Raw genomic sequence first — 115343 nt, 5'->3', positions numbered from 1 at the left:
AAAAGGGTCTCTTTTTTTTAGATGTGGGCACTTCCGGTGGAATGAGTGGCGCGCGGAATGGGGCTTGCTATATGATAGGCGGCGACAGCGAAGCGTGGGAGCGAGTGGAACCGATTTTCCGGGATACAGCCGTGAAGGATGGCTATCTTTATGCCGGGAATGCTGGAAGCGGCCATTTTTTGAAAATGATTCACAACGGCATTGAATACGGTATGATGGCAGCGATTGGAGAAGGATTTGAGGTTCTGGAAAAAAGTGAATATGATTTTGATTATGAAAAAGTGGCCAAGGTCTGGAACAATGGGTCTGTCATCCGCTCCTGGCTGATGGAGCTTACTGAACATGCTTTTTCAAAGGATCCGAAGCTTGAAGGTATTAAAGGTGTTATGCATTCATCTGGTGAAGCGAAATGGACGCTGGAAACGGCACTGGATCTCAAAACAGCAACACCAGTGATCGCGATGTCGCTCCTATCCCGTTACCGTTCGTTGGAAACCGATACGTTTAACGGTAAAGTGGTAGCTGCCCTTCGGAATGAATTTGGCGGACATGCTGTTGAAAAAGCTAAATAATATTGGTTGTTTGGAGTGGTGGATTTGGTGAATGAAAAGCAAATTGTTGGAGAAAAAGCGGCAGAGTTTGTAAAGGATGAAATGATAGTCGGGCTTGGAACGGGCTCGACTGTCTTTTATACCATAAAAAAACTCGGCCAGCTTGTTAATGAGGGCTTGTCCATTAAAGCCGTACCTACGTCAATACAGACTGAACAATTAGCACGGGAGGCTGGCATCACTCTCGTTGATTTTACGGAGATTGAAGAATTTGATCTTGTCATTGATGGTGCCGATGAAGTCGATGAGAATCTGGATTTGATCAAAGGTGGCGGCGGAGCGCTATTACGTGAAAAAATTATTGCGTATGCCGCCAGGACCTTCATTGTTGTAGCGGACTCGTCGAAGCTTGTTAACAGGCTGGGTGCCTTTAAACTGCCAGTGGAAGCTGTACCATTTGGAATGGAGCTGACTGAAAAGCATCTTATGGAACTAGGCGGGCTGCCTCGTCTCCGTACCAGTGACGGTGCCCCTTTTAAAACTGATAACGGTAATTTTATCTTTGATTGTGATTTTGGATTTATCGAAAACGCCAAGGAACTTGAGGCTAAAATTAACATGATTCCCGGTGTTGTTGAGAATGGCTTGTTTGTCGGAATGGCGGATAAGGTAATAACCGTTGATAAACAGGGGGAAGTTGTTATCAGAGGGTAACTTTTTAAAGAAGAGACTGGTTTAAGAGGTCTAAGCCATGTCGGCTATGTTAGAATGAGGAAGTGTCTTGTAATTAAGATGTAAGGCGAAAGATAAAGCTTTTGAGGTGATGAATAATGACTTGGAAAATTGCCCACTCTCTTCAAACAAACATAGACCGATTTAAAATCACGGTAGACCGTGTGGTTTTGCCTGATGGTGTTGAAAAGACGTTTTCCTATTTAGGCTTTGGAAAGGGAGTTTGTATCCTCCCAATTACAAAGGACCATAAGGTTGTTTGTATGAGGCAGTATCGGCATGCTATTAAGAAATGGCAGTGGGAGCTTCCTGCTGGGACGATTGAAGATGTACATAGCAAGCCTATTCTAACGGCAGAGAAAGAACTGGAAGAGGAAACAGGATACGTGGCAGAGCACTGGCTTGAACTGGGAAGCTTTTACCCGTCGGCAGGATCGACTGCGGAGGAAGTTTTCCTGTTTGCAGCCGCAGGCTTGTCGAAAACAGAGCAACAGCTAGAAAACAGCGAACAAATAGAATTGCATGAATTGACCATGGAAGAGGTAAAGAAATTGGTAGTAGATGGTGAATTCCAGCATGGAGCAGGGCTCGCCACGATTTTGCGGTACAAATTTATGACCGATTAAGTTGAAAAAGGGGCCGCGGGGACTGCACAAGTGCCTCGCGGCAAAAAACTTTAACCCTTCAAAACCCGCAACTGTTGATTCAGGCCTTGGAGTTCAGCTTCAATCTCGATCAGGCGTTTTTCCAATGGAGTAAGATTCCCGTTTACCAACTCCATTTTTTCCAGGTTGTGTTGAAGCTGCAGGTATTCATCCTTCAAATCAATAATCTTGCTTTCAACTTCTTTTTTATTCATCATATGCACTTCCTATCATTTTAAAAGCCTATTTTCAGAATAGTGATTATGGGGAATTTGTTCAATTATCTTGCATTAGAAAATCACCGATACCAGGTGGTTTTCTTTTTTTCAAAAAAATAAGGTAAATATAATAAGACCATCTATACACAATTTTGCCTAATTTGAAATTAAATTTTTATTTTCACTATTTATGTGTTGACAAACGATAATGAAAATCATTATCATCTAGATAGTTAGTACAAACCAAAAAAACTTAAATTATGAGGTGGAATTATGAAAAGGAAATTATCTCTAATTTTATTACTAGCCCTAATTACAATCATCGCTACAGCTTGCGGTTCAGCAACCGAAACTGCTAGCGGTTCGGAAAAGAGCACCGATAAGCAAGAAATTACTGTAAAGCATCAACTTGGTGAAACAAAGGTTAGCAAAAATCCTAAAAATGTTGTTGTCTTTGATTACGGTATCCTTGATTCTCTTGACAAGCTTGGAGTAGAAGTTGCGGCTCTTCCACAAGAAACGCTTCCAGGATATCTTGAAAAATATAAGAGTGATAAGTATCAAAATGCCGGTGGAATCAAGGAACCTGATTTTGAAAAGATTAATGAGATTGGACCTGAGTTGATCATCATTTCCGGAAGGCAAATGGATGCTTATGAAGAATTGAGTGAAATTGCTCCAACCATTTTCATGGGTGTTGATACAACTAGATATATGGAATCGTTTGAAGAAAATACAAAGACACTTGGTGAGATTTTCGGCAAGGAGAAAGAAGTGGAAAAGGAACTTGCCAAGGTAGAGGAAACTGTTAATTCGGTTAAAGAAAAAACGAGCAACCTTGATAAAAACTCGCTGATCATCCTGGCAAATGAAGGGAACATCAGCGCATATGGGCCAGGTTCACGTTTTGGACTTATCCATGATGTTCTCGGCGTAAAGGCAGTAGACGAAAACCTTGAAGTTTCTACTCATGGGCAAACAATTTCATTTGAATACCTGGTTGAGAAAAATCCTGACTACTTGTTTGTTGTAGATAGGGGAGCTGCAGTTCAGGGTGGAAAGTCCTCTGCAGAATCAGTTGTTGAAAACGCGCTTGTAAAAGATACAAAGGCAGTAAAAGAAGGCAATGTCGTTTACCTGGACCCTGATTACTGGTATTTAGCAGGTGGCGGTCTTGTCTCCGTATCAGAAATGGTTAAAGAAGTAGAAGCAGGTTTAGCAAAGTAAGTAACGTTTTGGACTTTGAACGCATACAAAATGTAACCAATAGACCGTATTGGTAACGTTTTGGTCACTGGAGACATACAAAATGTCACCAATAAACCGGATTGATAACATTTCAGTAAACAAAGACAACCGAAATGCAACTAACACATTAAGTACGAAAAGGAGACAGCCACCCTTGGCTGTCTCCTTTTCGAATTCCTATCTTAATACATTAAAGTATCTTGCTTCTGGATGGGCAAAGACCATTGCTGTTACTGATGCTTCAGGGCTCATCATAAAGCCTTCTGTCAACTCAATGCCGATTTCATTTGGGTTAATAAGCTTGAACAGCTTTTCTTGATCCTCAAGCTCTGGACAGGCAGGATAGCCGAAGGAGTAGCGCTGGCCCTGGTAGCGCGCTGTGAACCTATCTTGCATTGTAAAGCTTGCGGGATCCGGGAAGCCCCAGCGGTCACGGATCTGCCGGTGAATAAGTTCCGCGAAGCCTTCTGCACTTTCAAGAGCAAGAGATGCTAAAGCGTGGCTTTCGAGGAAGCGGCCTGCCTGCTTGAACTCTTCAGCTTTTTCACGTATACCACGCCCAGCTGTGACAGCAAAGAAGCAGACATAATCTTTCACCCCGCCATCCACAGGCTTCAGGTAATCCGCAAGGCAGAGATGAGGCTCGGAATCCTGGCGCGGGAATTCGAAGGTTTCAAGTACCTGGTCAGGTGCTTCCGGATTGTAAATAAGAACCTTATCGCCCTCCGAATTGGCAGGAAAGAACTGATAGACAGCAGCGGGCTGAATCCAGCCTTGTTCGCCGGCATCTGCGATCAGTCCGTCGACAACTTCTTTTACCTTAACAGCTTTTTCATTACCTTCCGCCAGCAGTTTGGCGATTTTCCCTTTTACACCGAGATGGTGGCCGAGGAGCATCTGCATATTGATATAAGGGTCAATATGGGAAAGTGAATAGGATTTCAAAACATGCCTCTTTGTATCCTGTGGAACAAATACAGGGACATCCGTAGAAACCGCCGGCCTCGTCTTAACCGCGACTCCCACCGATGGGCGTTCGAACGTCTGAGCCGGAGCACTTAGAGCTACCTGCTTTTCCTCGCGATCAGTCCAGAGCTTTTGGCGCCCGTCCTCGGTGCTTAGCTGATTTGCGAGCGAAAGGCCGTTCATAGCATCTTTTGCATAAAGAACAAGGCCATCGTATTCCCTGGATATCCTAGTATCGGTAAACTTCCTGGACAAAGCTGCACCGCCGACGAGAATTGGCAAATTGATGCCGGCTTCTTTTAAGTCATGGGCTGTCAAGACCATTTGCTGTGCCGATTTAACAAGCAGGCCGGAGAGACCGATAAAATCGGGCTGCTCTTTTCTGACGGCTTGAATCAGCTCGGTTGGTGAAACTTTGATTCCAAGGTCGTGAACATCATAGCCATTGTTGCTCAGAATGATGTCGACTAGATTTTTTCCGATATCATGAACATCGCCTTTTACTGTTGCTAGAAGCACTTTGCCTTTCGATGCAGACACATCGCCTTTTTCCATATGAGGCTCCAGGAAGGAAACGGCCGCTTTCATGACTTCAGCGCTTTGGAGTACCTCAGCGACAATAAGCTGGTTATCATTGAACAGACGGCCGACTTCTTTCATTCCTTCCATCAAAGGCCCATTGATGATGTCGAGCGGGGCAGGGTACTTCTCCAATGCCAAGGAGAGATCCTCAAGCAGTCCTTCCTTTGTCCCTTCGACGACATAATAGGCAAGCCGTTCCTCGAGGCTCATGTCGGGAACAGTCTGTTTCGATTCCTTCTTTTTACCGCGATAAAATTCAGTGAAGGTTGCAAGCGTCTCATCGGTTGTCCGGAACAACAGGTCTTCCGCAAGAGCGACTTCTTCTTTGGAAATCGAAGCAAACCGTTCGAGCTTTTCAGTGTTGACGATCGCATAATCGAGTCCAGCCTGTGTACAGTGGTACAAAAATACCGAATTAAGAATTTCGCGTCCAACAGGCGGCAGGCCGAACGAAACATTGCTGACTCCGAGAATCGTCTGCGTTTGCGGGAAGCGTTCCTTGATGAGTCTGATGCCATCCACGGTAGCATTTGCTGACCCGATATATTGTTCGTCGCCTGTGCCGACAGGGAAGGTAAGCGGATCGAAAATGAGATCCTCTGGCCTTAGGCCGTATTTTTCAACAAGCAGGTGGTAAGAACGTTCGGCAATTTCAAGCTTGCGGTCTGCCGATACACCCATGCCTTCTTCATCAATCGTTCCGACGACAACTGCAGCGCCGTAGCGTTTAATGATTGGAACAATGGTTTCAAAGCGTTCCTCGCCATCTTCTAAATTTATGGAATTGATAATCGCTTTACCCTGGGAAAATTTTAGGGAAGACTCAATTACTTCGTGGTCAGTTGAATCGATGACGAGCGGAACCTTTACCTTTTTGACCACTTCCGGAATGAACGTTTCCATATCTGCTTTTTCATCGCGGTCAGGGTCAGCAAGACAAATATCGATGACATGGGCGCCGTTTTTAACCTGGGCGCGGGCGATTTCCGCAGCCTCCTCAATTTTCCCTTCCGTAATCAGCCTTCTGAATTTCCTGGAACCAATGACATTTGTGCGCTCGCCAACCATGATAGGGCGAATGCTCGGGTCGTCATACACAAGTGGCTCGATGCCGGAAACCATATGATAGGAAGGTGCTGCAAGTTCTCTAGGGTTTACTTCTTGAAGTGCTTCAGAAATTGCGCGTATATGGTCAGGTGTCGTGCCACAGCAGCCACCGGCAATATTTAGCCAGCCATTAGAGGCGAAATCGGCGAGCTTTCGTGCCAGTGTTTCCGGTGTTTCATGATAATGTCCGTCCTCGTCTGGAAGTCCCGCATTCGGGTAGCAGCTGATTGCTGTCGAAGCGAGGCCTGAAAGCGAGCGGATGTGCTCCTGCATGAATTCTGGACCGGTTGCACAATTCAGCCCTACAGCGACAGGATTCATATGCTGGACTGAAATATAAAATGCCTCGATTGATTGGCCGGCTAAAGTTGTGCCCATTGGTTCAATTGTGCCCGAAATCATTAGAGGCAGAACCTTGCCTGTTTTTGAAAAAGCATTCTGAATCCCGATAAAGCCGGCTTTTACATTTAACAAATCCTGGCTTGTTTCAAGCAAAAGCAAGTCGGCACCGCCGTCAATCAAGCCGAGTGCCTGTTCCTCATAGTCTGCTGAAAGCCTCTCGAAGCTGACCCCGCCTGTGACACTTAGCGTTTTCGTCGTCGGACCCATTGAACCAACAACAAAGCGGGGGCGTTCTGGTGTTGAAAAAGCGTCCGCCTCTGCGCGGGCAATTTTGGAAGCTGCTTTATTAATTTCGTATGCCTTGAATCCGAGGCCGTATTCATCAAGAACGATCCGGGTTCCGCCGAAGCTGTTCGTCTCGATGATATCGGAGCCTGCCTCAAGGTATTCCCGGTGGATGCTGGCAATAACGGCAGGGGCAGTCAAATTCAGGTTTTCGTTGCAGCCTTCGAGTTCCTCTCCGCCAAAATCGGCAGCCGTCAAATCGGCCCTCTGCAGCATTGTTCCCATGGCTCCGTCCATGACTAAAATCCTTTTCTTAAGCTGTTCAGTGAATGTGTGTGCTGGCATAGATGGTTCCCCTCTTTTCATTCGCTCGTTTGTTGGCATAGTTTGCAAGTTCGGCAGTCAGTTCATAACGAAGGAAAGGCGTAATCAAATAGATTCCATTAAAAAGCTCGAGTGCGGCATCTATTAATGATTTTGTAATGGCCAAACCTTCCTGGGCTGCCTGGTCCGGGTTATCAGTAAGTTCTGCCATCCTGTCGCGTATTTCTTGCGATATTTTAATTCCCGGTACTTCGTTATGAAGGAATTCGGTGTTTTTGCTGCTCAACAGCGGCATTAAACCTATATAAATTGGACTTTCCAGATGCTTCGTATGCTCATGGATTTCGATGAGCTTTTCCTCGGAAAAGACAGGCTGGGAAATGAAATAATCAGCTCCATGCTCAATTTTCTTTTCAAGGCGGTTGACTGCCTTTTCAAGCGAGCGGACATTTGGGTTGAAGGCCGCGCCGATGCTAAAGGCTGTTTTTTGGCCAAGATCTTTTCCGGAATACGATAGTCCCTCATTCAGCTGTTTGATCATCTGGATTAGCTCGAAGGATGAAACATCATATACAGACGAAGCTCCAGGGAAGTCGCCAACCCTTGCCGGATCACCGGTAATCGCTAGGACATCATGAAGCCCAAGCGTGTGTAACCCCATCAAGTGTGATTGCAAGCCAATAATATTACGGTCACGGCAGGCAATATGGATGAGCGGCCTCATAGACAGCTCCTGTTTGACCAAATAACCAAGTGACTCATTCGAAATCCTTACCGAGGCAAGTGAATTGTCTGCCAGGGTGATTGCATCAATTCCGGCCTTTTTAAGTGCTTTTGCGCCTTCAAAGAACTTGGTCGTATCAAGTTTTCGTGGCGGGTCGAGCTCGACAATGACTGAAGGACGTTCTTTTACAATATCGTGAAGCGGGGGAGAGTCACGTACAGTTTGCCTCGGTTCAATAACAAGGGCACCCGTCTTCACGCTGACCGTTTTTTCTGTAATTGGAACGGCAGCTTTCAATTCTGCAGCGAAAGCACGGATATGTTCAGGCGTTGTCCCGCAGCAGCCGCCGATCAGGCGGACACCTTCTTTTCGGAACTGCCTTGCTGACTTCCTGAAGTAGTCGGCATCACCCTCATAGTGAAACTTTCCATCCGTATACGCCGGCAAGCTCGCATTCGGATAAGCAGACAGGTATGCGCCGGAAGGGAGTTCAATTTGTTCAAGCGTTTCAAGCATATGGTGCGGTCCCAGGCGGCAGTTAAGTCCCACCACATCAGCACCAAGCCCGTCGAGCCTTTTCATCGCTTCGTTAACAGGCGTCCGGTCCTGAAGAATACCGGTTTCCTGAAGCGACACCTGCGCAATGATAGGCAGTGTTGTTTCCTTTCTGGCAATAGCCAGGACGGTTTCTAATTCCTCGAGGTCGTAAAATGTTTCTAGCAATAGACCGTCGACACCTTCAAGAAGAAGGCAATAAAGCTGTTCCCGGAAACTGCGTTTGATCTCTTCGATTGCTATAGACTGGGGTTTCACCCCCCGATTGCCGCCCATTGTGCCGAGCACATAGATGCCGTCCTCCGCAGCTTTTTTGGCATTCCTGACAGCGGCACTGTTGATTTCCTTCACTGAATCTTCAAGGCCATAACGCTGCAGCTTCAGATAATTAGCTGCATACGTATTCGTCTGGATAACATCAGCGCCTGCATCAATATAGGCTTTGTGAATCGTTTGGATTTGGCTTGGGTGGGACAGATTCAATTCTTCAAAACAGCTGTCACTTCCATATGAGTAAAGCAGCGTACCCATCGCCCCGTCAGCGATAAGGATTTGAGTTTGCAATTTTTCCAAAAAAGTCATTTGTCTCCGTCTCCTTTAAGGTGGCAAGACACGCCCGTAAATACAAAAAAGCCTTCCTCTTTATAACAAGAAGAAGACTAAAATCTGTCAGCGTCAGCCATCCTTCTTATCTACCAAGTTAGCAGCTAACTTGCTGGAATTAGCACCTTTTCAGAAGGCAAGCCATCTGATGGTTGCTGAGGTGTCGCAGGGCCATGTCCCTCAACCTCTCTTGATAAGACTAAATTATTAAACTATTTATAAAATTACTACATTTATTGTTTTATTGCAATAGGAATGTCTCAGTTACTCTATTATGTTCGATATTCTCCTGTTCACCCCTCAGTTTCAGCATGGTAATCCTAATTCAGGCCTTTTGAGCGTACATCCCTGTAGAAGGCAAGCTTTGCCCCAAAGCTTGATTGAAAACTTCACCAATTTAGTCGATTTCCTTGGGTTGTAGGTGAGCAAATTCTTATGTTTGAAAAATATATTCTCCCAACCTTCACAGATACCCCACTTTCCAACACCGCTCTAGGGACAACCAAAAATTTTCCCAATATTAGTAGTGAAAGAAACATTGTATAGTTGAAATATAAGGTTATTTTAAAAGGACGGTATAAACAAGCCTCTATGGAAAAGGCGAACGGGAGGTGTTGAAATGGGAACCATTGAGCTAGGGCTGTTGAAGAGGACTCTCCGGAAAAAGTATGAAGGTATGTTCAACGATCCAAAGCTGAAGGGGATTAGCAAAGTGAATCAAGAAGTCATGATTCAGGTGGCAATTGATGACTATATTAAAAACAATATTTTAAAGTATCAATATAATGAGGAAATTCTTGAGATCCCGACAGTTCTTAGGGAACGGAAGCGCAATAGGCGGGAACGCAGCAGAGGATAGGGTATAGCCAGACAGCCAGTGAAAACTGGCAGGCAGTCTGGCTATTTTTGTTTTACGGCTCTTACATTGCCTTTTCCAATAGTGTTCATAGCGATTAGTTATAATAGAAATATTTCCGGGGTTGGAGGGGATTGCTTGAAGAATTATTGGAAAGCAAAAGAGAGCGGTATCCGTTTGATCATCCGGAGCTCAATTTAATTGATATAGATTAATAGTTTTTAGAATAAAAGCTTTCCTTTGCTATTTCGGCATGTGGAGAGCTTTTTTTATGGACCTTACTTTCCCAAAAATGTTTGGTTAGCCAACACTATGCTCCAACTGTAATCTCACTCGAATGTAAAGTGAATAAATTGTCACTATAGAGTCACTTGAAAGTCACTTAATATAGGTATAATATGGGAAAGAAGAATTTGGAAATCTTCATAATTTCTTAAGATTTCTGCTAGAGGAAAATTCATTATTACTAGATAAGATGGTTATACAAAGAGAAAGAACAGGGGTGGGGGATTTCAAATGAAGAAAGATTGTGTGATTTTTACATGATGATACGGGGGGCAATTTTAAAAAAAGAAAAGGTTCATTTATGGGTTGCCGGGATATTGCTGGCATTGTATTTGTCGCCACTGTTTGTGCTCGGTGAGGACGCGCATATGCGGATTCATGACAACCTTGATTCAAATATTAGCTGGTATAAGGTATTACGCGAAAGCGGGGAGCTGTTCGGGGCAACTGATGCGGTGATTCCACAAATCATCAACGGTCTGCCGCGGAATACATATGGAACTGAGTTTAGCGGTATTCAGTGGCTGCATCACCTGTTTCCATCGATGCTCGCATATGCGCTCAGCCAGGCGATTACACGGATTGTGGCATTTATCGGGATGTACTTATTACTTTCGAGGCATTTCATAAAGGAGAGGAATGCATTTCCAATCAGTGTTTGGGTTGCACTTGCTTTCGCACTAACTCCTTTCTGGCCGTCGGGGATGCTGAGTACGTTAGGTATGCCGCTAGCATTATGGGCTTTCCTCAACATAAGGGATGGCAGGCATTCATGGAAGGAATGGCTGACGCTTTTCTTGCTGCCGCTCTATTCCAGCTTTGTGCTCGGGTTTTTCTTCTTCCTGGCTGCAATGGGATTGTTGTGGCTAAGGGATGTGCTCGTTAAGAAAAGCTGGAACTGGACCTTTTTTGCAAGCATTGCGTTTATGACAATCATGTATTTGCTTGTTGAATACCGGCTTGTTCTTTCATTGGTGCTACCGGAAGAACCGACAAGCCGGAATGAATTTGATTATACGGATAACACGTTTTGGCAGACAATCATGTTAATTGGGAAAAATTATTTCTTTGGCCACAACCATGTACTTACGCTTCATACATACGTGATTGTACCGCTGTCGTTCCTGGTGCTGATATGGATAGCAGCCAGAAAAACCCATGGTGTTAACGAAAAACGGTTTACATACTTGTTTGTCCTTAACATTGTCCTGTCCATCTGGTATTCGTTTTGGTTTTACAAAGGCTGGCATCCAATCAAGGAAGAGATATCGTTGTTAAAAACCTTCAATTTTTCACGGTTTCATTTCCTTCGCCCGCTGATTATTTATATGATGTTTGCGGTTGGTGCCTATGTTTTATGGCAAAAGGGCGGTGTTTGGAAAAAGGCTGCAGGGGTTGCGCTGGCTCTGCAGATTGCCGTTGTTTTTTACAATAATGGCGAGAACGAGTACGGACACAGGCCTTCATTCAAACAGTTTTATGCTGTTGATCAGTTTGAGGATATCCGTGATTTTATTGGCAAGTCGCAGGAATCATACCGGGTCGCAAGCATCGGTATCCATCCGGCAATCGCTCAGTACAACGGATTTTACACGCTGGATACGTACAATAATTTTTATTCGCTCGAATACAAGCACCGGTTCCGTGAAATTATTTCGAAGGAGCTTGAGAAAAACGCTATTATTGAGGATTATTTCGATACCTGGGGCGGCAGGTGTTATATCTTTGTCGCGGAGCTCGGGAAACACTATGAATTTAAAAAGACAACGAAAAAAGAAATAGAGAATCTTGAATTAAATACTAAAGTATTTAAGGAATTGGGAGGGGAATACATTTTCTCGGCAGTCCCGGTCAAGAATCCAGAAGAGAACGGTATGAAGCTTGAAAAAGTATTCGACAACAATGAATCTGCATGGAGAATTTATCTTTATCACGTAACTGAAGGAGTGGTTCCTGGTGAATAAGCCAGTTTTGACAATTGTTGTTCCATGCTATAACGAGGAAGAAGTTTAAAAGGAAACGACATCCCAACTGACTGGGGTTATAAGAGGAATGATTAAGGATTCACTGATTTCGGCAGACAGCAAGGTGGTGTTCGTTGATGACGGCAGCCGGGACCGGACTTGGGAATTGATTGAAGAAGAAAGCAGAGGCAACCATTGTGTGACTGGGTTAAAGCTGGCCAGAAATGTCGGCCACCAGAAGGCTTTGATTGCCGGGCTGGAGACAGCCAATAAGTTATCTGACTGTGTTGTTTCTATCGATGCAGACCTTCAGGACGATGTGAATGTAATCAGGCAATTTGTTGAGAGGTTCCGCGAAGGCTATGACATCGTCTATGGAGTCAGAGATAAACGTGATACGGATACATTTTTCAAAAGGACAACTGCCCTGGGCTTCTACCGGTTCATGGAGAAAATCGGCATCAAGCTTGTTCCGAATCACGCAGACTTCCGATTGATGAGCAGGCGGGCACTCGATGAGCTTTTCAAATACAAGGAAGCAAATGTGTTTTTACGCGGGCTGGTACCGCTTGTTGGATTTAAATCGACTGTTGTCTATTATGACAGGAAGGAGCGCTTTGCTGGGGAATCCAAGTATCCGTTGAAAAAAATGCTCGCCTTCGCAATGGAAGGGATCACGTCGTTTAGTATTGCGCCGATACGGCTCGTAACGCTGCTCGGTTTCCTTTCAGTTATTCTCAGTTCGGTTGCGGGGGGCTATGCGCTAGTACAGGAGTGGATGGGAAATACTGAATCAGGCTGGGCATCGCTGATTTTGTCGATTTGGTTTGTCGGAGGCCTGCAGCTTTTGGGGATTGGTATCATCGGAGAGTATATCGGTAAAATTTATCACGAGGTTAAAGGCAGGCCGAAATATGCCGTTGAAATTGATACATTTTCTAACAGGGAACTTCCAGCGAAAAAATTGATGTCTATGGGCCGGCGATGAAGTTCGAGTTTATTCGTTTCTTAGTCGTTGGAGTGATCAATACACTGGTCGGGTTGTCGATTATGTTCCTGCTTTTGCACGGAGCCGGATTGTCCTACTGGGTCTCGACGTTCATAGGGAATACGGTTGGGGCGGGAGTCAGCTTTGTTTTGAACCGGAGTTTTACATTCAGGAGCAAAGAAGCTGGTTTATGGAGCATTGTCCGGTTTGTTTGTGTCATTCTGTTCTGCTATGTTGTTTCGTATCAGCTGGGCAGCATGGTAATTGAATGGACTGCTGGGGATTATTTTTCAGAAACAGTTGTCACAAATGGAAAGGTATTATTTAGTACGGGATTATATACCGTACTGAATTATCTATTGCAAAGAAGTGTTGTTTTTCGGGAAAGGCTTTATGCATGAACAGGTAATAAAGCTCGGTAGGCGAATCTGGTCTACGAGCTTTTTATTTTGGGGGCTGGAGAGGGAGAAAGGTTTTAAATGGCTGGTTCCCGAAAATTAGCGGCGGCCTTTCCACTTTTTATATACTTCGAGTACTTCTGTAAGTGTGTACTCATCTGCTGTACCATTTTGAACCAGTCCTGATTTCTTCAAAAGCTTAAAATAGTGGTTGCGCTTGGCTTCAACCATTTCTCTTAGAATGGACATTCCTGCCACACCCTTTCTTTTTCAAAAATAGCCAGAGGATGAGAGGAAGGTTAATGTTCCTTGAAGTAAATTTTATGAGGGTTCAACTGCTTTAATGCAAGGTCTATTAATTTCTCATTGAGTTGGCCGGGATAAAATCCGGTTACATCTACAAGGTTTGAACTTAAACCCTTGTTCGTCCATCTCTTTCCCTTCTTTTCGTAAAATAAGCCTTTGTCATAAAAAAGTAATAGTAAGGTTAGCCTAAAGTTGTTGTGGGAGAGTCTTATTATAGTTGTAAGGAAATCTGGGGTTTTTTTAAAGGACTTCAGTTGAGTAAAAAAAGCCCTCAATCGTGATGATTGAGGGCTCCTAAAAATTCTATACCGCTTTTTTTACTTTTAGATGAGTGCCTTCGAGTCTGCGCTCCCTGTGCTCTGCGGCAGCGGTGAAGAGGACGTCAGTCGATGAGTTGAGGGCTGTTTCAACAGAATCCTGAATTACACCGATGATAAAACCGACACCAACGACCTGCATGGCTATTTCGTTAGGAATACCGAACAGGCTGCAGGCTAGTGGAATCAAGAGCAGAGATCCGCCGGCAACTCCGGATGCTCCTGCGGCACAGACCGCAGACAAGACGCTAAGCAGAACTGCTGTCGGGATATCAACATTGATACCCAGCGTATGAACCGCAGCAAGGGTCAAAACTGAAATTGTTACCGCTGCACCAGCCATGTTGATGGTGGCGCCCAGCGGAATCGACACGGAATACGTATCTTTGTTCAAACCCAATTTTTCACAAAGCTTCATGTTTACAGGAATGTTTGCTGCCGAGCTTCGTGTGAAGAAGGCAGTAATGCCGCTTTCTCTCAAGCATTGTAGAACGAGCGGATACGGATTCTGGCGGGTTGCTGCGAACACGATAATCGGGTTGACCACCAATGCCACAAAAAACATGCAGCCAAGGAGAATCGCGATCAATTTCCCATAGCTAAGAAGCGATTCCAGACCGTTTGTTGTTATTGATTCAAAAACAAGACCCATAATGCCAAGCGGAGCAAACTTAATGACCCAGGTTACCACCTTGGAAATGGCATCTGAAAAGTTGGAAATCAATGATTTGGTTGTATCTTTTGCATTTTTTAAAGCAAAGCCAAGGACGATAGCCCAAGCGAGAATGCCGATGTAATTTGCTTTGATAAGTGCATTAACCGGGTTATCCACCACATTCAGCAGCAAAGACTTAAGGACTTCGGAAACGCCGCCGGGTGCCTGCAACTCCTGGGAGCCGGTGGCAAGTGTGATGCTTACCGGGAAGATGAAGCTAACTATTACGGCGATAAGGCCAGCCAAAAATGTTCCCAAAGCGTACAGGACAATAATGGATTTCATATTTGTTTTCTTGCCGCTCTTATGCTGGGCAATGGCTCCCATGACCAGGAAAAGCACGAGTATCGGTGCAACAGCTTTTAACGCACCGACAAATAGGGTACCGAACAGCGCTACTGGCTGGGCGGCTTTTGGTATTGTTATGGCGAGAAGAATACCAACGGCAAGACCGATAATGATTTGCTTAACAAGACTGATGTCATTCCACTTCTTGACTAGATTTCTCATACCTTCCTCCTGATTGCTGGTGCAATACACCGCAGTGTTTTTCTATTTTCTTGCTGTAGAACTATGCCGATTTAAGGCGAGAATAATTTTTATTCATTATATTGAAAATTTCGATAGATTACAATGATATTCATCATAGGTAATAACTTACAGGGGTCAGACCCCTGTTGTGGACAAAAGCCTCATTTTGTCCGCGCTGTAAGGACAGTTAGGGCAGTTAATATTATGAGTGTGCGTATAAATAGTCTTTTAAAATACTACTACTATATTACTTTTTTTCAAAGGGTTTGTTTTTTCCAGTGGAAGGTATTAAATGAACCTTTATCGAAATATGCATAGTGAGAAAAGATAATCGGATGGAGGGATAGGAAAAATGACTTCTCGAAATGGCAAGTATATTGAAGTAGAACCTGGTGTTGAATTGTTTGTCCAAGATTCCGGGAGCGGGGAACCGATTGTGTTTATCCCGGGATTTACGTTTACAACAGAGGTGTTTTCCAAACAGCTTGAACATTTCTCAAAAACCAACCGGACAATTATCCTGGATCCACGCAGCCATGGGCGGTCTTCCATGTCTCTTCACGGAAATGACTATGTCACGCATGGAGCTGATTTGGCCAAGGTGCTTGAGGCCCTCAATGTTAAAAATGCGACTCTTGTTGGCTGGTCATTCGGTGCTCTCACTATCTGGGAATATGTGAAGCAGTTTGGAACCGAAAATGTGAAGTCACTTGTGTTTGTCGATATGTCCCCAAAATCTTTGAGTATCCACGAAGGTGATTGGGTCGAGGGTTCTCTAAATGATATTGGTGCTGCCTACAATGCGTACTTGAGGAATCCGCAGGGGCAAAGGGAGTTCATTACCGGTTACACAACGGGCGTCATGGTCCAGAGAGAGCTGAAAGAGGAGGAGTTGACCTGGATTGTTGAACAATCAATGAAAACCCCATATTATATTGCCGCCAATTTGTTTGCGAGTGGGATGTTTTCTGACTATCGGGAGGAAGCAAAACAATCCAGCGAAGCGGTACCGACTCTGGCTATTGTCGCAGAGCATTGGGCCGAAACAGCCACAGCCTATCTTCAAAAGCTGACCCCAAAAACGGACGTTAAGGTGCTGGGCGGGCACTTGATGTTCTGGGAGCATAGCGAAAAATTCAACGCCATTGTCGAGGAATTTTTAAAAGAGAAGGTTAGCAAACTATAAAATTGCAGCGTCCCGCTTTTGGGCGCAATTAGGGACGGTCTCTGCCTTGCTTTGGCTAAGTAGAACCGTCCCTTTTTTTGCCTTTTTACGGTATAGTAGATAGAAAAGAAGACAGATTGCTAGAGTAGGGTGATAGGGTTGAAGATTTTATTGGTTGAAGATGATCGGGCGATTGCGGCGGGGCTTGAGTATTCACTGCAGATGGAAGAATACGAGACAATTCTTTGCGAGAATGCCCTGGCTGCCAAAAAAGTGATAGCCGAACGTCTTGATGAAATTGATTTATGCTTGTTCGACTTGTCGCTTCCGGATGGGAGCGGCTATGACCTGTGCAGTCTTGTGAAGAAGTGGAGTGATAAACCCGTTATTTTCCTGACAGCCCTGGATGATGAAGTAAATGTTGTCATGGGGCTTGATATGGGCGCGGATGATTATATTACAAAGCCGTTCCGTGTCAGGGAGCTTATGTCGCGAATCAAGTCGGTACTCCGCCGCTACCACAAGCACATGCAGGCCAAGCCGATTATTGAAGTCGGTACTGTAAAGGTAAACACACTGGAAGGCAAGGTTTATAAAAATGGACAGGAAGTACTGGTCACTGCCCTCGAATACAGGCTGTTCCTTATTTTTGCCAATAATATCGGACGTGTTCTGACTCGGGAACAGCTGCTTGAGCGGATTTGGGATGTGGCCGGCGATTTCGTGAATGACAATACGCTGACTGTGTACATAAAAAGGTTGCGGGAAAAGCTTGAGGACAACCCGCAAAGCCCGACCATTATCAAGACTGTGCGCGGCCTTGGGTATAAGGTGGGTGATTAACTTGCTCCGCAACCGGGAATTTAGGGTGTTTTTTGGTCTGAGCTGCCTGTTTGGGATTTTGGCGGCCGGAATGGGCTGGGCGCTGTTTTCGATTCAAGTCGCAAGTCTCATTTTACTCGTTTCGGCACTACTGACTGGCGGCAGTGTTGTTTTTACTGTTTGGCGCTACAGGGAAATCAGTAAGCTTTCAGGCTACTTGCGTCAGATTTCAAGCGGGGATTATAAGCTTGACGTCCGCGACAACAGTGAGGGAGAGTTGAGTGTTTTAAAAAGTGATATTTATAAAGTGACACTTATGCTGGCGGAGCATGGCTCTCATTTGCAGCAAGATAGACTGAAGCTTACCGACGCGATTTCTGATATCTCGCATCAGCTAAAAACACCGTTGACATCCATGATGATGATGGCGGACTTGCTAAGCGATGCGAATTTGAGTGAACCGAAACGAGAAGAGTTCACAAGAAATATCCAGGTCCAGCTTGAAAGGATAGAATGGCTTGTTTCATCGTTGTTGAAGCTGTCAAAAATCGACGCTGGGACGGCTCAGTTTAAGAGGGAGCATGTAAAGGTTGCCTATTTGCTGCACAAGGTTGTTGAACCAATGCTGATTCCGATTGAAATCAAGCAGCAGACACTAAGCGTTAGTGGCGATGAAGCTACATCTTTTCAGGGAGATATGAAGTGGACCACCGAGGCATTGATCAATATTTTGAAAAATTGTGTAGAGCATACGGGTGAAGGCGGTACTATAGCGATTTCGTATTCCGAAAACCCATTGTACACAGCGATATCGATTTCAGATAATGGCAAGGGAATTTCGAAAAAGGACCTGCCTTATATTTTCAAGCGTTTTTATAAAGGCGAAAATGCCGGTGAGGACAGCGTCGGGATTGGGCTTGCGATGGCATATTCGATTGTAAAAAGCCAGAACGGAGACATAGAGGTTAAAAGCGAAGAACGGAAAGGAACTACATTCACGGTCAAGTTTTATAAGCAGGTAGTGTAGTGCCCGGAGTGTGAAAAAGCTATTTAGGCGGGCTTTGCCAGTGACAAGGGCGGGGCCGGCCTTTTTGTGAAAAAGCTTTGCGTATTCAGCTTGAGATGGTGACTGCATGGTATCGACCAATTTTTCCAAAAAAAAGCTCTTAAGTGACTAAACTGTCACGTGAGAGTCACGGAAGAGTCATTTTAGGCAGATATACTGAAGCCATCAAGAACATGTTGGGGGTTATCGTATGGAAATTTTAAAGATAGAGAATCTGTCTAAAGTGTATGGGAAGGGCGAAACCGCGGTCCGGGCACTTGACAATGTGTCGTTTTCGGTGAAAAAAGGGGAGTTTGTCGCAATTGTCGGCCCGTCTGGTTCGGGCAAATCGACGCTGCTTCATATGCTTGGCGGTGTTGACCGTCCCACAGATGGCCTGGTGCTGATTGATAATACCGATATATATAAGCTTGATGAAACGCAGCTTGCGATTTTCAGGCGCCGTCAAATCGGGCTGATTTATCAGTTTTATAACCTGATTCCGATTCTGTCTGTTGAAGAAAATATGACTCTGCCGATGCTGCTTGATGAACAGAAGGTTGATGGCAAGCATTTGCAGGAGATTTCATCAATTCTTGGCTTGGAGAACCGAATGGGCCATTTGCCGAATCAGCTTTCTGGGGGCCAGCAGCAGCGGGTCTCAATCGGCCGGGCATTGATCAGCAATCCGGCTCTGCTGTTGGCCGATGAACCGACCGGCAATCTTGACTCGAAAAACAGTGAAGAAATTATGGAATTGCTGAAAATGTTCAATAAGACATACAAGCAGACGCTGATTGTGATTACCCATGATGAGCGAATTGCGCTTCAGGCTGACCGGGTGATTGCAATCGAGGATGGCCGCATTGCCAGGGACGAGGTGATCCGGCCATGAATATCGTCAATAAATTGACCGTTCGGCATCTGAAGGAGAATAAGCGAAGAACTCTTGTCACCATCTTCGGAGTCATCATCTCTGTTGCCATGCTGACCGCAGTATCTACGCTCGGTGTATCTTTCCTTGATTTAATGAAGCGGGATGCAATCGCGGATGAGGGCGAGTGGCATGTTTTATACAAAGATGTCGATGCCGTGCAGCTTGAAGCAATCGAAAATGACAAGGAAACGAACAAGCTGATTCTGTCCAGCGATTTCGGCTTTGCCCCTGTGGAAAGTACCGCAAAAAGAGAAAAACCGTTTCTTTTTCTAAAAGGCTACAGCGAGCAAGGCTTCTCACAATTTCAAATTAAGCTCGAAGCAGGCCGATTTCCAAAAGCGCCAAATGAAATCGTACTGGTCAAAGAGCTGCAAGAAACCTATAAAATAGGTGACACACTGAATCTTGAACTCGGCGATCGGAAATTGGAAGGAACTCCGCTAACCCAAAATGACCCATATCAGAAGCAAGGCGACAAGCTGATTGAAACATTTGAGAAGTCTGGCACTGGAAAGTATACAATTACCGGGTTCATTGAAACTCCGAACTGGGAAAACTCGTGGTCACCAGCCTATTCCGCCTTTACCTATATTGATAAGACCGCTATTGGAAAAAGTAAACCGGTCCATGCTACCGTCGTGGCTGCCTCCATTACAAACGACTTGTATGACTACACGCAAAGACTTGCAGATAAGCTTGGCATCAAGGAAGTTTCGTATAATGATACTTTGCTTCGCCTCTACGGGGTAACCGACAATAGTGAGCTTAGGCTGACACTCTATACGCTTTCAGCCATCATCATGGCCATCATCGTCATTGGGTCTGTTTCTCTGATTTACAATGCATTTGCCATTAGTGTCTCTGAGCGGGCCAGGCATCTTGGGATGCTCTCAAGTGTCGGGGCGACCAAAAAGCAGAAACGTAATTCAGTCTTTTTTGAAGGTGTCGTCATTGGAGGCATCAGCATCCCGCTTGGCATTTTAGCGGGACTGGCAGGCTTGGCTGTAACATTTTGGTTTAGTAATGCATTAATTAGCGAGGTATTTGAAACATCAGAGCGGCTTCGCATTGTGGTAACCCCGATGAGCATCCTGGTTGCCTGTGCTGTTTCAATTCTGACGATTTTTATTTCGACGTATTGGCCGGCGAGGAAGGCATCGAAGATTTCTGCGATTGATGCAATCCGCCAGACCCAGGATGTTAAGCTGACTGGCAAAAGCGTTAAAACCTCGAAATTCGTTCGCAGGCTGTTCGGGATTGAAGCTGAAATCGGATTAAAGAATATTATACGCAACAAGAAGCGGTACCGGGCAACTGTTTTCTCACTCGTTATCAGCCTTGTCCTCTTTCTGACAGTATCCTTTTTCACAGATAACTTGAAAAAGTCATTTGTCCTGTCACAGGAAAAGGTGGATTATGATATGAAGGTATTCTTCGCTAGTGATGGGCAAATCGAGCAGCTTAAGCCGTTTTCAAGCTTGAAACATGTTACCGATTATAGCCTGATTAAACCTTTTTCAGTGGAAACTCATCTTGAAATGAACCAGCTGCCCAAGAGTATGCAGGAACCGGGCAGGGTCGACAAGTCCATGATGAAGGATGGAAAGGTTCCCTATATCGTGGTCCTTTACGGGCTTGATGAAAAAAGTTTTGCAGCAGTTGCCGAAAAAGCGGGTGTCAATCCTGCAACGTTTGCGAATCCCAAAAATCCTGCAGGCATTGTAATTGAAAATACCACCTACCAGGATGGGGAGACTGGGAAGTTTATTGAAGAGCGGAGTATTGAAACTGAAGTGGGACATACGCTGGACCTCAGTGTTCCAAATTATGATACAGGCAGCCGCGAGCCAGCCGGCAAGTTGACGATAGCTGGTTTTGTTGATGAGGCTCCAATGGGCATTCAAACGGGAATGGGCGATGTTCCGGTTCTTGTTCCGGAAAAGATATTGGATCAACTGGCTGCAAAACTAGATAACCAGTATGATAATTATCTTGTCGTAAAAAGCACGGATCCGCTTGAGACTCAGGCAGAGATAGAAGAAATGAACTTGCAGGGGCTGCATATCTATAACGTTTATAAACAGCGGCAAAACAACGATAACCTTATTTTGTTCATGTCACTATTCACGTATGGGTTCATCGTTTTGATCAGTCTGATTTCCATCGCTAATATTCTCAATACGATTTCAACGAGCATTTCACTGAGGACGCGCGAGTTCGCAATGCTGAAATCAGTCGGGATGACGCCTAAAGGGTTCAGTAAGATGACGAATTACGAAAGCATCTTTTACGGTGTGAAGGCACTAACCTACGGTCTTCCAATCAGCATTGGCCTTATGTACCTCATCTATCTGTCCTTAAGCAGCACCTTTGAGTACGGCTTCGAGCTGCCCTGGTCAAGCATAGCCTATGCAACAATCGCCATTTTCCTAATTGTTACATCCGCCATGCTCTACTCCAGCCGCAAAATCAAAACCCAAAACATCATCGACGGGTTGAGGCAGGAGAGTATTTGAGGGGGCAAAGTGCAGGGGTCAGACCCCTATCGTGGACATTTTACAGTTTTTGTCCGTGTGAGATGGACGGGTGGGAGAAGCCTGGAAGATATGGCTGAGGAGTTATGTAAGATTGGTTTTTAAGTGGTTAATGAAAACTGTGAGATGATTAAGGAAAACCCTTCTATTACTTAGGGCGATAGAAATATTTAAGAATGATAACGAAAAAAACGAGGGTGGTCCAGAAGTAAAGTGGACCCCTCGTTTTTATATGCTAATGCTGATTTCCAATTCGTTTCTTAGCGCGCCATTGAATGTATTGGAATCGGATGAAGCAGCCGATGCAGAAGCCAAGGATAGCGACAAATGCTGCAATGGCCACCATAATTGTGAAAGCATGGCCAAGTGTGTTCCAGCCAAAGGCATATCCCGCCAGACCGCCTGCCAGACAAACAACCGAGATTGCCTGATTGAACTGCTGCTGATTCCATTCCTCCGGGATATAGGCAGAAGGTTCTTTTTTCAGGAAAAGCCTGGCGAACCTCATAATAGGATTGAACCCAAAGAAAAGCCCCATCAGCCCAGCAACAAGAGGGATAGCCAGAATCCATACCTGGCCAGTGAGCCATGTAGCCACAACACTTATAACAATTACCCATTGATTCGTCCTGACAAGCGGACGAGGAATCGAACGCACAGTTTCAGTCATAAAGTAAAACCAACCTTTCTTATAAGAATTTCAGGTTTTAATATAGTCTACTTGATTTATCTCTATTTGTGAACTGGGAAATGAGAAAAAGGGGTCAGACCCCTGCTGTGGACATTTCATGAATTTTGTCCGTTTGGGGTGGACGAAGAGGGTGTGTTTTAATGGAGCCATTGTGTCCCGGGTGCAAGGTTTGGTGTATACCGGACGGAAGTTTTTACATTCCGATGAACTTTTTTACCGAACGATAGACATTAATTTAAAACATGATAGAATTGGAAAGTTGAAATTGTAAAATGTAGTTCTATACGGAGGATATTATTAATGGATTATCTGACACGTTTGCTCGAGGAACAGCTGTTTTTACTGTTTGTGATCCTGTTTCTCGGTTCGGTTCTTGGGAAGCTGAGTGTCAAAGGCTTAAGCCTTGGGACTTCGGGTGTCCTTTTTGTAGCGATGATATTCGGCCATTTTGGCTATCAAATAAATGAAACTATCCAGCAGCTGGGACTTAGTTTATTCATAGTTGCTGTTGGACTTCAGGCGGGCCCGCGCTTTTTCAGGATGATGAGGACTAGCGGAGTGGTATTTGGGATTCTAGGGCTTTTTATTGTCCTTACAGGTGCAATTGTAACAATCTTCGTTACAAAAGCGTTTGACCTTACGCCGGCACTAGGTATCGGAATTATGACAGGTGCACTGACCAGCACGCCAGGCCTAGCAGCAGCCTTGCAGGCAACAAATGACCCAATTGCATCAGTTGGATATGGTATTTCCTATCCATTTGGCGTGCTTGGTGTGGTCCTATTCGTTCAAATTCTGCCTAAATTGTTAAAGACTGATTTAAAAAAAGACCTTGAGGCCACATCTGGACCAATCCGGAATGAGGAATCACCTGAAGTAATTACAATCAAGGTCACAAACCCATCATTGAATAAAATGACTTTGAAGGAACTTCATTTCAATCAGCAGTTCAATCAGTACAACAGTGTTGTTATCAGCCGTGTCATTCGCGGCGATCGGAACATCATTGCGCTTGGGGATACAGTCATCCTGACCGGAGACCATCTTGTCGCTGTAGGCTTGAAAGAGGATGTTGAAAGGCTTTGCAGCCAAATCGGTGTAAAGGCCGAAACCCAGTTTGAAAATCATGACCATATTGTTCCTCGGAAAATTACCGTCGGCGCGGAGGAAATGATTGGCAAGACATTGAGGGAGCTTGAACTAAGAAGAAAGTATGGAGTCACTGTGACCAGAATTGAACGGGGCGGCTTTGAATATAATCAAAGCCCGAAATGGCGCATGGAGCGAGGGGATGTTCTTCTTGCGGTCAGCAGTGAAGATAGATTGAATGATGTCGAAAAGCTATTCAGCCGTAAAAATCTCACTGTAACGAATGTCCATATCCTTTCATTAAGCTTAATTTTGCTGATAGGTATTCTTGCAGGTATGGCCCCAATTCCAATACCGGGGCTAGGGACGATTACGCTAGGAGTTGCTGGTGGTCCGCTATTTATCGCACTCATTATTGGCCACTTTGGAAAAATTGGTCCAATTCGGGCACGTTATTTCCAGCCATCCAACCAGGTCATTGGTGATATTGGGTTAGTCTTGTTCCTTGCAGGTGCAGGGACAACTGCCGGGCAAGGCGTTGTTGAGGTAGTGAGCGAGGAAGGCTTCGGCCTGTTATTTGGCGGTGCTTTGATCACCATTATCCCAATGATTGTCGGCTACTTTTTATCAAGAAGACTGTTCAAACTCAGCATCATTCATTCCATCGGAGCGATATGCGGAGGAATGACAAGCACGCCTGGCCTCGGCGCTGCCAGCCAGCTAATGGAAAGCGATGACCCTGCGATTGCCTATGCCGCAGCCTATCCGTTCGCGCTCATTTTCGTTGCGATCATAGCGCAAATATTGATTTTCTTCTTATGAAAAATGCCAAGCCTGCTAAGTCCAGTGGGCTTGGTTTTTTATATTTTTATAAAAATGTGAAAATTTCTTGTCTTTTGTAAATTTTTGAAGGATTTTCCAATTAATTTGAAGAATAGTATAAAAGACTTAGGTGTTAATAGGAGCCTATGTATTTTCCCCTATAATTCTTCCGCTGGGCTTACTGCTGCCTGCCATTAATTTGTAAATTTTGTACAGACCCTATTGCCGCTAAGGAAGAAATACATAAAAACAAAATAAAAGAGGATGATGAGCAGAAAAAAGTTGAAACTAACTGCCTTAGCTTAAAAATCATGTGTTGGAAGGCGGAATAAACGATGTATTGTACATCTTGCGGAATGTATCTCACCGCCCATGAAAAAGTTTGCTCCAATTGCGGAAAGTCTATATACGAAAGGCCCAAACAGCGTTTTGTCCCACCTGCTGATATTGAATATGAAAAAGGCTTCCTTTTAAAAAGCCAAAGGGAGGAATGCTTCATTGGGGAAAACTATGAATACTACCATAGACAATGGAATCACCTGGAAGATAGGGACTCCAAACTTAGCTGGAATTGGGCCGCGTTCCTGTTAGGGCCTGTCTGGTTCGGATTCAGGAAAATGCCAGCCCCTGTCCTTGCTATTATTGGAATGCTTGTGGGTCTGGATATCCTGGCTTATTTAAGCGATTATCAACAACCATATGGCCGCGTTTTTACCGTTTTAATTCTTACCCTTGTGTTATCTTTATGGATTCTTATGGGACTGTTAGGGAATTATATTTATTTTAAATATGCGGAAACCCGTTTTAGTCAAATGAACCGAAGCAGCATGACCCCCCTGGAAAAAAAGGAATGGCTAAAAGCAAAGGGGAACACTAGCTGGGCAGGGGCTTTCCTTGCACTAGTTCTGTATATACTCTATTTATCTGTTACTATTTATATAAGTATATAATCGAATTACATAGCTGCGTGCCAGTCCAGGAAGCTTTCCTGGACTTTATTGGTGCTGAAGATTAATCGTGTTAAAAGGGGGATATCTTTGAAACTTGAATGGGAATCGCAATATATCAGGAAAATTCAGCTGAAAGAGGAGGAAGCGGCGGGCCAGGACTGCTATCCGTTTACACTGCCAATTATTCGGAATTTCAAGGAGATTACCTTTGATTCCTGTGTGACCTATATTGTCGGAGAGAATGGGATGGGCAAGTCAACACTGCTGGAAGGAATTGCCGTTGCTTACGGATTCAATCCGGAAGGCGGAACAATGAATTTTAATTTCTCCAATTACGATTCGCATTCCGATTTGCATAATTATTTGCGGCTCGTTAAAGGACCCTATAGGCCGACTGACAATTTCTTCTTCAGGGCTGAAACCTTCTACAACTTGGCGACCAATATTGATCAAATTAAAGCAGTCGAATCATATGGAGGCACCTCACTTCATAAGATGTCCCATGGTGAATCCTTCTTTGCAGCCTTTAACGAAAGGTTTCAAGGTGATGGGCTTTATATTTTGGATGAACCTGAAGCAGCTTTGTCTCCGCTAAGGCAGATGTCATTTCTTGCAAGGATTGATGACCTCGTCCATGATGGATCCCAATTTATTATCTCAACTCATTCCCCAATCATTATGGCCTATCCAGGTGCAAAAATCATTCAGATAACCGAAGAGGGAATCAACGAAACAACACTTGAGGAAACACCCCACTATTCCATTATGAAGCAGTTTTTTGAAGACAGAGAACGGCTTCTGCGCCATCTGCTAAAGTAGATAAAACTGTACCGGCACAACATTTTACTTACCCAGACAATGTTCTGGGTATTTTTTTGTCATAAGTTAAAGTCTCACAGTTTCTTTACCCAATTTCACAAATGGATTGATGAGAGAAGTTTCATGGTGTCCGAGGAGTTTTGCCGTTAAAAGGACAGGTTTCTAATTTTGCTGCATACAAATAAAGTATTGTATTTTTTATAAGAGGAATTATCCTTCGTGCATCGAAATAAATATGACCAGAAGGGAGTTTTACAATGGAACAACCGTTATTGGAAAAAATAAAACAGAAAACAAGTGAAAAGGTAACTGCCGCGCTTGGCGTATTAACGGAATACTTGAAGCTGCCGTCGATTTCCGCTCAAAATTTCGGAATTCAAGAAACAGTCGACTATGTTGCTAAGATGATAGAGGAAGCCGGCGGAGAAGTTAGAATCCTGAATGACCTTGGGGGAAACCCGGTTGTATATGCATTTTTTGCCGCCGGGGAATTTGGGGACACAGGAAAGACGTTATTGTTTTACAACCATTATGATGTCCAGCCGCCTGAACCGCTTGATGAATGGAAGTCAGATCCATTTATACCGATAATAGAAAATGACGCCCTTTTTGCAAGGGGTGTGGCGGATAACAAAGGCGACCTTGTTGCCAGGCTTACGGCAATTAAGGTACTGAAGGAGATGGGTGGCCTTCCTTGCAATGTGAAATTTTTGATTGAAGGCGAAGAGGAAATCGGCAGTCCAAACCTTGAGCACTATTTGAAAAAATACAAGGAACTTTTTGCAGCCGATGCCTGCATCTGGGAGTTTGGCGGCAAGGACGAAGCAGAGCGAATCAACATGGTCGCGGGCATTAAAGGGATGGCGTACCTTGAGCTGACGTGTGAGGGGGCAGATATTGATATGCATTCCTCGGTCGGCGCTTATATAGACAATGCGGCATGGCGGCTTGTCCAGGCGCTGGCAACATTGAGAAATGAACAAAATGAGATTTTGGTTGATGGCTTCTTTGACGGGATCATACCTCCTACTGAAGAGGAGATCAATGCGGTTAAGTCTTTGCCATTCGACGAGCAGGCAACTCAGAGGCTTTACGGTCTAAAAAGGCCACTGATTACTGCAGCGAAGGGCCAAGACCCGCGCGAGGCAATGGTGTTCGATCCGACAATGACGATATGCGGCATTGTCAGCGGGTATACGGGCGAAGGCTCAAAAACAGTTCTGCCCAAGCTTGCAAAGGCAAAACTCGATTGCCGGCTCGTTCCTGGCCAGGATCCCGACCATATTATGGCTTGTGTAAAAAAGCATTTGATTGAGAATGGTTTCGGTGATGTTGAAGTTACATTACTGAATGGCCAAAAGGCATATCGTTCGGATTTTAACGATCCTTTCGTCAAGCATGTAATGAAGACAGCAAATGAAGTATATGAAGCTGGCTGTGTACTGGCTCCGAATTCTGTGGGAACAGGGCCGATGTATATTTTTGGGGAAGAACTCGGACTTCCCATCGTCAGTACTGGCGTTGGCTGGGTGAAATCGAGGGCTCATGCACCAAATGAATCCATCCGGCTTGCTGACTTGGAGCAAGGAATTGTCCATATGGCCTACATGCTAACAGGGCTGCCGGAAGCTCTAAGAAAAAGTGAGGAAATCATACAAGCTTAGGGTACCTTCTTAGTCGATTTTATAAAGTGAAATGTAAAAATAAATGATAAAGCTGGTGAGCAGAATGAGGGGAATTCTTTATAAATTTGAGGAAGACCATGCTGTCATCCACCTTGATGGCACTGCGAAGGTTTTCCCAAGATCGATTTTTCCAAAGCAAGCGGTACCAGGGGACGTCGTAGAAATCGAAGGAGACAACGTAATTATTTTAACGAATGTACCCGAGAAGCTTGCCAAAGAATTTGAACTTCTGATAGGAAAAGCCTGGGAAGAATAAAATTAAACCCCACTTCTGTTGGAAGTGGGGTTTACCTATTGTTAAAATAGGAACAGGCCTAACGGTTATTGAAGTATACTTCCAATGTATCCTTGATATCGTTAACCTTGCTATCGGCCTCGATGGTGTACTTATTTCCTTCCAGGCATGCTGCAAAGTCGGTGATGCCTTGCAATTTAATAAAATCATCAATATCCGAAAGGTTTTCTCCTGGATTTTCAAGGGCTTTTTCACCTACGAAGGAATCATTTACAAACACTTTGTACTGATCTGCATTCAGTTTGGTATCGTTGGAACCATCAATATTTGCGGGGTCCTTATTAAAAATATTAATTGGAACTGGAATACCGCCGATGCCGTTATTATTGCCATTTCCGTTGTGATTACCTACCATGTAAAACCCTCCATTCATATTGTATATCATTTGTCCCGCATGAGCGGGCATTAACCATTGTCGGTTACTTTCACGAATTCTGGGAAAATTCACTTGGAGTGTGTAAAACGAACAATAAGTTGAAAACATCACAGAGAGAAGTTACATTTTATAGTAAATTTACCCATGTAAAGGCATGTCAGACATAATAGCAGAAATTGGATAATATTACCGTAACCGCGGAGGTGGAAAATGGAAGACAAGCAGAAATGGAACGAAAGTATGAAGAAAAACTGAAGGAGATAAAGATGCCAGTCCCAAATGACCGGCTGGCTTTGCTGGCGTCCTATTTAAAAGGAGGGGCAGCACTGGATTTGGCCTGTGGATTGGGAGGCAATAGTTTGTACTTGGCCAGGCTTGGCTACAGAGTAAGCGCGATCGATCTATCAGATACTGCGATTCAGTATGTGCAGGAGCAAGCTAAAAGTTATATGTTGCCTATCCATGCTGAAGTCTTTGACCTGACAGAGTACGAAAGCTTGCCATTTGATGAGGATTCCTTTGAGTTAGTGGTCATTACTAATTATTTGGACAGATCGCTTTTTCCATATGTGAAAAGCTGGGTAAAAAAAGGCGGATTTGTTTTTATCGAAACTTTCTTTAATAGCCCTGAACTGCAATCACAGCGGATGTCCAAAAAGTTTTGCCTGAATTCGAATGAGCTGCTAGAGGAGTTCAAAGGCTGGAAGGTGCTTTCCTTTGAAGAAAATGAACACGAAGGCAGACAAATGATTTTTTGCCAAAAATAATAAATAATCCCGTGCGGTATATGGCACGGGACTTCATTTAAACCCAACCATCTGGCACTGAGCTTGTGTCTGCAATTGAATAGGCTGCATCGGTGATTGCCTCTGCCAGGTTAGCTCCGGCCCCCCCGACATGATTAAATCTAACCTCAGAGTCCCCATTTTTGGTAAAAGTATATCCAAACTGCTCAAGTTTCTTGACGATCAGCATGGCATGCTCAAGGTTCTTGTCAGGCTGGAAATCTGATACAAGGATGAACTTCCTGTTCTCGAAATCAAACCAGCGGTCCCAGCGATTCAGCTTCCAACCGAATATGCGGCGTGCAATAGCCTCTGTTTTATTCATCTAATATATAGCTCCTTTTCCAACATTATAGCTTCTTAAATTAGCGGGGTTTGTTATATAACAGAACTAAATATCAACATTGTATTATATAACTATTGAATAGTGATTTATAACTATTTTGTAAAAATAATTTGTGGAACGGAATGAATTTTAATCTATCTTAATTGTGATTATTAAAACATTGCTCAAGTACAGAAGTACAAGGAATTGATTTGTAGTTTGATAGTTGTGGATTAACATCATTACAGGTAATATAGATATATATAACGAATGAATAGTCATTCATTTTTAGGGGGGAGGGCAATGAATTTGTTTGAAACAATGCGAGAAATTGAAAATGAGGTAAACCAAAACCCAAATCCGATTTTGGGGATTAATACTGTTTATCAGTTCGATATTTCCGGTGATGAGGAGGGTACATACCAGCTTCATTTTAAGGAAGGACAGGCAAAAGTAGTGAAGGGTTCTGAATCCCCTGCGGACTGTACATTAAGTATGTCATTTGATAGTTTCCGCAAATTTTTGGCAGGTAAGCTGAATGGCACAATGGCTTTCATGACAGGCAAGCTGAAGATTAAAGGGGATATGACAAAGGCAATCAAACTGGAGACAATTTTACAACAATACAAGCTTGATGTTTAGAGAAAATGAAAAGAGTCACATATAAAGGGACCTGCTTTAAAGGGTCTTTTTTTTGTGAAGGCTGTGTAAAACAAGTCTGTTGATTTCCGCTACCGGCGCTTCGCTTTCCGTGGGGCGGGCGGTGAGCCTCCTCGTCGCTTTGCTCCTGCGGGGTCTCTCCTGTCCCGCTGCTCCCACAGGAGTCTTCGCGCCTTCCGCTCCAATCAACACTGCTATAAATTCAACAATATCCATTAACACAGCCTTTGTGAAAAAGAGGGATAGAAATCTCTTATCCATACCCAAAGGAGCTCTTTAATCGCCCCGATAACATTGAATATAAATTAAACCTCCCCAGAAAATTTCCCAACTGCAAACCGTAGTTTCTCTTGAATTTCTCCTTTAATTTTCCCAATAAAAGCGGGCACATGAATAATTGCGCTGCTCAAACTTTCTGAATACACTCTAAATTACAGCCGGAAAAAATGCTGTGCTGTACATACCTAAGGTGGAGAGGAGAAATACAATGAAGAAGAGAACAAAGGTTGGATCGGCGCTATTGGCGCTGTCTATGGGACTTTCACTGTTTGCTGCTGGAGCAAGCAGCCAAGGTCCGGAGGGAACCGCAAAGGATACGTACCGCGTCGTAATCAAGGGGGCCAGCTCTGAAATGGCTAAAGCGAAACAAAGCTACAAGCCACGCTGGGATTTCGGTGCGGAAGGTTTCACAACTGAAGTAAACGGAAAGCAGTATGATGCATTGTTGAAAAATAAGAACCTGAAAATTGAACAGGTTCAGGAAGTTGCTTTAGACAGCAGAGAAAACCCTGCCATCAAAAAGGATGTTACAGCCAATGCAATCACTTCCTTGCCAAGCGACCGCACTCCATGGGGAATCCAAGCTATTTATAATGATCCATACGTTACAGCAACGTCAGGCGGTTCAGGCATTAAGGTAGCCGTTCTTGACACAGGGGTTTACACAAACCACTATGATTTGCGAGGCCAGGCTGAACAGTGTAAGGACTTTACGCAAACATCTTCTCCTATTGTAAACGGTACATGTACGGACCGTAACGGACATGGTACACATGTTGCCGGAACCGTTCTGGCAGACGGCGCCGATGATGGCCAGGGAGTCTTCGGAGTTGCTCCGCAAGCGAAGCTTTGGGCTTATAAAGTTTTGACTGACAGTGGTTCTGGATATTCAGATGATATCGCTGGTGCTATCCGCCATGTTGCTGACCAAGCTACTGCGACAGGTTCGAAAGTGGTAATTAATATGTCACTAGGGTCAAGCGGCAAAGATACAATGATTGCATCCGCAGTTGACTATGCATATAGCAAGAATGTCCTTGTCGTAGCAGCTGCAGGAAACTCCGGTTATGCAGCCAACACAATTGGCTATCCGGGTGCCCTCGTTAATGCAGTAGCAGTGGCTGCATTGGAAAATGTCCAGGAGAACGGAACATACCGTGTTGCCAACTTCTCTTCACGCGGCAACCCGAACACTGATGGTGACTATGTTATCCAGGAAAAAGACGTTGAAATTTCCGCTCCAGGTGCAGCAATTGAATCTACTTGGTACGATGGAAACTACAACACTATCAGCGGCACGTCAATGGCAACTCCGCACGTAGCCGGGCTTGCTGCTAAGATTTGGTCTTCCAACTTATCCTACACGAACAAGACTCTTCGCACCGAACTTCAAAGAAGAGCGAAACTGTATGACATTAAAGGTGGTTATGGATCAGCTACTGGCGATGACTATGCATCCGGTTTCGGTTTTGCGCGTGTAAAATAATCCTCAATTAAACAGCACCCCTTCAAGAAGGTAATAGCCTTGTTGAAGGGGTATTTAGTTTAATAGAGCCCATCGTGTTAACTCTATGAATTAGGGGTTACTTGAAACGAATCCTCATTTTGTTCCCTCTTATTATAAATTCCTCTGACAAACTCCTCTTTGAAGGCAGTGTATTCATTTATGCCGTTCGAGCCGTTTTCCAAGTATGCAAGCTTGATAGTTAGATATTGTTGTCTGGCCGTTTCGTTCGCATTTAAGTAATCGCGAAAGAAAGTCAGGTCTTTCCATAAATCCTGTTGATAGTCAACCATGTGTATAAAGTGTGTTTTCACTTCGTAGGTCGTGTCTGTAAATTTGGCAAATACGATTTCTCCGAGGCGTTCAACTTTTAATCTTAAAAAACCGCATTCTTTTAAACCGGATATGATTTGTTTATCAAGGACTTTGAGATCATCTATTCCAACTAAAAGATCAATAATTGGCTTTGCAGGCATCCCCAATATGGCTGTGCTGCCGATATGCTCAATTCTGTCCGCACCAAGACTGGTTTTCAAACAAATTTCCTTTTTTACCTTCTGAAATTCTTCCGTCCATTCAGGGGTATACTCTGCTAACCTTACTTCATCTTTTTTTAAGCCTAAATCCAAAACCCTCAGCCCCTTTCATCTTAAGTATCTTATCATTAATTTCAATTATTTTCCATCGAGATATTCTTGAAAAATACTTCGGTAAACGAATATTTCGTAGATGAAATTAATTGGCGGCTATGGTAAGATGGACTGCATAAATGAAAACAGGGAGATGCATATTTTGCCTATTTGGAAGCGGAATTTGTGGGTACTCTGGATTGGGGTCTTTTTTACATCGGCGAGCTTTTCCATGGTTATCCCGTTTCTGCCGATTTTTCTATTGGAAATCGGGGTTCATGACCATACAGAAATATGGTCAGGATTGATATTCAGTTCTGCTTTTTTTGCGGGGGCGATTGCATCCCCATTTTGGGGCAGGATGGCCGATAAATATGGCCGGAAACCGATGATTGTCAGGGCAGGGTTTGTCCTGTTTGTAATTTATACGTTGATGGCATTTGTTACGAACCCTTATGAGATTCTGACATTACGGATCCTGCAGGGGTTATTGAGCGGCTTCATTCCAGGAGCTATTGCCCTGATTGGAACCAATACACCGAATGAAAAAGTAGGCTATGCCCTTTCACTTATTTCCTCTTCATCTGCTTCAGGCGGAATCCTGGGGCCGTTGCTTGGGGGAGGGATTGCTGAACTGGTTGGCAATCGATGGGCATTTGCGACTGGCGGAATTATCGTAGGGCTTGCTACCTTCCTGATTGTTTTCTGGGTAAAAGAGGAAAATTTCAAGCCGAGTAAGGGGAAGGGCTCGGTTATTCAAGATTTTAAAATTGCTGCAAATAACAAACCATTTGTGCATGTTTTACTTCTGACCCTTGTAGTCAGCTGTTCTGTCATGATTATTGAGCCAGTGCTTCCGTTGTATATAGTGGATATTGGCGGTTCCGCAGATAAAGCAGCGCTTTTGGCAGGGATCGTCTTTTCCTTACCGGGAATTGCTAGCGCCATATTCGCTCCTTTCTGGGGCAAGTGGGCCGATAAACACGGTTTTAATAAGGTGTTGATGATTGGTCTCTTGGGTGGTGGTATTGGTACACTGGCCCAAATTGTCTTTACACATATCGTTGGATTTTCAATTGTTAGGTTCATTTACGGAATCTTTTTCTGTGCAGTGTACCCGGCCTTAAATGGACTCGTGGTAAAAACAACTCCAGCAGATTTCCGGGGCAGGGCATTCAGCCTTCATCAAACGTCGAACCAACTGGGTGGAATGGTCGGACCAATGCTTGGCGGTCTTATCGGAGGTTTTTTCCCGGTGCAAAGCGTATTCGCGGTAACAGGCATTATGCTGCTGATTGCCATGGGAACCGTCTATTGGACTAATGGGGAAAAGCGTGCCGTTTTAAAAAGAAAACTGGCACATCAGAAATAAATAAAAAGAGCTCGTCAGTTACCCTTCGTTGAAAGCGGAGGAACTCCGGGCTTTTTTCTTTTGGTTTGGCGGAAAATTTTTACTTTTGGGAGGAAACAGCTTCCAGTGGAGCGAATTATTCTTAGCATAAGCATTACTTGGCGGAGGCTATAGATGACTAGAAAAGTAGAGTTTTGGCTTTGGGTTTTATTGACGGTCGGGATTGAGCTGGTGATTGCATATACAGCGTTCAAGCTGATTATGGAACGTGGATATGTTTATACATTCCGTATTCCTGTTCATACTGGTTATACAAGTTTCCCAATGATCCTTTTGTTTTGTTCGGCGGTGTTTTTAGCACTGTCACTCGGGGTATTCAGAAGGGAGAGCGATGAAGTGGAGACAACGTTTAAGTATTTTACTTCTTTTTTGAGGCACCCCATACCTGTTGGTTCACTTTGTTTATTCATGGGTACATTTTTGTTTTTATAAAATAAAAGCCCTTCTTCCAATGAGGTGTGGGAGGAATAGTGGCAGAAAGTGCGGCATATCAGTTAGTAGAGTTTGAAAGGAGAGGGTTCCATGGATTTATTCAATCGGTTTATGTTGAAGGTCAAAGAATTGATGGGCATTAAGGTTGAAGAAAAACAGGTGGAAAAACAAATGTACGCAAAGGTAAACGGTCTGGATAGACCAGCTTTTTTTCCATCGAATGACCCTCTCTATCAAACAAAGACTGAGAAGAAAGCAGCATTCAAAGTCATCCAAGGAGGAAAAAAATAATATTTTTCAGGATAGAGACCAAAAAGGCACGAATGACTTTCTATAAACATGTTATTAAGAAGCTTTCCCGAGTTGTTAAGGGAAAGCTTCTCTTGTTTATAAGCTTTATTCCTGGCAATCCCAAATGGCTATTTTAGTATTAATATAATTAATGTATAATCATCTTATCCTGCAATAACCGGCAGTGAGCACCTTGTCCGATTCTTAGGTTGCAAAAAGAAAAGATGGAGCTAGCTGCCCGTAAAAGTACGAATCATTATGAGTTTTTCTTTCAGGATTCAGCCTTAAGAGAAAAATTATCCCGGTTTGCGTAACGAACAATCAGTGTATGATGAAGTTTAACATCGCTGATTTAAGGTTTTTTGTATAATGAATGTAAAAGAAGGGTTGCTTTATGTACAATATTAAAGCTGTATCAAAAATCCTTGATATGCCGACTGTAACGATCCGGGCCTGGGAAAATCGATACCAGGCGATTACGCCGGAGCGGAATGAATCAGGGCATCGAGTGTATACAGAAGAAAATTTAAAAGACCTGAAATGGTTAAAAAAACAGGTGCAGGAAAACGGAATAAATATCGGCCAGGCCGTTAAGTTGTTACGTGATAAGAAGGAAAACAAAACCGTCTCCCTTCCCGGATGGTCATCTGCTCAAAGCTTTGATATGCAAATTGCTGAATTGTTTGAGGCAGTCGAAGAATTGGATTCAGCAAAATGTGAACTGTTGCTTGATCTTTATTTTTCACAGTTTCCTTACAGGATGGTTCTTCAATCCATAGTTGTTCCTCTTATGAATAAGGTAGGACAAGCTTGGGAAGAGGGCGTTTTTCATGTTGTGAATGAGCATATGATTTCTAACCTGGTTCAACAGCGTATCATGAAACTTCTCAATGTTTTCCCTGTTTCAGCGGAGCTGCCAAAGGTGATGGCGTTTTGTCCGGAAGGAGAGGAACACCAGCTGGGATTGCTGATGTTTACGCTATACCTGAGGGAGAGGCGATATCCAGTCTATTATATTGGTGCCAATACACCACTTGAGGGACTTGGGGAGCTGATTCGTGAAAAGGGAATCGAAATTGTAGCTCTCTCTGTATCGGAAAAAATGGTTGAATCCGAAATGAATTATTTCTTAAAAACACTTCAGACGCATAATCCTCAGCTAAAGATTATTATTGGCGGAATGGGTGTGAAGGAAAGCAAGAAATTGAGAAAACGCTGGTATATAACCCCTTCTGAATCAAATTGGGAAGATGCACTTCAGGATGTCATTCAATAATTGGCATGCAGAAGGTTAATAGAAAGGACCCCAGTCTTGTTGTCTGGGGTTTTTTCCATCCTGCCCCATAATATTGTGGTTGCTATAAGTTTTATATGAATATGTAAGTACTTTATTATTGCTTTTATTAAAAATGGGTTATATATTTATTTTACAAATATTATACAAACGAGAGATTGGGGGAAGAAAATGTTCCTTGCCTGGAATGAAATTAAGAATAACAAACTGCGCTTCGGTTTAATTGTAGGGGTGCTTACGCTTGTTTCGTATCTCGTATTCTTTTTGTCGGGGCTGGCTAATGGACTGGAGAATCTAAATAAAGAGTCCGTATTAAAGTGGGATGCAGAAGGAATTATCCTGACAGAGGAATCAGATATAAGTTTACCGCAATCAATCATGGAAACAGGTGATTATGACGGGAATGGAGCCGACGATTATGCTGTACTTGGCCAATTCAATGCAATTGCGAGCACTGGAGATGTGAAAGGGAATGTTTCGCTGTTTGGTATACGGGAAGATGAGTTTATCATGCCTGAAGTGACAGACGGCAAGCCTTTCCAGCAGATAGGGGAAGTTATTGCGGATGACACACTAAAAGATGAAGGTTTTAAAACCGGAGATGTTCTGACACTTTCAGCTACAGAAGAGAAATTGAAAATTACTGGATTTACGGATAATGCGAGATTTAATGCCGCGCCGGTTCTGTATGGGAGTGTGGAGACGCTTCAGAAAGTACGCTTTGGCGATTCAGCTGAGAGTATGAAACATAAAATTAACGCCTTTGTCATCAGGTCTGGCGATTTGAGTGATATAGAAGTAGCAGATGGCCTAGAGGTAGTCGGCACCCAGGCGTTCATTGAGAATATGCCCGGTTACTCTGAACAGAATATGACACTTACATTTATGATTTATTTCCTTTTCGTTATTTCTGCTGTTATTCTCGCTATCTTCCTTTATGTATTGACCATCCAGAAAATCAGTATTTTTGGAGTAATGAAGGCACAGGGAATCTCAAGTGGATACTTATCAAAGTCCGTGATTGCCCAAACCTTCCTGCTTGCATTGGCCGGTGTAATCATTGGTTTTGGTCTGACAGTTTTGACTGGATTATTTCTGCCGCCGGCTGTCCCAGTTGCATTCAACTATTTGGATATGCTTGCCTATGCAGTAGTGCTGATCGTGGTATCAATAGTAGGCGCGCTGTTCTCGATACAGACGATTGTGAGGATTGATCCTTTGAAAGCGATAGGGGGCTAAAGGATGACGCTGTTAGAATTGAAAAACGTAAGTAAGGTGTTTGGAGCAGGGCATACAGAAGTAGTCGCGCTAAAAACGACTGATTTTTCGGCAAGCCGTGGTGAGTTGATCGCCATTATCGGGCCCTCTGGATCCGGAAAGAGTACATTTTTAACAATTGCTGGGGGACTCCTGACTCCGTCCACTGGTGACGTCATTATTAATGGAAAAAATATAACGGATGTGAAGGAAAAAAAGCGGGCTGGTATTAGATTGAAGGAAATTGGATTTGTGCTGCAGCAGTCCAATCTGGTTCCATTCCTCACTGTCCGCCAGCAGATGCAGCTGCTCGACAAGGTCAAGAAAGACAATGTTTCGAAGGAGAAGTTTATGGATGTTTGCGAGTCGCTCGGCATTAGCGATTTATTGGATAGTTTCCCGGCCGATTTGTCCGGAGGGGAACGGCAGCGGGTCGCAATTGCCAAGGCTTTGTATACAAACCCAAGTATTATCCTTGCCGATGAACCAACTGCTTCGCTTGACTCGGACCGCGCCTTTGAAGTAATGGAGATGCTAAAGCAGGCAACGACTTCCACAGGAAAAACATCGATTGTCGTAACCCACGATACAAGATTAATTGACTATTGTGACAAGGTATACAAGATTACAGATGGAACACTGAAACTGCAGGAGGCTAAAGCCTTTTTATAAAAAAGATGCGAGCTCTTCACTATGAAGAGCTTTTTTTAAATAGGCTATGTTAAACAAGACTGTTGATTTCCACTCCAGGCGCCTCGCTTTCCACGGGCGGCCTGGGAGCCTCCTCGGCGCGAACGCCTGTGGGGTCTCCCACTGACCTTTTCTCCCGTTAGGACGTTGAATAACCTCCCCGAAAAACATCGCAGGAGAAAATGCGGTCTTTGCATTTTCGAACGAGTCTTCGCGCCTTCCGTTACAATCAAATCTTACTAAAAACAACATTATCCTTTAACACAGCCTTTAAATAAAGAAGCTAGTTTTATCTCAATAGGCTTGTAACTTACAATCATTGATACTCACTCACTTGTCTAAAAAAATTGAAAATAAGATTCAACATTTAGAGAAGCAGGGTTGATAATACTAACAAAACAGGGAAGAGAGACAACACCTGGCCTGCTTTGCTGAAGCTTTTTGTAAAAAGCAGGAATGCGCCGACAATCCATACACCAATAAATAAAGCATCATCCAATACCTCCAGTTCTAGTCCGCCACGTTCCAAAATAGGAATTGAAACAAGAAATGCACAGACTCCGGTAAACAGGAAATACAATACTTTTTTAAAGACAGACAAACGCATCATCCTTTCTAAGCAGGTTAGGGTACTCTGTTTGGGTACTGACAAGGCTTCTCTGTTACCCGTCTCTTTTCCCATTATATGTTTGTAACAACTCAATTTGAATAAGATTAAGCGGGGTTCCTTATCATTGAAGGGGGTTCATGTTTTCAGGACATGGTATACTAATGTATATAACTTACTCAAAAGGAAGAGCGCTATGCGGACAAAAATCCCGATTTACGAGCAAATTGCGATTGATATTGCAAATCGGATATACAATGAAAAATACAAGGTTGGCGAGAAAGTCCATGGGCGGTCGACACTGGCAAGCGAGTACAATGTCTCTCCAGAAACAGTTCGGAAGGCAATGAAAATTCTCGAGGATGTTGAAATCGTCAGGTCAGAGAAAGGAGCCGGGGTCGTAATTGCTTCCCGCGAGAACGCATTGACTTATATCAATCGGTTCTCAAACCTTGAGAGTGTCAAGGATATGGAAAAGCAGTTGCGGATTCTGATGGACGAACGAAAGGAAATCGATACAAGGCTGTTTGAGAAAGTCAATCAATTGATTGAGCTCTCAGGCAAGTTCCGCCACACGAATCCGCTGGCCCCAATTGAGGTTGAAATTACCGATGAGTGTGTTCATATCGGAAGGACCATTGCTGAGCTTAAATTTTGGCAAAATACTGGTGGAACGATTGTGGGAATCAAACGAGCCGGTGAACTTATCCTGTCACCAGGGCCATATGCGACCATCATGGTAGGGGACATTCTACTGATCATTGGAAATGAACAATCGAATCACAGAGTACTGGATTTCTTAAGGAAATAAATGATCCGGATAATTCAGGGCAGGTTGTTATTTAAATTGCTGTTACCTTCCTTATCGGTCCATAATCCGAACCCTATTTTGAAAAAAAACACCAGGGAGGGGGGTGTCCCCTTAAACCTGGTGTTTTTGTTTGGCTACGTCTAGCTTCAGCGCCTAGCGCGTAGTGTCCTTCGCTCTCCGCCCTACGATAAGTCAACATCGAATCGCCTTCGGCTCTTCGTGTTTCCTTTATCCCACCTTAAGGCTCTGTAAGCCTCCAATGGAGGCAACAGACCCTAAAGTCCGATTCGTTCAACTAACCATCAGCAAATAGCGCTGATGGAAGTTTCACTTTATCTCAGTTGGAGAGGCTCCACAAGGAATGCTTCGGCAGCATAAGCATCGCACGAAGAAAAAGTGATAGCACAAGGAAAGCTCCCTCGAAATTACATCGCACGAAATTACGCGATAGCGTAATGAGGATTTTCGAGGAGGCCATACGGCGCTAATCAGGCGCTTGCGCTTTTGTTTAGATAAGCCCTTGTTCTGTTAAAAATTCTTTCGCTACTTTTGCAGGTGATTGATCCAGGCTATCGACTTTAAAGTTCAACTTCCGCATGGTTTCATCATCCAATTTTCCAGCAAGAGAATTCAAAGCTTCCCTTAATTCAGGATGTTCTTTCAGTATATCTTCCCTAACCATAGGAACCGCATAGTAAGGAGGGAAGAAACCTTTATCATCCTTTAGGACTTTAAGGTTGAATTCCTCAAGCAAACCGTCTGTAGCAAAGGCATCAATCACATGTGTTTCTCCACTTTTCATGGCTGTATAGCGCAGACCGCCATCTACTGCTTTGCTGTTGGCGAACTCCATATTGTATGCTTTCAGGAGACCTGGAAGCCCATCCGGCCGGTTTGTAAATTCAATCGTTGTTCCAGAAGTTAGTTCTGGGCTTACCTTTGCAAGGTCAGAGAAGGTTTCAATTCCGTATTTGTCTGCTGTTTCCTGGGTAACAGCAAGTGCATACGTATTGTTGAAACCAAGCTGATCAAGGGTTGCAATACCGTATTGTTCAGAAAAATCCTTTTTCACTGTTGAAAAAGCTTCTTCAGGATCGTTTGTTACAGGTTTTTTAAGCATGCTGACAAGCGCTGTTCCTGTGTATTCAACATAAGCATCAATATCACCCGTCTTCAGGGCGCTGTGGGCTACTTGGGTTCCACCAAGGTTGAGCTTTCGTTCAACCTGAAGGTCTGTATTTGATTCAACAAGATCTGCCAACATATTGCCTAGAATAATCGATTCAGCAAAGTTTTTTGATCCAATGGTAATCTTTTCTCCAGCGGAGGCATTCTTATATAAATAGGAAGTGCCAATGCCAACAATTAATACAACGATAGCAGCAGGGATTAATATCCTTCTTGCTTTTGACTGTTTTGTCTTCTTTACAGTTGTGCGAGCTTTCGTTTCATAGGAAAGTTTAAGCTCAAGCCTGCCAATTACAAAATCAATTAAGAGGGCAAGGATACAGGCAGGGATTGCACCAGCGAGAATCATATTATTGTCAACTGAGGTTACACCTGAGAAGACGAGGTAGCCAAGTCCGCCTGCACCAACAAACGCTGCAATCGTCATTAAGCCGACAGCAGTCACTGCGGAAATTCGGACACCTGCCATAATGACAGGGAAGGCGAGCGGAAGCTGGATTTTTCTCATTGTTTGACTTTTCGTTAAGCCAATCCCTCTTGCTGCTTCCAAAATATCACTGTCAATTGTCGTTAAACCAGTATAAGTATTTTTAATAATCGGAAGAAGCGAGTACAAGACAACCATGACAATGGCTGGTGTACTTCCAATTCCGACAACCGGAATAAGGAAGCCGAGTAATGCCAGGCTTGGTACCGCCTGTATGACATTGGCAATCCCAATGATTGGTTTTGAAAGATTCTTACTCCTGGAAATGAGTATACCAAGGGGAACACCAATCACGATTGCAATCCCAACGGATAAAATGCTTAGCCAAATATGCTGGCCTAGTAAATCAAGAATTTGTCCGGTATTGTTTTTAACATATTCAAAAAATGCCGTCATTAAAATGCCACCTCCAGGTCAATTAGCTGGCTGCTGAGTGCGGAGAGGATACTGCTTCGTGTAATCAATCCGCTTAGTTTTCCAGCTTCATTTATAACCGGAAGATAGCCAATTTTACGTTCATTCATTACTTTTAATACAGAAATTAAGTCTGCATCATCGTATACATAATGAATTTCGCGTTCCATTACCTCGCCAATCAAATTGTTACGATCCACCATTTTAAGGTCCTTTAATGTGACAAGGCCAATTAAGGTCAAGTCACGATCCGTGACCATTAAGCTGTCGACTTTGTTTTCCTTCATAATTTCTACGGCCTGCAGGACATTGCGCTTTGGCGAAACCTTGACCGGATAAGGAATCATAATGTCCTCAGCCTTCAATACCTCTGGATTATTCCAAACCCGGCGCTTGCCAAGAAAGTTTTCAACAAACTCAGAAGCGGGATTCTTCAAGATATTTTCAGGTGTGTCATATTGCAGAATATGCCCGTCCTTTAGAAGGCAGATTTTATCCGCAATCTTATAAGCCTCGTCCATATCGTGAGTAACGAAGATAATTGTTTTGTTTAATTCTTTTTGCATATTGAACAGTTCTTCCTGGAGGGAGCTTCTCGTTACGGGGTCGAGCGCGCTGAATGGCTCGTCCATCAGGATAATTTCGGAATCAGTGGAGAAGGCACGGGCAACTCCGACACGCTGCTGCTGTCCGCCGCTCAATTCTTTAGGGTAGCGATCGAGGAATTCTGCCGGGTTGAGTCCAACAAGGTCCATCAGGTTTTCGGTTTTCTTTTCAATTGCTTCGGGATCCTCACCTTTGAGTTTTGGAATCAGTTCGAGGTTTTCCCTAATTGTCATATGCGGGAATAGGCCAGTGTTCTGGATAACATATCCAATGTTGCGGCGCAATTCTATAGGGTCAATCGTCGATATGTCTTTTCCTTTAATAAAGATCTTTCCTGAGCTTGGCTCGATCAACCTGTTCACCATCTTCAGCAAAGTGGTCTTGCCGCAGCCGCTTGGGCCAATAAAAACAACCAGTTCTCCAGACTCAATTTCAAGATTGAAATTGTCTATGACTGGCCGTTTGGCATAGCTTTTTATAATGTTTTCAAATGTAATCATCAAATTCCCCCTCAAATCTTATATCTCCAGAACAAAAGTAACAACTTAATAATAACACAAAAGTTGTTTGTGGTCGTAAATTATTTATTTTTTCACAGGAATTATAATAATTGTAAGAATATGTTAGAATGAAGTTGCAGGAGGTGCCCTAATGGGAAAAAAAGAGCCGTTCAATGACGCTATTGACCATTTCAACAAAATTGAAGGAAATCCGGCACATGCAGTAAGTACTGATTGGAGTAAGCTGCCAAAGCCAATTCGGTGGATCGGCTATTTCATGTTTGGTTTTATAGGTTTGGGTGGTTTCGTTGTGCTTGTGTTAACTTTGATTGATTAGCAACAGAATTTCTATTAAATAAGACTGCATTTTAGCAGGAATAAATGTAAGAAAACTCCCCCCGTTAAGGGCATTTTTTTTTGCGAAAAAATAGATCCTTTGGGCTTATGTTCTCATTTTCTTCATATGTAAGAGTTATTATGGTCTTATAGAGCATGATATAGTAAGGGCAGCACGGGAATGCATAATTATACTATTTTAATGGTTTGGTAAAAGGAGAAAAGACTATGGATGAACTAACACAAAAGCATTTAACAATGATCCGTACTATTAGAAATGAATTGGCGAAATTTTCAATGACATATAAATTCGCACTAGATGAAATGAATACGAAAATTAATATTCTAAAAGAGGAATTTCAATATATCCACGACTATAATCCTATTGAGCATACAAAATCCCGTTTGAAGTCCCCTGAAAGCATCCTGAAAAAAGCACATAGGAAAAATCTTGGCTTTTCACTTCCGAAAATTAAAGAATCGATAAAGGATATAGCAGGAATCAGAATTACATGTCCATTCATTTCCGATATCCACCGGATTAGTGACATGATTGAAGCTCAAAGGGATGTTGAGGTTATTGAAAAGAAGGATTATATTAAAAATCCAAAGCCCAACGGCTATCAAAGCCTTCATCTGATTGTGAAAATACCAGTGTTCATGTCCGACCGGGAGGAAAGAGTTTATGTGGAAATACAGATAAGGACAATTGCAATGGATTTTTGGGCAAGTCTTGAGCACAAAATTTATTATAAATATGATAAGGAAATTCCAGATAGGCTAAAGAAGGAGCTGAAGGACGCGGCGATGGCGGCCACCGAATTGGATCTTAAAATGGAAAGGATTAACCAGGAAGTCAACACTATAAAAAAAGCTGAGAGAGATGAGTTTTTTCTAGGGGAAACTTTAAACCTGCCGACTACTATCATAGAACGTGTACTCAAGCAGGGGGCTAGTAAGCCTGAAAACTAAATGTGCACCAGATTAAATTTTGGATCGGTTGTTTTTGGTAATAAATGTTCTTCAACTTTTTCCTGTTTTCTAAAATGGTTTTTCATTATAATAGATACATAGAAAATCAGTTGGTGAACAGTGATGAAAAAGAAAAGAAAAATTTCAAAAAAACAAGTTCAATTCCGGAGAAACTTAAATTTACTGCTTGTCCTTGCCGGTATCGCAGCATTAGTGATGGTGAAGGACCAGCTATTTACCATTGGCGACTATGTTGGTACCAACCTTTTCACAGGAAAAGTCGAACGGTATATCCCTGTACTTCATGAGGAGCTAGAGAAGCAGAATTTAGAGGACTATACCCCAGTGCTTGCTGCAGTGATGCAGCAGGAGAGCAAGGGAAAGGGCGGAGACCCGATGCAGGCATCTGAATCGGCAGGCCTCGCTCCAAACTCTATAACTGATCCTGAGCAGAGTATTCGCCAGGGGGTCAAACATTTTAAGCAGGCAGTGGAATATGGGGAAAAGAAAAATGTTGATATGCCGACAATCATTCAGGCCTATAATATGGGGCTTGGATACATCGACTTTGTAGCCAGCAAAGGTGGTAAGCATAAAGAGGAGCTTGCAAAGCAATATTCCTACATGCAGGTCCAGAAAAATCCCGATACGTATAACTGCGGCGGGGACAAGGACAACTTCCGCTATCCCTATTGCTATGGCGACTTTACCTATACAACCAAGGTGCTGAACAATATTCAAACGTTTGTGAGTTCATTTGAAAAATCAACAATGACCAACTAACTAAAAGCAGAAAAGCAGCTTCCCACTCTGGAAGCTGCTTTTTTTTGGTTTACAAGATAAATCATCTGGCTGCCTTGGATTGTTTTTATTCAGCGTGTTTATGTCCAGCTCTGCTAAACGCACTACCCTCTAGAACAACATTGTCACACATTTTATTTCTAAGATTGCATTTTCTAAAAAGACCTATTGACTACCAGAGCTGGAAAATATATCATATAACTACATAGTACATTACTACACTAATGTACTATGGGTGAGAGGGGTTGATTCCTATTTTAAACGCAGATAGTATGAAACCGATTTATGTTCAGATTGCAGAATGGATTGAGTCGGAAATCATCAGCGGCCATTTAAACGTAGATGAAAAAGTGTATTCGCAATATCAGCTGGCCGAGATGTATACGATAAATCCGGCAACCGCAGCAAAAGGCTTGAATCTGTTGGCTGACGAAAATATTTTATACAAAAAGCGGGGGCTTGGGATGTTTGTTGCAGAAGGGGCGAAAGAAGCAATCATTGCAAAAAGAAAAAACCAAACGCTTAAAGGGCTTATCCAAGAGCTAATCCTGGAAGCAAGCCGGCTAAATATCAGCAAAAGAGAGCTAATTGGCATGATTGAAACTGCAGAAGTTGGGGAGGCAGAGCAATGAACGTAATTGAGTGCAGCAATGTCTCAAAGACATTTTTACGAAAAAAGGCATTGGATGGCATGTCGTTCTCAATTGGCGATAACACCATAACTGGTCTGGTTGGAAGAAATGGCGCGGGGAAAACAACTCTTCTAAAGTTAATCGCAGGATTTCTAAAACCTGCCTCTGGCAAACTGAAAGTATTTTCTGAGGATCCCTTCAATAGTCTGACTGTCTCGGCTAATTCCATTTTTGTCGATGACAGCATGGTATTTCCTTCGGCTGTGCCACTTGGTGAGATTCTGGATGAAGCTGGCCGCTTTTATCCTAACTGGGATGGGAAACTGGCCCAGAGGCTTTTTGATTATTTCTCATTTGATCCGAAAAATTATCATAACCGTCTTTCAAAAGGTAAAACCAGCACTTTTAACGCAATCATTGGTATTGCTTCACGTTGCCCGTTAACTCTGTTTGACGAGCCTACAACTGGCATGGATGAGGCAGCCAGAAAGGACTTTTACCGTGCGCTGCTAAAGGATTATATAGCATTTCCGAGGACTATCATTCTATCAAGCCACCATTTGGAGGAAATAGAAGATATACTCGAAGATATTCTGTTTATTCAAAATGGCAGGAATTTACTTCATATGCCAATGGCTGATTTAAGAGAGTGGGCAGTTTCGCTTCGAGGAAACAGGGAGGTTGTACTGGCTGCAGTTGCGGGGAGGGATGTTATTAATCAAAAAGCACTGGGGCAAAGCACCCTGACTGTGGTTGTGAGGAATAGATTTTCAGAAGTGGAACTGAACAGTCTCCGGGGCAAAGGATTAGAAGTCCTTCCTGTCAGCACGAGTGACCTGTTTGTGTATGTAACGAATGAGAGGAAAGGCGGGATTGATGATGTCTTTAAGGAAGATAACACTCTGGGAAACCGTTAAAAAGCAGTTCCTTTATAAGTTAAAGGCAAATATTGATGCTTTTAGCGCGCTTGTAGGGGTACAACTCCTTGCTATCGTGTTTTCCCTTAGGGGAACCGGTATGTCTGGGGGGAGCAATGGCGGAATGGATGTTGAGGTAAACTACCTCTCCGCTAATTTGGTTATTATCTTTACGTTTATGTGGGCATTCGTCTCAGCGATAACGATTAATAATAAGGTGACAAGGGAGCAGGATTTTACGTTTGTCACGAATCGTATGAGTAGCTCTCTTTCAAATATTCTCTTTTTAGTAACAGTTGGACTGCTTGGCAGTTTCACAGCAATTTTGGCGGGCAATCTCGTTCAGGCAATTGTTTACCTGTTTTTAGAAAAGAATGTTTATAGAATGCAGACTAATGTTTCGGGACTATTCACTTCCATTGCAGGCTGCTTCCTTTATCTTCTTGTTTTCAGTTCAATTGGCTATTTAGTTGGCTCGCTCAGCCAGGTAAACAAATTGTTCAAGCTGATCATACCGTTTGCTATTATCGGGTTGCTATTCTTGGGAGGTGTTTCTCAGGAAGACCATTTTATTGTAAATATAGTCCATTTTTATTTTGATGAGAGAAATCTTGCACTGTTCTCATTGAAAACGGTCCTTACTGCAGGATTGTTATATGCAGCTGGTACCGCAATTCTTCAGCGCCTGGAGGTGGGACGATGATCAATGTCATTCTGTTAATTGTGATCATTGCCATAGTTTTTAGCACGATTCCAAAATCGGGGCGAAGAATTGTCAATTTTAAAGCAACACATGGAATTTTGCTCGGATATATCGGGATTCTGCTCATTGCCGCTTTCATTGTTCCGTTTTTTAAAATAGATCCTTTTGAAGCAAAGGAAGGTAGTACATCTCTTGATTTCTTCTATGAGGATCTGATGGACGGTGAGCTTGATAAGATCCCAGGTGTGAAATTAACCGATAAAAAGAGCTTCAACAACTATACTAATGAAACGGTAACGGTTAAAAGTCCCCAAGAGGGAGCCACCATTTTCATTGAAAAGACGTTTAGTGAGGCTAACACAATTGAAGCCTACTCCTATGGGGGAACTGTAGCCGTGAACGGAATTGACTTCTCCCATTTATTAAGGCCTGTCAAGCTTGAGTTGGAAAATGATACGATTACGATTTCCGATCCAACCCAGGATATAGATATCTCACTAGTCACGAAGGATTTTCTAGGAACACAGTTTTCTGGGGAACAGATATCAGAGAAAGATCCATTTAGGAATTATATGAGCTCGGAATTTGTGATAAATGATTTCTCTTTTTATCTTAAAATACCAAGAAACATTGAAATCATTGCTCCTGATAGCGACCGGATTGTGTATGTTGAGAAATGAGAGTCGGCCCAGCCGTGCAGGCTGGGCCTGCTTACTTTAGATTCAGCTGATAAATTGTCGGATGTTTTATATGTTGCGAGGAATTATTTTTATCTTGGCCTTGGGAATTAAGATTAATTTAGTAAATGAGAATAACTATTTAGAAGATTTTAGATGTAGGAAGGTACCATTTTATATGCAATATTTTGTGATTTAATTCACAAACTCTCCATAGGATTTGGACGTTTTATCCGATATGCTTTAACTGATTTGAATAGGAAAATTTTGGGGCGATGTGAGGCGTTTTCTTATATCCAATCTAAAAGGGAGAGAATTGATGTCTGCATACAATTGGCTTGAAGTAGTTAATGTGACGGAAGAAATGCTGATTGGCGGTGTACGAAATCCATTCCTTAAGGCGAGTGACTGGGGTTGGGAGATTGATCCAGAAGGCCTTCGCATTTCCTTGAATAAGCTTCATGAGCGTTATCGTGTACCTCTGTTCGTTGTGGAAAATGGGCTGGGAGCTCACGATATTGTCGAGAAAGACGGATCAATCAATGATGATTACCGGATCGATTACCTGCGTGAGCACATCAAGGCAATGGCTGAGGCAATTGAAGACGGATTCGAACTAATGGGATATACAAGCTGGGGCTGCATCGACCTCGTCAGTATGTCCTCGGGTGAATATTCAAAACGCTATGGCTTTATTTATGTCGACAAGCATGATGACGGCAGCGGCACACTTGAAAGAAAGCGTAAGAAATCGTTCTTCTGGTACAAGGATGTTATTGCATCGAATGGGAAAAACTTTAATAAAAAAAGTGAGCTCTTTTAAAAGCAGGTATCTACAGAAACATGAAATTGTTTAATAAAACGATTACGAATGTATGACAGCTCTAAGTCATACATCTGTGGGTTTAGCGATTCGGATTGGTTGACAATCCCCCGGATTATCTTTAGATTGAAAATCAGATAAACTCCTTCAATAATATATGCTGCTATAATTTGGGCTAACCCTGTGGGGATAAAAAGACACTTTGATGAGGTTTGCTTAGTGTAAAATGGTATAATAAAATTGCTAGTTTTAAGGAGGAGCACAGTTTGAAAATAAACATTAGTAAAGAAGCTCTTCAATGGTTCAAGGAAGAAGTGGGTGTTGAAGCGGGATCAAACGTGAAGTTTTTTGCAAAGATTTACGGTTCAAGCCCAGTCCAGGAGAATTTTTCACTCGGTTTTTCAGTTGAAGAACCGCTTGATGCAGCTGTGTCGACCGAGGTGGATGGAATTCAGTTCTATGTCGATGAGACGGACCTTTGGTTTTTCAACGGCCACGATCTTTATGTCGAGTACAATGAGTCTTATGATGAAGTTGAGTTCAAGTATCTTAAGCCATAAAGCCAAAGGGATGCAGGAGAATGAAATTATTCAGCGCATTATTCCCTAAGCAAAAGAGGGTCAAAGTTGAATTTTGCGAAAAGAATCTTGACCGGTTTTTGACTGAGGAGAATTTTGCTGGTTATCAGTCATTTATGAGCCGTAAAAATGTATTCTATAAGGAATATGAATGCCAGAGCCTATGTAAGGAGTGCAAGCTTTCTCCCTATGCACTAGTTGATGGGGACTTCATTTCCGCTGGCTCATCCGGTGAATTACTCGAAAGGCTGAAAAAGCTCGCCGAACGTGAAGAATAGGTTACCTTGTTAATCTTTCTATAGTATCTTATTTTCAAGGAGTGTTTGGGGATGGAGAATGTAACAAAATTTAAAGAGGTTATGGGGAATTATCCGACTGGTGTTACAGTCGTCACGACAGTTGATGAAAATGGCACGCCAGTTGGCTTGACTGTTAACTCATTTGCCTCTGTGTCACTTGATCCGCTTTTGATTCTGTGGTCCATTGACAAGAGGGTTTCCTCACATGATCTTTTTACAAAATCGGGAAAGTTCGCGGTCAACGTTCTTGCTGCTGAACAGGGTGATGTGTGCAGCCTTTTCGCAATGAAAGGTGCGGATCGTTTTAGCCAGTGTGAATGGGAGCTATCCGAACAAAACCTTCCAGTGCTTGCTGGTGTTACTGGCGTTATGCAATGCAAAACCTTCAAGACAGTTGATGCAGGGGACCATACAATCCTCATTGGCGAAGTTATTGAAATCGAGAGCTATAACAAGGAACCGCTGCTTTATCATAAGCGAACCTTCGGGAAGATTCCTGGCGAGTTTTATTCTAAATAAGTAAGGCTACACTAGTGATACCTCTCCAAATTCCGGGGAGGTATCCTTTATTTTCAGAGGTGCAACGATGGATAAAATTATTAGCATATTAAGCGAAAACATAAAGAACGAAAATATTTATAAGAATGAACCAATCAGAAACCATACGTATACAAAGCTTGGCGGGAAAGCGGATATTTTTGTAACACCTGAAACAGTCGGGGAGCTACAAGCTGTATTGCGAACGGCCAAAAGTCTTGGACAACCTATAACAATTCTTGGCAGCGGTTCGAATGTAATTGTCCGGGATGGCGGAATCCGGGGTATTGTAATTGGAATGGGTAAACTAAATTCCATATCGGTCAATGGCAACCGGATTAAGGCGCAGAGTGGGGCGCAAATTATAGATGTATCAAGAATTGCCCTCAAGCACAGTTTGACTGGGCTGGAATTTGCATGCGGAATTCCGGGCAGTGTTGGCGGAGCGCTTTATATGAATGCGGGTGCGTATGGAGGGCAAACTGCTGACGTACTCGTTCAGGCGACGGTGATGGATAAAGATGGCGTCGTCCATTTTTTCAAAAAAGAAGAAATGGGCCTTGGTTATCGCAAGAGTATATTTATGGAAAAGGATTACTTGATTGTTGAGGCGGAGTTTGAGCTTGAGGCTGGAGATTCTTCTGAAATTAAGGCGAAGATGGATGAGCTTACGGAAGCCAGAGAGTCGAAGCAGCCCTTGGAATATCCTTCGTGCGGCAGTGTATTCAAGCGGCCTCCGGGTTATTTTGCCGGCAAGCTGATTCAGGATAGTGAGCTGCAGGGCAAGCGGATTGGCGGAGCGGAAGTTTCCAGGAAGCATGCCGGGTTCATTGTGAACATTGATGATGCGACTTCTGGTGAATACCTTGATTTGATTGAGTTTGTCAGAAGGACGGTAAAGGAAAAGTTTGATGTTGAGCTGGAGACAGAAGTAATTGTTTTGGGGGAAGACTAAAGAAGGGAGTAGCCGCTCATGGGAATTGTCATCATTGATATATGCGACAGTAATTGGATTAATCAGCTGGATATTGAAGAGATTCTTGAGAAGGAGTACCCTGAGGTGGCTGTACTCCGCAATGATTGCCTGAACTTCTGCGGGATGTGTGCGCGCAGTCCATATGCGATGGTGAATGGAAAGCGGATTTTTGCCAAGACACCAGAGGAATGTCTTGTTAAAATCCGCGAGCAGATTGAAAAGGAACTGGCTGCATTTCAGTAGTATTGAAAAATAATTGATTTTCTTATAAAATGGCTTATTAGAGTGTTATCACCATCCAAATAGTATTAATAGATAGAAGGAGTTTAAAATATATGCAAGAACAATATAGAGTTTTATTGTATTACAAGTATGTTCATATTGAGAACCCAGAGGAATTCACTGCTTCTCATTTGAAGTTTTGTAAGGAGCTCGGGTTGAAGGGACGGATTCTGATTGCTTCGGAAGGGATCAACGGTACTGTTTCAGGTACGGTTGAGCAGACGGATGCCTATATGAAGGCAATGAGGGAGGACCCCCGATTCGCTGATATGTTGTTCAAGATTGATGAGTCAGAAGGACATGCGTTTAAAAAAATGCACGTACGCCACCGCAGTGAACTTGTGACATTGAGGCTAGAGGACGATGTTGACCCGAATCAGGTAACCGGCCAGTATTTGAATCCCCAGGAATTCTACGAGGCAATGCAGGACCCGGAAACGGTCGTTATTGATGCGAGGAATGATTATGAATATGACCTTGGCCATTTCCGTGGAGCGATCCGTCCGGATATTAAGGCATTCCGTGAGCTTCCGGACTGGATTCGTGAACATAAGGACGAGCTTGAAGGTAAGCGTGTGTTGACTTATTGCACAGGCGGAATCCGCTGTGAGAAGTTTTCCGGCTGGCTTGTAAAGGAAGGCTTTAAGGATGTCGGCCAGCTGCATGGGGGTATTGCGACGTATGGCAAGGACCCCGAGGTAAAGGGCCAGCTTTGGAACGGGAAAATGTATGTATTCGATGAGCGGATTTCTGTTCCGATAAACCAGGTCGAGCACGTGGTTGTCGGCAAGGATTATTTTACTGGCGAGCCATGTGAGCGCTATGTAAACTGCGCGAATCCCGAGTGCAATAAGCAAATCCTGAGCTCAGAGGAAAACGAGCATAAGTATTTACGTGGCTGCACGCCTGAATGCAGGGTTCATCCGCGCAATATGTATGTTAAGGAACACGGGCTGACCGAGGAGCAGTGGGCCGAGCGCTTGCGCGCACTTGGTGAAGAAGTACCAGTTCGATAAAAGGCATAAAAAACGGCTGTCCGCAATGGGCAGCCTTCTTTATTAGTATGGTAATAAAACTGAATGAGAGTGGGTATCTTTTATCGATAAGTTGATATTCATAAGTCGATGAATGACAACTTGGGGTTGTCGAGGCAGTGGAATGTCATTCATAAAGCCGATGAATGACAACTTGGGGTTGTCGAGGCAGTGGAATGTCATTCATAAAGCCGATGAATGACAACTTGGGGTTGTCGAGGCAGTGAAATGTCATTCATAAAGGCGATGAATGACAACTTGGGGTTGTCGAGGCAGTGAAATGTCATTCATAAAGCCGATGAATGACAACTTGGGGTTATCGAATCTGTGAAATGTCATTCATAAAGGCGATGAATAACATCCCGGGGTGCCATGTCGGCGAAATGTTATTCATAAAACTTTTTTTAATATAAGATCAAGGTTGTAAAAACATAAATGCCGTACCATGAGCGCGTAAGTAGTCAACGCACTATGGCACAGCATTTTTTAAAATTGGGGTTTTTGTAGTTTTTCTCAATCTGGTACCAAGAAGAGTATTTTCTCATTATTAAATGAGAGTAAGCAGCCATTTCTTAAGGTCGACAATTCGCATTTTATCCGGGGAAGAATCTGTCCCGGCAATAATCATTGGAACGATGCTATCCTGTTTATGCAAGCCGCCGTGACCTGCTCCTCCCAAGTGTAAGGGTGACCCTTCCCCTGCAAGTTCGTACCCTGGCATTGCGCTGACCACTAGGAAGTCCCCCTCGTGAGAATATAGGGAGCTATATAGCCTTGCCAAGGCATCTGGATAGTTTCCGTAAGAAATGAAACCGGATTCCAATTTTAAATTCAAAATTGATGGTTCCCCTTTAAGTTGCCAGCTCTGGCCGTATTCATCCTGGTAATCTCCATTTGGCCTGAACCTTAATTCCCCTTCACACTGTGTTGATTTCACCATAATATCACCACCATGTTTCCAGGCTATGATATCGATTCTTTTTTCATTGTGCAATTCCTGAGCAAGCATCTCAAGGGGTAACGATTCAAGATTGTTTGAATATACGTAGGCCATCCTGTCGTTCACTGCAAGGATAACTTGATCAGAAGGTGTAAGGCCTTTTCTTAGCCCCATAATTTTAAAAGAATGTAAAGCCTTTTTTAGATCAACGACTGCCTGGGAACGCTTCGGGTGTACCCATGCCTGGCCATTGTCACCCATCGCAACCCAGACATTTTCCTCCAAAGCCCTATTCCAATCGCCGTATAAATCCAGTAACTTCTGTATTTGTTTATCTGCGTTTTTAATTCCCTTTAAATCCATCCTTCCGTTTTTGTGAATTCGCTGGTCAAGGTCTGGCAGATAGACTAGTGAAAAAGAGGGGAGGTGTTTAGATTTAATTAAATGTTCTAGCTGCTGGACAGAGGATAAGTCGTTTACGCCACCCTTCTGCCAAAAATGCTGGTTCCGGTTTGATGGTGAAAGCTTTGCAAACCTTCCATATGAAAAATACCTAGGAGCATGTATCTGATTCGTTTTAATTTTTGCAATTGCCTTTGCGAAGCGGGGAATATCGAATGTTTGAAGAACGGGCCCGCGAAAAACGAGGGCGTTGATAGAGGCAGATTCCAACCCCTTCTTTTCCAGATCCTCATGGATTGTAGTCACTTTTTTGCTAATATGCGCTTCATTCATATTGAATAACAAATCTTCTACTGCCTGGCCCAGACCGAGTTTGAGGAGCTCTCGATAGTGGGTTCCGTAATTAACCAATCTATTTTCCTTCTTGCAGAACCAGACCAAGCCGGGAATCTTGTGTTCATGGCAGTATGTACCTGTCAGAAGAGTTGTATCCACATTTACCGACATGGTCGGAAATGGAGCAACAAGATTGGGATAATAGTTACCCTTTTCCGCCAAAAACTTCATTGCAGGAGCCATTCCAGTTTGCATAGCTTCCCTCAGAGGCTCATCCATCAATGTATCGACGATAATCATGATAATTGGTTTAGCAGGATGTTCCCCGCCGTTTCCAACAGTTTGCATAGCCTTCACCTATTTCCTGCTTTTTCTTAATATGTTTCTCAATCGCTTAAAACAAACGGACAAAATTTTAAAAAGGTAATCAATTCCTTCAACAAATTATTGAATGGGAATAATAATCCTCCATCTAAGTGAAAAGATATAGAGGGGAATAACATTTAACCAGGAAGGTGCAGCGTGGATTTTAAGGTTTTGACTTTCAATATTCATCATGGCATCGGTGTCGATAAAAAGCTCGATTTGATGCGGATCGCCCAACTATTAAAAAGTCTGGATGCAGACATTATCGGTCTCAATGAAGTTGACCGTTTCTTTTCCAAAAGGAGTGATTTTGAGGACCAAGCGCGATTTTTGGCAAAGGAATTGAATTATGAACACATATTTGGGCCGGCTGTAACGATGGAAGCTATGGACAGGGAGGAAGCGAGGCAGTTTGGTAACGCGCTGCTTACTCGATTCCCAATTATTGATACGAAGAACCACCCGTTTGACTTTTTACCAAAAGTCACTGAAGACCGGGCGCTTCTTGAGGTAGAAGTGGATACCGGAAACCAGGGATTAAAGGTTTTCGTTACGCATTTAAGCCTTGCCCTTTTTCAGCATAAAAAGCAATCTTCCTTTATTCTTCAAAAAGTCAGTGCTGCAGAGGGGCCTGCGCTTGTGATGGGGGATTGGAACATGACCCCTTTTTCAAGGACGTGGAAGGCTGTAACTGAGCAGCTTACAGACGTATGGGCGGATGTTCATTCACGCCTTTCTGGGGGAAATACTTTTCCGTCTAGAAGGCCTTTCAGGAGGCTGGATTACATTTTTATCAATCAGTACCTGGAAGCTGTTAGTTGTGGAGTGGTAACAAGTAAAAGGGAAATCTCAGACCATCTTCCGTTTATGGGAACCGTACGATATGCCGACAGGGAGGAATGACTTTACCAAAGATTAGAATGAATCTTATTATTAGGGGATATTGAAGATGAAACAATATATTATTTCGATGTGGACTGTATTGGATCCTCTGTATTACACGTTTACGAGGCTGACCTATGTATCAGATGAGTTGATCAGTGAAAATATTTTCCGAGTCAGATTAACAAAGTATAAAGGCAGGGATTTGATCCTTTCAGATGGAGTTCTAATTAAAAAGAATGATTTGATGGTCAAAATCCACTTACATAATGTCAGGCTGTTAAAAGAACTTTATCAAATCGAAAGCGATATAAAAAGGGTGAAGAAAATTTACAAGCTTGTTGAAAAATCCTTGCCGGGGGTCCAAACGTATATATACAATCATGAGCGTTCAGGAGAAATCAAAGGAATCGTAGGTATTACAACTTTATGTACCGGCAGTGAACGGTTGGGGTTCGAGATTTCTTCCATCTCACATCCTTTATATAAATGGTTTAAGTGGATGACCTTTTTGCCAATTTCCTTTTTGTCATCTAGCAGCTTTTCGCTTAAAAAAATGCTTAAAAAGTCTCCTCCTGGCTATTTACTCATGTCAAAGGATAAACTGTACAAGCTTTACAAAACCTATGATTAAATGGCAAATAAAAAAGACTGTCAACAATCGTTGACAGTCGATTAAACAGCGGCATGCTCTTCAATAGCAGCAGATGGAAAGGAAATATAGTGAAAAGTTATTTCGGGGCGGCTGCCAACACGGATGTTCACACCAGTTTGGCCAAGTCCTTCATTGATATAAAAAGGTTTCCCATCATGGTGGTGTAGTCCTTTAATCATGTTCATTCGTACAAGCTTGCCCATTTTTACAAGATGATAGGCCTTAGGATAACAAATTTGTCCGCCATGGAAATGGCCAGCCATTAAATAATCATATTGATACTCCTTCATATGAAGGACAATATTGGGGTCATGAGTCAGAACAATAGTTGAGAGACTCTGATTAATTTGAGAATATGATTCCTTCAAATTACTCCGGCCGGTACTGAAGTCATCAATGCCAATGATGTTAACTAGTTTCCCATTAATAGAGATAATTTTGCTTTCATTTTGAAGGACAGTAACGCCATTCTCCCTCAAGGTGTCCCTTAAACGCTGAAAGTTTTCGCCGCGAAGAACATAATCGTGGTTTCCAAATACAGCAAACATACCGTATTTTGCGTTTAATTTGTCTAATGCTTTTAAATAGGGACCTAGCTTATCAATTGTTCGTTGGCGATCCAAAAAGTCGCCGGTTAGCGCAATTAAATCTATTTCCTCTCCTGCCAGTTGGTCATATAACTGCTTTGGAGAAATTGAGATATTTTCAAGATGAAGGTCGGATAATTGCAAGATAGTCAAAGGAGAATCGGGGTTCGAATGGCCGCCGATTTGAATTTTATTAATAACGACGTTCCTTGTATTCATGTATGCCCGATAAATAACCCAAAATAACAAGAAAAATATAGCTGTAATAAAAATCATATTCATGAGGTTCACCTCCGTCCTTGATTATACAGCGGATAAGGGCATAAGGACCAAGGGAATTGATGGAACTAAATGTGAAATTTACTAGAGGTGAGGTTTTGGAAAAGGCATCTAGCAGCAAAAAAATATTGTTTTTGCCATTCCTGCAAATCCCTTCAGGGCATCACCAGGTTGCCAAAGCTTTAATTGACGGAATCCAATTGAAGCATCCATCTGTTCACTGTGAAGTAGTGGATATCCTTTCCTATAGCCTTGGAAAGGCAGAAACTGTCATTTCTTCCTTTTATCTTGGGTGGATTAAGCGTTTCCCTCGAATTTATAGCACTGTTTACCACTGGAATGTATACAAGAATCTTGAAAAAGAAAAACGATTCTGGATATACGAAATGATTTTTCTCAATGCCATGAAAAGGCTCCTAGAAGAAAAAAAACCAGACTTGATTGTTTGCACCCACGGCCTGCCTTCATATTTGCTGAATCATTTAAAAGCTGGCGGGGATTTATCGACACCTGTAATCAATGTTTACACCGATTTTTTTATTCATAAAGTGTGGGGCAAGGCACATATTGACTTTCACTTTGTTCCCACCCAGGAGACAAAAAAATACTTGGTCGAAAAAGGGGTTATGGAAGACCGCATCTACCTAACCGGTATTCCGGTCCATCATGAAATTTCGCGAAACGGTCCTTTCGCACAAGATTACCCTATCAAACCATTGACAGTACTTGTTACAGGAGGGAATCTTGGGGTAGGAGCGATAGAGGACCTTATATTAAAAATAGGAAATGAGCCAAGCGTCAATTATTTAATTCTTTGTGGCAAAAATAAAGCTCTCTTCCAGAAAATTAAAGAGCTTAATAATAACAATATCGTACCGACTGACTATATTTCCTGCAGACAAGAAATGAATGCTTTATATGAGAGGGCAGATGCAATCCTTACAAAACCCGGTGGAGTGACCATTAGCGAATGCATCGTTAAAAGAAAACCTATCTTCAATTATCATGCATTGCCCGGACAGGAAGAAATCAATTTGAATATTCTAAAAAAGTTAGGCTTAATATATGAATTGAATTTATCTAAACATGATCATTTGTCAATAGACGAACAGCTGAAAGTCTTTTTTAAGGACAATCAACATCTGAGTATGTATCATAGCAAGGTAAATCATTATCTTCAGACCATATTGCAAAAAGATGCAATGACCATTCTGGAGAAATTGGTGTTTGCTAAATAGTAAATCCGATTATCTTTTTATACTTTTTAGTTGAAAAAGTATAACCTCAATTTTATAATAAAATCGTATGCAATATATATACTTATAGGAGGAATTGGATAATGGCTAAATTTGAATTACCGGCATTGCCCTATGCAAACGATGCCCTTGAACCACATTTTGATGCGCTAACAATGGAAATCCACCACGATCGCCATCATGCTACATACGTAAATAATTTAAATGCCGCGCTTGAAGGAAACGAAGAGCTTGCAGGCAAATCAGTTGAAGATTTGATTGCAAACCTTGATGCGGTACCAGAAAATATTCGCACAGCAGTACGTAACAACGGCGGCGGCCATGCGAACCATAGCCTGTTCTGGACACTTCTTTCTCCAAACGGCGGCGGTGCGCCAACAGGTGAAGTAGCTGAAGCTATCAACTCGGCGTTCGGCAGCTATGATAATTTCAAAGCTGAATTCACAAAAGCTGCGACGACTCGTTTCGGTTCCGGCTGGGCATGGCTTGTTGTTGATAATGGTCAACTGGCTGTTACAAGCACTCCTAACCAGGACAGCCCTGTGATGGAAGGCAAAAAGCCAATCCTTGGCCTTGATGTGTGGGAGCACGCTTACTACTTGAAGTACCAGAACAAACGCCCGGATTACATCGCTTCATTCTTCAATGTCATTAACTGGGATGAAGTGAACAAGCTTTACGCTGCAGCAAAATAAGTACCAATAAGCAAAAAACCACCTTCAGCATCGTCTGAAAGTGGTTTTTTTACTTTTATATCAAAGCTTAATATACGCAACTATGGACAGCTTCTTATCGAGTTTGTCAACGTCTAGCTCCAGCGCCTACGCGTGCGCAAACTTCAGGTCTCCTTCCTACAATAAGTCATCATCGAATCGCTGTCGCTCTTCGTGATTCCTTTATCTCAGTCGAAGTCCCTCCATTTTGTACGGCGATGACCACAAAGGAAAGCTTCTGAGAATAATCACCGCAGGGACAGGCGGGGTATGCCTGTCACGAAGGCGCCTCCGCTTTTGTTAATGAAATTTTATCCTGAATTTGCAGTGGTCGTCGGATTCGGTTTTGCAGCTAACTCTTTGGATATCCTCAGTGTTGAGAGCATTCCGGAGCATTCTTGTTTCGCATCGGCAAGCTTCCTTGTGCTGATTTGCAACTGCCAGGATCGGGCAATTGTATTCAAACAATTCATAGGTATGTTCATCAACCTGTACACCGGCAGCCATATAGCCCTTCTCGTTTTGAATGGAAACAAGTTCACGAATCTTTTCAGGATTCGATTTATCTGCAAGCCTTACCAAGTATTCGCGAGTCAGCCTTTCTTCCCGTTTTTTAAAAAGATCCTCTACGGCGTTCTCTCCATACATGGCTTGTATATCTTGAAGAAATTCAAGCGTTATTCCCTCATAGTTTTTTGGAAACAGACTTTCGCCTTTAGTTGTCAGTGTATAAATCTGCAGGGGTCTGCCCATTGGCTGCTTAAAATCTTGAGACTGGATAAGGCCATCGCTTTCAAGTCCGTTCAGATGCTTCCGGACAGCCATATGAGTAATATTCAACTGTCCGGTTAAATGTGCAACTGTCATGGATGCTTCCTTTTTCAAAAGCTCCAGAATCCTGTCTTTTGTTGATTTTCTGGCCTCTTTCAAATGCATGATTTGCCTCCCAACTCCCTGTGAATCAGCTGCTTGAGGTTAAATTTGTAATAATTATACTATAAAGTATAAAAAATAAGAAGAAGAGGGGAGCAATCAAGAATTATCAGAGTAAATCAAGATGATAATCCAGAAAGTTCCTTTTTAAGGTTTAACAGTCATATCCTTAGGGAAAATCTAGCAGGGTTATATGGCCTTCTGAAGAAGTCAAAACTTCTAGAAAGTATGATTTACTCGACGTTCTTGCTCTAAAGAGAGGCCAAAACTTCTAGAAAATACAACTTACTGGGTAGTATCAATTCTTTGAAAGGATCAGAACTTCTCGAAACTATCCTTGACGCTACAGCTCTCGGAAGGGAGTAGAATTTTTATAAAATATTGACTATAGATACGGATGATAGTTACTGAAGATTCAAAGTTGAGAGAATCTTATCAATATAATTATTATTTTCAAAAAACTTTCTTTTTAATTAAGAAGCCTGAAATATCAGCTTTTTTCCATCAAAATCAGATTATTACCAAAAAGATGTTTTGACAACCTCTATAGTAAAAAAGTATTATTGGGTAATATGAGGAGGAGAAAGAAGATGTCAAACTATAATAAACAGAAAATTGTGGACAGTGTTCCGCAAACAGGCTTCTTTGGACATCCAAAAGGCTTGTTTACACTTTTCTTCACAGAATTCTGGGAGCGTTTCTCATATTATGGCATGAGGGCAATCCTCGTTTTCTACATTTACTATGAAACTTCCCAAGGCGGCTTAGGCCTTCCAGAAAAAACTGCACTAGCGATTATGTCCATCTATGGTGCCCTTGTTTATATGTCGGGTATTATCGGTGGCTGGCTGGCTGACCGAGTATTTGGTACATCAAAAGCCATTTTCTATGGTGGTATTTTGATTATGTTTGGTCACATTGCCTTGGCAATTCCGGGTAGTGTCGAATTGTTCTATGTTTCCATGGTACTTATTATCCTTGGTACTGGTTTATTGAAACCTAACGTATCGTCGGTGGTAGGTGACTTGTACTCGGAAACTGATGATCGCCGTGATGCTGGCTTCAGTATCTTCTATATGGGTATTAACATGGGTGGTTTCCTAGCTCCGCTTATTACAGGCCACTTTATGAAAACCAGCTTCCACCTTGGTTTTAGTGTAGCAGCAGTAGGTATGTTCTTCGGTCTTCTTCAATTTTATTTCACAAAGAAGAAGAACCTTGGCCTTGCAGGTACAATCGTACCGAATCCGCTTCTGCCTGAAGAAAAGAAAAAAGTTTATACTTATATCGGGATTGGTGCAGCCGTCCTATTAGCAATCGTTCTTATTGGAGTTCAAACAGGCAGCTTAACAATTGTTCGCTTTGTAGATATTGTAAGTATTCTCGCACTACTTATCCCAACTATTTATTTTATTGTTATGTACCGCAGCCCTAAAACAAATTCCGACGAACGTTCACGTTTGCTTGCATACATCCCGCTGTTCATTGCTTCGGTAATGTTCTGGGCTATCCAGGAGCAGGGGTCAACGATTCTTGCAAGTTATGCGGATAAGCGTACTGACTTAAACTTTGCTGGACTTGAAATTTCACCAGCATGGTTCCAGTCGCTAAACCCATTATTTATTATTTTCCTTGCGCCGGTATTTGCCTGGATGTGGGTGAAGCTTGGCAAACGCCAGCCTACCATTCCGCAAAAGTTTTCCTTGGCGCTATTGTTTGCCGGAATGTCCTTCCTGGTCATTCTGCTGCCAGGTTACCTGACTGGTACTGAATCACTGGTTAATCCGTTGTGGCTTGTGCTGAGCTATTTCATCGTTGTTATCGGTGAATTACTGCTTTCTCCAGTCGGTTTGTCAGCTACTACAAAACTGGCACCAGCAGCATTCTCTGCACAGACAATGAGCCTTTGGTTCTTATCAAGTTCAGGCGCACAGGCACTAAATGCGCAGTTGGTTAAATTCTATTCACCTGAAAACGAAACTTCTTATTTTGGTCTTATTGGTGGAGCGTCTATTCTTCTTGGGATCTTGCTATTCATTATCGCTCCGAAGATTCAAAGTTATATGAAAGGTATCCGTTAAGGACAAAAGCGGAAGCGCCTTGCTCATCACCGTACAAAATGGAGGGGTTTCGACTGAGATAAAGGAATCACGAAGAGCGACAGCGATTCGATGATGACTTATCGTAGGGAGGAGACCTGAAGTTTGCTAGGTGATAGGCGCTAGAGCTAGACGTAGGTGCCGCCGATAATTAATCTATCTATAATCGCGAAAATGTAACGCCCGTTCTTCCCTTTGGAAGGCGGGCGTTTTTTTGTTGATTAAAATTTAAGTCCCCCAGTCTCAGTACGTCTTAACAAAATAGAATACAAATGTGGAATTTTCTTCTAGTATTTCCCTTTAGCCTATAGTAGAATGGATGACACGGAATTTTTCTTTCGAATTCCGTAATATTACATACATAACGTTCATATAAGGGGTGAGTAGGGGTTTTTTTATTGTCTAGCTCCAGCGCCTATCGCCTAGTGTCCTTCGCTCTCCGCCCTACGATAAGTCAAGCACGAATGCGCTTTCGCTCTTCGTGTTTCCTTTATCTCAGTTGGAGAGACTCCACAAGGAATGCTTCGGAAGGATAGGCATCGCACGAAGAAAAAGCGATAGCTTTTTCGAGGAGGTCATACGGCGCCGGGCACAAAGGAAAGCTTCTGAGAATAATCATCGCAGGGACACAAAGGAAAGCATCTTCGAATTAACATCGCAGAGACAGGCGCACTTTGCCTGTCGCGAGGCGGTTTTTGCCTGTCACGAAGGCGCTTGCGCTTTTCTTAGTTCACGGAGTGCTTAAAGGGGGAGGAAAAGATATGCATAGCATTCGCTGGATTTGGGGGTATCTTAGGGAGTTTAAAGTTAGATTCAGTCTTGGCCTGGTAATGGCTGTTCTGGTTACAGGCCTGAATTTGGTCAATCCATACATTGCGGGGCGAATCATCGATAACGTCATCATTGGCAATGAAAGGAATTTGCTTTTCTCACTCATCGCCATCATGATTGGGGCCACTATTCTAAAGACCTTGATCCGATATACGTATCAATTGGTTTTTGAACGGATTTCGCAAAATGTTGTATATACGATCAGGAACAACCTGTACGATAGGCTGAACCTGCTCGATTTTTATTTTTACGACAAAACGAAGACCGGCGATATTATGGCAAGAATGACCGGGGATATGGAAATGGTCAGGGCATTCACCGCCTGGTCGATTTATATGATTTTTGAAAATGCAGCGATTCTCTTGTTTGCGATCATCTTCATGTTCACTATTCATCCGCAGCTTGCATTGGCGATGCTCGCAATTACCCCGGTGATCGGCTTCTTTGCCTACAGGCTGACCTATGCGGTTGGGCCGACATTCTCGGAAATCCGAGGACAGTTTGCCAAATTGAATTCAGTGGTTCAGGAAAATATAAGCGGTAATAGGGTTGTAAAGGCATTTGCAAAAGAACCCTATGAAATCGAAAAGTTTACCGTTGAAAACGAAGGCTACAAGGAAAAGAACCTTACATCTGCAAAAGTCTGGGAGAAATTTCTGCCTGTGCTGGACTCGCTTGCCGGTGTATTCACCGTCGTCATGATTCTTGTTGGTGGAATTATGGTTATTAATGATTCTTTAACCCTTGGTGAGCTGGCCACGTTCAACGGTTTAATATGGGCTTTGAACAATCCGATGCGGATGGCAGGCTGGCTGATTAACGACGTTCAGCGATTTATTGCTTCTGCTAAAAAGGTTGAGGAGCTTCTTAAGACTCCTGCGAAAATCGTAAACGCGATGAAAGGCAGGGAAGAGCAGGTTAAAGGCTTTGTCGAATTCAACCATGTTTCATTCAGCTATGGAGATGAAGATGTGCTTTCGGACGTGACCTTTAAGGCTGAGCCCGGACAGACGGTCGGGATTATTGGTGCAACCGGATCGGGAAAGTCGACACTTGTAAATTTACTGCATCGTTTTTATGATGCCGACAGCGGTGAGGTTAAGGTCGACGGGCTAGATGTGAGAAAATGGGATATTCATAAGCTCCGTGAACGGATGGCAATGGTCATGCAGGATATTTTCCTATTCTCGGATACGATTGAAGGCAATATCGCCTATGGTAATCCGGATGCCCCGTTTGAAGCAGTCAAGGAGGCAGCAAGGATAGCCGAGGCTCATGAATTCATTGAAGAGCTCCCGGAAGGCTATGACACGATTGTCGGCGAGCGGGGTGTCGGATTGTCGGGCGGCCAGAAACAGCGGATTGCCTTGGCCAGGGCAATTTTAAAGAATCCTTCAATATTGGTTCTCGACGATACAACATCCGCAGTTGATATGGAGACCGAGCTGCGTATCCAGGAAACGCTGAAGAAGATTTTGGTGGGAAAAACGTGTTTTATTATTGCTCACCGAATCTCATCGGTTAAGGATGCTGATTTAATTCTTGTGATGGAAAAAGGCAGGATTATAGAGCGGGGTACCCATGAAGAATTACTGTGGGCTAATGGGTATTACCATCAAGTGTACGTAAACCAGCATGGCGGCCTTGAAGCCGTTGAAGGCGACAGGGAGGTGGTGTATCAGTATGGCGCGGAATAAGTTCGATGTGGATGAGGAATTGGAATCTCCATTCCAGCTGGCCCACTTTAAACGGTTGATGGTTTTTGTCAAACCGTATAAAACAAAACTGCTTTTAGCTGTCCTGATTATGCTGATTGCAAGTACCGCCAATCTTGTGGGGCCTTATCTTGTAAAAATGGCAATCGATGATAAAATTCCATCCGGGGATATTCCAGGTTTATATCTTCTTTCAGGCATCTACCTGCTAGCGCTTGTGGTGACCGGAATATGCATGAAATTCCGGATCAGGATTATGACCCAGACCGGACAGAGCATCATCCGCGACATTAGACGGGATTTATTTACCCATTTGCAAAATCTGTCCTTTTCTTTTTATGATAGCAGGCCGCATGGCAAAATTCTTGTCAGGGTTGTCAACTATGTTAATTCGCTGAGTGATTTGCTTTCGAACGGCATCATCAATGTTATTACCGATTTGTTCAGCCTGATTGTGATTGTAGGGTTCATGATTTCAATCGACCCGCAGCTGACACTGTATGCGCTGGCCGGCTTTCCAGTTCTTGCTGGTGTGATTCTTCTTTTGAAAAATGCCCAGAGGAAAGCATGGCAAAGTGTCAGCAACAAACAATCCAATATGAATGCCTATATTCATGAAAGCATCAGCGGTATTAAGGTGACCCAGGCTTTCTCAAGGGAAAATGAAAACAAACAGATTTTTAGCGGAGTCTCGGGAAACTACCGGACATCATGGATGAAGGCGATTAAAATTCACTTCCTTTTGTGGCCTGCGATTGAAAATATCTCGGTGCTGACCGTGTCATTCATCTATATTGCCGGGGTTTCAATGATCGGAGACGGAGTCACTGTTGGGTCTCTGATTGCATTTGTCGGTTACATTTGGATGTTTTGGACACCGCTTGCGAATATAGGAAACTTCTATAATGCAATTATTAACGCCATGGCTTATTTGGAACGAATTTTTGAAACGATGGATGAAAAACCCTCGGTGGTGGATGCTCCGGGCGCGAAGGAGCTTCCGGAAGTTAAAGGTCATGTTTCATTTAAGAATGTTACTTTTGCATATGATGAGGGAGGACGTGTCCTGGACAATGTCAGTTTTACGGCTGAACCCGGTGATACTATTGCGCTTGTGGGGGCGACTGGTTCAGGAAAAACGACAATCGTTAGTTTGTTAAGCCGTTTCTATGAAAGCACCGATGGGAAGGTTGAGATTGATGGAATCGATAGCAGAGGGGTAACCATTCAGTCGCTGCGCAGGCAGATGGGGGTCATGCTCCAGGACCCTTTCATTTTCTCAGGGACTATTATGGACAATATTCGCTACGGGCGGCTGGATGCAACAGACGAGGAAGTCATCGAAGCAGCCAAAGCAGTGCAGGCGCACGAGTTTATCAGTTCACTAAAGGATGGATATAATACTGAAGTAAATGAGCGAGGTACCAGACTATCAACCGGGCAAAGGCAGCTGATTTCATTTGCTAGGGCGCTGCTGGCCGACCCAAGGATCTTGATTCTTGATGAAGCAACATCTTCCATCGATACGGAAACCGAACTTGCGTTGCAAAAAGGGCTGGAAACGCTTTTGTATGGGCGGACATCTTTCATCATTGCCCATAGGCTCTCAACGATCAAAAATGCAACAAAAATTCTGTTCATTGATAAGGGCCGCATAGCTGAAGAAGGAACTCATGAGGAACTCCTTCAGCGCCGAGGACTGTATTGGAGACTTCACGCTTCACAAAAAGCAGTTTGATTTTTTAAAAATTTGGTTTTCGTTAAAGATTTGGATAACCAAGTGAAAGTACCCAATACCGTGTATTGGAAACGTTTTGGGTTCTAGAAGCAAGTGAATGTGCCCAATACCGTGTATTGGAAACGTTTTGGGTTCTAGAAGCAAGTGAATGTGCCCAATACCGTGTATTGGAAACGTTTTGGGTTCTAGAGGCAAGTGAAATGTGCCCAATACCGTGTATTGGAAACGTTTCGGTTTCTAGAGGCACGTGAAATGTACCCAATACCGTGTATTGGAAACGTTTCGGTTTCTAGAGGCAAGTGAAATGTACCCAATAACATGTATTGGTAACGTTTCAGGACTATAAGTAGGTGAAATGTACTCAATGGTGTATTGATGACGTTTCAATTTTTGAATCTGATGTCTACCCTCTGTACGCTGTGTAGTTGAGTGCTTTCTTGTTCGATTAATAAGGAAAGGAGTGTCCCGGATTACGCAAGGGACACTCCTTTTTTGTATGCACTAATCTTTGCTGGCAGGGTATGCTTTGCCTGCTTTAATTAGAAGTTCTATTAAACCCAATCCTCCACACATCTAACATCCTTCAACCAGTGTATTAAAACTTTCACCACAATATGCGTAAACCCTTCAATAAATTGGCAGGTTTTGTCAGAAAAAGAAGAATGAAATTTTTTCTAATTTAGTTAATTTCATGTAACAATTATTACGAATAAAAGTCTATTAAGGTGATTACGTTTTATCATATGCAGAAATTTGTTTACTTTAATGCACTCATTCTTACACCATATTTACTTATAACTGCATAGGATAAAATGTCGTGTGAATGAAGGGGGATTGGGAAATGAAAAAAATCATGATTAGCCTAATGCTGTTGTTTTCGATTGTACTTTTTGAGGCACCAGCATTGGCAGCGGGGCCGGATGAATTCATTATTATCAATAAAGCCACTAACAAACTGGCATACTATGATAATAATAAACTTGTAAAGACCTTTAAGGTCGGTACCGGGCGAAAGGCTTCATATACACCAGAGGGCAAGTTCAAGGTTGTTAACAAAATAAAGAACCGGCCTTATTACAGCGCGAATATACCTGGCGGTGATCCTAGAAATCCACTGGGTAACAGATGGCTAGGTCTGAATGCAAGGGGCACATGGGGAACGACTTATGCCATTCATGGCAATAATAATCCCTCCTCGATTGGCGGCTATGTCAGCGGGGGCTGCATCCGCATGTATGATAATGAGGTGGAATGGCTATTCTCCAAAGTGGAAGTAAATACACCAGTCGTAATTACTACTTCTAAAAAATCCTTTGATTCGATTGCAGCATCCTATGGTCTGAAGGGAAAAGGCGGTACTGCCCCTGTTTCAGCTGCACCAAGCTCAATTCTGAAAAAAGGAATGAAGGGTCCTGAGGTTAAGCAGCTGCAATCCATCTTAACAAAAAAGGGCTATAGCACGAAGGGAATCGACGGGGTATTCGGTCCTGCAACTGAAGCGGCTGTTAAGAAGTTTCAAAAAGCCAACAAGCTAAAGGCTGATGGAATCGTTGGGAGTACCACTAAGAAAAAACTTGGTATGAAATAACTAATAGACTTACAGGATAGTAGAAAGGGGGGCACGATGCACTCCTTTTCTTTTTAGTTACAATGATTATCGTTTTTTTATTGATTAACATCTAATGGAAAAACCTGTATCAACAATCTGAATTATTAGTGGTAAAACCGAAATGGTGCAGGGATTTAAAGTGATGTGGTAAATAGCATGTGAAAAGGGGACTAAGCTATTAGTCCCCTGGAGTTTACCCAAATTTCTTGTCCGACTTTTGTTTGGATTTTTTCTCAGCAATCGTTTCTAAGAAATCTCGGATATAATGAAGTTCCTCTTCACTTAAAGGCACCCCATCCCAATGCAAATCTCCCTTTGACAGAAAGGTTTTAGCGTTGTGGCTTTGGTCCTCTTCAGTGCCTTGTTGGTCTGTTAAACACAATAAATAATCAACTGATACGTGATAAAAATCAGCAAACAAACTAATTTTATCAAGAGACGGTTTTCTGAACTCAGTTTCATACCCTGCATATGTTGATTTTGCAACCCCGACGATCCTTGCCGCGCTTTCAAGGGTCAATTGGTTTTCCTTTCTCAGCGCTCGCAGTCTTTCTCCATATCCGATCATTCAATCACCTTTTAGCATGACATTATTAAAGACTAGAAGCATCTTTCAGTTTAGTCAATAATAAATTCTTTATTTCTGCCAATTTTCCTTCTATTAATGTATTATATTCCGATACTAAAGTTATTTCCTTCATGGAGAAATTCCGGACGTGCTTGGATAATAAGGCGGTGTGCCCGATTTGTATTCCATTGTGCTCAAGTGGTACGAGGCAAAAAGCATTATATCCGCTTCTTATCAAGTCCTTTTTGTGGTTAAGGGAAATAATATCTTCGCCTCGATCCAAATTTGGGATTGCAATCGCATTTTTTACGTAAAGTGGTAGATCATCGCCTTCAGCAATATCATTGCTCACTTTTAACCCATTTGTGTATTCATTATAGGCGGGATTAATCGTACTAGTTGCACCGTTCCATAATTTCTGATCTTTTTCATCATATAAATAAATGCTGCATGAAAGATCTTTGAATTTTCGTTCCATTATTCCTGTAAAATCATTCAACATGAATTTGGTTTGGAAAGCGATATACTCGTTTTCACCTATCAGCTCGTGCAGATACAGGTTTTTGAAAAGCAAAGATAAGTCATTCTTAGTGCGCAAATAAGGCTCCATGTTTTTAATAAGGTTCCTTACTTCCTTCGTAAGTTTATAATTTTGTAACGACTGGGTGATTTTCTCCATAGTTTAAATCCTAAAGGCAGGTTCTTGCGTCGCCTAGGAATCCCCCTTTTGTTTGGAAAATAAATTACTAGCTTTCTAGTAAATCGTTTAATACTTTCTCCTGAGATTGATGTACAAAGCTTATCCCATAATGAAATTTATCTTTAACCTCTTGTTTCCATGCAATTGTTCCAGTTAAGGTAATGGGTCTGTTCGAAATTTCAAAGTCGAATTGAAAGATATGATCCTTCCGGAGTGGCAGGTTCATGCCTGTAACAAACTTCAACCCTCCTAATCCAATGTCCATAACATCTACATGTGAACCTCCAACCTGGACTGGTTTTCCCCCGACTGAAATAAGTGAAAGCACTGCAGATTTAGGTGGAGAAAACTGGATTCTTTTATGTACTCTTCTCTCCGAAGTGGAAGAAGGAGAGGAAAAAGTTTTTTCGGGCTCAAGGTATTGCTTCTTCAATAAATTCTCAAAGTCACGGATTGCAACAGGCCGACTAAACAAATAACCTTGAATTTCATTACACTCCAAGCCTTTCAGAAAATCTAATTGTTCAGGCGTTTCAACCCCTTCAGCGACCACATTCATATTCATGCCTTGTGCAAGAGAAATCATAGCCTTGGTTATAAGCTGATCCTGAGGAGACTTCGTAACATTATCGATGAAAGACTTATCAATTTTTAATGTATCGACTTGAAATTGTTTTAAATATGTTAAGGATGAATAGCCTGTCCCGAAATCGTCTAGAGCTACCCGGATACCAAGTTTTTTTAACGATTTGATAGCACTGTCTACCGCTTCTTTATGTTTAATTATTGCAGATTCCGTAATTTCAAGCTCAATAAGATGGCTGGGTATTTGATGGTCAGCTAAAATTTGCTCTAATTTGTTAACCCAATCAGCCTTAAGGAACCGTTTTGATGATACATTGATAGAAATAGGGACTACCGGCAATCCATTTGCTTTCCAATCCCTTAAAAAGGCACATACCCTTTTAATGACGAAATCTCCTATTTGCAAAACAAGGTCAGTCTCCTCAGCAATAGGAATAAATTCTCCAGGTGAAATCATCCCCCACTTAGGATGATCCCAGCGGATTAGTGCTTCAGCACTGAGTATCCTTCCTGTTTTCGTATCTATTCTTGGCTGGAAGTGTAAAAATAACTCTTCCGTTTTAATGGCATTCCGTAAATCACTTTCGATAATAAACTCTTTGTAGTTACCAATATTTAACGAAGGCGTATAAAGATGAAAATCATTTTTCCCTTTTTCTTTTGCTCGGTACATTGCAGCAGATGCTTTCTTTATCAATGTATCTGAATCACTCCCGTCAAACGGATACATGCTGATCCCGATACTGGCTGTGATATGCAAATCAAATCCATCAACTGAAAAAGCAGAACTCGTTGTAGAATTGATAATGTTTTTCGCTAGACCTATCGCATCATGAGCGCTTTCTATATCCCAAAGGGCAAATGCAAATTCATCTGAGTCGAGCCTCGCTAGAAGGGAAGAACGATTGCTTAACCTTGATACCCTTTCCGAAAATTGAATTAACAGCTTTTCAGCAATCGTTTGGCCCAGAGTATCAATGATATTTTGAAAACGGTCCAAATCCACAAATAAAATTGAGAATAGCTCTTGGCCTGCTTTTTTCTGGGCAATAGAGGTCTCACATAGGGACTGTACTTTTTCTTCTAATTTTTTTCGATTAGGCAGGCCTGTTAATTGATCATAATGGGCATGATATAAAATTTGTTTTTCATATAGTTTCTGTTTTGTAATATCAGACATGATTCCATCTATTCGGACAAGTGTTCCATTTGGGGCCAAAATAGGGATTGTATGGCCGTCAATCCAACGGACTTCGCCAGACTTATGAATGATCCTGTATTGATGGTTATGTTTCAGACCTTTTATTAAATTAGGCTGCAAGCTTTTGAAGTAATCCAAATCTTCGGGGTGAACAAGGGACTCCCATGAAATCGACTTTATTTCACCCGGGCTGTAGCCTGTGATGGCCTTGATGCCTTTCGAAATAAAACTAATTCTTTCTTCACCTATATCAAAAGACCATATGGCAGCGTCGAGATTATCATATATATAATGAATACTTGGGGTACTATTAAATAACCTATTCTCTACTGTTTTCAATTTGGACTTATCTTGAATTATCCCAACACTGGAGGGATCCTCTGGGTTATTTTTACTTTCAGTTGAATCTAGAACAATAGCGCACACCTTAACCACTTTGTTTCTTTCGTCAAACAGAGGGATGCAAGTAATGCCTACTGCAAGTAAATATCCTTTTTTATGCCTGATTGTTGCCGTATAATGCTGGGCTTTACTTTCTAAAACTATTTTTCTATGTAGTTCGTTCCTTTCATGATTGTTGTCAAGAAAGAGAGTAGCTACCTCCATATCAGTCGTTTGGAAACCAAACAGATTCGTTGCTGCTTTATTAAATGTTAAAACACGCCCAAATCTATCCAAGATAAAAACTGCATTTGTTAGTTCTCCAAATATTTCTTGAAAATCCTTGTCCAACATGGTGAAACTAGAATTCAATGGTGATTCCTTACTTGACTTTTCAGGGAAATTCATAAAGGTGCTAGTTCCTCCTTTGGACTTATGACTATTGGGGTTACTAGTTATTTGCTGAGATTCATTAATCATCTAGTCATTGCTGGTAAGATAACTAGTTATTTTGTTCTCATAATGAGAACTTTTTCCTATTATATAATGTACAAAACCTATTTGGTATATTTTTAAGAGAAAAACTAAGAATTTTTGGGAAATGGCATGGATTTTGCTGAAGAATGTCTCTTGAGGGTTGTCTGTACAAATTGGCGTTGGATAAAGGAACAAAAGGTATATGGAGAATGAGCCATTTTTACGCATAGCTAATTTATAAAATGAATAAAAAAACCACCACGACAACGTGATGGCCTGTGAGGAAATTAAGATTAGAGAATGGCTAAATTCATAGGTGTCAACGGCGATAAGTTTGATGAGTATAAGCAGCTATATTCCAATTCAATTAGGAGTTATTGTGGTACGTTTCCAGAGGATCCGGACTCTCAGCTATGGCCTGGTTGAATCCGTGGCGTTATACATTTATGGGATGGGGACGTGATACTGCAGGGTTTGACCTTTAACATCCATTAATCATATTAAACAGCTTACTCCTCATTCTTAACACGAAAGAAGGAGTGGTAGAAAATTTGGACAAAGGCTGCCAGCATAAAGGAAACGGACAATGAATTTAAGAGTAGATTCATGGTTCTTCCTCCATTCAGGTAAGATAAGTTGCGGGCCGTGGAAAGTGGCAAACATCGTATCCTTTAGTAACAGTATATCCAAAAAATGCTAAGCCATGATTAAGTTAATGTAAATATTTCGAAATTATCTGAAGAAAGACGAATTTAGAAGTGAGTTTCTATAAGAAGCAAGGATACTTCTGTCAAAACCAACAATCAATATCTTTTGTTTAGTTTCCTCTCAGATACATGGAAATTTAAACCATCGCATGTGCCGGTAAATAAGTTTCTCATTTTACCCTGCTGGTTATGATTATCTATTTCTTTGTTTTTTATTAAAATTCCTGCTTGGAGCATGATTAAAGTTTGCATGAATAAAGTAGAAAATAATAGTACAACCGTGGGCGAGCAAAGAGGGGGAGGCGGCGAATCTGGAGAAAAGCTTCATTAAAGTAAGAGCTGGCAATAACAATTGGAAAAGGTTTGTGGCATCCTTTTTCCTGATTATGTTCTTCATGTTCATTGGCTCTGGGGTGTATGATTGGGCCATGTCTATACTCGTTTCAGGTCAGCCAGGCACATACTATGATGAGTTTGAAATGATTTGGGTAAATGCTGACCCTCTTTATGAGTTTGCCTTATCGCATCTGATTTTTGTCTTTTGGTTGATTGGAATTTTAGTATCAATCAAGCTCATTCATAAAAGAGGATTTAGCAGCCTTATCACTCCGAATAGGAAAATAAATTGGAAGAGAGTGTTTTGGGGGTTTGCCGTCTTTTTCTGTTTGCTAGCAGGAACGACTGTGGCGGATTTCCTAATTAGTCCGGGTAATTATTCGTTTAATACCTTTGAAGTTACGGATTTTATCCTGCTATTTGTGCTTGTGCTTTTTTTAACACCGATACAAACAACTACAGAAGAGGTTTTTTTTAGGGGATATTTAGTACAGTGGATTGGCCGCAGCGTCTCCAACCCCATCGTCTTGGCAATTATTGCAGGCGGTATTTTTGGAGCTCTGCATTTTTCAAATCCGGAAATGGACTACTCGGCTATCTTCGTAGGGACGGATTATCTCCTTTCAGGGGTACTATGGTGCTATATCACGGCCCGGACGAACAGTGCCGAACTGGCGATTGGTGCCCATGCTGCAAATAATATGTTTCTTGGCTGGTTCCTCACGATGGACAATACGGTATATGGGAATATCCCTTCGCTATTGGTGACTACAAATATAAATCCAAAACTATCCTTGATTTGGTCAATAGTTGTTTTTTCAACTTTTACAATAATTTCTCTGAAAAAATTCACTGGTAAAAGCGGTCCGCCTGTTGCCCGTCTATAAGAACTAAGGCATCAGAAGAAATCTGATGCCTTTACGTATTGGTTATTTTGCAGGCAGCAATCGCACTACAACTAAATTTATAGTTAGTTGCCTTATAGTCATCCTCATTAATGTTCACATTACTCCTACAACCCTTGGGTGTTTTGCAAAACGATTCGCCAGCCATCTGGGTCGGCAATCGTTACACCGGCATTTTTCCAATAAGGATTCTCAGGTTCAACTGCTGGATAACCCATTTCGTTTAGCCGGGCTGCGATCTCATCCCGCGCAGCTTTGTCTGGAATATAAAAGACTAGCAGATTATCTTCGGTAGGGGGCGGGCATGGGCTCCCTTTTTCATGCTGAGTAAATTCAAGGTGATAATTCGCGTCAGGCAGCCCGAGCATAACTCCATCGTAGCCATCATGTTGTTTAAAAGAACCAATAACCTTTAATCCAATGCCGTCTTGATAAAACGCGACTACCTTATCCAATTGATCAGTAGGACGTGCTATTCTGAATTGCACCACAGGCAATGATTCTGACCAAATTTTTGACATTGAACAACCTCCTTATATTTGTTTTCTTCAGTATACTGGATTGAGGACTCTAGTCATCAATGATAAGACATTGCTTTGGGCTATGTTTTTGGTAAAAAACCTTATCACTTAAAATGTAGAGCAATGTTTCCGTTTCGGAAAAGGGCGTTAAGGGAAGTTTATCCTTGGTGCCAAACTGAACCGGAGGACATTAACCTTGGACCCATTTTTTTATCTTTTATACTGTATGTGTTATATAGCCCTGTTTTTGTGGGGCTTGAAAATGAATAAATCTAGGAGTTGGCTAGCATCAGAAAACACTCTCTTTTTAGTAACAGCCGGGCTGATTTATGACAATGCAGTTTTGGCAGCGGGGAGTTGGATTGGTGAAGGAAGCGCTTTGGAGAATTTAAATCAAATGAGGTACTGGATCCATGCTCTTTTTACACCCATACTCGTATTATTCGCCTGGAAAGCTTCGGAGCGTACTGATGTAAAATGGGCCAAGCCAAAGAGGGCATTTTTGATAGCTCTGGCTATTACCTTGATTTTAATAGTGTGGGAACTGGCATCCGAGACAATCGGGATAAAACTTAAGCCTGTTTCAGAATTTGGGGTACTAAGCTATGAACCGGCTAATAAATCTGGTCCACCTCTCATGGTCATTGGTGTATCGCTGGTTTTGCTAGTTTCTTCACTTGCAGTCTGGAAAAAGCAAGGCTGGAAATGGATGGCGATTGGAGTCATTATAATGGGAGCCGGGAGTGCTATTCCAATTCCAGTCGAAAGCAAGGCAGCGGTTAATGGGTTTGAGCTCATCTTGCTTGCATCCTTATGGGCAACAAGGAATTACCAGGAACAAAACAAGCAATTAATGCCGTCCAAAACATAATTTTCACAGAAGAGCCCGCTTAATGCAGGCTTTTTTGTGTAAAAGAGACTTTTAATAAGGCCATGTTAAACAACGTTGTTGATTTCCGCTGCACAATGGGAAGCTCCTAAGAATTAAAAACGCCAAAGACAGGCGCATTTGGCCTGTCGCGAGGTTCTTCGCTTTCCAGGGGCGGCCTGGGAGCCTGTCTAGCTGCGGTTCCTAGCTAGTTTTCTTCTTGACTAAGCATCCTGAGTATATTGTAACAATCATGGCTTTGGAAAAGCTATCATTGTTACAGCTCGAGCCGCTTCGGTCCTTCAGCTGAAGTCAAAGAACGACTTCACCGTTAACAAAAAAATACTAAAAGCCGATGTAGAAGAAGTACAGTAGGGATTGAATTTAACCTTTATTCCATAGGTGAAAGCGTGAGTAATTTAAGCTATAATTATAAGGTTGCAAGCTTGCCGAATTGAGTACTTCAAAGTTGTATTTCATTAAAAAAGATTGTAACGTATGATAGTAATCATAATAAGATAATTTAATTATCCTAATTCCGCTGTTGTTAGTCGGGATGAGGCTCCAAGAAAAACCTTATTTCCACCAATCGAACTTTTACGGACAGCAAATCTGATCCTACTTTTTTAATGTAAAATTAGAATATTGAGATGGCGATTTTCTGCCTGTTATCGCGGGATAAAATTACCATTCTTATAGAAAACTACTCCCAAGGAGGAATTTAATGTGACACAGGCTAAATTACAATCAGAAGCTCTCGCGGCTCTGCAGGATAAAATTCAATTGATAAAGACTGGTAAAGGCGCGATTTATTTGGTGGGTCCTATCAGGCTTCCAGTCAATCTTTATGGGGAAACTGTTGTATTCCAGTGGTATTGCTGGCTCAATTGTGATGAAATAACGGAGGACTTCCAGCGGATCATTGATAAGCTTTCAGCTGTAAATCTTGCCGAATTACAGCAATCCAGTGTGCTTGTTTATGGGGACTTCCAGTATGGTGACGATGCAATTATGCGGATGCATTCGATCTGCCATACCGGAGATATTTTCGGCAGCAAGCGCTGTGATTGCGGGTTCCAACTAAAACAATCCATGAAAATGATTGTCGAGCACGGAACTGGGGCGCTGTTTTACCTGGCAAACCATGAAGGCCGCGGAATTGGTCTATTCAGCAAAGCCATGGCCTACATTCTTCAGGAAAAAGGCTATGATACTGTTGAGGCAAATGAAAAGCTCGGGTTTGTTGATGATGCGCGAAATTATGATGATGCGATTTCCGTATTGAAGGCACTGCGTTCCAAGCCAGTGACCCTGATGACCAATAACCCGCGGAAGCTGGAAGCTTTGAAGAAATCTGGTTTGCCAGTTAGTGGACGAAAGCCGCTTTGGGGAGATGTTTCCGAATATAACGAGAAATATCTGCAAACCAAAATCAATCGGTCCGGGCATTTGAAGGAAGATGAACAAGGGGAAGTCTCAAATGACTAATCATGAATTTTATATGGATTTGGCGCTCCAAAATGCGCGTGCTATGAAGGGACAAACAGATCCCAATCCGCTAGTTGGTTCTGTCATTGTCAATGACAACCGAATTGTCGGGGTGGGAACCCACCTTAAGGCTGGCGAACCGCATGCGGAAATCCACGGACTAAGGATGGCCGGGGACAAGGCAAAGGGCGGGACGATTTATGTGACCCTTGAACCATGTTCCCATCATGGCCGAACTGGCCCATGTGCGGAAGCGATAGTTCAGGCGGGGCTAAAAAAGGTCGTCATAGCGGCACTTGATCCGAACCCGGTTGTTTCAGGCAATGGAGTCAGGATCTTAAAGGATGCGGGCATTGAAGTGATCATCGGCATCCGCGAGGAAGAGTCGCGGAGGATGAATGAAGTGTTCAATAAATTCATTGTTGAGAAGAAGCCATTTGTGACCTTGAAGGCAGGAATCACTCTTGATGGGAAAATAGCCAGCCATTCATCCGATAGCAAATGGATTACTTCTGAGGAAGCAAGGCACGATGTCCACCATCTCCGCAGTGAAAATATGGCGATTCTTGTCGGTGCCAACACAGTTATTAAGGATGATCCTGAGCTTACTGCGCGGATTCCGAATGGCCGCAATCCAATCCGTGTCATCCTTGATTCAGCTCTTAAGCTGCCGCTTGAATCCAAAGTGGTAAACGACGGGCTTGCGCCAACATGGATTTTTACAAGCCGTGATTTTGATAAAGAAAAAGCAGAAACACTTGCTAAAAAGGGAATTGAAATTTTCCAGACAAGCGGTGAAAAACGGGTCGACATTCTGGATGTTGTTACGATTCTGGGCGAAAAACTTGTATCATCTGTCCTAATTGAAGGCGGAGGAACTGTGAATGGCAGTTTTCTTGAACAAAAATTAATCGACAAGGCTGTCCTTTATGTGGCTCCTAAACTGATTGGCGGTAAGAACGCACCTACGTTCCTCGAGGGGACAGGAATTGATAAGATGAAAGATGCGATTGAGCTGACCGATACCAGCATTACCCAAGTCGGAAAGGATTTCAAATTTGTTGGCTATCCGGTTTATCAGGGTGGTGGAAAGTGAATGAAATTTGGCTTTGATATTGATGATACATTGATCAACCTCAGGGAACATGCTTTTGGAATTTACAATAAAAAATTCAATAAGCAGGTGCCTATTGAAGAATTCCATAAACTGAACCGGGTTGAAATCCACGAGCCGTTTGGCATGACAGACGAAGAAGGAAGGCAGGCATGGCTATCCTCGCTCGAGGAGATTTATTTTACGACCTGCCCTGCTTATCCTGGCGCTGTTGAAGCATTGAATAAGCTCGCGGAGCAAGGGCACGAAATCTATTACATAACTTCAAGACCGGAGGGCCACCGGGAACGAACGATTGAATGGATGAAGGAGAATGGATTTCCGGTCGAAGACAGCCGATTTTTTTATGGGATGCGGGATACGGAAAAGGTCGATATCATCCGGGATATGAAGCTTGATTATTATTTTGACGACAAGCCGGATGTGCTTAACACGCTGCTGAAAGAGGAAGGGCTAAAGGTTTACATCAAGGATCAGTCGTATAACAAGCACCTGGAATTACCGAGGATTTTAGACTGGTCTGAACTTGGCCGTATATTAGAGAAAGAAACCGAAAACTAAGTGACTAGGAACAACTGCACACAAACATGTGCAGTTGTTTTAATTTTGTTCACTTTTTGTAAATTTATTTCTTAAAACAATTCAAATTATTGGGAAAATTGATATAGTAAAGGTGGCATGTAATAAGGAAGAGGTGGGACTATGGAACTATTGGCGGTCTCTGATTTGAGGAAGACGTTCAAGGAGTTTGAAGCTGTAAAGAGGGTCTCGTTCTCGGTTTTGAAGGGTGAATCGTTCGGGTTGCTTGGGCCAAACGGGGCAGGCAAGTCTACGACAATCAACATGATGACAGGCTTGTTTCCCCCGACATCGGGAACAATTGCCATTACAGGAGTCGACATGGTTAAAGAGCCGAAAAAAGCACAGGGAATGATTGGGATTGTGCCACAGGATATCGCGCTATATCAGGATATGAGTGCCAGGGAGAACCTAAATTTCTGGGGCAGGATGTATGGATTGAAAGGCCGTCTCCTTGAGGAACGAGTGAATGAAGTCCTTGAGTTAATCGGATTATCCGACAGGGCGAAGGACAAGGTGGTTACCTTTTCAGGGGGAATGAAGCGAAGAGTCAATATTGGCGCAGCAATCCTCCATAGGCCGCAGCTTTTGGTCATGGACGAACCGACAGTAGGAATTGATCCTCAATCCCGGTCCCATATTCTTGAAACGGTACGGAAGCTAAATCGAGAAGGGATGACAGTCATATACACGAGTCATTACATGGAGGAGGTGGAGTTCCTTTGCACGCGGATTGGCATCATGGACCATGGGAATCTGATAGCCTTAGGGACGATACCGGAACTTAGAGAGTCGATTGGTGATCGGTCGCGAATGGTGTTCGATATTCATGGGGAGTTTGACCAGCCAGTTGAATTTGCGGGCGGAATACCCCCGCAGGATATACAGGTATCGGGGAAAAAACTTACAGTATTCCACAAGGAGCCACAAACCGTCTTGGGTGTAATTATTCAGGGGATTGCCGATCAGGGTGCCGGTATTTCATCGGTTGAAATTGTCGAACCAAATCTCGAAAGCGTCTTCCTGCATTTGACAGGTAGAAGCCTTCGGGACTAGGAGGGATTTCCAATGAATTTCTTATGGCTTGCTGCCAAAGATCTTATGCTGTTTGGGAGGGACCGGAAGGCGTTGCTTACCCTTGTATTGATGCCTATGATCCTAATCGGGATACTTGGTGCTGCATTTGGAAACATGATGGGGGAAGGCGAAGCTGACATCGACAAATTTACATTAGGCATTGTAAATCTTGATGAAGGTGAACTTGGCAAGGTATTGACACAGGAAGTTTTTGAGAAGGGCCTGCCAGAGCTTGTAGAGGTCAAGACGATGGAAGAGGACAAATTGTATGACTTGCTGAAAGAACAAAAGGTTTCAGTTGGTTTGTTTATAGGCAAGGACTTTTCAAACACGGTATTGTCCGGGGAGGAAACAGCGGTTAAACTCGTCTCAATGCCTTCGGCGGGCATACAGCCTACCATTGTTGAAAATGTCGTCCAGCAATTTACAAGGCAGGCTGCAGTCCAATCCGCTGGAATGAAGCTAGCTATCGAGGCTGCTGCTAAAACTGGATCACAAGTCGACCCACAGGTAGCTTCCTGGAATTCAGTGGAAGCGGATTCCTCAGCTTTGCTAAAGGAAAGGGCTGCCGGGGAAGATGCAAAGACAGTCAGCTCGTTCCAGTATTATGCTGCTGGGATGGGTGTCATGTTCCTGTTAATAACAGTCGTTGCCGGAGTTTCGGCAATGATTCAGGAAAAAGAGCAGGAAGTATACAAAAGGCTTCTTGTAACAAAATTGACCAATGGACACTACTTGGCAGGAAAGATGGCTGGGCTGCTTGTTATTGCATCCATCCAGCTATTGATTATCATCCTGGGGACACGATTGATTTTCGGGGTTGATTGGGGAAGTTCTGTATTAGGTGTGTTGCTTATTAGCGTGTGCTTTGTATTCAGTGCCTGTGGCCTGGGGGTGTTTGTCGGATCGCTTATGAAAACAGGAAAATCCTTTGAAGTTGTCGGCAGCCTTGGTACGCAAATCATGGCAGCGATTGGGGGCAGCATGGTGCCTCTTTACTTCTTCCACGATTTTGTAGTCATGGTGACAAGGATATTCCCGAATGCGCTAGCGCTCCAATCATTTCTTGAATTAATGGGCGGTGCCGCAGCGAAGGATGTAGTCCTCGACGCCGCAGTGTTGCTCAGTTTAGGCCTTGTTTTTCTTGCTGCAGGCTGGCTGCGCCTGTCAGCTGAAGGGAGGGGCAAGTATGCGTAAAGTGATGGCGATAGCCTTTTTACATGTAAAATCGTTATATCGGACACCTTCGGGATGGGTAGTTATGATTGTAATGCCACTTCTGTTCAGTTTGATATTCGGAGGAATGGGCACAAATAGCCAAAGGGCAAAGCCTCTCGTGGCAGTGGCAGGCGGCGGCGACATGTTGTCCGACCAAACCATCAGCTTACTGACAGCCAATGGTCAATACAATTGGGAAGAAGTATCTGAACAAAAAGCGAAGGCTATGGTTAAGGAACTGGAAGCAATTGCGGCTGTTCTTGTTTCCAAGGGACTTGAGCAGCGTATCCTTGATAAGGAGCCGGTTTTCGATATTGTTGTCCAGCGGGAAACCCAGGAATATACAGGGTTGAAGCCATATCTTGAGGGCACAGCGAGAACGATAATGAGTTCCCTATCGTTAACTGAAAGCATTGGGGAGGAGGCACTGCCAGCTTTTTTGAACGAAATTGCCGGCCATGAAGGAATAAAGGTCCAAAAAGAAATGATTCAGCAGGAAGGTAAGACTAGCGCAGATGTCAGTGTTCTTGCACTGGGATTTACGATTATGTTCATGATGTTCGGAATATCGAGTGCAGCCTCTACAATCCTTGAAGAGAGGGCAGGCGGTACCTGGCCCAGGCTGCTAACGACACCCGCAAACAAAGGACAAATCATTGCAGGCTATGTTGTTTCTTATTTCCTGATGGGCTGGATTCAGCTCGGTGTATTGATGGCGGCAATATCAATTATATATGGCGGACAGTGGGGGAATCTTGTCTGGTTTTTCCTCTATGCTTCGCTCGTCATCCTGACCATCGTGGGGTTTGGATTAATGATAGCAGGCATTGTCAAAACGAAGCAGCAGGCAGGTGCATTAAACGCGGTGCTCATAGTCAGTACATCGATGCTTGGCGGTATCTACTGGCCGCTTGATGTTGTGCCGGAAATTATGAGGCTGATTGCCAAGTTTGTCCCGCAGAGCTGGATGATGTCGGGCATCCGGGAAATTGTCAGCGGCAGTTTGCACACCGGGAACATATTAACTTCAGTACTGGCTTTAGTCGGATTTTCAGTCATTTTCTATGCTGTCGGGCTGAGAAAAATGAAATATTGAGGCAAACGGCAGGAAATGGATATTTGAAATGAAACATTTTATTTTGAATTTCACTCAGTTAAAGATATAATGAGAATTAATTTCATATTTATCCTTCGGGGCAGGGTGAAATTCCCTACCGGCGGTGATGAAGCTAAGGCTTCTAAGCCCGTGACCCGTTTGCCAATGGCAAACGGTGGACTTGGTGAAACTCCAGGGCCGACAGTATAGTCTGGATGGGAGAAGGATTGGTGATACTCGGGAAAAAGGCAGATCTGCCTTTTATTAGCCATGCAACTAGCTACGCTGGCAGAAGGTCTTGTTTCCGATATCTTATTTAACTATGACTTTTTCCAGCCCCAAAGAAAATCTTTGGGGCTTTTTTACATTCGGCAAGATACTTGTGAAGAGAATGGATATGCTTATAAGGAAGAACAAAAAGGAGTAAAGCGATGTTTACTGGGATTATTGAAGAGATAGGGACGGTTTCAAGTATCACTACAACGGCCTCTTCTTCTGTACTTTCGATTTCCGCTAGTAAGGTATTGGAGGATGTCCATCTCGGTGACAGTATTTCTGTCAATGGAGTATGCCTGACAGTAACAGCCTTTTCAAAGGCCGGGTTTAAAGTTGATGTCATGCCTGAGACCGTAAAGGCGTCAACCCTTCATATGCTTCATAAGGGTTCAAAGGTCAACTTGGAGAGGGCGATGGCAGCGGGAGGAAGATTTGGCGGCCATTTTGTCAGCGGTCATATTGATGGTACTGGAATAATCAGGAACAAAAAAAGGCTCGATAACGCAATCTATTTTGAAATAGAAACAAGTCCTGAAGTCATCCAATTTATCATCCTCAAAGGATCTGTAGCAGTGGATGGGACGAGCCTGACAGTATTCGGAGTGGCCGACCGCACCTTTACCATCTCTCTCATTCCGCATACCTTATCCGAAACAATCTTATCGGAAAAAGGCCCGGGAGATAGGGTGAATGTAGAATGTGATATGTTAGGAAAATATGTTTATAACATATTGAATCCTGGCCAGCAGGAAGGAAAAAAAGGTACATCACCGACCCTGACTGCACAGTTTTTAAAGGAGACTGGTTTTATTTGAGGAGGAGGCACCTTTGTTTAATTCAATAGAAGAAGCATTAAAGGAGTTACAATCAGGAAAACCAATCATTGTTTGTGATGATGAGGACCGTGAAAATGAAGGGGATTTTATATCTCTAGCGGATAAGGCAACACCTGAAATCATTAACTTTATGGCCACCCACGGCCGCGGACTTATATGTGTTCCGATAGAGGAACAATTGGCGGCGAGACTCAATCTGCATACAATGGTAACCGATAATACCGACCCGCATGGAACTGCTTTTACTGTCAGCATTGACCATAAATTTTCCACAACCGGGATATCAGCATACGAACGCTCTGCGACTGTCCTAAGTCTAATTGACCCAGAGTCTAAGCCTGAGGATTTTAAGAGACCCGGGCATATCTTCCCTTTGATTGCCAAAGAGGGCGGTGTATTAACAAGGCCAGGCCATACAGAAGCTGCTGTCGATCTGGCAAAGCTTTGCGGTGCCAAACCGGCTGGTGTCATCTGTGAAATTATGAACGAGGATGGGACAATGGCAAGGCTGCCACAGTTAATGAAGGTAGCCGAACGATTTGAGCTTAAGATGATTACAATTAAAGATTTGGCCGATTTTCTTAAAATAAAGAATGGCCAGAATCCTATTTTGGAGAACAATAACAGAAATTAACGGAGGAATTGTCATGAATCGATTATTTGAAGGAAATTTAGTTGGAACAGGATTAAAAATCGGCATTGTTGCGGGACGCTTTAATGATTTTATTACTGATAAGTTAGTAAGTGGTGCTCAGGATGCACTTAAACGCCATGGCGTTAATGATGCGGACGTTGATATCGCCTGGGTTCCTGGTGCTTTTGAAATACCATTAATTGCTCAGAGAATGGCTAAAACAAATAAGTATGATGCAGTTATTACACTTGGTGCTGTCATTCGCGGATCCACCCCTCACTTTGATTATGTCTGCAATGAACTTGCAAAAGGGGTTGCAAGTACTTCGCTTTCAACTGGAGTGCCTATAAGTTTTGGTGTCCTTACCGTAGATTCCATTGAGCAGGCAATTGAACGTGCCGGGACAAAAGCTGGAAATAAGGGCTGGGATGCTGCATCCAGTGCCATCGAGATGGCAAACCTTATCCGAGACATGGAAGTATAACGAGATTAGGTGGCCCATTTTTAGTCAACCATCTTTATGAAAAAAGCAACTGCTTTATGCAAGTTGCTTTTTTTGTTTTTAACAGGCTTGGCAGCGGGAAAAACACATTAAATACTTCTTGCCGACAAAAATAAGAAAAACCGCCTCAATCAGAGACGGCTTCCAAAACCTTAGGAAAAACTCAATGTTTTGAACTTATGCAGTTGTTCCTCAAGGAATTTTGCAAGTTCCAGCATGCCATACTTTCCCGCACGAGCTTCGGCATCAGAGTTGTAATTTGTGTTTGTATTGATATCGTAAGTAAAAATTTCACCTTCCGCATTGCGTATGAATTCTATTCCAGCCACAGCGATATTGTTTGCGGACAGAACCTTTTCATAGTTTTTCAAAATAGGCTCATCGAATCCGTCCACGATTTCAAACTTTGGTTTTTCCTCAACCTCTTCGCCAACAGGGCAGAATAGATCTCCAATCTGGCAAGCATCAGCAGGGCAAAGCTGGAATCCTTCCGAAGTATCGACACGGACTGCATAAACAAACTTTCCGCCAACAAATTCACAGCGGGTAATATAGCTTTCTGGTGACTGAATGTATTGCTGGATTAGTGTAACCCCATCGATGGGCTCTTCAAAAGCTGGGCTTTCCACATACTGGCGAAGCGCTTCAACGCTTTGGAAAAGCTGTACGCCAAGCCCTTTGCCGGCACGATTATGCTTCGTAATGAATGGCTGGCCATCAAATGCCTCTGCTGCTTTTAATATTTGAGCCTTGCCAACCGCGGCAATTGTTTTCGGCGTCCGGACTCCGTGTTTTTCGAGCTCCAGATACTGCTTCACCTTGCTAACTTCGAGCTCCAGTGCACGGCTGCCATTAAAGACAGTTCTGCCATGAGCTTCAAGCCAGGCCAGAACTTGTCCTGTCAGTTCGGCAGCGAATCGGTGATCGCGTGTATGCGATGATGCACTCATCCGGCTGTAAAAAATACCTTCAGGAGGTTCAGAGAATAAATCGACTGTACCTTCATCCAGATGCCACTCTTCAAACGGGAGGCCAAGTTCCTCCAGGCGTCTTCTTAAATGGACTGTCCATTCTTCATTTTCGTGGATGACAAAAATTTTGCTCATTGGACAATACCTCCAGTCAATTGTTTTCGTTTTTCCTCAACAAGGGGCATAACCTGACTAGCAAAGCGTTCCATTTCCTCCAGCTGAGGGGAAAATTGCAGCAAAAGCAGTCCAAGTCCAGCCTCCTCGTATTGAAGGATCCGTTCGGCAATTTGATCCGGGGTCCCGACAAGATTTGGACGCAAGCCGCGGTTTGAGACAGAATAATCCTGCAGCTGAATTTGCTGTTCAAGTTGTGATTTGCTTGTAAAATCTTTGAATCCTGCATAGGCGCTGGATTCTTTTACATCCGTGATCCGTGCAAGCTCAGCAAATGCCTCTTCTTCGGTATCCCGGCAAATCACATATGCAGCCATTCCGAATTCGGAGAGCTCCTCTTTTCTCGCAGCCAAGCGTCTGGATTTCATATCGCCGATTTTAGTTGAAATTTCTTCAACTGTTCCGCCATGCATAACATAGGCATCACATTTTTCAACGATTGTCTGTTTTCCTTTAGGGCTCTCCCCGCCGGCGTAAAGAATAGGATTTGGACGCTGTACTGGTTTAGGGAAAAGCTTGGTGTCCTTGAGTTGATAGAATTTACCTTCATAAGAGAAGCTGTCCTCACTCCAGAGGCCCTTTAACACATCGATAAATTCAGTTGTCCGCTCGTAACGTTCATCATGTTCTGTAAAAATACCGCCGTATTGGCGGGCTTCTTCTTCCCACCAAGCAGAAACGACATTCAAGGTAAAACGGCCGTTGCTGAGCTGGTCGATGTTGGCAGCCATTTTTGCGGTTACAGCGGGATTATGGAAACCCGGGCGGACTGCTGTCATAATTTCAATTTTCTCGGTAACGGCTGCCAAAGCAGCAGCTGTTGTCCATGCTTCAAGAGCATCCTGTTCCGGTCCTTTTATATCGTTCAAGTATAGCTCGGCGATCAAAGTTGTTGAATATCCCCATTGTTCGGCAGACTGAACAACCTGTTTTGCATAGTCAAATGTCGGGGGCATACTCTCGTTATCTGCATTGCGGAGCCACCCGCCAAATATAGGCAGCCAAAATCCATATTTCATTGCTGTCCAACTCCCTGTAGGTTCTTTAAGTCTATTAAACCAACCGACTTAGTCGGTTTGCTTACAAAAATAAAAAAATCTCTTCACAAAAGAAGAGAGTATGGTTTCACACTACTCCCCATCTTCCAAACAATTTGTTTGCAGGACTTGGCACAGTATCCTTGATGGACCTGTTGCCGAGACATCATCGGGCCTTTCCCTCCGTCTCTCTTGATAGAGAAATCATATAAAGTTTTAGTTTGATAAAGTGATAATAGTGTAAATTGCCAGTAAAGTCAATCGATTGCAATTACTTTTTACTTAAATTTAGACAACCTATTCTATCTCCGTTCCAGATAGCTAATCTCGAAAATAAACATCGCGGGGAAATTTGAGGGGAACGCGGACTTGAGGACTGCCGCGGGCGATCTGCAATCAAATAGAAAGCTCTAATGCATTTATTAATCCAAATAGAATCAAATTAGAAAAAATACTTAATGGATTAATTGGCCTTTCCCAGACCTTGATTAATCTAATAAAAGGGGTCTAATGGATTAAACGGCCTTTCCCAAGCCGGGATTAATCTGATAGAAAGGATGAATGGATAAGTTTGTCTTCTCTTCATAAGATAACTATACTTAGCTTTGTAAATAGTAGAATTATTCTCCATGAGTCTCCCGGCATTCCGCAGCTTAAAAAGCCTCATAAATATAAAAAGAGGGCTTGTCCAGCCCTCTTAGTGTAAGTCTATTAGATTCGTTTTGCTCCTACGTAGCGCGGCTTCCAGTATGAGTTGCTCAGGTAAGCAATTGAAACGCCTTTGGATGAAGCGGAGTGGATGAACTTGCCGCTTCCAAGATAGATACCAACATGAGAAACTTTGCTTGTGGAAGTAGTTTTGTAGAATAACAGATCGCCTGGTTGAAGGCTGTAAACTCTTTTACCTTTAGTCCACATTTCACCAGTAGTACGAGGCAAATATTTGCCTGCTTTACCGAAAGAATATTTTACTAAACCGGAACAATCAAATCCGCTTGTGGTGGTTCCGCCCCATCTATATTTGACTCCAATATTGGCTTTAGCAACAGAAATAGCTTTCGTGTGGTAGTAGGCGGCTTCGCCCATCGTCGGCAGGATAGTAGTCAGCATCGTTGTCATTAGAAGAATTGCCATGAATTTCTTCAACATAGTTGTTTACCCCCTGGTGTTATTTGCTAAACCTACTATACTTGAATTAATTTAACAACGTCATCACAGGGAGGTTACAAGTATGTTACAAGAAAATATGAGAATTCTGAAAATTCGACAAGATGTCTGATCGAATGAAGGGGATTTCTCATGTAAAAGAGTGGAATCCCTTGTAGTATATGGGTTTTTACCACTTATTTCGACTTTGTAAAATCTAGTTTTTTGTTGATTTATCTTTGTAAAACCGAATGTAAAAAATATGATAAAAATATGTCTAAATGGTTTTAAAGGCAATTTTGCAGAAAAAAGCTGGATATTTTTACAAAATAGAAAGAAATAGTATAGTATCTTGTTACAAAACAAATGGGGGATTGGAATGATAAAGGGGATAGTGTTTGACTTTGATGGCTTGATTATTGATACTGAGTCACTATGGTTTGAAGCATACAGAGAAGTAATGGGATACTATCAATGTGAATTAACGCTAGAACAATTTTCAAAGGTGATTGGCACTACTGACGAGGCACTGCATGTATTTTTTGAAAAAACCACAGGGGTAACCTTTGTGGAAGGGGATATAGAAGGTAAAACATATGCCCTGTATCAACAAAAAGCTGGAAGCCTTGAATTACGGGAGGGTGTCCGTGACTATTTGGAAGAAGCCAAAAGACTTGGCTTAAAGATAGGCCTCGCCTCAAGTTCGGGAAGGGAGTGGATCATGGCATACTTAAAAAAGTTTGGTATCACCCATTATTTTGATGTCATGAAAACAAAGGAGGATGTTGAAAAAGTAAAGCCGGATCCGGCTCTATACCAACAAGCCCTCATTGATTTAGGAATTCATCCCTCTGAGGCAATCGCATTTGAAGATTCGCTGAATGGCTCACTTGCGGCAGGCAAAGCTGGTATGCATTGTGTTGTGGTTCCAAATCCGGTTACAGCATCACTGCAATTTTCTGAGAATCATTTAAGATTGTTGTCGATGGCGGAAAAAAGCCTTCCACAAGTCATTATGGAAGTTGAAAGCAAAAAGAGTTTCTCCCGTCCATAATTCTGTATCCTTCAAACAGACACCTCGTTTCAACTATACGTCTAGTATTCATGCTATAGAATTTATTCCGGCTTTCAGAGCAGTTTGATAGAAATCCAAACGTTTTGAATCTGTATCCTTATAATCTTTTAAAACATCACGAATGATTGCGAAGTTATCTATAAGATGTTTGCTCTCCATGCCATGTTTCACGAGGAATACAGCAATGTCCTGTAAATCAAAAGCGGTTTTCAGGTGATTCAAATGGTGAAGATTGTCTTCATAGCATTTTGCTTTCCCTTTTTCACCATACCGTTAAAGCAAACCTGGTTCCCGTTCATAAATAATCGCTGTCACTTTAGTTGCAAGTTCTTCAGCAAGGAAGATTGTTGTCATTTTCCACCACCTTAAATTGGCGGTAAGCTCCCCAGGCCGTTTGTCATTTTGTATATAGAAAGAAATCGACAAACCCAGGTGCCCCGTCGACTAATCGAGAGCGGTTCCTGTATATGGAAATGACTTCATCTGCCTTATCCTCCGGAACATCAAATGTAGAAAAAACTGAATACATATTATTCCCACCTTGCCTTTTACCCTAGAGGATAGTTTTTAATCATTATACCTATCAAAAGTGAGAATTTATAACTTCTAAGAATAGAGTCAACTAGTATTTAGAATTACTAAGAAAGATATGATAAACAATACTGTAGTCCGAAATTTGTCATACGTGGTTTCTTTTCCTTTTTTAGCAGAAGTGATAAGGTGAAAATAGGAAAACTTGCGATTTGGAGGGAGTGGATGAGTATGGTCAGTCGTCCTGAACCAGGGGAGTACAATCCCTATTATGCACCGTACATTGATTTGATTCCTCAAGGCGATCTTGTTACTATTTTGGAGCGGCAGGCAGAAGAGACGAAAATCCTTTTAAAGGGACTGTCCGAGAGACAAGCTGAGTTCCGCTATGCGAAAGGTAAATGGAGCATCAAGGAGGTTCTTGGCCACATCACCGATACGGAACGGATCATGTCATACCGGCTGTTGGTCATTGCTCGCGGCGATATGGTTGATTTGCCTGGTTTCGATGAAAACGAGTACGTAAGGCAGGCTGGATTTGACAAGATACTTTTTTCTGATCTGCTGGGCAATTTTTTGGCAGTAAGGTCAGCAACTCTTTCATTGGTTAACGCGCTGGATTCGTCTGTATGGACGCGTGAAGGAGTGGCCAACGGCAGTAAAGTTTCCGTACGCGCTCTTGTTTCAATAATTGCAGGGCATGAGCTTCATCACCGCAAAATCATCATGCAGAGATATATCGGTTCGGGTGGTTTTCCGCAGTGGTAATAGTTTGCTAGCATTCATAGAAAACGTGCTTTGAGGCAGGGAAACGCCCCTGTCTTTTTTCGTACGTGACTTACCAGGAATTCAAAAACTGGTTTCTTCACCTCCTTGCTTGAATACTTAATCGGGGGCACGTAAAAAAATCGTGGCAACAGAAAAATGCCTCCGGTTTAAACCAGTTCCGTCATGGAAATTATGTAGTCATGGAGAACACGCAAAAACATTTCGTTTATCCTTAAAAGGAGTGAATGTACGTGAGTGAAGTTCCAAAAGACAGAAGTATCGATAACAGCCTTGCTTTGATGCAGGAAGGATATGAATTTATCCAAAACCGCGTAAAGCAGTATGGAGCCGATTTATTCGAGGCGCGCATCCTAGGCCAAAAGGCGGTCTGCATGACAGGTGAAGAGGCAGTGAAAGTTTTTTATGATCCTGAACTTTTCCAGAGAAACGGAGCAGCGCCGAAGAGAATTCAGAAGTCGCTATTTGGTGTGAATGCAATCCAGACGAAGGATGGCGCAGTCCATCAAAGCAGAAAACGGTTATTCATGTCGCTTTTGTCTCCTGAAGGGGTAATGGAACTTGGGCAGATTGCCCGTAAACGATTAAAGGAAGCCTCGAAAAGTTGGGAGAGGATGGAGAAGGTTATTCTTTTCGATGAGTCCGCAGAAGTTCTTTGCAGGGTTGCTTGTGAATGGGCGGGTGTTCCGTTAAAGGATGAAGAAGCGAGGGATCGGGCAAATGACTTTAATGCCATGGTTGATGCGTTTGGTGCAGTCGGTCCCAGGCACTGGAAAGGCAGAAGAGCTAGGGAACGCAGCGAGGCATGGATTACCGACGTCATTGAGAAAGTCCGCGATGGTGAACTGAAGGCACGCGAGGGTTCAGCTCTGTCTGAATGGGCAACCTATCTTGACCCTGATGGGGAATCTCTTGATGCAAAAATGGCTGCTATCGAATTAATTAATATCCTTAGACCAATCGTTGCAATTTCAACCTTTATTGCCTACAGTGCACTTGCGATCCACGACCATCCGGAGTGCAAAGATAAACTGGCTGCCCAGGGTGAACAATATCGGGAATGGTTTGTTCAGGAAGTACGGCGCTTCTACCCGTTTGGGCCATTCCTTGGTGCAAGGGCTCGAAAAGATTTTACTTGGAAAAATTATGATTTTACCGAAGGGCAGCTTGTTCTTCTTGATATTTATGGAACGAATCATGACTACCGGCTTTGGGAATTCCCAAAAGACTTCCTTCCTGAGCGATTCCGGGAATGGGATGGAAATCTTTATACGTTTATTCCGCAAGGTGGAGGGGATCCTGCCCGGGGCCACCGCTGTCCAGGTGAGGGTGTAACGGTGGAAGTTATGAAGGTGGCTGTCGATTTTCTAGTTAATGAAATCCAGTACGAAGTCCCCGAAGAACAGGATTTGAGCTATAGCCTTGTGCGCATGCCGTCACGTCCGGAAAGCGGGTTTATTATCACTAATGTAAGGAAAAGATAGGGCAGGATTTAGCGGCTGCCTTAAAAGAGAAAGTCCTTATAAATTAATAAATACGATAATGCTTAGGACAATTTCCTGAGCATTTTTTTTATTTTATGAAACTATAGATTTCGCGATTGTGGATAACCTTTTTATTTGGCGTGTCTCCGTCTAGCTCCAGCGCCTATCGCCTAGTAAACTTCAGGCCTCCTCTCTACGATAAGTCATGCACAAACACGCTATCGCTCTTCGTGATTCCTTTATCTCAGTCGAAGTCCCTCCATTTTGTACGGCGATGACCACTAAGGAAAACTCCTTAGAATAATCATCGCAGGGACAGGCGTTCTTTGCCTGTCACGAAGGCGCTTGCGCTTTTGATCGTATAAGAAAAAATTCAGAGGAAAGAGGAAACTGCTGAGCCATTATAGAAATAGTAGAAATACCATAAATAGGGAGATGGGAGAATGAGCAGCCAAGTTTGTGTTATAGGCATTTATGTGCCCGATTTGAAAAAGGCAGTCGATTTTTATACCAATACGCTGGGGTTCCAATTAAACAAGCAATACGGTTCAAAGATTGTGACACTTATGCACGAGGAAATCCCAATTGTCCTCGAAGAAAGTGAAGGTGCGGCATATACTCGCGATACTAATGTATCTGGAGTAGTGTTAGCATTAAGAACGGAAGATATAGAAGCAACTCTAAAATTTTTAAAAGAAAAAGAAGTACAACTCGTAGTAGATACACCTGCAGATTGTCCGCCTGGAAGGTTTATTAGCTTTAGAGACCCTTTTGGGAATGTGTTAGAGTATATTCAATTCGATAGCTTATAATAAAAATATGAGGCTGTCCCAAAAGATCGTTAAATGACGACTTTTTGGGGCAGCCTCTCTTGTACTTCAACTTTTATTTAACAGTGTATCAAGCACTTTTTGGACCTCATAGCCCTGCTTGAATGTAACCAGCCTGGAGGATTTTCCTTCAAATGCTTGTACAAGCTCGTCCATAAAAGCGGAAGAATGGCCTGAGCCTGTCACCTCGAGTTTTGTTTGTGGTTCATTTATTCTTGAAGCCCATAGCTCTGACCAATTCAATAGAGAAAGGGTGCCTTCCGAACCGTACAGATCAAAACGAAGTTTCTCCTTCATCCCAATACCGGAGAGGCCATTTAGCAGAACAGGAATTCCGTTCGCCATGCGTCCGCTGGCTATAATGCCAGTTTCGCACAAATCCGGGTCTTTCGGGAGTTCAAGTGAGGCTGTAACGTCACATATATCTCCGAACAGCTGCTGAATCATCTGGATAAAATGGGGAAACACTTCCCTGACAAACCCACCTTGTTCACGGGACGAAATCCAGCTGTTTTTTTGCCAGTATCTTGGCCATTCCTGAAAATGGCAGTGAAGTTCAATTCGTCGCAGCGCACCTAGGAAACCCTGGTTCACCAGTTTTTCCAGTTCGATAAAACCGGGAGCAAAAACGGACGGAAAGTTGACTGCGTGCAGCAGGCCTTTTGCTTCAGCGGCATGAAGCATTTCAGCTGCCTCAGCAACCGTGCTTGCAAGCGGTTTTTCGCATAGGACATTTTTTCCATACTCGAGCGCCTCGAGTACAAATTGGTGGTGAAATTCCGGTGGAACTGCTATATAAATCAAATTGATGGCCGGATCGTCAAGCAGTTCCCTGTAATGCCCGGCTGCAGTGATTGAAAAGCCTGCAGAAATTTCTTGAAGCCTGCTATTGTTCGTGTCAAAAATGCCTCTTACTTCGATTTCAGGATGGGCCTGAAATTGAGAGAGTACACGCTCACCAATCCCGCCCACTCCAATGATGCCAACCTTAATCTTTGCCACTGGCACTTCCTGCCTTTCTATTTTCCTCTTATTCTACAGTTATTAGAATAGCAGTTCTATTATTCAGTACGCGCTGTCGCCTTGACGAGATTTTTAATTTTAAAATGATGGACCACTGTCATGACCAGAATCACGAAACTAAACAACGCTGATAAGAGGGTTCCTCCCAAAAGGAATTTAACTAATTTTAAACTCATTGAAAATTTCCTCCCTTTCTAGTCTTCCTACACGTTTACCCGTGCCAAGGTCATGTTACACACGTTTACTAATCTATCAATCTGACCAGTCCTTGCTCCCTGCTAAATTTTGCGATTTTTCTCCTCCACCTGAGGTTATATGATGGTAAAATAATTATGTCTGAAATTTCAGACTGAATCCGATTTTTAAGAGGTGGGGAAATGCAGGCACTAACGGAAGCGTATGTTGATTCATTTGCACCAAATGCCGCCGCGGTAAAGAATGGCTGGGGACTGGTAAGGAAAAATCAGCTCCAAAATCTGCATATTAGCAGTGACGGCACTCTTGTTTTTGGGGAATGCAAAGGCAGCGGCAAGAATCCGTATTTCACGTCGGCCGATTTTATAAATGGTGAGCCTGTTTTCCGCTGCAGCTGCCCGAGCCGCCAATTTCCATGCAAACATTCCCTTGCACTTTTGTATGCATACATAAATGGTGCGCCTTTTACAGAAGCGCCCATTCCTGAAGACATTATTACCAAGCGCTCCAAGGCGGCGGAGCGCGAGGAGAAGAAGAAAGAGCAGCTGAAAGCGCCGCGGAAGGTTAATATGTCAGCTCTTTCGAAAAAGCTACACTCACAGCTTGAAGGACTTGGAATCCTAGAAAAACAAATCAGCCAGCTCCTTACAGCAGGGCTTTCGTCGATCGACCCAAAAAAGCTAAAGCAACTTGACGAAACAGCGAAACTGCTTGGAAACCATTACTTGAAGGAAGCGCAGAATGAACTGAGAGGCTTTACACTTTTATGGAAAAAAGGACTTCCCGAGGTTCAGCTTTATCAGCGTGCCTTTGAAAAGCTGCTCGTATTGCATGCACTGTGCAAAAAAGGCCGGCAGCATCTTGAAAAACGTCTACAGGATGAATCACTTTTGCCCGATACTGAGTCGTCGCTCGAGGAGTGGCTAGGGCACACCTGGCAGCTAGCGGAACTGAAGGAGTATGGACTTGTAAAACAAAACGCCAAACTAGCCCAGCTATCATTTTTCTCCATAAAGAATGATCCACGAGGAGAATATGTCGACCAGGGAATTTGGCTGGATATGGATACTGGGGAACTGTTTTTTACAAAAAACTACCGCCCATTTAAAGCGCTAAAGCACATTAAAGAAGAAAATTCGGTTATGGAGCTGCTTACCACAAACGAATTATACATGTATCCCGGTGAGGGCAATCGAAGGGTCCGCTGGGAGGATTACAAACTTGAAGAGACGCCCCATTATTTAAAAATAAAAGAATATGCCAAAGAAAACGTTTCAGAGGTTCTGAAGGAAATAAGGAATATCCTGAGGATGCCACTATCAGATAAGCAGCCAGTTGCACTGCTTTCTTTCAAAAAAATCGGCCAGGCTGAAGGCGAATGGCTGCTTGAGGACCGCTGCGGTACGAGGTTGAGTTTTGGTGACAAACCTGAAGAAGAGAGGCCAACATTGCCTTTGCTCGGGCTTTTACCTGAGGAAGATTTGAGAGACCAGGCTGTTCTTGTCCGATTTTATCATGATCACACGGCAGGGACGCTCAGTGCGAAACCTTTGTCAATCATCACCGAAAACCGCCTGATCAGGCTATTGGGTTAAAGGAGGGGAACTATGAGCATACCTGTTTTACTAGAATTGCAGGAAGAGACGCGGAGGTTTGCCATTGCAGGCAGTGACCTGGCTCGGGGTGACATGAAACTGCAAAAGGCGATCCCGGTTTTAAAGAAAATGGGAGAGAAAGTCCCCGTATTTAAACGCCTAAGTCAATTGACTGAGGAACTTGCATACGGAAGCGGCAGTTCTGCTGATGATTTGCTAGAGCTTTCGCAACTGTTGTCATCCGTCTTATATACAATGGGAACTACCGGAAAACAAGGTGAAATTGCCTATGAAAACTATAGTCTTCCCTATCAGACTGATATGGCTTATCTTTCCTTGGCTTCCATTCTTCAGGCATTGGAATCTACGGGTCCAGGGAGAACTGAAGTAGTCAAGGAAGCACATTTTGCTGGAAAAATGAATGACTTACGGCTCGTGCTGCCATTAATTTCAGCATTGGATGATGCGAATGCGCTTCTGGCAGATTTTATCGAGGAAAAGGTTATACCGGGATTCGGAAGAAAAATTGTTCCATTGATAAAAGAGTCTTTCAATCCAAAAGGAAAAGCAGGGGACAGCCGACGGATACGTGCCATCCATACGATTCTTGGGAAAGACGGGCTGCCATTTTACCTGGAGGCTCTCGAAACAGGTTCCCCAGGGGTGAAGGAGACAGTTCTTGGGATTCTGGCAGACTATGCTGAGTGTGAACATGTGCTGATTGATTACACTAAGGCAAAGAAGCAGGACATAAGGCGCGCCGCCTTCACTTCCCTTGCAAAGCGGGCAACCTCGGAAGCACTGGATTGCATCGCAAACGCCCTCGAAACAAAGGACTCGGAATTAATTATTGAAGTGGCGGGAGCACATCCGTCAGCCGCAATGGCAGATACGATGCTTTCTTATGCAAAAAAGCTGTACCACGAGCAGAAGGACGCCAAAAAGAAACCTGATGACCATTCGCTGCTTTGGGCAATTTGGACTCTTGAGGGTGCAAATAGCGGGGAAATTTGTGCTTTCCTTCAGGAAGTTGCTGCAGACTCTCGGGTTTCAATAGATGCTGTACGCAAAGCAGCCGATATTCTAATGAGGCAGCCAAAGAAGGAGTATGTAGAATTTGTTGAAAAGCTTTTTCTTTTGCCAAAAAAAGCAAAGCTTGCTGGTTTATCCTTAAAGGCATCTTTGCGCCATCGTTCTGCCGCAGAAATTTACGACATGTATTCTGGTTATGTTGAAAAATCGGGCAAAGATTCCGCCCGATTGGCAATCCTGGAGGCGATGGAAGAGCTTGTGTTCCTTAAAAATAGCCTTAGGGTGTTCGATGAGGAATTTATGTGGCATCCTTACCGGGAGAATTACGAAGAAGCAGATCTGAGTTCAACGGTTGAGTGGGATGACAGATGGGTTCCGCTATTGATTTCACAAGATGAACATAAACTCGTATTCAGAATGGCCCATAAGGTTCACGGACAAGCACACCTTGATTTTATTTTTGAAAAAATAAACAAAAAACCAACCTTTAATGACAAAACAACCGTGCTGGCCCTGGCTTCGCTCTTCCAGATTGGATACCAGGATGTTTTCGAGGTGGTTTACGAAGTATTGAAAAAGACAGACGCATCGATGAAATCAGGAAGCTACTATTATTATAAGGCGAATGAGAATTTGGCATTGCTGTATCAGCTGCCAGCCGAAAAGGCAGACAGGCTTGAGGAAATCGCTAAAACCGAAATTAACAATGAAAAAATTAAAGAGATATTGTTTGAGATATCCGGTGAAATGAGCTCGCGGAGGGAAATATAATGACAGAATTACTGCGGTTGCCAGCAGAAAAGCTGTATCAGGAAGAATTAGAGATTTTGAGAAAAGAAGAGAAGGGGAATGTTCCCGAAGGCTGGCTGCTGTCACCAAAATCGGTCTATACGTTCATTGCGGGCGGAACTGCAGGGAAGAAAGAGATAGTCCCCAAATATATCGGAAATAAAAGGCTTATAGAAATGGCGATTGCCACACTTGTAACTGACAGAGCGCTGCTGTTGATTGGTGAGCCAGGAACTGCAAAATCAACTTTGTCCGAATTGCTTGCCGCAGCTATTCACGGCGACTCAGGAAAAATCATACAGGGGACAGCAGGTACAACAGAGGAGCAAATCCGCTATAGCTGGAACTATGCGATGCTGCTTGCAAACGGGCCTTCTGTAGAGGCTCTTGTCAAAAGTCCGGTTTTTCGGGCCATGGAAACTGGCGGAATTGCCCGCTTTGAAGAAATCTCGCGGTGCTCGTCCGAGGTTCAGGATGCACTGATATCCATATTATCAGAAAAGAGCATGACAATCCCTGAGCTTGGCGAGGAAGTTTCCGCAGTAAGAGGATTCTCGATTATTGGGACTGCCAATACACGTGACCGCGGTGTTAATGAAATGTCTTCGGCCTTAAAGAGGCGCTTTAACATTCTAGTTTTGCCGACTCCAGGTAATATCGAGACTGAAATGGACATCGTCCGCAAGCGAGTCGGCGAACTGTCTTCCCAATTTCGTCTTCAGGCTGAATTGCCTTCCGAAGAACTGGTCGAAAAAGTGGTAACAATTTTCCGGGAACTTCGAGCCGGAATGACCATGGACAGGAAAGAAAAACTTAAATCGCCAAGCGGCGTTATTTCCACAGCAGAAGCGATTTCACTTCTAACAAACAGCATGGCGCTGGCCGGAAGCTTCGGGACTGGACAAATTAGCGAGGAAGATGTGGCTGCCGGGCTGCAGGGGACGGTTGTTAAGGACGAAGAGAAGGACAGCATCGTCTGGAAGGAGTATCTGGAGAATGTGATGAAGAAAAGGGGCTCCGAGTGGCGCAAGCTGTACAACGCATGCAGTGAGATGAACGGGCGATGAAGCCTCATGTATTCGGGGTGCGCCATTTGTCTCCAGCTGCAGCGTGGCATTTAGAGAGGGTTCTCGATGAAATCAATCCTACAGCCGTCCTGATCGAAGGGCCTGCCGATATGAGTCCGCTTCTGGAGGATATTGCCAGGAAACATGTAAAACCTCCGATTGCCATAATGGCTTATACAACCGAGTTGCCGATTGAATCAATTGTATATCCTTTGGCTGACTATTCCCCGGAATACCGGGCAATTCTCTGGGCTATTGATCATGGCGCACACGTGGAGTTCATCGATTTACCGGCAGAGAATTCGTTTGCAATTGCAAGGGTAGAGCAATCGGACGATCAGGATGATCGAATGCAGGTGGAGGATCGAGTTTCAATATATGATGAGATAGCGAGGCTGTCGGGCGAGCATGATTATGAATCATATTGGGAACGTTCATTCGAGACTATCAGAAATGGGCACTCCTTCATCTCCTCCATGAATGCATTTTCCATTGAGCTCCGTTCACAAGCGACTGAGACAGACAGTAAATCGGAGCAAAAGCATAACGCCATTCGTGAAGCGTATATGAGAAGCCGAATTAAGGCGACTATTTTGGGAGGCCATTCTCCTGAGAAAACCGTTGTCGTCACAGGGGGGTTCCATATTAAAGGGCTGCTTGATGAGGACGGCGGGGAGGCTGAATTGAATGGACTTCCAATAGTGCCGGTTAATTTGACTTTAATGCCGTACTCGAATTTCAGGCTTTCGTCCCGCTCAGGCTATGGTGCCGGCAATCATGCACCGGCTTATTTTAAAATGGTTTGGGACTGCCTCATGGAGGAAGACCCGGAAAAGCTTCCGGTCTTTTATTTAACCTCTCTCGCAGCTGAATTAAGGAAGACAGGAACATTCCGTTCAACAGCAGAAGTAATGGAGGCCTGCCGGCTTGCATATGCGCTCGCCTCCCTCAGAAATGGAAGGCCAACCCTTCGTGATTTGAGGGATGCAGCGACGATGTGCCTTGGACATGGGGATTTTTCAGTTATATCTCCTGCCTGCGTTAAAATTGAAATTGGGGCAGATATTGGCCGACTGCCTGAAGGAATTGCCCAAACGCCGGTACAGCAAGATTTTAAGAGAAGGCTGCAAGAGCTAAAGCTGACAAAATACAAAACCAATGTTTCTGCTTCAATACAGCTTGACCTCCGGGAAAACAGGCGGGTGAAAAGCAGGGAAGCCGCATTCCTGGACAGAAACCGGTCATTCTTTTTTCATCAGCTGAAAACACTGGGTGTCGACTTTGCCAGCCAGGGTGCCTATAGCCAGGGCCATGGAAACTGGGGGGAGCTGTGGAACCTTCGCTGGAGCCCTGAAACTGAAATCCAGCTTGTAGAATCAACGCTATTGGGTGAAACGATTGAGCTAGCCGTTGCCTTTGTATTGAAGGAAAGGTTAGAAAAGGCAAATAATGTTGCCGAGGCGTCACGCGTAATTCGTGACAGCTATTTATGCGGAATGATGGGGATGATGGAAGAGGCGAGGCGGGCTGTGGTAAGGCTGGGCACCGAAACAGGGGATTTTAACGAGACTGCTTCAGCCATTGCTCAGCTTGCTTATGTCCTTCAATTTGGTGATGTGCGAGGCCTTGATACTGCACCGCTCATTCCTCTTATAGCCAGACTGTTCCTTAGGGGGACGCTTCTTTTGCCAAGTGCAGCCTTATGCAATAATGATGCGGCACGCGGGGTTATCGAAGGAATGCGCGACATGAATGAGGCTGCCCGGGAGCTCTATGAACATGTTGATGAAGGCCTTTGGCTTGCTGCATTGAGGGAAGTGGGCAGTCGGGATGATCTGAACCCGCTGCTTTCAGGATATGGCTGTGCAGTGCTTCTGGAACGGAATGAACTTGCGCCGGAACAATTGGAGCAGGAAGTATCAAGAAGGCTCTCTCCTGGAATTCCCGCTGACCTTGGCGGAGCCTGGTTTGAGGGGCTTTGCTTGAGGAATAAGTATGCGCTGATTTCCCGCCCATTTCTGTGGGAGCAAATGGACACCTACATCGCAACATTGTCAGATGAGGAGTTCCTCCGCGCTCTCGTATTTTTGCGAAGATCTTTTACTGCCTTCACCGCCTCGGACAAGGCGAGGATTGCCGAAATTCTCGCAGGCTTCTGGGGTCTGGAGGCTTTGGAGGTAAGTGAATACTTGAACGACGAAATAAGTGATTCGGAAGAACGGGTGCTAGATCAACTAAATGATTTTGATTTTGGGGACTGGTAATATGGATAGCCAAAAAAAACGCTGGAGATTGATTCTCGGCCAGGCTGCTGAAAAAGAATTGGCTGGTACGGAAGGCCAGCAATTGCTAACAGACGAAGAAATGGTGATGGACGAAGCGCTTGCTGCACTCTATGATACGGAAACCGGTGTGGGGACCGAGGAAGGGGGCAGAATGGCTTCTATTGGAGGTCTTGGAAGCGGAATCCGGCTTGCCAAGTGGCTTGGCGATGTCCGAAGCTTTTTTCCGGATGACATCGTATCTGTCGTTCAACAGGATGCAATTGAAAGAAAAGGACTAACCCAGCTTCTTTTTGAACCGGAAACACTTAAAAATGTAAAACCGAGCATTGAAATGGTTGCGACACTTATGGCGCTGAAAGGAAGGATTCCCGAACGCACGAAGGATACAGCGAGGGAACTGGTCAGGAGTGTGGTGGAAGACATTAAGAGGCTCCTCGAAAACGATGTCAGGAGAGCCGTCAAGGGTGCATTGAACCGGAAAGAAAGAACGCTCATTTCCGGCGGCACGCAAAGCATCGACTGGAAATATACGATTCAGCGCAATCTGAAAAATTATGATAAAGAACGAAAAATTATTGTACCTGAGCGCTTTTACTTTTTTGATAGAAAAAGAAATTCGAACAATTGGACAATCATTCTCGATATTGACCAGAGCGGCTCGATGGCAAACTCAGTCATTTATGCCTCAATCATCGGTTCAATTTTTGCGAGTATACCGGCTTTGAAGACTCATATTGTGGCGTTTGATGATAAATTCGTTGATTTGACTGAGCAGGCCAAGGATGATCCGGTGGATTTGTTGTTTGGCATCCAACTCGGTGGAGGTACTGACATCAATAAGTCACTCGCATATTGTCAAACCTTGATCACTGACCCTGGAAAAACAATCTTTTTGCTCGTTTCCGATTTATACGAGGGCGGTAACCAGGCTGCGATGCTAAGGCGGATGAAAGAAATGCATGAATCCGGGGTGACGGTTGTCGCATTGCTAGCTCTTTCGGATCAAGGTTTGCCGAGTTACGATGAAGCCATTGCCAGCAGGCTTGGTAAAATGGGGATACCTAGCTTTGGCTGCAGTCCGAATCTCCTGCCCGATTTGCTTGGAGATGTCCTGAAGGGCAATGATCTCTCAAAGTGGACCAAAAAAAACATGGCGAGGAAAAACTAAGGCTAAATCATTTTTTACAAGACCGTACATAGTAATAAGTAAATGATTAGCTTATGTGAAGGAGTGAGCCGGATGGAATGGTTCGGCGGAAGTTCGAAGGATATTCGCTTTGAGATGTTTGGAACCTCCCACCTGGTTATTTTGGGAATCCTAATTGCTGCTTCCATCGGAATCTTTTTATTTCGGGAAAAATTGAAAGGAAGGCACCATCGTAAAATTGAAGTCGGGGCAGCCGTCTCAATGGTTATGATGGAGACTCTTTATAATGTCTGGATGTATACGAATGGCGTCTGGCGATCGATGGATTCGCTGCCTGCGGGGTTGTGCAGCATCAGCCTCATTTTGGCTGTAATCCTGCTGTTTACGCAGAGCAAGGCGGTCTACGATGTTTTGCTCTACACCGCGCTGCTTGGTGCGACTCAGGCGCTGGCAACTCCATATCTCTTTTTCGATTTCCCGCATTTCCGGTTCATACACTTTTTCTATACGCATTTAATGATTGTGCTCGTCCCGCTCTATTTCACATGGGTTCACGGCTACCGCCCAACGATTTGGTCGGTCGTGAAACTGTTCGTGTTCCTGAACCTGCTCTTGCCCGTTGTCATACTAATCAACAAACTGGTCGGCGGCAACTACATGTATTTGAGCCATAAACCCGAAACCGCAAGTTTGCTGGACTTTCTCGGGCCTTACCCCTGGTATATCGTTTCGCTTGAGGGGCTGCTCATTTCACTCAGCCTCATTGTCTGGCTTATTTTCCGTGAAAAAGGCAAGGGGAAAAGACAAGGTGTGGCGAGGTCGATTGATTAGGTTTTAGAAAGCGAAAGAGTCCTTCGCACTTTTGTGTGGAGGATTTTTTTATAAGAGAATTATATTTGGAAATGGATTTTGATGAACGGTTTTCCAAGAGGTGTGGTTTCCAAGAAGACTGGTTTAGTTCAACTAGAAGTTTGAGGTTATAGTTAGGTGGTCTCCAAGTCATCGGGTTTTCAAGTTCTCCACGTTTAGAAAATTGTTCACATTGCGATGCTCTTTTGCTGGCTTGAGGAATTTATAATGAAAGTACCAGTGCAGATTCGGAGGTACTTCCATTATGGCTAAATACACTATTGCTTTGCTTTTTCTTATTTTTATAGTAATTAATCTTGCAGGATGCGGGAAAGAATCATCTGTCCCGAGTCCAACCGGCAAACCTTCTGCAACCGAAGATGATCAACAGGCTATTGAGGTAACCGAGGAACTTAAATATGTATTGCAGACTCATCAGGCGCTGACGCCAATTGGCGACATTCCAATACCCGAGGATAATCCGATGACACCCGAGGTTTTGAAGCTTGGCCAGGTTCTTTATTTTGACCCGCGCCTATCCGGCAAAAACGACCGGAGCTGCGCATCCTGCCATGAGGCGGACCTTGGTTATGGGGACGGCAAAGCGGTCTTTGAAAAAATCGATGGGACTAACGGGGCAAGGAATTCTCCTACCGTCATTAACTCTGGATACTATAAGACCAATTTCTGGGATGGCCGTGCAGCTTCGCTGGAGGAGCAGGCCCTTGGCCCAATCGAAAATCCAAATGAAATGAACCAAAAGCTCGATGAATTGATACGAGAACTGAATGCGATACCAGGATATGAAGAACTGTTCGTAGCAGCATTTGGGAACGGGATAACGAAAGAAAACATTGCAAAGGCCATTGCGGCATTTGAACGGCAGATTGTCGTTCGGGATACACCTTACGACCGGTTCCTCGAGGGTGAAAATGACGCGTTGACTGACCAGGAAGTCCGCGGGCTCGACCTGTTTGTCGGCAAGGCGATGTGCGTTACCTGCCACAACGCAATGAATCTGTCCGACAACAATTACTACAATATTGGTCTGGAGTCTGAGGATGAAGGCCGATTCGCGGTAACGAAGGATCCAGATGATTTGGGCCGGATCCGGACACCTGGATTGTATGGAATAACCCACACCGGCCCGTATATGAGGGACGGCAGCATTGAGACAATTGAAGAAGTCATCGAGTATTACAATAGCGGAGGGGAAAACCATCCGAACAAAAGCATCTTTATGAAACAATTTATGCCGCTTGGTTTGACAAAGGAAGAGAAGGCGGATCTGCTCGCATTTTTGAAGACGTTGGGTGGGGAGCCTCCTGTCTTTGAAGCACCTGAGCTGCCTGGAATGAAAGGAAACTAATACTTGGATATGCCCTTCCTGGTTTTTAAACTGTGAGGGGTTTTTGCTTCGACTAACTAATAGTGCCAGAATAACTACACCCGTCCCGGAGGCTACTCTTTATTCCTAGTTGGATGCGGAACATAGCAACTTTTCACTAGTATTACTTAGAGACTCACTAGTCATCTCGCATGAAAAACTAGTAGTACTCAGAGTAGTACTAAAAGTGCTATATCCCGGAGCCTACACTTTATTCCTAGTTGGATGCGGAACATAGCAACTTTTCACTAGTATTACGCAGAGACTCACTAGTCATCTCGAATGAAAAACTAGTAGTACTCAGAGTAGTACTAAAAGTGCTATATCCCGGGGGCTACACTTTATTCCTAGTTGGATGCGGAATATAGCAACTTTTCACTAGTATTACGCAGAGACTCACTAGTCATCTCGAATGAAAAACTAGTAGTACTCAGAGTAGTACTAAAAGTGCTATATCCCGGAGGCTACACTATATTCCTAGTTGGATGCAGAATATGGCAACTTATCACTAGTACTACTCAGAGGCTCACTAGCAATCCTATACTTAAAACTAGTACTACTCAGAGACTTACTAGCCAATCCGCTTGAATATTAGTAAATTAAAAGCACTTTATTATTAAGGAAGCAGCCTATTACTAACCAACCGTGCAATACTTATTTTCAAAAGTATTTACTGGAGAAAATATTTTTAAAAAAAGAAGGAAATAGCTTTTGAAAAGAGAAATAATAACCGTGTAAATCCTTCTAAATTTCTACATTTCTGTAGAAACTCTCCACTCATTATTCCATTATAAACAATTAAGAAGGTTGTGATGCGCTTGTCTGGAAGGAATCGAGTCTGGTTTAAAGGTGCCCAATTTCATGTCATAAGCAGAGGAATCCGGAGAACAATATTATTTCATTCTGATGAGGACAGGGAGATGTATCTGGATTTCGTTAAAATGGTTCAGCAAAGATATCCTTTTAACCTTCATTCATATTGTATTATGCCTAACCATGTTCATCTTCAGATTGAAACGATTGAGCACCCTCTAAGTAAAATCATGCAAGCTATAAATGCTGGGTATGCCAGGTATTTTAATAAAAAGCATCGTCATAGCGGTTATGTATTTGAGAGAAGATATAAGTCCTTCCTTGTTACCAACCCTAGATACGAACTGGAACTAAGCCGGTATATCCATCTTAACCCCATCAGGGCAGGCCTGGCGGAACAACCAGAAGAGTACCGCTGGAGCAGTATAAAAGCATATTGTAGAAACGGAAAACCCACCATTGTAACTACCAGCAAGCTCCTTTCCCATTTTCCACCTCCCCAAACAGAAAATTACCTTTCCTACCTTAATCTAAAGCGGAATTCCAAAACACCTTCCCTGGAAACAAATATCCCAACAGGCTATAATTAAAGTTACTTTGGAATGAAAATGAAAGGAACGAAACACTCCTTGACTATAAAAGTTACTCAATCAATGATTAAAGATCGCTGCGGGGTCGTGTCCTTGAAAAGGGGTACGGCGTTTTACCAGGCGAATAAAGTGGTTATCCAATCTCTTACCAGTTCAAACTGTTCAGCAATTGTTAAAGGTGCAGAGGATTTTCATGTACTTGTCGAATCCAATGGAAAAGGGGGATTCCAGACATCGTGCAGCTGTCCGACACTTGCATCAGTGCGGCAGGAGTGCCAGCATGTTGCGGCAGTGCTTCTTGCCCTGTCGAATCAGCTGAATGAACAGAAGGAAAATCCTGCTTCAAAGCAAGGTGCTGCAAACAACTTTCAGAGCCTGCTCAGGAACCAATCAAAGCTCAAAAGCCGCAAGCAGCTTCACTTTGAGACAAGGGAAGTGCTGAATCCTGTATTTATCGTTACTCCCGTTAAACTAGCGAACGGGAGATGGATGCTCGGAATTGAAGTTTCTTTATTTGAAAAGTCCACCGAGGACATCCGCCAATTCCTTGAACAGGTGCAAAACGGCACTATGAGTTCCGTATCCCTATACAATCCAGCTCTTCATTGCTTTGAAAAAGAAGCAGATGATGTTCTTATGCTGTTAATTAAGATTCTTGAGGATGAGAAAGCCATAGTGGGGGCGGAAGTAAAAGCAAGAGCCCAGTCAATGCTGATACCCCCATCCTCCTGGCACCAAGCCGCCCAGCTTCTCGAAAAGGCACAAGATGTAAAGCTAATTATCGATGGAATGGAGTACAAAAGTTTCAATGTATCCAAAGGGTATCTTCCATTAAAAATAGAACTATCTGAAACTGAACCAGGCAGAAATTACTTAGAAATAGAAGGAATGGACCGGGTTTTCCTGTTGGAAGCATATGACGCTGTTTTTTCAGATGGGAAGCTGGTCCAGCTTACTCGGGAAGAAGCCGCGACACTTTCCGAACTTCAAGTGCTGATGAAGGGATCTGCTTCAGGCAGAATTCCGGTATCAGCGGATCAGACGGCTTATTTTCAGGAAAAAATTGTTCCGGCCTTAAGGAATCTTGGAACTATTCAAATTCAGGAGTCCATGTCTAGCTACGAACGAAAGCCACTGGTCGCCAAGCTTTATCTTGATCGTGTGAAAAACCGGCTGCTTGCCGGGCTTGAATTTCATTACGGACATCATTTAATTGATCCTCTTGATGGCAATACGATTGATTCAAGTCCCGGAGTGATCCGCAATTGGGTAAAAGAACATGAAATACTTGAAATAATGGAGGAAAGCTCATTTGCAAAGACCGAAGGCGGTTATTTTTTGCATAATGAGGAGCTGGAGTATGAGTTCTTATATCATATCCTCCCTAGGCTGCAAAAGCTTACCCAGGTTTATGCGACAACTTCGGTCAGGAACAGAATCTTTCGCGAGAATCTGCAGCCAAGGATCAGCGTAAAAGTGAAGAAAGAGCGTACCAACTGGCTGGAATTCAAGTTTGAACTGACAGGGATATCTGAACAGGAAATTAAGAATGTGCTCGCTGCGCTTGAAGTGAAACGTAAGTACTACCGGTTGCGGGATGGTGCGCTGATGTCTCTCGAGACACGCGAGTTCGAAGAAATTCAACGATTCCTGAAAGCAGGACCAATCCAAACGGCGGACCTTGAAGAGGGGTTGAACGTACCGCTTCTCGAAGGCTTGCGGATGCTTGACGGGCCGGACGAAGCAAACGTTTTTCAATTTGAAGACTCATTTCGGACTTTCCTTGATATGGCCGGAACCGAAACAGCGTATCCACTCCCGCCTTCGCTTGAAGCAACGCTTAGAGACTATCAAGCTGCGGGATATCAATGGATGAAAAGGCTGGCCGAATATGGTTTCGGGGGTATCCTTGCCGATGACATGGGACTAGGGAAAACGCTGCAAAGCATTTCGTTTATTCTGTCCGTGCTCCCTGAGATTCGGATGAACAACAGTCATGCTTTGATTGTTTGTCCGACTGCCGTCACATACAATTGGCTGAATGAATTCCTCAAGTTTGCACCAGAAATCAATGCAATTGTGGTTGATGGGAATAGAGAGGAAAGACAAAAGCTGGAGAATAATCTCGGTGATGTGGATGTGCTTATTACCACTTATACTTTGCTCCGGAAAGACCTTGGATGGTATGAACAGCAATCGTTCCACAGTGTCTTTTTTGATGAGGCACAGGCTTTTAAAAATCCAACCACACAGACATTCCGGGCAGTGAAAAAAATTAGAGCAAACCATAAATTTGCTTTAACCGGTACGCCAATCGAAAATTCGATAGAAGAATTATGGGCGATTTTTCACATTGTCTTTCCGGAATTGTTTCAGGGCCTTCGGGAATACAGCCACCTGACGAGAAAGCAGATTGCGCGGAGAATTCGTCCTTTTATGCTAAGGAGGATCAAGGAAGACGTGCTAGCCGAGCTTCCTGAAAAATTGGAAACAGTCGAATCAATCGAATTGCTCCCTGAACAAAAGAAGCTATATGCAGCCTTTTTATCAAAGCTCCGCCTTCAAACATTGAAGCATCTTGATAAAGAAACAATCAGGAAGAACAAGATCAAAATTCTTGCCGGATTGACGAGGCTGAGGCAAATATGCTGCCATCCGTCACTATTTGTGGAAGATTATCAGGGGCGCTCTGCGAAATTCGAACAGTTGCTCGAAATTGTCGATGAATGCAGGCAATCCGGAAGGCGAGTTCTGATATTCTCTCAATTTACAAAAATGCTTGAGCTGATACGCAAGGAATTTACCTATCAGGGGCTTCCTTTCTTTTACCTGGACGGCCAAACGCCTCCTGAGGAACGAGTCGATGTGTGCAATCGATTCAATGAAGGAGAGCGTGATTTTTTCCTGATCAGCCTGAAAGCCGGGGGTACCGGGTTGAATCTAGCAGGAGCCGACACTGTAATTTTATATGACCTTTGGTGGAATCCTGCAGTCGAGGAACAGGCTGCGGACAGGGCACACCGCATGGGCCAGAAAAATCCTGTCCAAGTTATTAAGCTGATCACTCGAGGCACAATTGAGGAAAAAATGAACGAATTGCAGGAGAAAAAACGTCATCTTGTTGAAGAACTTATTGATAATGGGGAAAAGGGGACAACAACCCTCACAGAGGAAGATATCAGGGAAATCCTGTCTATCTAAAGAGAACTCGTCCGGTTCAAAATTCCGGACGAGTTCTTTTTGTATTTAGTTCGATGTATAATACACTTCCCCAAGGATTTCGTTTGCCTGAAAACTTCCTGGTGAAAGTTCTATTTTTACAAAAGCAGCAACATCAGATTTTTCAATGTCATACATCACTTCAATTTCTTTAGAAAACAGCAGCTTTTCTTTTTTCAGAAGGGAGGAAAGAAGTGGCACTTGCTTCACCTGAACCTCTCCAGTGCCAAGGACCTGCTTTAATCCGTCAACGTAGTAGTCCAGCGGGCGTGCGCCGACCATTTTAACACCTTTATTTTCTTCATTCATCATAATGATCGTTGGAAATCCTCTTACGCCAAGGCTCCTTGAAAGTGCAAAATCTTCATTTAAAAGCTGGTGTCCGGACGGCTGATGGGCTTCTTTCACAATCGTTTCCCCGTTAAGGCCGATGCTATCAACGATTCCAACCAGGACTGAATTATCGGAAATGTTTTTGTTAAAGGCGAAAAGCTCCTCTCGTGCTCGCCTTAAGTATTCAGTGGCAAGTTCATCACCATGGTTACGCTGAATGACTTTAAAAACCCGGGAAGGAGGGAAGGATGATTGAACCGGATTGTCAATCATCAGTGAACCGTCTATTGGCATCCGGGAGTACTCACCAACTTCTCTCCAATGGCCGGCAACATCGGCAGGTTTAAAGATTCCATTTGCGGGGTCGATAGGTCCGTCTCCCCATTTTTCCAACAAACCTCCCATCACCGTATGAACATTAAAAACATGTCCATACTGCTCGATAAAGCGGCGCAGCACGGGCTCGAGCGCCCAGCAATGTGAGCAAATTGGATCCGTCACATAGTAAAGATTGATTGTTTTCTTAGGTTGATTGAAGTTAATCATTTCAATGCCATTGTCTTCAGCTGGCCCACAAATACCTGTCTCCAAGTCACAAACCATATTATTGTTTCTTTCCACAATAATCTCCCCGCTTTCATTTTTAGTTTACTAGTAGAACCAGCTTTGGAAGCTGGTTCTTTGCCTTCATCTTTATTCTAGGGGATAATAAATATCATCAAAACCAATAGTTTTTCAGGTCTGTCGTATATCCAACACATCGGGAAAATTGTTGAAAAAGTAGGTGACACATAGTGGAAGAGTTAAAAACAGACCCAAGAATTCTCAGGACCCGCAAGCTGATTATGGATTCTTTTATCGAATTGTCAGGGAAGAAGGATTTTAAGGATATTACAATAAAGGATTTAACAACTGAGGCGATGATCAACCGGGCTACGTTTTATTATCATTTCGAGGATAAATACGACCTTCTTGAAAAAGTTCTGTCTGAGGTATTGCAGATTAAATTGAATGACAAGGATTTCATTGATAAGGAACTGGATGAGGATGCACTTGTCAGTATGTTCCTGGCTATCACCAATTTCCAAATGACTTTGTCAAACCGCTGCCATGTCGGTTATCAAGATACGATCGCTCGAATTATTAGAGAGCAGATTGAAATCATTCTGTATAATATGCTGGCAAAAAAGCATTCGACGAAAACGGAATCGGAATTAAAGTTAACAGCTGCCATGTTAAGCTGGGGTCTTTATGGGGCTTCAGTCGAGTGGAAAAGGAATAGCGAACTTCCTCCAGAGGAATTCATTAAATTGGCAGCTCCAACCATCCTGAATAAACTATAACTAAAAAGGAGGAGGGTGTCCTAGCAGTATGCTTGGGCCCCCCTCTTTTTGACTCTGTGATTTCTTCTTCCCCAACCAAAGAAAGCCCTTGTGAATCATCATCGCAGAGACACGCCTATCTTGCTTGTCACGAGGAGTTTTGCGTACCTTAGGGCGGCCAGGGGCCAGTCCGGTTCAGAGCCTAGCCATTTGTCATCCTTGATATAGCTCCTCAATTTTCTTGTAACCATCATGGCTTGGAATGCGATGATGGTTACAGATCAAACTGATGGTACGACATTTTCTTCAGGCCACTACAAGAGTATTCTTCGGTAGCATAACATCGCACGAAATTATGCTATAGCACAATGAAAAGCTTATGAAAAAACAACGAGTGAGAAGAGTTTAGAAGAAGTATTTACTAGACGGAACTAGGGCCGGCAGAGTGAGATTCGTCGAGAAAAAAGCTTTTACTAGACGGAACTAGGGCCGGCAGAGTGAGATTCGTCGAGAAAAAAGCTTTTACTAGACAGAACTAGGGCCAGCAGAGGGAGATTCGTCGAGAAAAAGGTATTTACTAGGCCATCAATAACTTGAAGAAGTTGGCTCGGCAGTCAATAAGTAATGTGAAGTTAGTATAGATACAGAAGGAAAATTCCTTTTGATTGAATTTAGTGGAATGCGCAAAAATAAAAAGGCTGCCCCGACAGGTCATGGATTTCAAGACCTTTTGGGACAGCTTCTTTCATTTATTGTTCCTGTACAACAGGCAGGACAATCGAAGAAGGGTATTGTTTCGTGTTCATGATTGTCGCAATCCCGCCCAGCTGATTCAAGAGCTGCGGTGCCGGTGACATGGAATGCGGGAAGTCACTCGGGCCTATCGCGACCCGAAGTTTGTGTCCTTCTTTTATGACAAAATTGGAAGGGAAGATTTCCACATTCAGCTCCATCACTTCATTAGGTGTTACGTCCATAGCTGCCTCCCTTGTGAAGGGATGCCACGGTTGAATCATTTGTCCGTCAAGGAAGCGGCTCTTGCTTTCATCAACAGCGCGGTGTGAGGCTGCAAGCCAGCCAGCAGTAATTTCACGGGATGACCCATCCGGTGACACATCCGTAACACGGACGGAAAGGACAAGCTCCCTCGCCGTTGTTTTTGCAAAAATTTTGGCTGCAATTGGACCGGAGACGCGTAAATCACTACTTGCCGGTGCCGTCGTATAGGTAAGTTCGGTCAATTCTGTTAATCGATTATCCTTCGTGCATGGAATCGGATCCGGAATACCAGCCATCCATTGATTCGTGCTACCTGAACAGACGCCGTTCAATGGCTGCTGCAGCATAGATTTTGGCATCTCGAGCAATGATGGTGTTTCCTTTGTTAAAAGACCCCCCGCCCTGAGATAAAATTGCTGTGCTACGGTTTTTTGGTGCGGCCAGCCAGGCTGTACAACGAATTTGTCTTCTCCGATTACATATTGGGTCACATCCGGAATGCTGCCGATGTTAGTATTGATTCCTTTCAAATACTGATCGAACCATCTCAGTGCCAAATGGTCAAGAGTCGGTACATTATCTGCCGGCAGGCCGCTTCCATAGTTTCCATGTGTCCAGTTACCCATCAAAAGCTTAGTCTGTATTCCATTAGCCTTAAGCCGTTCATATAAAAGAGGTGTTCCCCTTTGAAATAAATCATGCAATCCGCCTGCGAAAAAGGCCGGAACTTTGATACGGTCAGCGACGCTTAGCGGCGAACGCATCCAAGCTTGGGGCCCATCATACGCAAATTCTCCGCCTGTCAGGACTGATGCCAAAGTGCTTGTTGGAAAACCTGTTGTCTGCCCGGCATGCCCTAATAGAACCGACGATGCCAGGATTGGTTCGGAAAGGGTATAGGTTGGCGGCATCAAACCGCTGCCGGTAACAAGGCCAAGCCAAAGTGGGATGAAGCCAGTATTAACGGTTCCCCCGGACATAAGGATGTCGCGGAACATATCCCCCATTGGGACAATTGGAAAAATTGCTTTAAGGCCTTCTGGCTGGTGGGCAGCCGTCAACAGCTGGTTAATTGCCCGATACGAAGATCCGTACAAACCCACTTTGCCATTGCTCCACTGCTGTGATGCCGCCCATTCAACAAGCTCTTTGCCGTCAAGCTGCTCAGACTCACCAAATGAATCCCATGTTCCCTGGGATGAGCCGGTTCCCCGGACATCGACAACCAGGTGTGCATAGCCGCGCTTAATAAAGTACTCATTAAGATTTTCACTGCTATTCATGTTTTTATTATAGGGTGTTTGTGTAAGGATGACGGGGAAGGGGCCTGGGCCATCTGGAAGATGCACGTCAGCAGTAAGAATGATACCATCCCGCATCTTAATAAAAAAATCCTTTTTAGTTGTAAAGCTGGCATATTGCTCTGGTCTGTCATAGGATACCGCTTCCCATTGTTTAAGCGGGTAAGATACCTTTGGTTTTGTAGTTTTATAAGTTGCTTGGACCAGGGACGGGGCGATTAATAGATTGATAAGAAGCAAAAATGTAAATCCAAGATGAAAATGCCTCCAGTGCATCATCATATCTCCTCCAAAATGTAAAGGCTTTCATTTAATGATAACCAACATCACGATGGGATTAAATACTGAAAAAGTACTAAATCCCCACTGCGTTTGGTGTATTTTCCGGAGTCTCCTGTAAGCAAAAACCCTATTAGTGATGCTATACTTTTTTCAAAAGGAGGGCTTGCAATGACAACATCCGAATCAACGAAAGGAATGTACATAAACGGTGAACCACTTTTTATGGAAAAGACCTTCATGGTGGAAAATCCAGCCACACTCGAACCAGTCGGGTATGTGCCTGATGGTGGACCCGATCAGGCTAGATTTGCTGTCGACGCGGCACACGAAGCTTTTCTAACTTGGTCAAAAAAGACCGCCCATGAACGTGCATCCTTACTCGAAAAATGGTATACGGTTATTGAGGAAAGAAAAGAAGAGCTGTCTGTGATGATTACGACTGAACAAGGAAAACCGCTACAGGAAGCAAGAGGAGAAATTAGCTATGCCAATTCATTTGTGAAGTGGTATGCAGAGGAGGCTAAGCGGATTTACGGTGAAACAATCCCAGCTTCATCCGGATCAAAGCGGATCCTTATCCAGAAACAACCGGTCGGTGTCGTTGCTGCCATCACTCCCTGGAATTTCCCTGCTGCGATGATTACTAGGAAAATCGCACCTGCACTTGCAGCAGGCTGTACTGCGGTCATCAAGCCGGCACCTGCTACACCACTGACAGCCTTGCTGCTCGCTGAATGTGCGCAGGAAGCAGGTATTCCGCCTGGTGTCATTAATATTGTGACAACAACCGATGCTGTTGCAGTTTCCGATGTCTGGATGGAAGATTCTCGTGTTAAAAAAATTACGTTTACCGGTTCAACACCAGTTGGTAAGCTGTTGATGAGGAAAGCGGCAGATACAGTCAAAAAGGTATCGCTGGAGCTTGGCGGGCTAGCACCTTTTATTGTTGCAGAGGATGCCGACATTCCTGCGGCTGTAGAAGGGGTGATTCAGTCCAAATTTCGGAATGCAGGGCAAACTTGCATATGTGCGAATCGGATTTATGTTCACGAAAGCAGAGAGACGGAATTCCTTGATGCGTTCGCTGCAGCATTCAGGGAAATGAAGGTAGGGAACGGCCTTAGTGAATCTGTTGACATTGGACCTTTAATTGATTACCGGGCCATTGAAAAAGTCCAACGGCATATCGACGATGCAGTTTCGAAGGGCGCAACAATAATTTCTGGACACCAGGTGGAAGAAGGGAAGGGCTACTTCATGCAGCCTCTCATTCTCTCAGGTGTTACAGATCAGATGGTTTGCATGCAGGAGGAAACTTTTGGACCTGTTGCACCGGTCAGCTCGTACAAGGATGATGAGGAAGTAATCCATCGAGCGAACAATACACCTTATGGCCTTGCTGCTTATGTACATACACAATCACTCAAGAAGGCATTTTATTTTTCGGAAAATCTTGAATTTGGCATTGTTGGAGTAAATGACGCACTTCCATCGACGGCCCAGGCGCCATTTGGCGGCATGAAGGAAAGCGGGCTTGGCAGGGAAGGCAGCCACCATGGTATCGACGAATTCCTGGAAATAAAATATATTTCACTTCAGTTATAATAAAAAAGCAGAATCCTCAAGTCAGGATTCTGCTTTTCTACTACAAAATTAGTTAAATGCGCTCATCGTCACTGTCATCATCGTTATCGTCTTTGTCATCAGAGTCATTTAGATCATCATCATTGTCGTCATCGTCATTATCGTCGCGGTCATCAAGGTCATCATCTCGGTCGTCATCTCTATCATGCTCCACCCTAGTAACTTCGCCGGAGACAGCGTCGATATGAACTTCCGTTTCGTTAGGGCCATCTTCAAATTCAAATTCATAAACGAGGCGCCCATGTTCAGTTTCTTTCTCCACATCCTCAATCGTACCGGTTGCTTCACGTTTGGCGATTTCGGTAGCTTCCTCAAGCGTGATTTGCTGGCCATTGGTTACTGTGTTAGAAGTTGCAGGTGATTTTTTAGAAGCTGCATCATCGTTTTCAGTTGCTCCTACTGCAAATGTTCCTCCGATAATGATTCCTGCTACCAATCCTGCTGAGATTAATTTGTTTTTCATTTTATTTATCCTCCTTGTTTTCTTCTTATTTTTACTATAACCTGTGAAAATGAGAGAATTAGAAGAGAAAGATTAGAAAATGATTAGAATTTTATACTCCCAGTTTTATTTCCAAATTGAACAAGTTACTGCCTGCATCTGTGAAAGAACTTTAATGAAAAATCATAATAGGCTAGAAAAGTAAAAAAGGTAGAATCCCATGGGATCCTACCTTCTGTTTTCTCAACTATGTTTACCTGTCATAGTCATCATCATTATCGTCATCGCCGCGATCATTATCGTTATCATTACTGCTTTTTACGTCATCGTCATCTCTATCGTCGCTGTCATCATCATCGCGATTCCCGCCGTTGTCGTCGTAGCCAGTATCACCGCTGTCATCATCATCGCGATTCTCGCCGTTGTCGTCGTAGCCAGTATCTTCGCTGTCATCATCATCGCGATTCCCGCCATTGTCGTCGTAGCCAGAATCGCCGCGGTCATCATCGTCGCGGTTCCCGCCATTGTCGTCGTAGCCAGAATCGTCGCTGTCATCATCATTGCGATTCCCGCCATTGTCGTCGTAGCCAGAATCGTCGCTGTCGTCATCATTGCGGTTCCCGCCATTGTCATCATAGCCAGTATCATCGCTGTCATCGTCGCTGCGACTCCCGCCATTGTCATCATAGCCGGTATCATCGCTGTCTTCATCACTGCGATTTCCACCATTGTCGTCATAGCCTTTATCATTAGCCGTTTTACTGTCGACTTTGGAGGCGGCGGAAGCAGAGCGCTCATTATCATCTTTGTCATCATCGTCGAGTTTTACCCTGATGACTTTGCCAGTCAAAGCATCAATACGGACTTCAGTTTCCTTGCTGCCATCTTTAAATTCAAAATGGTATTCAAGGCGGCCATGTTCGTATTCAGTTTCTATTTCTTTAATCCCGCCGCTTGCTGCACGTTTTGCAATTTCCGTTGCTTGCTCAACAGTAAGCTGTTTAACGCTTGTTTCTGAGTTCCCATTTGCTGATTCCGTTTTAATAAACGTCTTGCCATGCTCAGTTTCAATTCCTGACATCTTCGAATCATTCTGGCGGGCAACGTCATCCTTGTCACTTGCTCCCACTGTGAACGTTCCCCCAATGATAACTCCTGCCACCAAACCTGCCACCAACAGTTTGTTCTTCATGTTATCTCCTCCTTATCGTCTTCAGGTTCACTATATCCCGTGAAAATGAGAGAAGGGAGAAAGATAAATTAGAAATTGATTAGAATTTTATCCCACTCTTAAGGGACAGTAAGCCCTAAAGGGCAACTGTCCCTAAAGATCCGATTGGTTCACCTAACCATCAGTGGGGGATGAAACCCCCCCCC

The 115343-nt window shown here is 43.4% G+C and carries 103 protein-coding genes, 3 pseudogenes and 3 riboswitches (1 of these 109 only partly in view); of the genes and pseudogenes, 76 read left to right on the top strand and 30 right to left on the bottom strand.

What is annotated here, in order from left to right; genetic code table 11:
- The 3 genes from gnd to TY16_RS09865 form a co-directional block, all read left to right on the top strand.
- Nucleotides 1-572 carry the 3' portion of a phosphogluconate dehydrogenase (NAD(+)-dependent, decarboxylating) gene (gene gnd / locus TY16_RS09875; protein WP_043931723.1) on the top strand. It extends 325 nt beyond the left edge of the window, so 572 of the gene's 897 nt are visible here — the last part of the coding sequence; its start codon lies off the left edge, out of view; the stop codon is at nucleotides 570-572.
- Between the two features lie 27 nt (nucleotides 573-599).
- The gene (rpiA, locus tag TY16_RS09870; RefSeq protein ID WP_043934635.1) at nucleotides 600-1265 is read left to right on the top strand and encodes a ribose-5-phosphate isomerase RpiA; all 666 of its coding nucleotides are present in this window, start codon (nucleotides 600-602) and stop codon (nucleotides 1263-1265) included.
- Nucleotides 1266-1381: 116 nt separating this feature from the next.
- The gene (locus tag TY16_RS09865) at nucleotides 1382-1909 is read left to right on the top strand and encodes an NUDIX hydrolase (protein ID WP_052342670.1); all 528 of its coding nucleotides are present in this window, start codon (nucleotides 1382-1384) and stop codon (nucleotides 1907-1909) included.
- Between the two features lie 50 nt (nucleotides 1910-1959).
- Here TY16_RS09865 and TY16_RS09860 read toward each other — a convergent pair whose 3' ends face one another.
- Nucleotides 1960-2142 (bottom strand): SE1832 family protein, encoded by a 183-nt coding sequence (locus tag TY16_RS09860; protein ID WP_043931722.1) that lies wholly within the window; start codon nucleotides 2140-2142, stop codon nucleotides 1960-1962.
- 276 nt (nucleotides 2143-2418) lie between these two features.
- Between TY16_RS09860 and TY16_RS09855 the strand changes: the two genes are divergently transcribed.
- Nucleotides 2419-3372, top strand: a complete 954-nt coding sequence (locus TY16_RS09855) for a siderophore ABC transporter substrate-binding protein (RefSeq protein WP_043931721.1) — start codon at nucleotides 2419-2421, stop codon at nucleotides 3370-3372.
- A gap of 198 nt (nucleotides 3373-3570) precedes the next feature.
- On the opposite strand, the gene metH is transcribed toward TY16_RS09855, so the two are convergent.
- Together metH and TY16_RS09845 are read right to left on the bottom strand one after the other, a co-directional pair.
- Nucleotides 3571-7020: a methionine synthase gene (gene metH / locus TY16_RS09850; protein WP_043931719.1), complete on the bottom strand. Its 3450-nt coding sequence runs from the start codon at nucleotides 7018-7020 to the stop codon at nucleotides 3571-3573.
- Entirely contained in the window at nucleotides 6998-8860 is a 1863-nt protein-coding gene (locus TY16_RS09845) for a bifunctional homocysteine S-methyltransferase/methylenetetrahydrofolate reductase (RefSeq protein ID WP_043931717.1), read from the bottom strand. Before TY16_RS09845 ends, metH begins: the two co-directional genes overlap by 23 nt.
- Before the next feature lie 103 nt (nucleotides 8861-8963).
- Nucleotides 8964-9081: riboswitch (SAM riboswitch) on the bottom strand.
- Between the two features lie 419 nt (nucleotides 9082-9500).
- On the opposite strand from TY16_RS09845, the gene TY16_RS09840 reads away from it, so the two are divergent.
- From TY16_RS09840 to TY16_RS09825, 4 genes are all read left to right on the top strand, one after another.
- Nucleotides 9501-9740, top strand: coding sequence for a hypothetical protein (locus TY16_RS09840; RefSeq protein ID WP_043931716.1), 240 nt, complete (start codon nucleotides 9501-9503; stop codon nucleotides 9738-9740).
- Between the two features lie 542 nt (nucleotides 9741-10282).
- Nucleotides 10283-11986 (top strand): DUF6044 family protein, encoded by a 1704-nt coding sequence (locus TY16_RS09835; RefSeq protein WP_043934633.1) that lies wholly within the window; start codon nucleotides 10283-10285, stop codon nucleotides 11984-11986.
- An 88-nt stretch (nucleotides 11987-12074) separates the two neighbouring features.
- Nucleotides 12075-12974 (top strand): glycosyltransferase family 2 protein, encoded by a 900-nt coding sequence (locus TY16_RS09830; RefSeq protein WP_231505590.1) that lies wholly within the window; start codon nucleotides 12075-12077, stop codon nucleotides 12972-12974.
- Entirely contained in the window at nucleotides 12971-13375 is a 405-nt protein-coding gene (locus tag TY16_RS09825; RefSeq protein ID WP_043931715.1) for a GtrA family protein, read from the top strand. Before TY16_RS09830 ends, TY16_RS09825 begins: the two co-directional genes overlap by 4 nt.
- A 96-nt stretch (nucleotides 13376-13471) precedes the next feature.
- On the opposite strand, the gene TY16_RS26140 is transcribed toward TY16_RS09825, so the two are convergent.
- Nucleotides 13472-13621: a hypothetical protein gene (locus tag TY16_RS26140; protein WP_155922200.1), complete on the bottom strand. Its 150-nt coding sequence runs from the start codon at nucleotides 13619-13621 to the stop codon at nucleotides 13472-13474.
- A 360-nt stretch (nucleotides 13622-13981) separates the two neighbouring features.
- Nucleotides 13982-15220, bottom strand: coding sequence for a serine/threonine transporter SstT (gene sstT, locus TY16_RS09815; RefSeq protein ID WP_043931713.1), 1239 nt, complete (start codon nucleotides 15218-15220; stop codon nucleotides 13982-13984).
- Nucleotides 15221-15593: 373 nt separating this feature from the next.
- Between sstT and TY16_RS09810 the strand changes: the two genes are divergently transcribed.
- The 5 genes from TY16_RS09810 (at nucleotide 15594) to TY16_RS09790 (ending at nucleotide 21726) form a co-directional block, all read left to right on the top strand.
- Nucleotides 15594-16427 (top strand): alpha/beta fold hydrolase, encoded by an 834-nt coding sequence (locus tag TY16_RS09810; RefSeq protein ID WP_043931712.1) that lies wholly within the window; start codon nucleotides 15594-15596, stop codon nucleotides 16425-16427.
- A 138-nt stretch (nucleotides 16428-16565) separates the two neighbouring features.
- Complete coding sequence (locus TY16_RS09805) at nucleotides 16566-17249, top strand: response regulator transcription factor (protein ID WP_043931710.1); 684 nt, start codon at nucleotides 16566-16568, stop codon at nucleotides 17247-17249.
- Nucleotide 17250: 1 nt separating this feature from the next.
- A complete protein-coding gene (locus TY16_RS09800; RefSeq protein WP_043931709.1) occupies nucleotides 17251-18255 on the top strand; it encodes a sensor histidine kinase in 1005 nt (334 codons plus the stop codon).
- A gap of 229 nt (nucleotides 18256-18484) precedes the next feature.
- Nucleotides 18485-19168 (top strand): ABC transporter ATP-binding protein, encoded by a 684-nt coding sequence (locus TY16_RS09795; protein WP_043931708.1) that lies wholly within the window; start codon nucleotides 18485-18487, stop codon nucleotides 19166-19168.
- Nucleotides 19165-21726 (top strand): FtsX-like permease family protein, encoded by a 2562-nt coding sequence (locus tag TY16_RS09790; RefSeq protein ID WP_043931707.1) that lies wholly within the window; start codon nucleotides 19165-19167, stop codon nucleotides 21724-21726. Before TY16_RS09795 ends, TY16_RS09790 begins: the two co-directional genes overlap by 4 nt.
- Before the next feature lie 253 nt (nucleotides 21727-21979).
- Here the strand turns inward: TY16_RS09790 and TY16_RS09785 are convergent, their stop codons facing one another.
- On the bottom strand, nucleotides 21980-22414 hold the full coding sequence (locus TY16_RS09785) for a DUF4395 domain-containing protein (RefSeq protein WP_043931705.1): 435 nt from the start codon (nucleotides 22412-22414) through the stop codon (nucleotides 21980-21982).
- Nucleotides 22415-22735: 321 nt separating this feature from the next.
- Here TY16_RS09785 and TY16_RS09780 point away from each other — a divergent pair, with 321 nt between their 5' ends.
- From TY16_RS09780 to TY16_RS09760, 5 genes are all read left to right on the top strand, one after another.
- Nucleotides 22736-24346 carry an aspartate:alanine exchanger family transporter gene (locus TY16_RS09780; protein WP_043931704.1) on the top strand — a complete coding sequence of 537 codons (1611 nt, stop codon included), beginning with the start codon at nucleotides 22736-22738 and terminating at the stop codon, nucleotides 24344-24346.
- Nucleotides 24347-24681: 335 nt separating this feature from the next.
- The gene (locus TY16_RS09775) at nucleotides 24682-25296 is read left to right on the top strand and encodes a DUF2628 domain-containing protein (protein ID WP_043931703.1); all 615 of its coding nucleotides are present in this window, start codon (nucleotides 24682-24684) and stop codon (nucleotides 25294-25296) included.
- Nucleotides 25297-25383: 87 nt separating this feature from the next.
- Entirely contained in the window at nucleotides 25384-26115 is a 732-nt protein-coding gene (locus tag TY16_RS09770) for an AAA family ATPase (protein ID WP_043931701.1), read from the top strand.
- A gap of 257 nt (nucleotides 26116-26372) precedes the next feature.
- Nucleotides 26373-27779, top strand: a complete 1407-nt coding sequence (locus TY16_RS09765; RefSeq protein WP_043931699.1) for a M20/M25/M40 family metallo-hydrolase — start codon at nucleotides 26373-26375, stop codon at nucleotides 27777-27779.
- 64 nt (nucleotides 27780-27843) lie between these two features.
- Nucleotides 27844-28056: a hypothetical protein gene (locus tag TY16_RS09760; RefSeq protein WP_043931698.1), complete on the top strand. Its 213-nt coding sequence runs from the start codon at nucleotides 27844-27846 to the stop codon at nucleotides 28054-28056.
- A gap of 58 nt (nucleotides 28057-28114) precedes the next feature.
- On the opposite strand, the gene TY16_RS09755 is transcribed toward TY16_RS09760, so the two are convergent.
- The gene (locus TY16_RS09755; RefSeq protein ID WP_043931697.1) at nucleotides 28115-28450 is read right to left on the bottom strand and encodes a hypothetical protein; all 336 of its coding nucleotides are present in this window, start codon (nucleotides 28448-28450) and stop codon (nucleotides 28115-28117) included.
- Nucleotides 28451-28698: 248 nt separating this feature from the next.
- Here TY16_RS09755 and TY16_RS09750 point away from each other — a divergent pair, with 248 nt between their 5' ends.
- A complete protein-coding gene (locus tag TY16_RS09750) occupies nucleotides 28699-29238 on the top strand; it encodes a class I SAM-dependent methyltransferase (protein WP_052342669.1) in 540 nt (179 codons plus the stop codon).
- Between the two features lie 37 nt (nucleotides 29239-29275).
- Here the strand turns inward: TY16_RS09750 and TY16_RS09745 are convergent, their stop codons facing one another.
- On the bottom strand, nucleotides 29276-29581 hold the full coding sequence (locus TY16_RS09745; RefSeq protein WP_043931695.1) for a BC1872 family protein: 306 nt from the start codon (nucleotides 29579-29581) through the stop codon (nucleotides 29276-29278).
- A 303-nt stretch (nucleotides 29582-29884) separates the two neighbouring features.
- Between TY16_RS09745 and TY16_RS09740 the strand changes: the two genes are divergently transcribed.
- The gene (locus tag TY16_RS09740; RefSeq protein WP_043931694.1) at nucleotides 29885-30223 is read left to right on the top strand and encodes an SCP2 sterol-binding domain-containing protein; all 339 of its coding nucleotides are present in this window, start codon (nucleotides 29885-29887) and stop codon (nucleotides 30221-30223) included.
- Between the two features lie 36 nt (nucleotides 30224-30259).
- Here TY16_RS09740 and TY16_RS09735 read toward each other — a convergent pair whose 3' ends face one another.
- Nucleotides 30260-30502, bottom strand: coding sequence for a hypothetical protein (locus tag TY16_RS09735; RefSeq protein WP_043931693.1), 243 nt, complete (start codon nucleotides 30500-30502; stop codon nucleotides 30260-30262).
- Nucleotides 30503-30728: 226 nt separating this feature from the next.
- Between TY16_RS09735 and TY16_RS09730 the strand changes: the two genes are divergently transcribed.
- Nucleotides 30729-32006 carry a S8 family peptidase gene (locus tag TY16_RS09730; RefSeq protein WP_043931692.1) on the top strand — a complete coding sequence of 426 codons (1278 nt, stop codon included), beginning with the start codon at nucleotides 30729-30731 and terminating at the stop codon, nucleotides 32004-32006.
- An 83-nt stretch (nucleotides 32007-32089) separates the two neighbouring features.
- On the opposite strand, the gene TY16_RS09725 is transcribed toward TY16_RS09730, so the two are convergent.
- Entirely contained in the window at nucleotides 32090-32653 is a 564-nt protein-coding gene (locus TY16_RS09725; protein ID WP_043931691.1) for a GrpB family protein, read from the bottom strand.
- 163 nt (nucleotides 32654-32816) lie between these two features.
- On the opposite strand from TY16_RS09725, the gene TY16_RS09720 reads away from it, so the two are divergent.
- The 6 genes from TY16_RS09720 to TY16_RS09695 all read left to right on the top strand — a co-directional run bounded on the left by TY16_RS09720 (nucleotide 32817) and on the right by TY16_RS09695 (nucleotide 38010).
- A complete protein-coding gene (locus TY16_RS09720; protein WP_155922199.1) occupies nucleotides 32817-34025 on the top strand; it encodes an MFS transporter in 1209 nt (402 codons plus the stop codon).
- Between the two features lie 153 nt (nucleotides 34026-34178).
- Nucleotides 34179-34496, top strand: coding sequence for a hypothetical protein (locus tag TY16_RS09715; RefSeq protein WP_043931690.1), 318 nt, complete (start codon nucleotides 34179-34181; stop codon nucleotides 34494-34496).
- A gap of 90 nt (nucleotides 34497-34586) precedes the next feature.
- Nucleotides 34587-34787, top strand: a complete 201-nt coding sequence (locus TY16_RS09710) for a hypothetical protein (RefSeq protein ID WP_043931688.1) — start codon at nucleotides 34587-34589, stop codon at nucleotides 34785-34787.
- 394 nt (nucleotides 34788-35181) lie between these two features.
- Nucleotides 35182-36063, top strand: coding sequence for a MerR family transcriptional regulator (locus TY16_RS09705; RefSeq protein WP_043931687.1), 882 nt, complete (start codon nucleotides 35182-35184; stop codon nucleotides 36061-36063).
- Between the two features lie 189 nt (nucleotides 36064-36252).
- Nucleotides 36253-37320: an ABC transporter permease gene (locus TY16_RS09700; RefSeq protein WP_043931686.1), complete on the top strand. Its 1068-nt coding sequence runs from the start codon at nucleotides 36253-36255 to the stop codon at nucleotides 37318-37320.
- Nucleotides 37321-37323: 3 nt separating this feature from the next.
- Nucleotides 37324-38010, top strand: a complete 687-nt coding sequence (locus tag TY16_RS09695) for an ABC transporter ATP-binding protein (protein ID WP_043931685.1) — start codon at nucleotides 37324-37326, stop codon at nucleotides 38008-38010.
- Between the two features lie 385 nt (nucleotides 38011-38395).
- On the opposite strand, the gene TY16_RS09685 is transcribed toward TY16_RS09695, so the two are convergent.
- Complete coding sequence (locus TY16_RS09685) at nucleotides 38396-38629, bottom strand: hypothetical protein (RefSeq protein WP_043931683.1); 234 nt, start codon at nucleotides 38627-38629, stop codon at nucleotides 38396-38398.
- Nucleotides 38630-38831: 202 nt separating this feature from the next.
- Here TY16_RS09685 and TY16_RS09680 point away from each other — a divergent pair, with 202 nt between their 5' ends.
- A complete protein-coding gene (locus TY16_RS09680; RefSeq protein WP_043931682.1) occupies nucleotides 38832-39446 on the top strand; it encodes a TrkA C-terminal domain-containing protein in 615 nt (204 codons plus the stop codon).
- 508 nt (nucleotides 39447-39954) lie between these two features.
- On the opposite strand, the gene TY16_RS09675 is transcribed toward TY16_RS09680, so the two are convergent.
- Nucleotides 39955-41517, bottom strand: coding sequence for an ABC transporter permease/substrate-binding protein (locus TY16_RS09675; protein WP_043931681.1), 1563 nt, complete (start codon nucleotides 41515-41517; stop codon nucleotides 39955-39957).
- Nucleotides 41517-42641: an ABC transporter ATP-binding protein gene (locus TY16_RS09670; protein ID WP_043931679.1), complete on the bottom strand. Its 1125-nt coding sequence runs from the start codon at nucleotides 42639-42641 to the stop codon at nucleotides 41517-41519. Before TY16_RS09670 ends, TY16_RS09675 begins: the two co-directional genes overlap by 1 nt.
- Nucleotides 42642-42792: 151 nt before the next feature.
- On the opposite strand from TY16_RS09670, the gene TY16_RS09665 reads away from it, so the two are divergent.
- The 14 genes and pseudogenes from TY16_RS09665 (at nucleotide 42793) to trhO (ending at nucleotide 52190) form a co-directional block, all read left to right on the top strand.
- Nucleotides 42793-42978, top strand: coding sequence for a hypothetical protein (locus tag TY16_RS09665; protein WP_043931678.1), 186 nt, complete (start codon nucleotides 42793-42795; stop codon nucleotides 42976-42978).
- Between the two features lie 227 nt (nucleotides 42979-43205).
- The gene (locus TY16_RS09660) at nucleotides 43206-43949 is read left to right on the top strand and encodes a GTP pyrophosphokinase (protein ID WP_043931676.1); all 744 of its coding nucleotides are present in this window, start codon (nucleotides 43206-43208) and stop codon (nucleotides 43947-43949) included.
- Nucleotides 43950-44072: 123 nt separating this feature from the next.
- A complete protein-coding gene (locus tag TY16_RS09655; protein ID WP_043931675.1) occupies nucleotides 44073-44732 on the top strand; it encodes a lysozyme family protein in 660 nt (219 codons plus the stop codon).
- Between the two features lie 290 nt (nucleotides 44733-45022).
- A complete protein-coding gene (locus TY16_RS09650) occupies nucleotides 45023-45382 on the top strand; it encodes a GntR family transcriptional regulator (RefSeq protein ID WP_043931674.1) in 360 nt (119 codons plus the stop codon).
- Complete coding sequence (locus TY16_RS09645) at nucleotides 45379-46299, top strand: ATP-binding cassette domain-containing protein (protein WP_043931672.1); 921 nt, start codon at nucleotides 45379-45381, stop codon at nucleotides 46297-46299. The genes TY16_RS09650 and TY16_RS09645 overlap by 4 nt, the downstream gene beginning before the upstream one ends.
- Entirely contained in the window at nucleotides 46262-47002 is a 741-nt protein-coding gene (locus TY16_RS09640; RefSeq protein WP_043931671.1) for a hypothetical protein, read from the top strand. Before TY16_RS09645 ends, TY16_RS09640 begins: the two co-directional genes overlap by 38 nt.
- Entirely contained in the window at nucleotides 46999-47682 is a 684-nt protein-coding gene (locus TY16_RS09635) for a hypothetical protein (RefSeq protein WP_043931669.1), read from the top strand. The genes TY16_RS09640 and TY16_RS09635 overlap by 4 nt, the downstream gene beginning before the upstream one ends.
- Before the next feature lie 352 nt (nucleotides 47683-48034).
- A pseudogene (locus TY16_RS09630) lies at nucleotides 48035-48502 on the top strand (family 1 glycosylhydrolase); the annotation flags it as partial.
- 266 nt (nucleotides 48503-48768) lie between these two features.
- Entirely contained in the window at nucleotides 48769-49062 is a 294-nt protein-coding gene (locus TY16_RS09625) for a HesB/YadR/YfhF family protein (RefSeq protein WP_043931667.1), read from the top strand.
- Between the two features lie 20 nt (nucleotides 49063-49082).
- Complete coding sequence (locus TY16_RS09620; RefSeq protein WP_043931665.1) at nucleotides 49083-49358, top strand: DUF1450 domain-containing protein; 276 nt, start codon at nucleotides 49083-49085, stop codon at nucleotides 49356-49358.
- Between the two features lie 51 nt (nucleotides 49359-49409).
- Nucleotides 49410-49898, top strand: coding sequence for a flavin reductase family protein (locus TY16_RS09615; RefSeq protein WP_043931664.1), 489 nt, complete (start codon nucleotides 49410-49412; stop codon nucleotides 49896-49898).
- 67 nt (nucleotides 49899-49965) lie between these two features.
- The gene (gene murB, locus TY16_RS09610; protein ID WP_043931663.1) at nucleotides 49966-50871 is read left to right on the top strand and encodes a UDP-N-acetylmuramate dehydrogenase; all 906 of its coding nucleotides are present in this window, start codon (nucleotides 49966-49968) and stop codon (nucleotides 50869-50871) included.
- 18 nt (nucleotides 50872-50889) lie between these two features.
- A complete protein-coding gene (locus TY16_RS09605) occupies nucleotides 50890-51135 on the top strand; it encodes a YuzB family protein (RefSeq protein ID WP_043931662.1) in 246 nt (81 codons plus the stop codon).
- Nucleotides 51136-51227: 92 nt separating this feature from the next.
- Nucleotides 51228-52190, top strand: coding sequence for an oxygen-dependent tRNA uridine(34) hydroxylase TrhO (gene trhO / locus TY16_RS09600; protein ID WP_043931661.1), 963 nt, complete (start codon nucleotides 51228-51230; stop codon nucleotides 52188-52190).
- 565 nt (nucleotides 52191-52755) lie between these two features.
- Here the strand turns inward: trhO and TY16_RS09595 are convergent.
- Entirely contained in the window at nucleotides 52756-54234 is a 1479-nt protein-coding gene (locus TY16_RS09595; RefSeq protein WP_043931659.1) for an alkaline phosphatase family protein, read from the bottom strand.
- Nucleotides 54235-54408: 174 nt separating this feature from the next.
- Here TY16_RS09595 and TY16_RS09590 point away from each other — a divergent pair, with 174 nt between their 5' ends.
- Nucleotides 54409-55155 carry an endonuclease/exonuclease/phosphatase family protein gene (locus TY16_RS09590; RefSeq protein ID WP_043931657.1) on the top strand — a complete coding sequence of 249 codons (747 nt, stop codon included), beginning with the start codon at nucleotides 54409-54411 and terminating at the stop codon, nucleotides 55153-55155.
- Nucleotides 55156-55201: 46 nt separating this feature from the next.
- Nucleotides 55202-55768, top strand: coding sequence for a YkoP family protein (locus TY16_RS09585; protein ID WP_043931656.1), 567 nt, complete (start codon nucleotides 55202-55204; stop codon nucleotides 55766-55768).
- Nucleotides 55769-55809: 41 nt separating this feature from the next.
- Here TY16_RS09585 and TY16_RS09580 read toward each other — a convergent pair whose 3' ends face one another.
- Nucleotides 55810-56658 (bottom strand): metallophosphoesterase, encoded by an 849-nt coding sequence (locus tag TY16_RS09580; protein WP_197028378.1) that lies wholly within the window; start codon nucleotides 56656-56658, stop codon nucleotides 55810-55812.
- A gap of 95 nt (nucleotides 56659-56753) precedes the next feature.
- Between TY16_RS09580 and TY16_RS09575 the strand changes: the two genes are divergently transcribed.
- Together TY16_RS09575 and TY16_RS09570 are read left to right on the top strand one after the other, a co-directional pair.
- Nucleotides 56754-57893 (top strand): MGDG synthase family glycosyltransferase, encoded by a 1140-nt coding sequence (locus TY16_RS09575; RefSeq protein WP_043931655.1) that lies wholly within the window; start codon nucleotides 56754-56756, stop codon nucleotides 57891-57893.
- A gap of 101 nt (nucleotides 57894-57994) precedes the next feature.
- Nucleotides 57995-58606 carry a superoxide dismutase gene (locus tag TY16_RS09570; RefSeq protein WP_043931653.1) on the top strand — a complete coding sequence of 204 codons (612 nt, stop codon included), beginning with the start codon at nucleotides 57995-57997 and terminating at the stop codon, nucleotides 58604-58606.
- 318 nt (nucleotides 58607-58924) lie between these two features.
- Here TY16_RS09570 and TY16_RS09565 read toward each other — a convergent pair whose 3' ends face one another.
- Complete coding sequence (locus TY16_RS09565) at nucleotides 58925-59560, bottom strand: helix-turn-helix transcriptional regulator (protein ID WP_043931652.1); 636 nt, start codon at nucleotides 59558-59560, stop codon at nucleotides 58925-58927.
- A gap of 587 nt (nucleotides 59561-60147) precedes the next feature.
- On the opposite strand from TY16_RS09565, the gene TY16_RS09560 reads away from it, so the two are divergent.
- The 4 genes from TY16_RS09560 (at nucleotide 60148) to TY16_RS09545 (ending at nucleotide 67528) form a co-directional block, all read left to right on the top strand.
- Nucleotides 60148-61638: a peptide MFS transporter gene (locus tag TY16_RS09560; protein WP_043931651.1), complete on the top strand. Its 1491-nt coding sequence runs from the start codon at nucleotides 60148-60150 to the stop codon at nucleotides 61636-61638.
- 779 nt (nucleotides 61639-62417) lie between these two features.
- A complete protein-coding gene (locus TY16_RS09555) occupies nucleotides 62418-64184 on the top strand; it encodes an ABC transporter ATP-binding protein (RefSeq protein ID WP_043931650.1) in 1767 nt (588 codons plus the stop codon).
- Nucleotides 64171-65940 (top strand): ABC transporter ATP-binding protein, encoded by a 1770-nt coding sequence (locus TY16_RS09550; RefSeq protein ID WP_043931649.1) that lies wholly within the window; start codon nucleotides 64171-64173, stop codon nucleotides 65938-65940. The genes TY16_RS09555 and TY16_RS09550 overlap by 14 nt, the downstream gene beginning before the upstream one ends.
- A gap of 841 nt (nucleotides 65941-66781) precedes the next feature.
- Nucleotides 66782-67528, top strand: coding sequence for a L,D-transpeptidase family protein (locus TY16_RS09545; RefSeq protein ID WP_043931648.1), 747 nt, complete (start codon nucleotides 66782-66784; stop codon nucleotides 67526-67528).
- 214 nt (nucleotides 67529-67742) lie between these two features.
- Here TY16_RS09545 and TY16_RS09540 read toward each other — a convergent pair whose 3' ends face one another.
- The 3 genes from TY16_RS09540 to TY16_RS25170 all read right to left on the bottom strand — a co-directional run bounded on the left by TY16_RS09540 (nucleotide 67743) and on the right by TY16_RS25170 (nucleotide 71392).
- On the bottom strand, nucleotides 67743-68117 hold the full coding sequence (locus TY16_RS09540; RefSeq protein ID WP_043931647.1) for a helix-turn-helix domain-containing protein: 375 nt from the start codon (nucleotides 68115-68117) through the stop codon (nucleotides 67743-67745).
- Nucleotides 68118-68142: 25 nt separating this feature from the next.
- A complete protein-coding gene (locus TY16_RS09535; RefSeq protein WP_043931646.1) occupies nucleotides 68143-68796 on the bottom strand; it encodes a hypothetical protein in 654 nt (217 codons plus the stop codon).
- 67 nt (nucleotides 68797-68863) lie between these two features.
- A complete protein-coding gene (locus tag TY16_RS25170; protein WP_052342667.1) occupies nucleotides 68864-71392 on the bottom strand; it encodes an EAL domain-containing protein in 2529 nt (842 codons plus the stop codon).
- Nucleotides 71393-72533: 1141 nt separating this feature from the next.
- Here TY16_RS25170 and TY16_RS09525 point away from each other — a divergent pair.
- Complete coding sequence (locus TY16_RS09525) at nucleotides 72534-73391, top strand: CPBP family intramembrane glutamic endopeptidase (RefSeq protein WP_052342666.1); 858 nt, start codon at nucleotides 72534-72536, stop codon at nucleotides 73389-73391.
- A gap of 125 nt (nucleotides 73392-73516) precedes the next feature.
- Here the strand turns inward: TY16_RS09525 and TY16_RS09520 are convergent, their stop codons facing one another.
- Nucleotides 73517-73930, bottom strand: coding sequence for a VOC family protein (locus tag TY16_RS09520; RefSeq protein WP_043931643.1), 414 nt, complete (start codon nucleotides 73928-73930; stop codon nucleotides 73517-73519).
- Between the two features lie 262 nt (nucleotides 73931-74192).
- Between TY16_RS09520 and TY16_RS09515 the strand changes: the two genes are divergently transcribed.
- From TY16_RS09515 to ribH, 10 genes and pseudogenes are all read left to right on the top strand, one after another.
- Nucleotides 74193-74801 (top strand): hypothetical protein, encoded by a 609-nt coding sequence (locus TY16_RS09515; protein WP_081772944.1) that lies wholly within the window; start codon nucleotides 74193-74195, stop codon nucleotides 74799-74801.
- 723 nt (nucleotides 74802-75524) lie between these two features.
- On the top strand, nucleotides 75525-76286 hold the full coding sequence (locus TY16_RS09510; RefSeq protein WP_043931641.1) for a GTP cyclohydrolase II: 762 nt from the start codon (nucleotides 75525-75527) through the stop codon (nucleotides 76284-76286).
- Nucleotides 76279-77382 (top strand): bifunctional diaminohydroxyphosphoribosylaminopyrimidine deaminase/5-amino-6-(5-phosphoribosylamino)uracil reductase RibD, encoded by a 1104-nt coding sequence (gene ribD / locus TY16_RS09505; protein WP_043931640.1) that lies wholly within the window; start codon nucleotides 76279-76281, stop codon nucleotides 77380-77382. Before TY16_RS09510 ends, ribD begins: the two co-directional genes overlap by 8 nt.
- Nucleotides 77383-77961, top strand: a complete 579-nt coding sequence (locus TY16_RS09500; RefSeq protein WP_043931638.1) for a 5' nucleotidase, NT5C type — start codon at nucleotides 77383-77385, stop codon at nucleotides 77959-77961.
- A gap of 141 nt (nucleotides 77962-78102) precedes the next feature.
- Nucleotides 78103-79035 carry an ABC transporter ATP-binding protein gene (locus TY16_RS09495; RefSeq protein WP_043931637.1) on the top strand — a complete coding sequence of 311 codons (933 nt, stop codon included), beginning with the start codon at nucleotides 78103-78105 and terminating at the stop codon, nucleotides 79033-79035.
- Nucleotides 79036-79047: 12 nt separating this feature from the next.
- Nucleotides 79048-80253, top strand: a complete 1206-nt coding sequence (locus TY16_RS09490) for an ABC transporter permease (RefSeq protein WP_043931636.1) — start codon at nucleotides 79048-79050, stop codon at nucleotides 80251-80253.
- A complete protein-coding gene (locus tag TY16_RS09485; RefSeq protein WP_043931634.1) occupies nucleotides 80246-81370 on the top strand; it encodes an ABC transporter permease in 1125 nt (374 codons plus the stop codon). The genes TY16_RS09490 and TY16_RS09485 overlap by 8 nt, the downstream gene beginning before the upstream one ends.
- A gap of 87 nt (nucleotides 81371-81457) precedes the next feature.
- Nucleotides 81458-81601: riboswitch (FMN riboswitch) on the top strand.
- A gap of 200 nt (nucleotides 81602-81801) precedes the next feature.
- On the top strand, nucleotides 81802-82461 hold the full coding sequence (gene ribE, locus TY16_RS09480) for a riboflavin synthase (protein ID WP_043931633.1): 660 nt from the start codon (nucleotides 81802-81804) through the stop codon (nucleotides 82459-82461).
- A gap of 13 nt (nucleotides 82462-82474) precedes the next feature.
- Nucleotides 82475-83053, top strand: a pseudogene (ribB, locus tag TY16_RS09475) (3,4-dihydroxy-2-butanone-4-phosphate synthase); the annotation flags it as partial.
- Nucleotides 83054-83129: 76 nt separating this feature from the next.
- Nucleotides 83130-83600 carry a 6,7-dimethyl-8-ribityllumazine synthase gene (gene ribH / locus TY16_RS09470; protein ID WP_043931632.1) on the top strand — a complete coding sequence of 157 codons (471 nt, stop codon included), beginning with the start codon at nucleotides 83130-83132 and terminating at the stop codon, nucleotides 83598-83600.
- A 170-nt stretch (nucleotides 83601-83770) separates the two neighbouring features.
- Here the strand turns inward: ribH and TY16_RS09465 are convergent, their stop codons facing one another.
- From TY16_RS09465 to TY16_RS09455, 3 genes are all read right to left on the bottom strand, one after another.
- Nucleotides 83771-84724: an ATP-grasp domain-containing protein gene (locus TY16_RS09465; RefSeq protein ID WP_043931631.1), complete on the bottom strand. Its 954-nt coding sequence runs from the start codon at nucleotides 84722-84724 to the stop codon at nucleotides 83771-83773.
- Complete coding sequence (locus TY16_RS09460) at nucleotides 84721-85782, bottom strand: LLM class flavin-dependent oxidoreductase (RefSeq protein ID WP_043931629.1); 1062 nt, start codon at nucleotides 85780-85782, stop codon at nucleotides 84721-84723. The genes TY16_RS09465 and TY16_RS09460 overlap by 4 nt, the downstream gene beginning before the upstream one ends.
- 115 nt (nucleotides 85783-85897) lie before the next feature.
- Nucleotides 85898-86002, bottom strand: a riboswitch (SAM riboswitch).
- A 509-nt stretch (nucleotides 86003-86511) separates the two neighbouring features.
- Nucleotides 86512-86949 (bottom strand): C40 family peptidase, encoded by a 438-nt coding sequence (locus tag TY16_RS09455; protein WP_052342665.1) that lies wholly within the window; start codon nucleotides 86947-86949, stop codon nucleotides 86512-86514.
- Nucleotides 86950-87328: 379 nt separating this feature from the next.
- Between TY16_RS09455 and TY16_RS09450 the strand changes: the two genes are divergently transcribed.
- On the top strand, nucleotides 87329-88000 hold the full coding sequence (locus TY16_RS09450) for an HAD family hydrolase (RefSeq protein ID WP_043934626.1): 672 nt from the start codon (nucleotides 87329-87331) through the stop codon (nucleotides 87998-88000).
- A gap of 387 nt (nucleotides 88001-88387) precedes the next feature.
- On the opposite strand, the pseudogene TY16_RS09440 reads toward TY16_RS09450, so the two are convergent.
- Nucleotides 88388-88550, bottom strand: a pseudogene (locus TY16_RS09440) (antibiotic biosynthesis monooxygenase family protein); the annotation flags it as partial.
- Between the two features lie 233 nt (nucleotides 88551-88783).
- Here TY16_RS09440 and TY16_RS09435 point away from each other — a divergent pair.
- From TY16_RS09435 to TY16_RS09425, 3 genes are all read left to right on the top strand, one after another.
- Nucleotides 88784-89320, top strand: a complete 537-nt coding sequence (locus tag TY16_RS09435; protein ID WP_043934625.1) for a DinB family protein — start codon at nucleotides 88784-88786, stop codon at nucleotides 89318-89320.
- Between the two features lie 299 nt (nucleotides 89321-89619).
- Nucleotides 89620-90822, top strand: a complete 1203-nt coding sequence (locus tag TY16_RS09430) for a cytochrome P450 (protein ID WP_442853250.1) — start codon at nucleotides 89620-89622, stop codon at nucleotides 90820-90822.
- 443 nt (nucleotides 90823-91265) lie between these two features.
- Nucleotides 91266-91634 carry a VOC family protein gene (locus TY16_RS09425; RefSeq protein WP_043931626.1) on the top strand — a complete coding sequence of 123 codons (369 nt, stop codon included), beginning with the start codon at nucleotides 91266-91268 and terminating at the stop codon, nucleotides 91632-91634.
- A gap of 66 nt (nucleotides 91635-91700) precedes the next feature.
- Here the strand turns inward: TY16_RS09425 and TY16_RS09420 are convergent, their stop codons facing one another.
- Both TY16_RS09420 and TY16_RS26135 read right to left on the bottom strand, forming a co-directional pair.
- Nucleotides 91701-92654 carry a Gfo/Idh/MocA family protein gene (locus tag TY16_RS09420; protein WP_052342663.1) on the bottom strand — a complete coding sequence of 318 codons (954 nt, stop codon included), beginning with the start codon at nucleotides 92652-92654 and terminating at the stop codon, nucleotides 91701-91703.
- A gap of 59 nt (nucleotides 92655-92713) precedes the next feature.
- A complete protein-coding gene (locus TY16_RS26135; protein WP_155922198.1) occupies nucleotides 92714-92851 on the bottom strand; it encodes a hypothetical protein in 138 nt (45 codons plus the stop codon).
- Nucleotides 92852-93052: 201 nt separating this feature from the next.
- Here TY16_RS26135 and TY16_RS09415 point away from each other — a divergent pair, with 201 nt between their 5' ends.
- The 9 genes from TY16_RS09415 to TY16_RS09375 all read left to right on the top strand — a co-directional run bounded on the left by TY16_RS09415 (nucleotide 93053) and on the right by TY16_RS09375 (nucleotide 107625).
- Nucleotides 93053-94465, top strand: a complete 1413-nt coding sequence (locus TY16_RS09415) for an SWIM zinc finger family protein (RefSeq protein ID WP_043931624.1) — start codon at nucleotides 93053-93055, stop codon at nucleotides 94463-94465.
- 12 nt (nucleotides 94466-94477) lie between these two features.
- On the top strand, nucleotides 94478-96268 hold the full coding sequence (locus TY16_RS09410; RefSeq protein WP_043931622.1) for a hypothetical protein: 1791 nt from the start codon (nucleotides 94478-94480) through the stop codon (nucleotides 96266-96268).
- Nucleotides 96268-97353 carry an ATP-binding protein gene (locus TY16_RS09405; protein ID WP_043931620.1) on the top strand — a complete coding sequence of 362 codons (1086 nt, stop codon included), beginning with the start codon at nucleotides 96268-96270 and terminating at the stop codon, nucleotides 97351-97353. Before TY16_RS09410 ends, TY16_RS09405 begins: the two co-directional genes overlap by 1 nt.
- Nucleotides 97350-99617 carry a DUF5682 family protein gene (locus tag TY16_RS09400; RefSeq protein WP_043931619.1) on the top strand — a complete coding sequence of 756 codons (2268 nt, stop codon included), beginning with the start codon at nucleotides 97350-97352 and terminating at the stop codon, nucleotides 99615-99617. The genes TY16_RS09405 and TY16_RS09400 overlap by 4 nt, the downstream gene beginning before the upstream one ends.
- A gap of 1 nt (nucleotide 99618) precedes the next feature.
- A complete protein-coding gene (locus tag TY16_RS09395) occupies nucleotides 99619-100806 on the top strand; it encodes a VWA domain-containing protein (protein ID WP_043931618.1) in 1188 nt (395 codons plus the stop codon).
- Nucleotides 100807-100878: 72 nt separating this feature from the next.
- Nucleotides 100879-101616 (top strand): YwaF family protein, encoded by a 738-nt coding sequence (locus TY16_RS09390; protein ID WP_043931616.1) that lies wholly within the window; start codon nucleotides 100879-100881, stop codon nucleotides 101614-101616.
- 283 nt (nucleotides 101617-101899) lie between these two features.
- The gene (locus TY16_RS09385) at nucleotides 101900-103003 is read left to right on the top strand and encodes a cytochrome-c peroxidase (protein ID WP_052342662.1); all 1104 of its coding nucleotides are present in this window, start codon (nucleotides 101900-101902) and stop codon (nucleotides 103001-103003) included.
- Nucleotides 103004-103833: 830 nt separating this feature from the next.
- The gene (locus TY16_RS09380) at nucleotides 103834-104424 is read left to right on the top strand and encodes a transposase (RefSeq protein ID WP_043931614.1); all 591 of its coding nucleotides are present in this window, start codon (nucleotides 103834-103836) and stop codon (nucleotides 104422-104424) included.
- 87 nt (nucleotides 104425-104511) lie between these two features.
- Nucleotides 104512-107625: a DEAD/DEAH box helicase gene (locus tag TY16_RS09375; protein WP_442853249.1), complete on the top strand. Its 3114-nt coding sequence runs from the start codon at nucleotides 104512-104514 to the stop codon at nucleotides 107623-107625.
- 45 nt (nucleotides 107626-107670) lie between these two features.
- Here the strand turns inward: TY16_RS09375 and TY16_RS09370 are convergent, their stop codons facing one another.
- A complete protein-coding gene (locus TY16_RS09370) occupies nucleotides 107671-108579 on the bottom strand; it encodes a DsbA family protein (protein ID WP_043934622.1) in 909 nt (302 codons plus the stop codon).
- Between the two features lie 191 nt (nucleotides 108580-108770).
- Here TY16_RS09370 and TY16_RS09365 point away from each other — a divergent pair, with 191 nt between their 5' ends.
- Complete coding sequence (locus TY16_RS09365; RefSeq protein WP_155922197.1) at nucleotides 108771-109319, top strand: TetR/AcrR family transcriptional regulator; 549 nt, start codon at nucleotides 108771-108773, stop codon at nucleotides 109317-109319.
- A 728-nt stretch (nucleotides 109320-110047) separates the two neighbouring features.
- Here the strand turns inward: TY16_RS09365 and TY16_RS09360 are convergent.
- On the bottom strand, nucleotides 110048-111877 hold the full coding sequence (locus TY16_RS09360; protein ID WP_052342661.1) for a CocE/NonD family hydrolase: 1830 nt from the start codon (nucleotides 111875-111877) through the stop codon (nucleotides 110048-110050).
- Between the two features lie 198 nt (nucleotides 111878-112075).
- Here TY16_RS09360 and TY16_RS09355 point away from each other — a divergent pair, with 198 nt between their 5' ends.
- Nucleotides 112076-113485, top strand: a complete 1410-nt coding sequence (locus TY16_RS09355) for an NAD-dependent succinate-semialdehyde dehydrogenase (protein ID WP_155922334.1) — start codon at nucleotides 112076-112078, stop codon at nucleotides 113483-113485.
- A 52-nt stretch (nucleotides 113486-113537) separates the two neighbouring features.
- Here the strand turns inward: TY16_RS09355 and TY16_RS09350 are convergent, their stop codons facing one another.
- Both TY16_RS09350 and TY16_RS25160 read right to left on the bottom strand, forming a co-directional pair.
- A complete protein-coding gene (locus TY16_RS09350; RefSeq protein WP_052342660.1) occupies nucleotides 113538-113987 on the bottom strand; it encodes a PepSY domain-containing protein in 450 nt (149 codons plus the stop codon).
- A gap of 232 nt (nucleotides 113988-114219) precedes the next feature.
- Nucleotides 114220-115158, bottom strand: coding sequence for a PepSY domain-containing protein (locus TY16_RS25160; protein WP_052342659.1), 939 nt, complete (start codon nucleotides 115156-115158; stop codon nucleotides 114220-114222).
- Nucleotides 115159-115343 lie beyond the last annotated feature (185 nt).

The sequence above is a fragment of the Bacillus sp. EB01 genome, assembly GCF_000613125.1.
Lineage (GTDB): Bacteria > Bacillota > Bacilli > Bacillales > Cytobacillaceae > Bacillus_D.
The sequence above is the reverse complement of the archived record's forward strand: the minus strand, read 5'-3'. Positions and strand labels throughout refer to the sequence as shown.

What these genes read in the sequence shown, in the direction of transcription:
- TY16_RS09865 (WP_052342670.1), top strand. Translation starts at nt 1,382, where the DNA reads ATGACTTGGAAAATTGCCCACTCTCTTCAAACAAACATAGACCGATTT.
- TY16_RS09860 (WP_043931722.1), bottom strand. Translation starts at nt 2,142, where the DNA reads ATGAATAAAAAAGAAGTTGAAAGCAAGATTATTGATTTGAAGGATGAA.
- TY16_RS09855 (WP_043931721.1), top strand. Translation starts at nt 2,419, where the DNA reads ATGAAAAGGAAATTATCTCTAATTTTATTACTAGCCCTAATTACAATC.
- metH (WP_043931719.1), bottom strand. Translation starts at nt 7,020, where the DNA reads ATGCCAGCACACACATTCACTGAACAGCTTAAGAAAAGGATTTTAGTC.
- TY16_RS09845 (WP_043931717.1), bottom strand. Translation starts at nt 8,860, where the DNA reads ATGACTTTTTTGGAAAAATTGCAAACTCAAATCCTTATCGCTGACGGG.
- TY16_RS09840 (WP_043931716.1), top strand. Translation starts at nt 9,501, where the DNA reads ATGGGAACCATTGAGCTAGGGCTGTTGAAGAGGACTCTCCGGAAAAAG.
- TY16_RS09835 (WP_043934633.1), top strand. Translation starts at nt 10,283, where the DNA reads ATGATACGGGGGGCAATTTTAAAAAAAGAAAAGGTTCATTTATGGGTT.
- TY16_RS09830 (WP_231505590.1), top strand. Translation starts at nt 12,075, where the DNA reads ATGATTAAGGATTCACTGATTTCGGCAGACAGCAAGGTGGTGTTCGTT.
- TY16_RS09825 (WP_043931715.1), top strand. Translation starts at nt 12,971, where the DNA reads ATGAAGTTCGAGTTTATTCGTTTCTTAGTCGTTGGAGTGATCAATACA.
- TY16_RS26140 (WP_155922200.1), bottom strand. Translation starts at nt 13,621, where the DNA reads ATGTCCATTCTAAGAGAAATGGTTGAAGCCAAGCGCAACCACTATTTT.
- sstT (WP_043931713.1), bottom strand. Translation starts at nt 15,220, where the DNA reads ATGAGAAATCTAGTCAAGAAGTGGAATGACATCAGTCTTGTTAAGCAA.
- TY16_RS09810 (WP_043931712.1), top strand. Translation starts at nt 15,594, where the DNA reads ATGACTTCTCGAAATGGCAAGTATATTGAAGTAGAACCTGGTGTTGAA.
- TY16_RS09795 (WP_043931708.1), top strand. Translation starts at nt 18,485, where the DNA reads ATGGAAATTTTAAAGATAGAGAATCTGTCTAAAGTGTATGGGAAGGGC.
- TY16_RS09790 (WP_043931707.1), top strand. Translation starts at nt 19,165, where the DNA reads ATGAATATCGTCAATAAATTGACCGTTCGGCATCTGAAGGAGAATAAG.
- TY16_RS09785 (WP_043931705.1), bottom strand. Translation starts at nt 22,414, where the DNA reads ATGACTGAAACTGTGCGTTCGATTCCTCGTCCGCTTGTCAGGACGAAT.
- TY16_RS09780 (WP_043931704.1), top strand. Translation starts at nt 22,736, where the DNA reads ATGGATTATCTGACACGTTTGCTCGAGGAACAGCTGTTTTTACTGTTT.
- TY16_RS09775 (WP_043931703.1), top strand. Translation starts at nt 24,682, where the DNA reads ATGTATTGTACATCTTGCGGAATGTATCTCACCGCCCATGAAAAAGTT.
- TY16_RS09765 (WP_043931699.1), top strand. Translation starts at nt 26,373, where the DNA reads ATGGAACAACCGTTATTGGAAAAAATAAAACAGAAAACAAGTGAAAAG.
- TY16_RS09760 (WP_043931698.1), top strand. Translation starts at nt 27,844, where the DNA reads ATGAGGGGAATTCTTTATAAATTTGAGGAAGACCATGCTGTCATCCAC.
- TY16_RS09755 (WP_043931697.1), bottom strand. Translation starts at nt 28,450, where the DNA reads ATGGTAGGTAATCACAACGGAAATGGCAATAATAACGGCATCGGCGGT.
- TY16_RS09750 (WP_052342669.1), top strand. Translation starts at nt 28,699, where the DNA reads ATGGAACGAAAGTATGAAGAAAAACTGAAGGAGATAAAGATGCCAGTC.
- TY16_RS09745 (WP_043931695.1), bottom strand. Translation starts at nt 29,581, where the DNA reads ATGAATAAAACAGAGGCTATTGCACGCCGCATATTCGGTTGGAAGCTG.
- TY16_RS09740 (WP_043931694.1), top strand. Translation starts at nt 29,885, where the DNA reads ATGAATTTGTTTGAAACAATGCGAGAAATTGAAAATGAGGTAAACCAA.
- TY16_RS09735 (WP_043931693.1), bottom strand. Translation starts at nt 30,502, where the DNA reads ATGGATAAGAGATTTCTATCCCTCTTTTTCACAAAGGCTGTGTTAATG.
- TY16_RS09730 (WP_043931692.1), top strand. Translation starts at nt 30,729, where the DNA reads ATGAAGAAGAGAACAAAGGTTGGATCGGCGCTATTGGCGCTGTCTATG.
- TY16_RS09715 (WP_043931690.1), top strand. Translation starts at nt 34,179, where the DNA reads ATGACTAGAAAAGTAGAGTTTTGGCTTTGGGTTTTATTGACGGTCGGG.
- TY16_RS09710 (WP_043931688.1), top strand. Translation starts at nt 34,587, where the DNA reads ATGGATTTATTCAATCGGTTTATGTTGAAGGTCAAAGAATTGATGGGC.
- TY16_RS09705 (WP_043931687.1), top strand. Translation starts at nt 35,182, where the DNA reads ATGTACAATATTAAAGCTGTATCAAAAATCCTTGATATGCCGACTGTA.
- TY16_RS09700 (WP_043931686.1), top strand. Translation starts at nt 36,253, where the DNA reads ATGTTCCTTGCCTGGAATGAAATTAAGAATAACAAACTGCGCTTCGGT.
- TY16_RS09695 (WP_043931685.1), top strand. Translation starts at nt 37,324, where the DNA reads ATGACGCTGTTAGAATTGAAAAACGTAAGTAAGGTGTTTGGAGCAGGG.
- TY16_RS09680 (WP_043931682.1), top strand. Translation starts at nt 38,832, where the DNA reads ATGCGGACAAAAATCCCGATTTACGAGCAAATTGCGATTGATATTGCA.
- TY16_RS09675 (WP_043931681.1), bottom strand. Translation starts at nt 41,517, where the DNA reads ATGACGGCATTTTTTGAATATGTTAAAAACAATACCGGACAAATTCTT.
- TY16_RS09670 (WP_043931679.1), bottom strand. Translation starts at nt 42,641, where the DNA reads ATGATTACATTTGAAAACATTATAAAAAGCTATGCCAAACGGCCAGTC.
- TY16_RS09665 (WP_043931678.1), top strand. Translation starts at nt 42,793, where the DNA reads ATGGGAAAAAAAGAGCCGTTCAATGACGCTATTGACCATTTCAACAAA.
- TY16_RS09660 (WP_043931676.1), top strand. Translation starts at nt 43,206, where the DNA reads ATGGATGAACTAACACAAAAGCATTTAACAATGATCCGTACTATTAGA.
- TY16_RS09655 (WP_043931675.1), top strand. Translation starts at nt 44,073, where the DNA reads ATGAAAAAGAAAAGAAAAATTTCAAAAAAACAAGTTCAATTCCGGAGA.
- TY16_RS09650 (WP_043931674.1), top strand. Translation starts at nt 45,023, where the DNA reads ATGAAACCGATTTATGTTCAGATTGCAGAATGGATTGAGTCGGAAATC.
- TY16_RS09645 (WP_043931672.1), top strand. Translation starts at nt 45,379, where the DNA reads ATGAACGTAATTGAGTGCAGCAATGTCTCAAAGACATTTTTACGAAAA.
- TY16_RS09640 (WP_043931671.1), top strand. Translation starts at nt 46,262, where the DNA reads ATGTCTTTAAGGAAGATAACACTCTGGGAAACCGTTAAAAAGCAGTTC.
- TY16_RS09635 (WP_043931669.1), top strand. Translation starts at nt 46,999, where the DNA reads ATGATCAATGTCATTCTGTTAATTGTGATCATTGCCATAGTTTTTAGC.
- TY16_RS09620 (WP_043931665.1), top strand. Translation starts at nt 49,083, where the DNA reads ATGAAATTATTCAGCGCATTATTCCCTAAGCAAAAGAGGGTCAAAGTT.
- TY16_RS09615 (WP_043931664.1), top strand. Translation starts at nt 49,410, where the DNA reads ATGGAGAATGTAACAAAATTTAAAGAGGTTATGGGGAATTATCCGACT.
- murB (WP_043931663.1), top strand. Translation starts at nt 49,966, where the DNA reads ATGGATAAAATTATTAGCATATTAAGCGAAAACATAAAGAACGAAAAT.
- TY16_RS09605 (WP_043931662.1), top strand. Translation starts at nt 50,890, where the DNA reads ATGGGAATTGTCATCATTGATATATGCGACAGTAATTGGATTAATCAG.
- trhO (WP_043931661.1), top strand. Translation starts at nt 51,228, where the DNA reads ATGCAAGAACAATATAGAGTTTTATTGTATTACAAGTATGTTCATATT.
- TY16_RS09595 (WP_043931659.1), bottom strand. Translation starts at nt 54,234, where the DNA reads ATGCAAACTGTTGGAAACGGCGGGGAACATCCTGCTAAACCAATTATC.
- TY16_RS09585 (WP_043931656.1), top strand. Translation starts at nt 55,202, where the DNA reads ATGAAACAATATATTATTTCGATGTGGACTGTATTGGATCCTCTGTAT.
- TY16_RS09580 (WP_197028378.1), bottom strand. Translation starts at nt 56,658, where the DNA reads ATGAATATGATTTTTATTACAGCTATATTTTTCTTGTTATTTTGGGTT.
- TY16_RS09570 (WP_043931653.1), top strand. Translation starts at nt 57,995, where the DNA reads ATGGCTAAATTTGAATTACCGGCATTGCCCTATGCAAACGATGCCCTT.
- TY16_RS09565 (WP_043931652.1), bottom strand. Translation starts at nt 59,560, where the DNA reads ATGCATTTGAAAGAGGCCAGAAAATCAACAAAAGACAGGATTCTGGAG.
- TY16_RS09560 (WP_043931651.1), top strand. Translation starts at nt 60,148, where the DNA reads ATGTCAAACTATAATAAACAGAAAATTGTGGACAGTGTTCCGCAAACA.
- TY16_RS09555 (WP_043931650.1), top strand. Translation starts at nt 62,418, where the DNA reads ATGCATAGCATTCGCTGGATTTGGGGGTATCTTAGGGAGTTTAAAGTT.
- TY16_RS09550 (WP_043931649.1), top strand. Translation starts at nt 64,171, where the DNA reads ATGGCGCGGAATAAGTTCGATGTGGATGAGGAATTGGAATCTCCATTC.
- TY16_RS09545 (WP_043931648.1), top strand. Translation starts at nt 66,782, where the DNA reads ATGAAAAAAATCATGATTAGCCTAATGCTGTTGTTTTCGATTGTACTT.
- TY16_RS09540 (WP_043931647.1), bottom strand. Translation starts at nt 68,117, where the DNA reads ATGATCGGATATGGAGAAAGACTGCGAGCGCTGAGAAAGGAAAACCAA.
- TY16_RS09535 (WP_043931646.1), bottom strand. Translation starts at nt 68,796, where the DNA reads ATGGAGAAAATCACCCAGTCGTTACAAAATTATAAACTTACGAAGGAA.
- TY16_RS25170 (WP_052342667.1), bottom strand. Translation starts at nt 71,392, where the DNA reads ATGAATTTCCCTGAAAAGTCAAGTAAGGAATCACCATTGAATTCTAGT.
- TY16_RS09520 (WP_043931643.1), bottom strand. Translation starts at nt 73,930, where the DNA reads ATGTCAAAAATTTGGTCAGAATCATTGCCTGTGGTGCAATTCAGAATA.
- TY16_RS09515 (WP_081772944.1), top strand. Translation starts at nt 74,193, where the DNA reads ATGAATAAATCTAGGAGTTGGCTAGCATCAGAAAACACTCTCTTTTTA.
- ribD (WP_043931640.1), top strand. Translation starts at nt 76,279, where the DNA reads ATGACTAATCATGAATTTTATATGGATTTGGCGCTCCAAAATGCGCGT.
- TY16_RS09500 (WP_043931638.1), top strand. Translation starts at nt 77,383, where the DNA reads ATGAAATTTGGCTTTGATATTGATGATACATTGATCAACCTCAGGGAA.
- TY16_RS09495 (WP_043931637.1), top strand. Translation starts at nt 78,103, where the DNA reads ATGGAACTATTGGCGGTCTCTGATTTGAGGAAGACGTTCAAGGAGTTT.
- TY16_RS09490 (WP_043931636.1), top strand. Translation starts at nt 79,048, where the DNA reads ATGAATTTCTTATGGCTTGCTGCCAAAGATCTTATGCTGTTTGGGAGG.
- TY16_RS09485 (WP_043931634.1), top strand. Translation starts at nt 80,246, where the DNA reads ATGCGTAAAGTGATGGCGATAGCCTTTTTACATGTAAAATCGTTATAT.
- ribE (WP_043931633.1), top strand. Translation starts at nt 81,802, where the DNA reads ATGTTTACTGGGATTATTGAAGAGATAGGGACGGTTTCAAGTATCACT.
- ribH (WP_043931632.1), top strand. Translation starts at nt 83,130, where the DNA reads ATGAATCGATTATTTGAAGGAAATTTAGTTGGAACAGGATTAAAAATC.
- TY16_RS09465 (WP_043931631.1), bottom strand. Translation starts at nt 84,724, where the DNA reads ATGAGCAAAATTTTTGTCATCCACGAAAATGAAGAATGGACAGTCCAT.
- TY16_RS09460 (WP_043931629.1), bottom strand. Translation starts at nt 85,782, where the DNA reads ATGAAATATGGATTTTGGCTGCCTATATTTGGCGGGTGGCTCCGCAAT.
- TY16_RS09455 (WP_052342665.1), bottom strand. Translation starts at nt 86,949, where the DNA reads ATGTTGAAGAAATTCATGGCAATTCTTCTAATGACAACGATGCTGACT.
- TY16_RS09435 (WP_043934625.1), top strand. Translation starts at nt 88,784, where the DNA reads ATGGTCAGTCGTCCTGAACCAGGGGAGTACAATCCCTATTATGCACCG.
- TY16_RS09430 (WP_442853250.1), top strand. Translation starts at nt 89,620, where the DNA reads ATGCAGGAAGGATATGAATTTATCCAAAACCGCGTAAAGCAGTATGGA.
- TY16_RS09425 (WP_043931626.1), top strand. Translation starts at nt 91,266, where the DNA reads ATGAGCAGCCAAGTTTGTGTTATAGGCATTTATGTGCCCGATTTGAAA.
- TY16_RS26135 (WP_155922198.1), bottom strand. Translation starts at nt 92,851, where the DNA reads ATGAGTTTAAAATTAGTTAAATTCCTTTTGGGAGGAACCCTCTTATCA.
- TY16_RS09415 (WP_043931624.1), top strand. Translation starts at nt 93,053, where the DNA reads ATGCAGGCACTAACGGAAGCGTATGTTGATTCATTTGCACCAAATGCC.
- TY16_RS09410 (WP_043931622.1), top strand. Translation starts at nt 94,478, where the DNA reads ATGAGCATACCTGTTTTACTAGAATTGCAGGAAGAGACGCGGAGGTTT.
- TY16_RS09405 (WP_043931620.1), top strand. Translation starts at nt 96,268, where the DNA reads ATGACAGAATTACTGCGGTTGCCAGCAGAAAAGCTGTATCAGGAAGAA.
- TY16_RS09400 (WP_043931619.1), top strand. Translation starts at nt 97,350, where the DNA reads ATGAAGCCTCATGTATTCGGGGTGCGCCATTTGTCTCCAGCTGCAGCG.
- TY16_RS09395 (WP_043931618.1), top strand. Translation starts at nt 99,619, where the DNA reads ATGGATAGCCAAAAAAAACGCTGGAGATTGATTCTCGGCCAGGCTGCT.
- TY16_RS09390 (WP_043931616.1), top strand. Translation starts at nt 100,879, where the DNA reads ATGGAATGGTTCGGCGGAAGTTCGAAGGATATTCGCTTTGAGATGTTT.
- TY16_RS09385 (WP_052342662.1), top strand. Translation starts at nt 101,900, where the DNA reads ATGGCTAAATACACTATTGCTTTGCTTTTTCTTATTTTTATAGTAATT.
- TY16_RS09380 (WP_043931614.1), top strand. Translation starts at nt 103,834, where the DNA reads ATGCGCTTGTCTGGAAGGAATCGAGTCTGGTTTAAAGGTGCCCAATTT.
- TY16_RS09370 (WP_043934622.1), bottom strand. Translation starts at nt 108,579, where the DNA reads ATGGTTTGTGACTTGGAGACAGGTATTTGTGGGCCAGCTGAAGACAAT.
- TY16_RS09360 (WP_052342661.1), bottom strand. Translation starts at nt 111,877, where the DNA reads ATGATGCACTGGAGGCATTTTCATCTTGGATTTACATTTTTGCTTCTT.
- TY16_RS09355 (WP_155922334.1), top strand. Translation starts at nt 112,076, where the DNA reads ATGTACATAAACGGTGAACCACTTTTTATGGAAAAGACCTTCATGGTG.
- TY16_RS09350 (WP_052342660.1), bottom strand. Translation starts at nt 113,987, where the DNA reads ATGAAAAACAAATTAATCTCAGCAGGATTGGTAGCAGGAATCATTATC.
- TY16_RS25160 (WP_052342659.1), bottom strand. Translation starts at nt 115,158, where the DNA reads ATGAAGAACAAACTGTTGGTGGCAGGTTTGGTGGCAGGAGTTATCATT.